Below are 110,830 nucleotides of genomic sequence, written 5' to 3'. Positions count from 1 at the left end.
ACAAGGGCGCGGCGGCGGCCGGCGCGCCCTCCGGCACGTCGCCCAGCATCTTGAAGATGATCGGCATGACGGTGACCGGAATCAGCATGATCACGGTCCCGGCGACGGTCGGCGTGAAAATGCGCCGGAACAGGGACAGGCGCGACGCGAGCGCGAACTGGAACAGGGAAGAGATCACGACCAGGGTCGCAAGCATGGCGGGCCCGCCCTGGGCGATCGCCGTAATGCAGACCGAGATGAAAGCGCCCGAGGTCCCCATCAGCAGGACGTAGCCGGCGCCGATTCGGCCCAGCCGGACGGCCTGCAATACGGTCGTCACGCCACTGACGATGACGGCGGCGAAGACGGCCCACGACAGGAACTCCGCCGCGCCGCCGGCCGCCCGGATCACGATCACCGGCGTCAGCACGACGCCGGCGAGGGTGAGCAGGGCGAGCTGGGCGCCGAGGCCGACGGACAGCGATACCGGCGGTTTTTCGTCCGGCTCGTAGCGAACGCGCGCGTTTATGCCGTTCGTATCGTCGGCCATGTCCCGGTCTCCCGTTCGGCGCAACGCGGCTGTTTGCCGTTGCCGGTCGCGGTCGCGGCGGCGCTCGGCGGCAACGTCAGCCGATCGCCTGGCGCGCCTTCTTCGTAAGTTCTTCTCCCGCGCCGGCGGTGGCGCCCGCGAGCAGGTCGATCCAGTGTTGGCCGTGAGCCGCAAGGCGGTGGGCGAGGCCGATCCGCCGCGACGGTTCCGGCGAAGCGAAACGCAGAAAACTGAGGCCGGGCGTTGCCGCGCCTTCGCATAGCGCGGCAGTTTCGGGCAAAAGCGTGAGTCCGGAACCGGCCGCTACGAGGCGCGAAAGCGTGGCGAGGGATTCGGCGCCGCGGCGAACCTCCTGCTGGCGCCACATGGAACAGGCGCCGAGAACCTGATCGGCCATGCAATGGCCGTCCGCCAGGGTGAGGAGCGGGCCGATGTCCGCGCGCGACATATCCTCCGGATTCGGTACGAATCCCTGTGCGCGCAGGGCGTCGAGCCGTTCGGCCCGGCCCGCGATGATGAAGCGGTCCTCGAACAGGTCCCGTTCGGGAAGTTCCATCATTCCCAGCGGCAGCGAGACGATCGCCGCGTCGAGCCGGCCTGCAAGAAGAGCGGAAACGAGATCCTGTCCCGTCGCCTCCAGCACGTCCGGTTCGACCCTGGGCGACGCTGCATTCAGCCGTTCCATCAAGCCCGGAAGGAGATACGGCGCGAGCGAGGAGACGATCCCGAGCGCGATCCTGAGCGTCCCCTGTTCATACTGTTTCCCCATGGTCTCGAGCAGCAGTGTCTCGTCCAGGACCCTCAGCGTCTGCTCATGGACCTCCTTGCCGAGCCGGGTAAGCAGAACGCCGCGGCTCTCCCGTTCCACCAGCGGGCCGCCGAGCGCGCCTTCCAGTTCGCGGATCTGCAGGGACAACGCGGGCTGCGAAACGAAAACGCTCTCGGCCGCCCGGCTGAACGAACCGTGTTCGACCAGCGCCTGAAAATAGCGGAGCTGACGCAGGGTAACGGGCAAGGGGGCGGTCCTCTTGGTTTTGCAGACTCTGCACGGCGGGGCACGGCGGGCACGGCGGGGTCGTATCGCGCCGGGGAAATTCGGCCGGCCGTGCCGAGCAAAGCCGAAAGCCGGGCGCAGGGCAACGGTCTTTGCGGCCGTTCGGCGCCACAGCGGAGGCGATATAACCGTTTTATCCGGTTTCCGGATAGCACAGCGGCGCCGACGCCGCTAAACGGCATCCCGGAAACGAGGGGCCGACATGACCGATTCCGTCGAAGCGACAAAACAGGACGTCGTACCGCCGCAGGCGGCGCACCGCATGGATGCGGGCGATTGGGGCCTGCTGCTCAGCCTGTCCGGCCTGTGGGGCCTCTCCTATCTGTTCCAGAAAATCGGCCTTTCGGAACTGCCGGTCTTTTCGGTCGTCCTGGCGCGGGTCGGGCTCGCTGCGATTCCACTGGTGGTCCTGCTTTACGCCGTGGGCCAGCGTCTCCCCGTCGCGCCGCGGCTGTGGGCGGGCTTCATGCTGATTGCGCTGCTCAACAATGTGTTGCCCTTCTCCCTGATCGTCGGCGGTCAGCAATGGATTACCACCGGCATGACGGCGCTCCTGATCGGCACCACGCCGATGATGAGCGCGGTGCTCTCGCACCTGCTGGGCGGCGAGCGGCTGACCGTCGGGCGGGTCGCCGGGGTTCTGATCGGGCTGGCGGGCCTGGTCGTCCTGGTCGGGCCGGAAGTGCTCGGCGGCTTCACCCTCGGCCTGACCGGGCAGCTTCTCACGCTGGGCGCCGCCCTGTGCTACACCCTGGCGGCGATCTACGGGCGGCGGTTCCGGCATGTGCCGCCGCTGGTGCTCTCGACCGGGCAGCTCGTCTGCGCTTCGCTGATCATGCTGCCGCTCGCAGCGATCAACGACCGGTTCTGGACCTATCCGGTCAGCGGGGGCGTGTGGGCAGCGCTGCTTGCGCTCGCCGTGTTCGGCACCTCGCTCGGCTATATTCTCTACTTCCGGCTGCTCGCGCGGGCCGGCCCGACCAATCTTCTGCTGGTCACCCTGCTGGTGCCGATCGGCGCCACCGTTACCGGCGCCCTGTTCCTGGACGAGGCGGTAACGGCCACCGCCCTTGTTGGCATGGCGTTGATTTTTCTCGGCCTCGCGGTCATCGACGGCCGCCTGTTCGTGCGGATGCGCCGCGGGTAGCCGGTAGGCCCCACTCGGCAGGCGACCGCGGTCAGTCCATCGCCTCGAAGCGCCAGTAGCGCGCCCAGCGCATCAGCTCCTCGTCCGACATCTGGAACAGCACGGCATCCTCGGCCGCGCCGTGGTCGACCGTCTTCCATGACGGCGAGACGAAGGTGTCGCCGTAGGCCCAGTCGATCGCCGTGCCATCGACGACTGTCCGCCCGCTGCCCTGCATGACCACGAACGCGCTGTTGGCGGTGCAGCGGTAGGGCCGGCCCCGGAAGCCGCTGTCCATGCGGTGCATGGTGATGGCGATGGTCGGCATCTGCGGTGTCTCGTAGCGGATACGCCGGCCGAAATGGCCCTCCGGATCGGGCGACGCCGCGTCCAGCTTGCGCAGCGTGCGCTCCATCGGGAAACGGTAGGGCGACTCGATGACGACCCGTTTCACCGGCTCCATGCCGTCGGGATGGCCTTCGACATACATCGGCTCCAGCAGATGGACGAGCGGCACGTCCAGCCCGTCGAACCAGTAGGCCTGTTCGGTGCCGTCATGGCCGTGGCCGTGCCAGCAGCCGCCCGGCGTCAGCACGATGTCGCCGGTCAGCATCGGGTGCTTCTCGCCGTCGACGATGGACCAGGCGCCGTCGCTGTCCAGAATCACCCTGAGCGCATGCGGCGCGTGGCGGTGGCTGGCCGCCTGCTCGCCCGGCAGGATGGTCTGGTAGGCGCAGATCAGGGTGCGCGCCGTGGCGATGTCGTTACCCGGGATCGGGTTGCGCATGATCAGGTTGCGCCGCTCGGCGAGATCGGTTCCGATCAGCCGGGCCGCACCGTCCATCGCCGCCCGCGCCTCGGCGTATTTCCAGTGCGCCGGCAGGAAATCGGTATGGGGTTCACGATACAGGATCGGCGCTTCGCGGTCGATCCAGCCGGGCGTCAGGCCCCGTTCGGCGGCCCGCGCCGTCAGGCTGTCGAGATCGGGCGCGTTGCGCAGGTCGTCGTAGGAAAGGATCGCGCCGTCCATTGGAATCCTCCCGGTGAGCCGAACGGGTGCCGCAGTCTATCGGAAAGCCGGGCCTCGGAAACCGGTCTTTTCCGTCGGGCAGGCCGGCGCCCGCTTCGCCGGATAGATCCATCGCAGGTTCGCGGCAAGCGAAACCGGGGTGACGCCAAGGCCCGCCGGCGCCGGAATTATCCACAGAAATGGTTGCGCCGGAAATGCCCGGATCGCAACGGTTCGCCCGGCGGTGCCCGGCCCGGAAACCGGCCGGAAATGGCGGCCCCGATTGCACACAATGCACAATAATGGTAGCGTGCAACTGCACTGGTAAATCCTGCACGCTTCGGTGCTGGCACAAAAAGGGGATGGAAAATGGCACAGGATTCCGGCGGTGAGAGTTCGGGTTTCTTCGGCTCGCAAGACGACGTTCACGAGGAATTTCACTCCAAACCGGTCCCCTTGGGCAACAGGCTGGGATTTGCCGAACCCGCCTGGGTCTGGTCCGGTTTCGGCATCGCTTTCATCTGCGCCGTCATCGGCGGCCAGATCCAGCAGGGGATGGGCACAGTCGATGCGATATTCGCCATCCTGCTCGGCAATTTCATCCTCTTCGTCTATTCCGCGCTGATCGGCTACCCGAGCGGCAAATGGGGGATCAATTTCCCGTTGGCCGTCCGCTACGTGTTCGGGCGGGCGGGCGCCGTGGTTCCGGTGATCGTCCTGGCCCTGCTGGTCACGGGCTGGTACGCCTTCCAGGCATGGCTGACCGCCGACATCCTCCGGGTCGCCTTCGGCCTTGAGGGCGCGGTGGTCGTCGGCATCATCGCGCTGATCGCCGGCATCATCTACGCCATCCCGGTGATTTTCGGCATCCGCCAGATGGCGCTGGTCCGCAAGGTCGCGATTCCGGCGATGGTTATTTTCGCGGCCTACTACCTCATCACGCGGGTGATCCCGGCGGGCGGTTCGCTGTTCGAAGGCGAGGGCAACGGCAAGATCGCCTTCTGGACCGGCGTCGGCATGGCCTGGGCGACCTTCGCGGTCTCCGGCACCATGACCGGCGACATCGTGCGCTATTCGCGGACGGGTAACCAGGCCGTCGGCGTCACGGCGGTCGCCTTCATGTTCTCGAACGCCCCGTTCATGGTCATCGGCGCGCTGATCTCGGCGACGATCACGGATCCCGGCACGGTCTACTTCTTCGACCAGAAGTCCCTGGCCGTGCTGATCCCGCTGGTCGTGCTCGCGATTCTGAGCAACTGGTCGACCTGCGATGCCTGCCTCTACAACGCGGCGATGGGCTTCACCAACTCGATCCCGGGCTTCAACTGGCGCAAGGCGGCCATTTTCGGGTCGATCATCGGGCTGATCGCGGCGGCCACGGGCTTCATCAGCGACATCGTGGTCTGGCTGCTCACCATCGGCCTGCTGGTTCCGCCGATCGGCGGCACGATCATCGCCGATTATTTCGTCGTCCGGGGCGACAAGGGCTTCTCGGTCGAACGCAAGGCCTCGGTCAACTGGGCGGCGGTGATCGCCATTATCGTCGGCGTGGTGCTCGGCTACATCGTGAACGAGCGGTATCCGACCTTCCTGTTCGGCATTACCGGCCTCGTTTCGTCCTTCGTCGTCTACGTGATCCTCGCCAAAGCGGCGCCGGCCGCCATGGGTGCGGACCTCGGCGAGGAAAGCACCGGCGCGGAAGCCGAGGCGGGAGCATAATCGCTGCAGCGCGCAACCGCCCCGGAGCCGGCGGCCCCGGGGCGGTGCTTCCGCTTTCGCAATGCCCGAGTTACGGTTGCGTTCCCGATTCGCAATCTCGGGCCCCTTTGAGGAGCCCCTGAAAAGGAGCAAGGCATGACCAGCGGCAACGACATCTGCCGGATGACGGCGCTCGAGATCGCACAGAATGTGCGCGACAAGTCGATTTCCCCGACCGAGATCGCAGAAGCCTCCATCGCGCGGATGGAGGCGCTCGACCCGGTGCTGCACGCCTATTGCACGCCGACACCGGACCTGATGCGCGATCAGGCCAGGGCGGTCGAGGACAGGATCATGCGCGGCGAGGATGCCGGCCCGCTGGCCGGCGTGCCGGTCGGGATCAAGGATCTCGTCGTCATGAAGGACTATCCGACCGTGTCGGGCTCCATGGCCTACAAGGACTATGTGTCGGACGTCGACGATGTCGTCGTCGAGCGGCTGAAAGACGCCGGCTCGCTCATTCTCGGCAAGACCAACGTCCCGGAGTTCGGCTATTCCGGCGTCGGCCACAACCCGGTGTTCGAGACGACGCGCAACCCGTGGAACACGGATCTCACACCGGGCGGTTCCTCGGCCGGCTCGGTCGTCTCGACCATCACGGGCATGACGCCCTACGCCATCGCGTCGGACGGCGGCGGCTCGATCCGCATCCCTTCCTGCCTGACCGGAACCTACGGCCTTAAGGCTTCCATGGGCCGGGTGCCGCTGTGGCCGGGCACCAAAGACGAGCGGTATCCCGGCGTCTCCTCCTGGGAATCCATCGAGCATATCGGCCCGGTGGCGCGCACGGTGCGCGACGCCGCCCTGATGATGACGGTGATCGGCTCCGGTCCGGACGCCCGCGACCGGCATACGCTGCCAGGGCCGGAATTCGACTGGCTGGATGCCTGCGAGGGCGACCTTTCCGGCCTCCGGGTGGCCTACAGCCCGGACTGGGGCTATGCCGCCGTCGATCCGGAAGTGCGCGCGCTCATCGATGCCGCCGCGCAGGCGTTCGAGAGCGACCTCGGCTGCACCGTCGAGGTCGCCCATCCGGGCTTCGAGGATCCCTATCTGGCGTTCTGGGGCCTGGTCGCGCTCGAATCCGACCTGCGCGGCCTGCGCAAGATGGTCGAGGAGCACGGCCACGAGATGACGCCGCATCTGGTGGATTTCATCACCCGGCCGTGGACTGCCGAAGACCTGACGGACGCTGTGATGGGCCGCAAGGCGGTGACCAACAGGATGGCCGCCTTCATGGAGAATTACGACATCCTGCTGACCCCGACCCTCGCCGTGCCGGCCTTCCCGGTGCACATGCAGGGGCCGGAGAAGATCGACAACCGGATCGTCGAGCCGTTCAAGTGGCTGGCCTTTACCTTCCCGATCAACATGACGGGCCAGCCGGCGGCCTCGATCCCGGCGGGCTTCACCGAAGGCGGGCTGCCCGTCGGCCTCCAGATCATCGGCCGGCATCTCGACGATCCCACGGTGCTCCGCACCTCGGCCTGCTTCGAGGCCGCGCGCCCCTGGAGCCACGTCAAGCCGCCGATCCTCGCCGAGATGGGGCTGGCATAGGGCGGATAGTGCGGAAGGAAATGCGCCGCCCTCTCCGTCATTTCGACCGGAGCGCCGAAGGCGCGGAGCGGAGAAATCTTTCGGCACGGTGCCATGAGCCTCGCGCCGTAGAGAAAAGATATCTCCGCTGCGCGGCCCTCCGGGCCGCTTCGGTCGATATGACGGTTGGAGGTGACTCCGGGCGGACCCGAGCGGGCTTCCGTCGCGGATGTTGCCCGACGGCGCAGGAGCGTGTCGCCCCGGAATTGCGAATTACAAACTGAACGCTTCCAGCGTCGCGGGATGGAACAGGTCTCCGACCCCGACCCGGCGCGGCGACAGGCCCTGGGCGTGGTGGTAGCCGAGGAAGGTGTCGAGGGTCTTTTCGTTGCCGGCCACGCCGTAGCTCCAGAAATCCGCGCCCATCAGCGAACGGGTGCGCTCCAGGCTGTCCTCGAGGAAGGGCAGGGTCGCCTTGGCCGCCGACGTGTCGCCGAGCGCATCCTGCGCCATGTTCTTCGCGCGGCTGAACGCCTTGAGCAATGCGCCGGGCAGCCAGGGATGGGCGTCGGCCAGCGACCGCCGCAGCGCCAGCGCATGCATGATCGGGAACACGCCGTGGCGCCGGTAGTATGCCTCGGCGGCGGCGAAGGAATCGCCGAACAGGCGGCCGACCTTCGGGTGGCCCTCGTCGAAGCAGCGGATCGCGCGCGGGCCGATGAAGCCGTCGATGTCGCCGTCCGCCAGCAGGCCGTTCAGGGTTGCGCCCTCCGGCGCCTGCTCCACGGTCACATCGTGGGGAAGGTCGAGCGCAATCTTCTCCGGCCGGCCCGGCGTATCCATGCCGCCGCGCACCCAGACGATGTCCGAGGGCCGGACGCCGTAGTCCTCCTCCAGGATGCCGCGCGCCCAGACGTTGGCGGTGAGCTGGTATTCGGCGATGCCGATGCGCCGGCCGCGCAGGTCCTCCGGTTGCTCGATGCCCTTGTCGGTGCGGATGTAGATCGAGGTATGGCGGAAGGCGCGGGACAGGTAGACCGGTACGGCGACGTAGTGCGGGTCGCCGCGCGCCACGGAGATGACGTAGGAGGACAGCGACAGCTCGCAGATGTCGAAGGCCTGGTGGCGCATGGCGCGGAAGAACATTTCCTCCGGCGTCAGCAGCATGACCGCCGGGTCGACTCCGTCGATCTTCACGCGGCCGTCCGCGATCGGGCGGGTGCGGTCGTAGTCGCCCATGGCGATGGACAGGCGCAGATCGCTCACCTCGGGGTCCCCTCCGGCTGTACGGCTACCTGCCGCGTGAGTTCTACGGGCGCGCCGCTGCGGGCCGATTGCAGGATGGCGTGGCACACCTCCAGGCTGGCCAGGCCCCAGCGGCCGGTCTGGGCCGGTTCAATACCATCCCGGACCGCCCTGACCAATGCATCGAGGACCGGCGTGCGCGGATCGGTGGTTCGGGGGGCCGGCTCGAAACGCCGTTCGTCGGCGTAGATCCAGATGCCGTCCGGTGCCAGGCGGATATCGCCGCGCTCGCAGCAGACGATCACCGGCCCGAAATGCTCGTGATGCGGCGCCGCCGGCCGGATATCCGCCGGCCCGAAGGTGCGGGCGCGCTTCAGGGCCGATTCCGCGTCCGGAGTCGGCGCGTCGGCAAGCGCCCGGCGCGCGCGGCCATAGTCGTCCGGATCCTTCTCGTGGCCCAGCTCGCCGACCCAGCCCATCCATTTGTCGCTGTCGAAGCGACCGTAACCGGAATAGGTCAGGCTGGCGAAGGCCCCGCCCTCGAACGCCAGCAGCGCGCTGTAGGCGCCTTCGGCCGGCCGTGCCGGGTCCCAGGCGCCGGTGAAGGCGCTGACCCGCGTCGCCAGGCCGCCGGCGAGCACGCGCACGACATCGACCTGGTGCACCGCCTGGCTGAACAGCACGCCGCCGCCCGCCTCCGTGCGCAATTCCTCCGGGCGGCGCGGCCGATACAGGAAGTCCGTGAAGTTGAAGGCGTGGATCATGCGCACCCGGCCGAGCGCGCCGCTTTCGATCGACGCCCGCGCCTGCGCGACCGGCGCATCGAAACTGTGGCTCGGTCCGACGATCAGGGCGACGCCGGCGCGGTCGCACGCGTCGACCATCGCCGCGCCGTCGGCCATCGAGACCGCGAGCGGCTTTTCGACCAGCACATGCTTTCCCGCCGCCGCCGCGGCGACCGCCTGTTCGGCGTGCAGTCCGTGCGGCGTGGCGATGTAGACCGCCTCAAGGCCGGGATGGGCCAGCAGCCCGTCAAGATCGACATAGCCCCGGCCGCCGAATTCGGCCTCGAAGGCGGCGCGGGAGTCTGCGCGCGGCGCGCACGCGGCGACAGGAGCAATCCGGCGGTCGGCGCGCAGCGCCGGCGCGGTGAGCACAAAGGCCCGGCCCAGCCCGACGATCCCGAGGCGCACCGGCTCAGAGGTCAAGGGTCAGCGCTCCGCTCCGGGCGCGCGACACGCACAGCATGATGAAATCGGCACGCTCCTCCGGCATCAGCACCTTGTCCCGGTGCTCGGCCTCGCCGGCGAGCAGCCGCGTCTTGCAGGTGCCGCAGACGCCGCTCTCGCAGGAGCTCGGCACCGCGATGCCGGCCCCGCGCAACGCCTCCAGGATCGGCAAATCCGCCGGCACGGCGACGGTCCGGCCCGAGCGGCGGAGTACGACGTCGAACGGGTGGTCGTCGGGCCGCACGGCCTCGACCGGTTTGAAATCCTCGAACTGCACCCGGCCCTCCGGCCAGTGGCCGGAAACTGCCCGGACCTCCTCCATCAGCGGCTTCGGGCCGCAGCAGTAGACCCGGATGTCCGCCGGTTCGGCGAACTTGTCCCAGAAATCGTAGAAGGCGTCGGGATCGCCGCCGTCGTGGTGCACGGTCAGCCGCGCGCCGAAGCGGGCGCGCATCTCGTCCAGATAGGCGCTCTCCGCCGCGCTGCGGGTGCAGTAGATCAGGCGGAAGGGCCGGCCCTCCGCGTCCAGCCGGTCGGCCATGGCGCGGATCGGCGCGATGCCGATGCCGCCGGCGATCAGCAGGTAGCCGGGCGCCTCGGCCAGCGGGAAGCTGTTTGCCGGTGTGTCGGCCCGGAGCGTCCCGCCGACTTCGGTCTCTTCGACCATCGACCGCGAGCCGCCGCGCGAGTCGGGCTCGCGTTTCAGGGCGATGACGTAGCGGTCCGGTGCGCGGCCGTCGTTGACCAGCGAATACTGGCGCATGGCGCCCGAAGGCGTCTCGACCCCGATATGCGCGCCCGGCTCGAAGGGCTGCAGCGCCGTCCCGTCCGCCGGCTCCAGGGTGAATTCCCAGATATCCGGCGTCAGCTTGCGCTTGCCGGCGACGGTCAGGCGGGTCAGGGCGGTCGGTTCGGCCATCTCGGATCGTGCGTGAGCCTCGGCGGCGCCGTCGAACTGGACGGCGACTGCCCTCCGACCTAGCATATCGCTGGATTTTCGATCTACGTGTCCAAACGGAGCCACGTTGACGGCCCCATGCTGACCAAAGAGGAAAACGACCTGCTCACCCGCGTCGAGGGCGACGCCCCGATGGGCCGGCTGATGCGCCAGCACTGGGCGCCGGTCTGCCTGGTCGAGGAGGTCGCGGAGCCGGACGGCGCGCCCGTGCTGGTCGAGGCGCTGGACCGGCGCATGGCCGCGTTCCGCGACAGCGACGGGCGGCTAGGCCTGCTCGACGAGCGATGCCCGCACCGCGGGGCCTCCCTGCTGCTCGGCCGCAACGAGGAGTGCGGCCTGCGCTGCCTGTATCACGGCTGGAAATACGACGTGGACGGCAAGTGCGTTGCCATGGCCTCGGAGCCCGAGAGCGGCGCCCTGCTGGACAAGGTCAGGGCCCGCGCCTGGCCGGTCGTCGAATGGGGCGGTTTCGTCTGGGCCTGGCTTGGCGAACGCGACGACGCCGAACCTTCCGATCCTCCCCCCTTCGATCCGCCGGCCTTCGCGCCGCGGGACGATATCGACATCGCGATCCTCAAGATCCGCGTGCCGTGCAACTGGGCGCAGATCCATGAAGGACAGATCGACAGCGCCCATTCCTCCAGCCTGCATTCGTCCGACATGGTGCCGGCCCGGGTCGCGCGCGCCTCCGCCGACGATAAGTCCTGGTACCGGCCGTCGACCGACAAGTCCCCACGCATGCAGATCGAGCGCACGCGCTACGGCTTCCACTATGTCGCCATCCGCCGGCCGGTGAAAAATGCGGCGACCCACAATTATCTGCGCGTCACCGAGTACGTCGCGCCCTACTACTCGCTGATCCCGCCGAACGACCGGCACCGGGTCGCCAGCGTGATCGTGCCGGTCGACGATACGAACAGCTTTTTCTATTTCATCGCCTGGGACGGGCCGGATGTGCCGACGACGGAGGAATGGCGGGAGTTTCACCGCACCCGGCGCGGCATCGATCTCACCGACGACTGGGCGCCGCGGGGTACGCTGGACAACCGTTTCCTGCAGGACCGGGAAGCGATGAAGGCCGGCAGCTTCACCGGCATCGAGGGCATCCCCAATCAGGATGTCGCCATGTGGGTCTCGCCCGGCCCGATCGTCGACCGGACGAAGGACTTCCTCGGCGCGTCCGACCTCGCCGTGGTCGAGTTCCGCCGGATGATGGTCGAGGCGGCGCGCGCCGTCGCCCGCGGCGAGCCGGCCATCGGGACCGCCGAGCCGCGCGTTCCCCAGGCCGCGATCAGTTCCCTCGAAGGCATCTACCCGAAGGAGGAGGACTGGCGCACCCTCAGCGCCACCGGCTCGCAAACGCGGCAGGCGGCGGAATGACATAACGGGGCGCTACCGGTTGCGTGGCCGCGCAGCTGCTCTTCTTCCTCTCAGCGATTTGCCAGCCGTATCGCGACCTCGGCCAGAACCCTGGCGCCGGCGGCAAGGTCGGCCGCCGATGCGTTCTCGGCTTCGTTGTGGCTGACGCCGGCTTCACAGGGCACGAAAATCATGCCGCTCGGGCAGAGTCCTGCCATGAACTTGGCGTCGTGCGTGGCGCCGGACGTCATGTCCATATGCGGGAGCGCCTGGCGCCGGGCGGCGCTGCGGATAAGATCTCGAATGGCAGGATCGAAATCAGTCGGCGGCGCGTTCATGGTTTCGACAACCTTGACGGTGCAGTCCCGTGCCTCGGCCCGGCATACCGGTTCGACCCGGTCGCCAAGCCGGGTCAGGATATCCTGGTCCGGGTGCCGGAAATCTATCGTGAAGACAACCCGTCCCGGTATCGTGTTCGGCGAATTCGGCGCCACCTCGAAGCGGCCGACGGTAAAGCGCACCGTGTCGGACTCGTCGAACATCAGAGCCTGCAACTTTGTCACCATGGCGACGGCGGCGGCCAGGGCATCCCGGCGATTGCTGCGCGGCGTGGTGCCGGCATGCGCCTCCTCTCCACCGACCTCGACCTGAAACCACCTGAGCCCCTGGATCCCCGTGACCACACCGATGGTGTTTCCGGTCGATTCCAGGACCGGACCCTGTTCGATGTGAGCCTCCACATAGGCGGCCATGGGGGAACGAAAGTCACGTCGCACCGGGACCGGCGCGGCCTCGAGCGTGCCGGCCAACGCCTGTTCCACTGTGACGCCATCGCTGTCCCTTGAGGCCAGGACGGTTTCCAGCTGCAGGGCGCCGGCGTGGACCGCCGAGCCCATGGTGGCGGGCTGGAAGCGCGCGCCTTCCTCGTTGGTCCAGACCACCAGTTCCATGGGACGTCCGGTGACAACGCCGGCGTCATTCGCGGCTTCGAGGACTTCCAGCGCTGCGAGAACGCCGAAGACCCCGTCGAAATTGCCGCCGGTGGGCTGGGAATCGAGGTGCGAACCGGCGACGACCGGATCCGATGTCGGCTGCGCGCCGGCGCGGCGGATGAACAGGTTGCCGATGGCGTCGACGCTGGCGGTGAAGCCGAGTTCCGACGCCCATTCGAGCATCAGGCGCCGGGCCTGACCGTCCTCGGGAGTCAGGGCCTGGCGATTGACGCCGCCGCGTCCCGTCGCGCCGATCGCGGCGACGTCCATGTGACGCTGCCACAGCCGGTCCTCCCGGACTGCCTCGACAACGGCGGCAACGGATACGGCATCATCCGCCATGAAAATTCCTCCGGGTATTCATGCGAAACCCCATCCATACGCTCAGAGAATTCCACATTCGCCGCGGCTGAGAAATTCGCCCGCGCCCTCGCGGCCCAGCCAATCGGCGCCGTCAACGATCAGTTGACCGCGCATCAGGACCTTCTTGACCCGCCCGGTGACCGGGCGGCCCTCGAAGAGCGAGTAGTCGACCCGGCTGTGGTGCTCCGACGCCCGGATCGTCCATTCCTCGTCGGGATCGAACAGGACGATGTCGGCATCCGATCCCACCGCGATCGTTCCCTTGCGCGGGAACAGGCCGAACAGCTTGGCCGGCGTGGTCGCTGTCAGTTCCACGAACCGGTTGATCGACATCCCCTGCTTGCGGACTCCCCCGTCGTACATCAGCGGCAACCGGGTCTCGATGCCCGGCGCCCCGTTGGGAATCCGGCTGAAGTCGTCCACGCCCTGCTGCTTCGAGTACTTCATCCCGAACGGCTGCTCGTTGAAGCAGAACGGGCAATGATCGGTCGAGACGACTTCCAGGTCGTTGGTCTTGAGACCGCGCCACAACGCCGCCTGGTGCTCATGTCCGCGCAGCGGCGGTGTCGCCACATATTTCGCCCCGTCGAAGTCGGGACGATCATACTCTTCGTCGGTGAGAAAGAGGTAATGCGGGCAGGTCTCGGCATGGACCCGGATGTCATGGTCGCGCGCCTCCCGCACCGCGGCGAGCGCCTCGCCGGCCGAAAGATGCACGATATAGAGCGGCGCGTCCGCCAGTTCCGAAATCCGGATCGCCCGGTGGGTCGCCTCCCCCTCCATCAGCGGCGGCCGTGTCAGCATGTGCTGCTTCGGCGACGTGCGGCCCTCCGCCAACGCCTCCTCGATCAACACCTGAATGACCGGGCCGTTTTCCGCGTGCACGCAGGTCATGGCGCCCTGCCCGCCGGCAATGCGCATGGCCTTGAACATCGCCCCGTCCTCGATCATCATGACGCCGGGATAGGCCATGAACAGCTTGAAGCTGGTGACGCCCTCGCCGGCGATCAGCGTCTTCATGTCGATAAGTGTCTGGTCGTTGACCTGGTTCAGAATCACATGCGCGCCGACATCGACGCAGGCACTCTCCCGCCGCCGGTGCCAATCTTCGAGCCCGACGAGCGGGCTTTCTCCGGGGGGCTGATTGCAGAAGTCCACCACTGTGGTCGTACCGCCGAAGGCCGCCGCCTTCGTGCCCGTGCCAAAGGTGTCGACGGTTTTCGCAACGCCGAAATCCCAATCCAGATGTGTATGCACATCGACGCCGCCGGGCAGGGTCAGGAGGCCGCTCGCATCGTGAACCTCGACATCGTCGCCGACGGGGATGTTCATGCCGATGGTGTGCACCCGGCCGTTCTCTATCAGAATGTCGGCCGTGTAGTTGTCGACCGCGGTAACGACGTGTGCATTCTTGACCAATACGGTTGTCATATTTCCCTCCGGTTTCCGCCCCACTTGCAGAATGGATGCCGTCCGTTAAACGGCTACCTATCCCATGTTATCATGCAGGCGGGAAGCTGACCCGTGCCCAAGGTCGCCCTTGTTTGACGCCACCGGGTTCGCCCAGGCCGCCGGCAGGGTTCCGGCTGCATCGATCGCACCCGGCTCGATCGCATGGGCCGCCGACCTCCTTCTCTGAAGAGGAGGCGGTTTGGGGAAACGCGTGGCACCTTCGGCCTGCTCAGGCCGGCATGAAGAACAGGTGGCACGGAAGGGCCGATTCGGATGACCGCTGCCGAACCCTACCGCACCAGCCGGATCCGGATCACGCCCTTGACCGGGGCGTGAGGATCGACCGGTTTGCCCTTGCGCAGAATCTGCACCCTGCCGGCGCGCGCCAGGCCGATCGACTCCTCGCGCACGATGCGCGACCAGCGGTGCGCCGATTGCACGGGCGCGCCGGGCCTGCGCCGCTCCTCGGCAAAGACCTTCGCGACGTCGCCCGGCCCGATCGAGCTCCCGCCGGCCGCTTCGGCGAGTTCCAGGATGATCTCGCGGACGGTCCGTTTCTTCGGCCGGCCGCCGGAAACCGGAGAGCCGTCGGGACGGTCGGTCATGGTGCGTTCCTTCCCGGCGATCCCCCCGGAGATTCCCCCGGAGATTCCCCCGGAGATTCCCGGTGGCGGTCTTGTTGAACCGGGGGCTTTGGGCCTACGGTGGCGCTGCACCGGACCGGCGCCGCGGGATAGCGCAGCCCGGCCGGACACCGCCGGAGCATAGCATGACGGAACCCGCCTCCCTGGGCAGCTTCGATTATGTCGTCGTCGGCGCGGGCTCGGCCGGCTGCGTGCTCGCCAACCGGCTGTCGGAGGACCGGCGCAACCGGGTGCTGCTGCTCGAGGCCGGCGGCAGGGACAGTTATTTCTGGATCAAGGTGCCGGTCGGCTATCTCTACACCCAGGGCAATCCGCGCACCGACTGGTGCCTGAAGACGGAAGCCGAGGCCGGCCTGAACGGCCGGGCGCTCAACTATCCGCGCGGCAAGGTGCTGGGCGGCTGCTCCTCGATCAACGGCATGATCTACATGCGCGGCCAGGCGCGCGACTACGACGGCTGGGCCCAGATGGGCAACCGCGGCTGGGGCTGGGACGACGTGCTGCCCCTGTTCAAAAAGTCCGAGCATCATTTCGGCCCGGCCGACGCGTTCCACGGGGTCGGCGGCGAATGGCGGGTCGAGCCGCCCCGGGTCGGTTGGGAAATCCTCGACGCCTTCGAGCGCGCCTGCAACGAGACCGGCATTGCACGAACGCCGGACTTCAACGACGGCGACAACGAGGGCACCGGCAGGTTCATGGTCAACCAGCGCCGGGGCGCGCGCTGGAATACGGTGCAGGCCTTTCTGAAGCCGGCGCGCAACCGGCCCAACCTGACGATCCTCACCCACGCCCAGGCAAAGCGCATCCGCTTCGACGGCAGGCGCGCGCGCGGTCTCGACTTCTGGCTGAAGGGGGCGGAGACGCGGGCGGAGGTCGCCGGCGAACTGATCCTGGCCGCCGGCTCCATCGGCTCGCCCCACCTGCTCCAGGTCTCCGGCGTCGGGCCGGGGGCGTTGCTGCAGGACAAGGGCGTTGAGGCCCTGCACGACCTGCCTGGCGTCGGCGGCAATCTCCAGGACCATCTGCAGCTACGCCTCGTTTACCGGGTCGCGAACGTCGTGACCCTCAACCAGAAGGCGAACAGCCTGTGGGGCCGGGCGGCGATGGGCCTGGAATACCTGCTGTTCCGGCGCGGGCCGCTCACCATGGCGCCGAGCCAGCTCGGCGTGTTCGCCAGGTCCGACCCGGCGCGCGCGACCGCGAACCTGCAATATCACGTCCAGCCGCTGTCGCTCGACAGGTTCGGCGAGCCGCTGCACCGCTTCCCGGGCCTCACCGCCTCGGTCTGCAACCTGCGGCCGGAGAGCCGGGGCAGCGTGACGCTGAAATCGCCCGACCCGAAAGAGCCGCCGGCGATCGCGCCCGACTATCTCTCGACGCCGGCCGACCGGCAGGTCGCGGCCGATGCGATCCGGCTGACCCGGCGGATCGTCGGGGCGCCGGCGATGCAGCCATATGAACCCGAGGAAGTGCTGCCCGGCGCGGCGCTGCAGAGCGAGGACGAGCTGGTCCGGGGCGCCGGCGACATCGGCACGACGATCTTCCACCCGGTCGGCACCTGCAAGATGGGCAGCGATCCGCAGGCGGTCGTCTCCGACCGGCTCAAGGTTCACGGGCTGGACAATCTGCGCGTGATCGACGCCTCGATCATGCCGGCCATCACCTCCGGCAACACCAACAGCCCGACCATCATGATCGCCGAAAAGGGCGCCGCCATGATGCTGGAGGACGCGAGGGGGTGACGCGGTGGAACGGACCGTGACATTTCCCGACAGTGCGCGGCCCGTTGTCCCGCCGCGCCGCCGCGGCTAGGGTGCCGCGCGACCTGCGGCAGAGCGGACGGCGAGCGATGGCGGACGGCATTCCCTTCGACCGGGACCTGGATTTCGAATACGGCCGGATCGAGGGCGTCTCGCCGCTGATCCGCCGGGTCATTGCGCGCAACGGCGGGCCGTTCACCTTCCACGGCACCGGCACCTATGTCATCGGGCGCGGCAAGGTCGCGGTCGTCGATCCGGGCCCGCTGCTGTCGTCCCATATCGAAGCGCTGAAAAACGTCCTGCGCGGCGAGACGGTCAGCCACATCCTGATCACCCACACCCACCGGGACCATTCGCCGGCCGCCGCGCCGCTGAAAGGCGAATGGGCGGCGCCGACTTACGGCTACGGCCCGCACGGCGGCGGCCGGATCGAGGCCGGCGCGGTGGTCGAGGCCGGCGGCGACGAAAGCTTCGTGCCGGATATCGTGACGCGGGACGGCGACGTCATCGAGGGCGACGGCTGGACGGTCGAGGCCGTCCACACGCCGGGCCACACCTCGAACCATCTGTGCTTCCATCTCAGGGAGGAGAACGCGCTGTTCAGCGGCGACCATGTCATGGGCTGGTCGACCACGATCGTCTCGCCGCCCGACGGCGACATGGCGCAGTATGTGGCCAGCCTGGACCGGCTGATCGGGCGAAACGGGGCGGGGAACGACGCCGTCTACTGGCCGACCCACGGCGCGCCGATCCGCGACCCCGGCGCCTTCGTCCCCGCGCTCCGGACGCACCGCATGGGCCGGGAAGAACAGGTGCTCGCCTGCCTGAAGGACGGCCTGACGTCCATTACGGACATGGTGCCGCGCATGTACGTCGGCGACGTGCCGCCCGCCATGTATCCGGCGGCGGCGCGCTCGGTGCTGTCGCATCTGGTCTGGCTGATCGAGAAGGAAAGGGTGCATGCCGAGGGCGAACTGGGCACAGGCGCGAGCTTCCGGCTGGCGTGAGGGAGCGGCGAACAAATTCGTAATCCGGACGCTCGTTTCGCTATAAAGATCGCTCCAGGCCGCCGGTGCCCGACTGGAGGGACGCGCCGCGAGCGGGTCGTGCGCGTCGGCACGCGGAACATTGAGAGGTTGCTATGCACCCGCTGATCGAATCTCACCGCACCGAGATTCTCGCGCTCGCCGAGCGCCACGGCATCGGCGACGTGCGGGTGTTTGGGTCCATGGCGCGGGGTGACGCCGGCGATGCGAGCGATGTCGACCTGCTGGTTGAGTTGCGCCCGGGAAAAACGGGCCTCGCGCTTGGCGCTCTTCTAACAGATGTGCAGGACCTCCTTGACCGCCGGGTTGAGGTGGTAACCGAAAATAGCCTTCATCCTGCGATACGCGACCGTATTGTTAGGGAGGCGCAACGGCTGTGACATCGGATACAGAGTCCGACATGCTCCTGCTGGATCACATTAGCGAATGTATCCGGCGTATTCGGGAATACACCGGGGGACAGCGGAATATCTTCTACGATTCGCAACTGGTTCAGGATGCGGTCGTGCGCAATCTGCAAACGCTGGCAGAATCGACGCAGCGATTGAGCGCCTCGCTCAAGACGACTGAACCCGGTGTGCCGTGGAGCGCAATCTCCGGTTTCCGTAATGTGTTGGCACACAACTATCTCGGGATCGATCTGGACGCCGTCTGGAGCGTGGTCGAAAGGGACTTGCCTGAGCTGAAGGCGGCGATCGAACGGATGTCCAAGGCGGTTGCCCGTAGCGCAGATCGCCCTTGAATGATCGGGGTGCGCGGCCCGTCAACGGTTCAATCGTAGCGCACGAACGGCTTGTCGAGGCGGTAGGCGAACAGGGGCACCGTATCGGAGTCCGTCTCGGCCAGCCGGCGCTCGATTTCACCCAGCATGAAATGGGTGACGTCGAGCAGGCCGTAGTCGGCGGCCCGGTCGATCGGGATCCATTGCAGGTCCGACAGTTCGCCGGAGCCGCCGATCGCGCCGTCCTCCGGACGCCAGGCCGCCATGAAGAAGCGGGCGTGGAAGCGGATCGGGCTGTAGGGCGAGGTGATCGCCCGGGCGAGATAGGTCAGGCGCGCCAGGTCCGGCGCCTTGCCGCGGGCGCGCATTTCGCGCCAGGTTTCGTCGTCCGCCGCGCCGACGTCGCCGTCCGCCGCCAGCAGCAGGCCGGTTTCCTCGAAGGTCTCGCGGACCGCCGCCATGGCGAGCGCCCGCGCCTTGGCGGCGCTGCCGCGCAGGCCCATCTTGGCGACCGGCGCGGAAAGCGGCGTTGCGGGCACCGCCTCCCAGTCGTGGCTGTCGAGCCGGCCGCCCGGAAAGACGAAGGAGCCGGGGACGAATTTCGCCCGGTTGGAGCGCTGTCCCATCAGGATCTCCGGCCCTCCCGCACCGCGGCGGACCAGGATCAGCGTCGCGGCGTCCCGCGGCGTGACAGGCTTGCTCTCATGGCGTTTGCGCGGATGGCCGAGCCGGTGCGACAGGGTGAAATTCCGGGTTCTGGGTGGCATGGAGTCTCACTCGCGGCCGGCAGCCGCCGCAGCGGAGGCGAACAGGCGATCAGATGTCGTCGAAAGCGCCGCTGCGGCCCTTGCCGCCGGCAAAGCGCGTGGCGCCGCCGACCGCCTCCCGCTTCAGCGGCGCGACGCCTTCCCGGCCTTCATAGCGCAGCGCTTCCTCCAGCAGCATGCCCCATTGCCGAATGGCGCTCATGCGGTCGGTCTGCATGCAGAGCTGCGGGAAACGGGCGAGCTCGTCGGCCAGCGCAACGGCGGCTTCCAGCGCGGCGCCCTTCGGGACCAGCCGGTTGGCCAGGCCGAATTCCAGGGCTTCCGGGCCGCGCACCGGCCGGCCAGTCAGAATCATGTCCATGGCCCGGCTATGGCCGATCAGGCGCGGCAGGCGGACCGTGCCGCCGTCGATCAGCGGCACGCCCCAGCGCCGGCAATAGACGCCGAACACCGCATCTTCCGCCGCGACGCGCAGATCGCACCACAAGGCCAGCTCCAGCCCACCGGCGACCGCCGGCCCCTCGACCGCCGCGATCACCGGCTTGTCGAGCAGCAGCCGCGACGGGCCCATGGGGCCGACGCCTTCGGGTTCATAGGGGATGTCGCCCTGCGAGGCCGACAGGGCCTTGAGGTCGTAGCCGGCGCAGAAGGCGCCGTCCGTTCCGGTGAAGACCGCGACATCCACCGCTTCGTCGTCGGCGAAGGCGAGGAACGCGTCGCGCAGGGCCCCGGCGGTCTGCGGATCGACCGCATTGCGGACCTTCGGCCGGTTGATCGTGACGATGCGGACCCGGTCGCGCGTCTCGACCAGGACATTCCGGGTTTCAGCCATGTGGCGCAAAACTCCTGCTCGGCGGCGGCGTGCCCGCCGCCTCGATACGGGGCTTCATTTTCGGCCCTTGCCCTTTTTCTTTTTCGGCTTCTTGGCAGGTGCTTCGAGCCGCGCGACCCTGGCGCCCATTCTCATCAGCGTCTCGAGCTTGGATTGCGGCAGGTCCCGGACTTGCTCGTACCAGCCGCTCGCCGCTTCGAGAAAGTCGTGCATCGCCTGTATCCGGGCGACGGCGTCCTTGCCGATCGCGTCGTCCGCCCGTGCGTCCGACAGGCATTTCGCGAGCGCTGTCAGCGTCGGGTCGATCTCCCGTTTCTTGCGCGCATCCGCGACGCGCCCGGCGGCGGTCCAAAGATCGGTTTCCGCCATAAAATGGTCGCGCCGGTCGCCGATCGCCTGGGTCCTGCCGATCAGGCCCCAGGATTGCAACTCCCGGATGCTGGTGCTGACGTTCGAGCGGGCGACCTTCAGCGTATCGGCGATTTCGTCGGCCGGAAGCGGCTTTCCGGCGACATAGAGCAGGGCATAGATCTGCGCGACCGTGCGGTTCAGTCCCCAGCGCGAACCCATTTCGCCCCAATGGAGAACGAACGCCTCCATGACCGGAGAAAGCTCCATTGCATCCTCCTTATTTCCGAAAATTCTGAAACAACATATGGGAATGCAAGGCGAAGTCAATAAACGATCGGGCGGCGCCTAGCGTGCGGGCCCGTTCTCGTCGGCAGCGCGTATACGCAGGGTGCCCAAATCCGACCGCCGCCCCGCGGTCACACGGGTGCGCCGCCCGCTGGCGCCGATCAGCCATCGCTCTCCTTCCGGGGGAAGAACCGCCGGAAAATAGTCGGCCGCGGGCAGGCCGTCGAAGGCGACGCGTCCGTTTCCGTCGGTCTTCGAAATCCGGTGCAACGGCCGGCCGCGACAGGGCGAGCGGCCGCCCTGGAGGATTCGGCCCGGCGGCGCCGCGCACAGGTCGACCCGGGCGTTTGCGAGAGCGCCGCCGGAAGCCCGGACCAAGCGGAAAGTGAGGCCGCCCGGCGGCTTGGCGAGCAGCGGCGGCAGCGGGGATCCGCCGCCGAGCACGGCCACGCCGGCCAGATCGTTGGAAGGCAGCGCAGAATCCGCCATGCGCCGCCAGCGCCAATTCCCGCCGTCGTAAACGCCGAGGCCATAGCGGGTCGCGGCCCAGACCCGGCCGCTGCCGTCCGCGGCCAGGCCTTTCACCCGCGCTGCGGGGGTAAACCGTGTCCAGAATTCGTTCCGATACCGGGTAATCCGGCCGTAGTAACCGAGCCACAGGGCGCCGTCCGGCGCTTCGGCGATGACATCGGCGCTGCCGGGGCCGGCGACATTCACCCAGCCGTCGCCTTGCCTCCGGGCGAGGCCCCGATCGTGGGCCAGCCACAGGCTGCCGCCGCTGCCGGCATGGACGCCGGTGAGGCGCCAGCGTGCCGGCAATCCGGCTCCGGCCCTGAAGAGCCGCCAGGTCCTGCCGTCGAACCGTGCCGCTATCCTGTTGCCTGCCACAATCCAAATCCGGCCGTTGCGCTCGACCGTCAGATCGTCGATCCAGCCGGCCCGCGCGGCGACCAGCGCTTTGTCGATGGTATGGCGGAGCCATGTCCGGCCCGTCCATTTCGCCAGGGTGCGGCCGCCTGTAATCCAATAGCCGCCGGTCGGGTCGCAGGCGATCCGCCGGGCCGGGCTGCCCGGAGTCCAGTGCATCAGGCGGCGGTTCTCGCCGTCGAATTCGTGCAGGCGCCTGCCTGTGGAAACGACGATCCTGCCGTGGCAGGCCGCGATGGCATAGACGAAATCTGAATCCAGCGCGCCGCCGCTCCGGGTCCAGCGCACCCAGTCGCCTCCCTTGAGGCAGGCAACGCCGAACCCCCTCGTGCCGACGCAGACCTTGCCCGGAGCGGCAGCGTCCCGATCAGCCCGGGCCGATTCCGCGTTTGCTGTTCCGACCGGTAAGGCCAACGCCAGTGCGACGGCTGCTGCTGCCGACGGACCTGCGGCGGTTCGAAGACGTCCGGAAAGCGGGCAGGAACTCATTCGCCGATTGGCGGATCGGCCAGCCGAGCGGGAATGCCGGCGCTCCGGCGTCAGCCGGCGGCAAGCAGCGCTTCGGCCGCCTGCTTCGCCCGGGCGGCAGTGGAGCGGTCGCCGGTCAGCTGGGCGACGACGGTGGCCCCTTCGACCAGCAGGTAGATTTCTCCGGCAATCCGCGCCGGATCGGGCGCACCGGCGGCTTCGGCCAGTTCCCGGATCAGGGCGAGCAAGTGTCCCTTGTGGGCGAGCGCCGCCCGGTGAACCGGATCGTTGTGATCGTCGAACTCGCCGGACGCCTTCAGGAATGGGCAGCCATGGAAATCCTTGCGGGCGAACCAGGCGTCCAGCGCATCGAACAGGGCAAGCAGACCGTCTTCCGGCGCCGCGGCACGCGCTTCGGTTTCGGCGGTGAGCCAGGCGATATGCTCCTCATCCCGTTTTTCCAGGGCCGCCAGGATCAGCGCCTCCTTGGAGCCGAAATTGTTGTACAACGTCATTTTGGCGACTTCCGCTTCCGCCAGGATCGTATCGATACCCGTCGCGCGAAAGCCGGAACGGCAAAACAGCCGGAGCGCTGTGTCGACCAACTGGTCTTTCTTTTTAGGTCTCATGGTCGGCGTCCCTGTGGTTATGCTGCGGACCGAAACAGGCAGGCGTAACTATACCGTACTGTCCAGTATATTAGTACGGGTTACTTGTCGACCGCCGCGAGCGGCTGAGGAATATACAGATCGGTCAATGCAGACGGCGGGTGGGCTCCGGGATGTCCGGGTCTTCCGGCTCGTCCATAGAAACCGCCATGGGGCTCGCCTGGTGATGGATCATGCGCCATTCGCCTTCTTCGTGCCGGAACATATTGGTCGCCGCCAGCGTATGGCCGCCGAGACGCTCATGGCACAGGACGATGGCGACCTCGTCGAAAACGTAGGGCGTTGCGTTACGGCATTCGATGGCAACATCCTGCTGGTGGGAGAGGATCTGCCGCCAGCTGTTGAGGACTTCTTCACGGTCGGTCAGGATGTCCCAGCCCGGATGGATGCACGCGACCGGCGAGCGAACCGCCAGCAAATCCTCCAGAGCGCCGATATCCCGCTCGCGGAAGGCGCGATAGAACTCGCTGTTTGCAGTCAGCACGGCCCGGATGATGTCCCGCATCGGTCCGCTCCCGGCCTTTCGTCTCCGATGATGCGGCGCCGAACCCGATTCTTCGATGCCCGGTCGCCGTTGGCGCTTACGAGCGATATTGTGGCTTAGGCGGCTGGGTCGTTCAATGCCGAACGGCCATGCCGTTTCACGACCGCCGCCCCGGAATGGACAGGAGGCCGCGGGGCCGCATCGGGATTCAGTCGGGGATCACGGCCGTGGTTTCGATTTCCACCATGGCGCCGGGCTCCATCAGGCCCTTGACCTCGATCACGGCCATCGCGGGATAGTGCCGGCCGATCACGTCGCGCCAGGCCTGGCCGACGGCACGGGCGTCATCCAGATATGCCTTCTTGTCGGTAATGAACCACGTCATCCGGACGATATGGTCGGGTCGGGCGTTCGCTTCTTTCAGGATCGCCACGGTATTTTCCAGCGCCTGCTGGAACTGGGCCGTGAAATCGTCGGAGACGACCCTCTCGGTAACCGGATCCCAGCCGATCTCGCCGGCAACGAAAACCAGGGTTCCTTTTGCGGCGACGCCGTTGGAATAGCCTTTGGCGCGCGGCCAGCCGGGCGGTTGCAAAATCTGCATCTCGGTCGCTCCGGTAAACAAAGGGGGTGGACAGAAATTTTAGGTCTGAATATTTTATATCTAAACTATTTTTCGGCTGTCCAGTCCCGCGTTTGGGCCGCTTTGCCCCGGTTGTCCTTGCCTTCCCCAGGTTTCGCCCCACGCCATGAGCGCCACCGCAAAGACCGCTCTCCAGTCCGACCTGCTCAAGGGACAGCACGCCCTGGTGACCGGTGGCGGGCGCGGCATCGGCGCGGCGATTGCCGGCGCCCTGGCCGCCCAGGGCGCTGCACTCACGCTGCTCGGCCGGACCGCGTCCACGCTGGAGGCCAAACAGGCTGAACTGGCGGAGCGCTTCGGCGCTGCAGCCGGGATCGCCGCTGCCGATGTCACGGACGACGCTGCCGTCGAAGCCGCTTTCGCCCAAGCGGTCGCGGAGCGCGGGCCGGTTTCCGTTCTGGTCAACAATGCCGGGCGCGGCGACAGCGCCCCCTTCAAGCGCACGACGACCGAATTCTTCATGCGCATGGTCGAGATCAACCTGCTGAGCACCTTCCTGTGCATCCGGCAGGCGCTGCCGGCGATGACCGAGGCGGGGTACGGCCGCATTATCAACGTCGCTTCGACGGCAGGTCTGGTCGGCTACCGCTATGTCGCCGCCTATGTCGCCTCGAAGCACGGCGTGGTCGGCCTGACCCGGTCCCTGGCGCTGGAAACCGCCAAAACGGGCGTGACGGTGAACGCAGTCTGCCCCGGCTATGTCGAAACCGACATGACTGCCGATACCATCGCCAACATCGTCGAAAAGACCGGCATGGATGCTGAAGCGGCGCGGGCCCAGCTGGCGCAGGGCAACCCCCAGGGCCGCCTGATCGATCCGGAGGAGGTCGCCAACGTCGTGGTCTGGCTGGCCCGGCCGGACAGCGGCTCGATCACCGGACAGTCGATCCCGGTGGCGGGCGGCGAGGTCATGTGATGGACGGCGACATCAAGCCGGGTGGCGCTGTCGACCGCGAGACTGCAGCGACGGCCGACGACAAGCTGGAATTGCGGGTCTGGCTGCGCCTGCTGTCCTGCGCCAACCGCATCGAGCAGGATGTGCGCCAGGAACTGCGCGCCGCCTTCGGCATGACCCTGCCGCGCTTCGACCTGCTGTCGCAACTCGAGCGCGCACCCCAAGGCCTGACGATGGGCGAACTTTCCCGCCGGCTGATGGTTACCAGGGGCAATGTTACCGGACTGATCGACCGGCTGGTCGAGGAAGGCCTGGTCGAGCGCACGCCGATGCCGAAAGACCGCCGGGCCCATATCGTCAGGCTGACGCAGAAAGGCGCGACGGCATTCCGCGAAATGCTGCCGAACCACGAGGCGGTGATCGCCGCCAAGCTCGGGGCGATGAAGCGGTCGGACCTGCGCCAGTTGCAGACCCTGTTGGGCCGCCTGAAAGATCATTTGCACGACAAGGCGGACGGCGGCTGAGCGCCGTTTCCGTCCGCCGCACCTTCGAGGAAGCCGATGCCCGAAACCGACATGCTCAAGCGTCACGGCCGCACCTTCGGCCAGATGCTGGAAGATACCTCGCCTTCGCTGGCTGCCGACTACCGGCCGAAGCATTTCAAGTGGGAGGTCGATGGCAAGGTCGCCACGATCACGCTGAACCGGCCGGAGAAGAAGAATCCGCTGACCTTCGAAAGCTATGCCGAACTGCGCGATACCTTCCGGGCGCTCAGTTACGCCGAAGATGTCAGGGCGGTTGTGGTGACGGGCGCCGGCGGCAATTTCTGTACCGGCGGCGACGTCCACGAGATCATCGGCCCGCTGCTCGATCTCGACATGCCGGGCCTGCTGAATTTCACCCGCATGACCGGCGACTTGGTGAAAGCGATCCGGACCTGCCCGCAGCCGGTCGTCGCGGCGATCGACGGCATCTGCGCCGGCGCCGGCGGCGCGATCGCCATGGCCTGCGATATCCGCTTCGGGACGCCGGAGGCCAGGGTGCTTTACCTGTTCAACCGGGTGGGGCTGGCCGGCTGCGATATGGGCGCCTGCGCCATCCTCCCGCGCATCATCGGCCAGGGCCGGGCGGCGGAACTGCTGTATACCGGACGCGCCATGACGGGAGACGAGGGCGAGCGCTGGGGCTTCTACAACCGGCTGGTCGACAGCGGCGAACTCCTTGGGACGGCGCAGGCGTTCGCCGCGCGGCTCGCCGACGGACCGACCTTCGGCAATGCCATGACCAAGAAGATGCTGGACATGGAATGGAACATGGGACTGGAGCAGTATATCGAGGCCGAGGCCCAGGCCCAGGCGATCTGCATGCAGACCCAGGATTACCACCGCGCCTACCACGCCTTCGTGGCGAAGGAAAAGCCGGTGTTCGAGGGCAACTGATGCCGGATTCGACCTATCTCGACTGGCCGTTTCTCGAAGACCGGCACCGGGAACTGGCGGTCGAACTGCGCGCCTGGGCGGAGGCCAACCTGCGCCCGATGGAGCACGAGGTTCACGGCAAGACCGATGTCGACGACATTTGCCTGCGCCTGGTTCGCATGCTGGGCGAGGCCGACTGGCTGAAACTGACCGTGCCGGCGGCCTATGGCGGAACGCATGAGACGCTCGACGTTCGCTCCATCGCCCTCGGCCGGGAGATCCTCGGCTACTATCTCGGCCTCGCCGATTTCAGCTTCGTCATGCAGGGCCTGGGCACCGGCGCGATCACGCTCTACGGCTCGGACGAACTGAAGGAGGAATACCTGCCGCGGGTAGCGACGGGCGAGCGGATCGCGGCGCTGGCGATGTCGGAACCCCAGGGCGGGTCGGACGTGGCGGCGCTGGAAACAACGGCCGAGCTCGACGGCAATCATTTCGTCCTCAACGGCACCAAGACCTGGATTTCGAACGGCGGCATCGCCGACCATTACGTCGTGATCGCCCGGACCGGCGAGGCGCCCGGAGCCAGGGGGCTTTCCGCATTCGTTGTCGACGCCGATTTACCGGGTTTCCGGGTCGCCGGCCGGATCGACGTGATGGCGCCCCATCCTCTGGCGACGCTGTCGTTCGAGAATTGCCGCGTTCCGGCCAGCCATCTTCTGGGCAATCCGGGCGAAGGCTTCCGGATCGCGATGGCCAATCTCGATGTCTTCCGGACGACGGTCGGCGCCGCCGCGCTCGGCATGGCGCGCCGGGCGCTCGACGAAGCCGTGGCCTATTCGCAGAGCCGCAGGGCGTTCGGCCAGGCGATCGGCGAGTTCCAGCTTATCCAGGCCAAGATCGCCGAAATGGCCGTCAAGGTGGATGCCATGGCCCTGTTGGTCTATCGCTCCGGCTGGACGAAGGACGTCAAGAATATCCGGGTGACGCGCGAGAGTTCGATGGCCAAACTGTACGCCACCGAAGCGGCGCAGGACGTGGTCGACGAAGCGGTGCAGATTTTCGGCGGTCAGGGCGTGACCGTAGGCCAGAAGGTCGAAGAACTGTATCGTGAGATTCGCGCCCTGCGCATCTATGAGGGAACGAGCGAAGTGCAGAAACTGGTGATCGCCGGCCAGACGGTATCGGCCCTCGGGGCGGCCCATGGCTAGGATTCCCGGCGATGGCGTCACCGCTTTCACGGACACCTTCGCGCGGGACAACCTGCCGCCGAAGGATCTGTGGCCGGAGATCGACTATTCCGGGCTGCCCGAGCTGGCGGCCTATCCGGACCGGATGAACGCGGCCGTCGAACTGCTCGACAAGGCGGCAACGGAGTTGGGCTGGGCCGGGCGGCCCTGCATCCGCTATGCCGGCCATGTCTGGACCTATGCCGACCTGAAAGCCAGGGCCGACGCCGTGGCCCGGGTGCTGGTCGAGGATATGGGTCTGGAGACGGGCAATCGGGTGCTGTTGCGCGGCCCGAACAACCCGATGATGGCGGCTTGCTGGCTGGCGGTGCTGAAGGCCGGCGGGATCGTCGTCGCGACGATGCCGCTGCTGCGCGCCCGAGAACTGGCCTATATGGCGGAAAAGGCGGAAATCCGCCATTTCCTGTGCGATATCGATCTCAGAGCCGAGGGCGACGCTGCGATGGAGCGCGCGCCGCTCCTGCACAAGGTGAAATTCTTTACCGCCCTCGGCGACGGATCGGACCCGGCGGCCGACCTCGATCGGGCCGTGGCCCGCAAGCCGCCCGGTTTCGACAATGCCGATACCGCGGCCGACGATGTCGGGCTGATCGCCTTTACCTCCGGCACGACCGGCCAGCCCAAGGGAACCGTGCATTTCCACCGCGACATCCTCGCGATGTGCGACTGCTTCCCGAAACATGTCTACCGGCCGTCGCCAGACGACATTTACGTCGGCACGCCGCCGCTCGCCTTCACCTTCGGGCTGGGTGCGCAACTGCTGTTTCCCATGCGGACCGGCGCCTCCGTCGTCTTCTATCCCGGCCCGCCGGGGCCGGATCTTCTGCTCGAACTGATCGACGAAAACCGCTGCACGACGCTCTACACGGCGCCGACCATGTATCGCGCGCTCGCCGACAGGATCGCGGAAAGCGGAAACGCGCCCGCATCCCTGAAACAATGCGTTTCTGCCGGTGAGACCCTGCCCCTGCCGACCTTCGAGGCGTTCAGGGCCGCAACCGGGATCCGGATCATCGACGGGCTGGGCTCGACCGAGATGATCCACATTTTCGTTTCGGCCGAGGGCGACGACATCCGGCCCGGCGCGACCGGCACGGCGATCCCCGGCTACGAGGCCTGCATCGTGGACGAAACCGGCAACATCCTGGAGCCGCCCTGCGAAGGCCTGCTGGCGACAAGGGGGCCGACCGGCTGCAAATATCTCGACAACGAGGAGCGGCAGCGCAGCTATGTCGTCAACGGCTGGAACCTGCCGGGCGACCGCTACCGCCAGGATGCCGACGGCTATTTCTGGTATGTCGCGCGGGCCGACGACATGATCGTTTCCGCCGGCTACAACATCGGCGGCCCGGAGGTCGAGGACGCGCTGCTCGACCATCCGAAAGTCAAGGAGTGCGCCGTGGTCGGCGTGCCCGACGAGCAGCGCGGCCGGATCGTCAAGGCCTTCGTCATCCTGCGCGATCCGGCAGAGGCCGGCGAAGCGACCGTCGGAGAACTCCAGGAATTCGTGAAGGCCGAGATCGCGCCCTACAAATATCCGCGCGCCGTCGAGTTCGTGCGCGACCTGCCGCGTACGGAAACCGGCAAGGTCCAGCGCTTCAAGCTGCGCCGGCTGGAAGAGAGAAAGGCCCGCGAACGGGGCATTCGCGTGCAATGACAGAGATAGGGACCGCCAGATAGATGGGAGTAAAGTATTGGGAATGGACCGGAGGCAAACGCGCTGTTCTGCATCATCTGAAGAAAGCAGTTGGTCAGTACGGGCGACGAAATTCGTTCATCTATGTCGGCAAAACGGTAAATCCCGAAAATCGATGGCGACAACATCGGCGAAATGGATGGAACGAGATGGTGGTCATCTACGTTTCGTCCAGTGACGGGAACGTTTCCTTTGTTGAAACAGAACTTATCAATTATCTCCGCAATGATTGCAGGGCGAATGTCTCGGTGGAGAATGAACGAGAAGGCGGTGGCGGTCGGCTGCCAGATCCTTGGTCAAGGCAGCATGTATATGTGTTGCTTGCCTGATCAAAAAATCGAACGGTTGAATTGTAAATGAAGATCAACTGCCTCGGCGGCGGGCCGGGAAGCCTGTATTTCGCGATCCTGATGAAGAAATCCTTTCCGGATGCGCAGATCGCGATCTACGAGCAGAACCGCCACGACGACACTTTCGGCTTCGGCGTCGTCTTCTCCGACCGGACGATGGAAGGGTTCCGCGAGGCCGACGCGCCGACCCACGAGGCGATCACCCGGTCGTTCGAGCACTGGGACGATATCGACATCCACATCAAGGGCCAGGTGCTGAAATCCACCGGCCACGGCTTCGCCGGCATGTCCCGGGTCAAGATGCTGCTGCTGATGCAGGACCGCTGCCGGGAACTCGGCATCGACATGCACTTCGAGGAGCGGATCGACGATCCGGAAGCCCTGCGGGATTGCGACCTGCTCTATGCCGCTGACGGCGTCAACTCGGTCGCCCGCGACCGCTGGGCGGACCGGTTCCGGCCGCAACTCGATTTCCGGCCCAACCGCTTCGTCTGGCTGGGCTCCGATTTCAACTTCCCGGCCTTCACCTTTCATTTCATCGAAAACGGGCACGGCCTCTGGCGGACGCACTGCTATCGCTACGTCCAGGACATGTCGACGCTGATCATCGAGTGCACCGACGAGACCTTCGCCAACACCGGGCTGGAGGTCACCGACGAGGATGCCACGGTCGCCTACGTTGCCGACCTGCTCCGTCCCTATATCGGCAATGCCGGGATCATCAGGAACCGGTCGCACTGGCGGCAGTTTCCCAACATCTCCTGCGAGAACTGGTCGTTCGACAACGTCGTGCTGGCGGGCGATGCGGTGCACACGGCCCACTTTTCCATCGGCTCGGGCACCAAGCTGGCGATGGAAGACTCGATCGCCCTGCACGGCGCGATCCTCGAAACCGGCGGGATTGACAAGGGCCTTATGCAGTATGAGGAAACCTACCGGCCGCAGGTCGAGAGCCTGCAGCGCTCGGCGAAGGTTTCCCAGCGCTGGTTCGAGGAAACCGAGCGCTATTACGACACTCTGGAGCCGATCCAGTTCGGCTTTTCGCTGCTGACCCGGAGCCTGCGCATCAGCCACGGCAACCTGCGCCTGCGCGACGCCGACTATGTCGAGAGCGTCGACAGATGGTTCGCCGCCGGCGCGGCCAACCGGTCGGGTGTCAATCTGCCGGACGGCCCGCCGCCGCCGCCCATGTTCACGCCGTTCCGGTTGCGCGACATGGTGCTGGACAACCGGATCGTCGTTTCGCCCATGTGCCAGTATTCCGCCGAGGACGGCATGCCCGACGACTGGCACCTCGTCCATCTCGGCAGCCGCGCCATGGGCGGAGCGGGTCTGGTCATTGCGGAAATGACCAACGTCAGCCGAGAGGGGCGGATCAGCCCCGGCTGCACGGGCATCTACAGCGACGACCATGTCGCCGGCTGGAAGCGGATCACGGATTACGTCCACCGCTATACGCAGGCGAAGATCGGCCTGCAGCTCGGCCATTCGGGCCGCAAGGGCTCGACGACCCTGCTGTGGGAAGGATTCGACGAGCCGCTGCCGGAAGGCAACTGGCCGATCATGGCGGCCTCGCCGCTGCCCTACAAGCCGCACAGCCAGGTGCCCAGGGAGATGGACCGGGCGGATATGGACCGGGTGGTCGAGGAGTATCGCCAGGCGACCATGCGCGCCGAACGGGCGGGCTTCGACATGCTCGAAGTCCATATGGCGCACGGCTATCTGCTCAACAACTTCGTCTCGCCACTGACCAACATCCGGACCGACGAATACGGCGGCAGCCTGGAAAACCGGATGCGCTTCCCGCTTGAGGTTTTCCGTGCGGTGCGGGGTGCCTGGCCGGAGGAGAAACCGATCTCCGTGCGGATTTCGGCGCACGACTGGAAGGCCGGCGGCACGACGCCCCCGGATGCCGTGGAGGCCGCCGGCCTGCTCTATGCGGCAGGCGCCGACATCATCGACGCCTCCTCGGGGCAGGTGGTGTCCGACGAGGAGCCGGAATACGGCCGGCTGTTCCAGACTCCGTTCGCCGAGCGCATCCGCCTGGAGCTTGACCGGCCCACCATGGCGGTCGGCGCGATCAGCTCCTACGAAGACGCCAATTCCATCCTGGCCGGCGGACGGGCCGACCTCTGCGTGATCGCCCGGGCCCATCTGTACGACCCTTACTGGACGCGCCACGCGGCCTACGAGATGGGCCAGATCGGCTACGGCAAGGTGGAATGGCCGCCGCAATACGACACGCTGAACCGCGGCTATATCTGGCGTTTCGATTCGGCGGAAAAATGATGGACGGTTGAAGAAATTCCGGATTCGACCTACTTTCGTTCCACACTATCGGCGACCGGAAACCGACGATGCCGCTCAATATCGACGACCCGGAAATCGATCGGCTGGCGCGCGAATTGGCCGAGGCGACCGGCGAAAGCATCGACGCTGCCGTGAAGACGGCGATCGAACAGCGGCTGACCCGGGAATGTTCGGCTGAGTATGAAGGCAAGCGCAAGCTGGAGGCGGCCCGGGAGATCGTCGCGCGGACCTCGGCGCTGCGGTGGAAAGATTCCGGAAAGTCGGCCAGAGAGATGGTCGAAGAACTGTACGACGAGAACGGATTACCCAAGTAAGTGGTCGTCGATACTTCTGTTGTCATCTCCATCCTGAAGGGCGAGCCTGATTCGGCAGGTTTCTTTACGGCGATTATAGCGGCGGAAACGGCGCTGATCGGCGCTCCGAACCTTTTGGAAGCATCGATGGTATTCGTCAGCCGGACCGATGGCGATTTGCGCGATATCGAAGCGTTTTGCAGCGGTCTGGGCGTTCGTGTCGTCCCGTTCGGCCCGGAGGAGTACCGACATGCTGCGCGGGCGTTCCGCCTTTACGGCAAGGGGCGGCATCCGGCGCGGCTGAATTTCGGCGATTGCATGGCCTACGCAGTGAGCAAGGCGACCGGGGAGCCTTTGCTGTTCAAGGGCGCCGATTTTGCGAAGACCGATGTGACCCGGCACCCGGCTTCCGCCTTCGAATAGCCGGGTCACGCCCGCCGCTTGCGCCGCCTGTTCTGCCGGCGGGCGACGCCCTTCTGGGCGCGGGCCTTGTCTTCGGCCATCCGCTGGTCGCCTTCGGGCGGCAGGCCCAGGGCGACGAGGCGCTCCGGCAGGGCGGCCATCACGGCGTCGCGCCGCCCGTCCGAATAGGCCAGCCAGTTCTCCACCTCTTCGCCGCTGCGCCCGCAGCCGAAGCACCAGCCGGTCGTCCGGTCGAGTTCGCATACCAGGAGACAGGGCGACTTGACGGTCACCGCGCCGGCCTAAGGATACAGTCCATCGACCTGCGCTCGCATTTTGACCAGCCCGGCCACGGCATCGATCGCCGGCGTCTCGATCCGGACCAGCCGCGCCAGCTCCTGCACCGCGCAGACCAGCGCGTCGATCTCCATTTTCCGGCCGGCGTCGAGATCCTGCAACATGGAGGTGCGATGGGCGCCGACCTTGCCGGCCCCGTCAATCCGCTTGTCGCAAGTGACTCCGAACGACACGCCCAGCGCCTCGCCCACGGTCTGCGCTTCGGTCATCATGGCGGCGATCACCGGGCGGACCAGAGGATCGCCGGCCATTTGCCCCAGGGTGGCGCCGGTAAGCACGCTCACCGGGTTGAAGCTCAGATTGCCCCAGAGCTTCAGCCAGATTTCGTCGCGGATGCGCGGCCGGACCGGCGCAGAAAAGCCGGCGGATTTCAGCGCCCCGGCCAATCGCAGGATCCGGTCGGACTTGCCGCCGCCGGGTTCGCCCAGCGAGAAGCGGTTGAGCGAAATATGGCGGATCACGCCGGGCCCGATCGCTTCCGCCGCCGGATAGACGACGCAGCCGATCGCCCGTTCCGGGCCGATCGATTGCCACTGGACGCCGCCCGGATCGACGGCTTCGAGGCGTGTGCCGGCGAGCGCGCCGCCATGCTCGTGAAAATACCACCAGGGCACGCCGTTGGTCGCGGTGACGACGGCAGTCTCCGGCCCCAGCATCGGGGCTATCTGCGTTGCAATGACCGGCGCTGCGTTGGCCTTGACGGCAACGATCACGGCATCCTGCGGGCCTGCCTTGGCGGTATCTTCGGTCGCCGCCGGCCGGCCGATCCGCGTTTCGCCGTCGATATGCAGCGTAATGCCGTTCTCGCGGATCGCCGCCAGGGTCCGGTTCCGGGCGATCATCGTGACGTCGGTCCCGGCGCGCGCCAGTTCGCATCCCAGATAGCCGCCGATGGCGCCCGCGCCGTAGATCGCGATCTTCATAGAAAGTTTGCCAGTTTCTCGTGCAGGCCGATGCGCTGGACCTTCCCGGTCGCACCCTTGGGAATTTCCTCGAGCACGACGATGCGGCGCGGCACCTTGAAGTCGGCCAGCCTCTGGGCCGCGAAGTCCCGCAGGGTGCGCTCGTCAACGCCGCTGTCGCCGGCCGGCACAACGGCAGCGGCAACTTCCTCGCCCAGCTTGTCGTGGGGCAGGGCGAAGGTGACGGCCTGCGCGACCGTGGGGTGATCGAGCAGCACCTCGTCGACCTCGCGCGGCGAGATCTTCTCGCCACCCCGGTTGATGATTTCCTTGAGGCGCCCGGTGATGGTCAGATAGCCGTCGCCGTCGAGCGTCCCCTGGTCGCCGGTGTGAAACCAGCCGCCGGCAAAGGCTTCCGCATTGGCCTCCGGGTTCGCCTCGTAGCCCGGCGTGACATTGGCGCCGCGGATGCAGACTTCGCCGATGGTTCCGGCATGCACCGGCCGGTTCGCGCCGTCGAGCACCGCGATCTCCGGCCCGGCCGCGACGCCCACGGTGCCCGGCTTGCGCCCGGCGGGCGGCAGGGGGTTCGAGGCCATCTGATGCGCCGCTTCGGTCATGCCGTAGCTTTCGATCACCGGGCAGCCGAACGTTTCCTCCAGCACGGCCATGACCTGCGGCGGCAGGGAGGAGGATGACGAACGGATGAAGCGCAGGGCGGCTTCGGCTATCGCGGCCCTGTTGCGGCCGGCGCGGGACAGGATGGCCTGGTGCATGGTGGGGACGGCACTGTACCAGCTTGGTGCGGCCTCCGTCATCCAGCCGAAGAAACGCAATGCATTGAACCCCGGCGCGCACCAGACCGACGCGCCGGCGGCAAGGCTCGCCAGCACGGCGCCGATCAGGCCGTGGATGTGGAACAGCGGCATGACATTCAGGCATCGATCGGCAGGTTTCAGTGCCAGGGTCTCCGCGATGTTGCGGGCCGAGGTGCAGATATTGCGCTGGGTCAGCGGGACGATCTTCGGCCGCGAGGTGGTGCCGGAGGTATGGAGGATGAGCGCGATATCGTCGGGACCCGGCGCCGAAGTGTCGGCGGCCGATTTGCCCCCGGTCCCGGCAAGGGTAAACGCGCCGGCCGGTCCGGCGGCATCGGGCATCAGCTCGATCACCGGCAGTGACAGTTCGGCCGCAATCCCGCGCGCCGGGCTTTCCATATCCCGTTCGACAATCAGGGCGTCGGCGCGCAGATCGCTCAGATAGAAGCGGAATTCCTCGGACCGGTAGGCCGGGTTGAGCGGCGCGGTGGTGGCGCAACTCGCCAGGGCAACGAAAGCCGCCGCCATCTCCGGGCCGTTGGGCAGCACGATGGCGACCCGGCCGCCGCGACCGATTCCGCAATCGGCGAGGCGTGCTGCGGTCCTGCCGGAGAGCGCGCGCAATCCTTCATAGGTGAAGCTGTCGCCCTGTTCGCCGCCGATCGCGGGCGCCCCGGCGGCGCCGGCTCGCAGCAGGTCCAGAATCGTTTCCGGCTTGTCCATGGGCAGTCGCAACTGGTGGAAACGCCGGCAAGCCGGCCGTTGGGAGGGCGGCGGCTATTTTTTCCGGTTCAGGCCGGCCAGCGCCTGCATCTGTTCCTGCAAGGCATCGATCTGCGCCTGCATCAGGGCAAAGGGGTCGCCTGCTGCGGATGCCGGTTTGCGATCCTCGCGCCCGGCCCCGCCGGTCGCCTGGTACGGATTGAACATCGCCAGCGCCTGCTTCATCATTTCCATGTTCTGCTGGCTCAGGTCTTCCAGCGAGCCGAACGGGAACATGCCGTCGAAGGCCTGGGTCATGTATTCGCGCATCTGCTCCTGGTTGTCGATGAAGCTTTCCATGCTGTGCTCGAGGTACTTGGGCACGAGGTCCTGAAGCGAATCGCCATACATGCCGATCAGCTGCCTGAGGAAACGGATAGGCAGGAGGTTCTGCCCCTTGGCCTCCTCTTCGACGATGATCTGGGTCAGGACCGAGCGCGTGATGTCGTCGCCGGTCTTCGCGTCGTAGACCACGAAATCGATGTCGTTGCGGACCATGCCGCTCAGGTCGTCCAGGGTGACGTAGCTGCTGGTCGCCGTGTTGTAGAGACGGCGGTTGGCGTATTTCTTGATGACGACCTGGCCGTCGTCCCCCGGCTGTTTCCTGCTGGGCATGGCGGTGCAGCCCTCCTGCAAATTCCGGCGCCCGCGCTCAGTCGCGCGATGCCCAAGGGCGGGGGAGCCGGTCCGGTAAGCCGATTTTTCCAACACTGCCAGCAATTTGCCGCAATGCGCAAGATTCATTTCGCAGGCGCGCAATGGCATCGGCGCGAAGGGAATGCGGGCGCAAACAAATTGGCCCGGATATCCGGTCGCGCTATGGTGGACCATGACTGGCGCGGAAGACGATCCCACCCAAAGCGAAACGCCGGATCCTCTGGACGACCTGGCCCGGCAATATCTGAGCCTCTGGCAGGATCAGCTGACCGCGCTTTCGGCGAACCCGGCCGTTTCGGAGGCGATTTCCGGCTTTTTCGCAAAATGGGCCCAGGGTGCCGCGCCTGGTGCACCGGCGGGGCCGGCAAACCCGACGGGGGAGGCGCAAGATGGACTCCGACCGAATCGGCCTCAATCGCCGGATGTCGCCCCGCCCCTTCGGCCTGCATCTCTGGATGGCGACGGTCGCTTCGACGAGCTGCTTGAGCGGCTTGACCGGATTGAGGAACGGCTGGCCCGGCTGGAACGGTCCTGAGGCAGAACGGCTCCGCAGCCGCTTCGCGCACCATGACGACTCCGCCGTTGCAGCCGCAGTTGGCAGGGCATCGGCAGAGGCGTTCAGCGGTTTCCTGGCGGGCATCGCCGCCTATCGCAACCATCCTTACCGCCGCGCCGTGCCGGAGCCGCCCGTTGTCGCAAGCTACGGTACGGCGCGTCTGCTCGACTATTCGGCGCGCGGCAGGACCGCCGGGCCGCCGTTCCTGCTGGTTCCGTCGCTGGTGAACCGCGGCTATGTGCTGGATCTCATGCCTGGCGTGTCGCTTGCCCGGTTCCTTTCGGAGAACGGTGCGCCGGTCTATCTGTTGGAGTGGAACGCGCCCGATGCAGAAGAGAGCGGGTTCGATCTTTCCCGGCTGATCGGCGAACGGCTATTACCGGCGCTTGACGACGTCATCGAGCGGGCAGGCCGGCCGGCTCTGATCGGTTACTGCATGGGCGGACTGCTCGTGCTGGGCGCCGCCCGGCGACGCATGGTGGACCTCGCCGGCCTCGCGGTCTTGGCGACGCCGTGGGATTTTCACGCCGAACGGCCCGAGCAAGCGCGGGCATTGGCGCATTTCGCCGGGAGCTGGCTGCCGGTCCTCGAAGCGCTCGGACAGTTTCCGGTCGACGGATTGCAGGCCCTGTTTGCCGCCAACGACCCGATGGTGGCCTTCCGGAAGTTCCGGGCCTTCGCCCGCATGGATCCGGACTCCGACGCGGCGCGGCGCTTCGTTGCGCTCGAGGACTGGTTGAACGACGGCATACCGCTTCCGTTGCCGATTGCGCGTCAGACTCTGCAGGAGTGGTACGGCGAAAATCTCACGGCCGCCGGCCGATGGACCGTCGACGGCCGGACGATACGGCCCGAGGAGATCGACCTGCCGACTCTCGCCCTCATCCCGGACAAGGACCGGATCGTGCCGCAGGAATCGGCCCTGGCCCTGGCCCGCCTGCTGCCGCAAGCCGAGATCCGCATCGCCCGGGCCGGCCATATCGGCATGATGGCCGGCCGCCGCGCGGAGCGCGAAACCTGGCGGCCGCTGCTGGCATGGCAGCAATCCCTGGCCGCGTAGCCGTATGGCTGCATTCGGAGTCACTGCGACGATAATGCCTTTATTTCGCAAGTGCACTTGAAAATGCTGCAGTGCAACATTATACTTGTAGCCATGCACGAAAATTGCCGTATATCCCTCACGGTTCGATTGTCCCCGGTACTGGTTCGGACCGGCCCGCAAATCCGCTAAGCGCCGGCGAACCGATCCCTAACGGCTCTTCTGGCCGGATCTTCAGGAGGAAACATCCATGACGGACGTCATCATTGCCAGCGCCGCCCGCACCCCGATCGGCGCCTTCAGCGGCGCCTTCGCCACGGTGCCGGCCGCCGATCTCGGCAGGGTCGCCATCGAAGCGGCCATGGAACGGTCGAACGTCGCCGGCGCGGATGTCGACGACGTGATCATGGGGCAGGTTCTGACCGCCGATACCGGCCAGAACCCGGCCCGGCAGGCCGCCATGTCCGCCGGCGTGCCGAAGGAAAAGACCGCGCTGACCATCAACCAGGTGTGCGGCTCGGGCCTGCGCGCGGTCGCGATGGCCGGTCAGGCGATCCAGGCGGGCGACGCGGAGATCGTCGTGGCCGGCGGGCAGGAGAGCATGAGCCAGTCGCCCCACGCCGCCCATATGCGGGCCGGCACCAAGATGGGCGACGTCGCCTTTACCGACACCATGATCAGGGACGGCCTGTGGGACGCCTTCAACGGCTACCACATGGGCACCACGGCGGAAAATGTCGCCGAGCAATGGCAGATCACCCGCGACGACCAGGACGCGTTTGCCGCCGCCAGCCAGGCCAAGGCGGCAGCGGCACAGGTATCCGGCAAGTTCGCCGACGAGATCGCGCCCGTCGTGGTGCCGAACCGCAAGGGCGACGTCACGGTCGATACCGACGAGTATCCCCGCCATGGCACCACCACGGAAACGCTCGCCAAGCTGCGTCCGGCCTTTTCGAAGGACGGCACGGTGACGGCGGGCAATGCCTCGGGCATCAACGACGGCGCGGCAGCGCTCGTCCTGATGTCGCGCGAGCAGGCGGAGAGTCGCCACGTCGAGCCGCTGGGCCGCATTGTGTCCTGGGCGACGACCGGCGTCGATCCGGCGCTGATGGGCTCCGGCCCGATCCCGGCAAGCCGCAAGGCGCTGGAAAAGGCCGGCTGGAGCATCGACGATGTCGACCTGGTCGAATCGAATGAGGCTTTCGCGGCGCAGTCCTGCGCGGTTGCCAAGGATCTCGGTTTCGACATGGACAAGGTGAACGTCAACGGTGGCGCGATCGCGCTCGGCCATCCGATCGGCGCGTCCGGCGCGCGCATCCTGACCACGCTGCTTTACGAAATGAAGCGGCGCGATGCCAAAAAGGGCCTTGCCACACTGTGCATCGGCGGCGGCATGGGCATCGCCATGTGCGTGGCGCGCGACTGATCCGGAGACACGATCCTCCCGCGGGGCGGCCGGGCTGTTCCGGACCGCCCCGACACCCCTAACCGAACCCTAAGGACGCGGCCGCGCCGGCGCACGGAAAATGCGCAGCGGGCTGCACAACAGGAGAACGACATCATGGCGCGCGTAGCACTGGTCACGGGCGGAACCCGTGGCATCGGCGAGGCGATTTCCATCGCGCTGCAGGAAGCCGGCTGCAAGGTGGCCGCGAACTACGGCGGTAACGACGAGCGGGCCCGGGAATTTGCCGACCGCACCGGCATCGGCGTCTACAAGTTCGACGTCGGCGACTTCGACGCCGTCAGGGACGGTGTGGCGCAGGTCGAGGCCGATCTCGGCCCGATCGACATCCTGGTCAACAACGCCGGCATCACCCGCGACGGCACCATGCACCGGATGCCCTACGACAACTGGGACGATGTTATCCGCACCAACCTCTCGTCCTGCTTCAACTGCTCGCGCGCCGTGATCGAAGGCATGCGCGCGCGCAAGTTCGGCCGCATCGTCAACATCGGCTCGATCAACGGCCAGGGCGGGCAGTACGGCCAAGTGAACTACGCCGCCGCCAAGTCCGGCATCCACGGTTTCACCAAGGCGCTGGCCCAGGAGGGCGCGGCCCAGGGCATCACGGTCAACGCCATCGCGCCGGGCTATGTCGATACCGACATGGTGCGCGCCGTGCCGCAGAAGGTGCTGGAGCGGATCATCCAGCGGATTCCGGTCGGCCGCCTCGGCAATGCGAAGGACATCGCCCGCGGCGTGGTCTTCCTGACCGGCGACGACGCCGACTTCATCACCGGCTCGACGCTCAGCATCAACGGCGGCCAGCACATGTACTAGGGGGCTCAGGTCCCTTCGAAAACCGGCGTCCGCTTGGCGGAAAAGGCGGCGAGGCCCTCGTTCATATCCCTTGTGCGGGCGCTGGCGGCCATGGCCAGGGTTTCCAGTTCCATCTGGTGCTCGGCCCCGTTGGCCCAGGTCTCGGCGAACAGTTGCTTGACCCGGCCGTAGGCGAGGGTCGGCCCCTCGGCGAACCGCCGCGCCGTTTCCATCGCGGTCCCGGCCAGTTCATCGTCGGGCACGACCCGGGTGATCAGGTCGATGTCCAGCGCCTCCTGCGCCGTCAGCGTCGGGTTTTCGAGCGCCAGGCGCTGGGCCACCCGCAGGCCGACCAGCCGGGGCAGGAACCAGGTCGATCCGCCGTCCGGACTGATGCCCGAAGCGGTGTAGGCCATCTTGAATTTTGCGCTTTCCCCGGCGATGACGATGTCGCCGGTGATCGCGAAGCTGAAGCCGCCGCCGGCTGCGGCACCCTGGATCGCCATGACGACCGGCGCGTTGCCGCGCATAAGCCGCGACACGGCCGCGTGGAAATAGGTCGTCGTCACCTTCAGCGCTTTGGCGAGCGCTGCCTCGTCTTCCATGGCCAGCATGTACTTCAGGTCGCCGCCGGAACAGAACATCCTGCCGTTGGCCCGGACAAGGATCGCGCGGACGGACGGATCTTCGGTCAGTTCGGTCGTCGCGTCCCACAGTTCCTTCGCGGCGTCGGCGTTGAGCGCATTGTTCGCCTCCGGCCGGTCGAGGGTGATGATGCCGACGCCGTTGTCGGCGGCGCATTGAATGAAGTCAGCCACGCGGTCGCTCCTGTTTCGGGGATGCGAAAGCCGTGCCGTCGGCGGACGGACCCATGGATCCGGGGGGCGGGTTGGTGCGGACGGCAAAGGCGGTCTCGCCGGCGATTTCCCGGTAATGCTGCAGCGCCCAGGGGACCGACGGGAAGGCGAATTCGTCTTCCGGCAGTTCGTCCCAGCCGAACAGGCGGACTTCGGTGCTCTCCGGCCCCGGTTCGATCGCCGGCGATTTGAGCGTGGCGCGATAGAAGAGCTGGACCTGGCTGATGCGCGGGATGTTGTAGAGCGCGAACAGGTCGTGCACCTCGATCTCGGCGCGGGCCTCTTCCCAGGCCTCGCGCGCGGCGGCATCCTCAGAGCGCTCGTGCAGTTCCATGAAGCCGGCCGGCAGCGTCCAGTAGCCGATGCGCGGCGCGATCGCCCGCCGGCACATCAGCACCTTGTCGTCCCATACCGCCACGGACCCGACGACGATCTTCGGGTTGTCGTAGTGGATGAAGCCGCAATCGGAGCAGACCAGCCGCTCGCGCTCGTCGCCCTCCGGAATCTTCCAGACGTCCGGTCCGACACTCTGGCCAGTACCGGGTCGCGGACGAACGGGCCGGTTCCCGGATGTCGCGGAGGCTGGCTGGCTGGCCGGGTTATGCGTCATGAAGGCAATTTGACCGGCTTCGGGCGGGCTGACAAGACACGGGGCCATGGCCGAAGACCCCGTAACGCCGCCGCGCCCCGGATCGAAAGGCAATCCGGACGGCAAGCCGCCGACCACCGAGGAAATGCTCAAGCTGATCAGCGGCTCGACTCCCCACAGCCGGGAACTCGGGCTGGAGGTGGTCCATTCCGCCAGAGGCATGGCGATCATGCGCCTGCCCTGGCACGAGCGGCTGGTCGGCAACCCGGACGAGCTGGTGCTGCACGGCGGCGTCGTGACGACCCTGCTCGACAGCGTGTGCGGCATGGCGACGATGAGCGCGCGCCAGCCGCCGGAGCGCATCGTGACCCTCGACCTGCGAATCGATTACCAGCGCCCGGCGACGCCCCGTCTCGACCTTTTTGCCCGGGCCGAGGTGACCAAGATGACCCGCACCATCGCCTTCCTCAGCGCCATCGCCTATCAGGACGACCCCAAGGACACGGTCGCGCTCGCCACCGGCACCTTCATGTTCGTCGGTAGCCGCAAGAAGAAAGGCGGCCCGGACGTCGATAGGGGCGCCGGCGGGAGGAAGCCGGCATGAGCGCCACGCTGACCGAGCGGCTCGCGGCGGCGCGCGAGTCGGGCGACCCGAACGCCATGGCCGAGGCGATTCCCTACGCCCGCTTCCTGCACATCACCGCGGCGCTCGACGGCGACGACCTTGTCTCGTGCATGAACTACAGCCCGCACATCATCGGCAACCCGATCCTGCCGGCGATCCACGGCGGCACGATCGGCGGCCTGCTCGAGACGGCGGCGATCCTGAAACTGCTGTGGATGCAGGAAACCCTGCGGATTCCCAAGACAATCACGATCACGGTGGATTACCTTCGCTCGGCCGGGCCCAAGGACACCTACGCCCGGGCGAGCGTGACCAAGCTGGGCGCCCGGGTCGCCAATGTCCGTGTCTTCGCCTGGCAGGACGATCCGACCCGGCCGGTCGCCGGCGCCAACGCCAATTTCATGCTGTCGCCCGCCTGAACGGGTTTGCCCTCTCACTTTCCCTGCGGATGGTGCGGCGCGGGCGGGTCGCGTTGATCGGTTCTGGCGGTTGGGATACGGTCGCCCGCCGAAATTCGGGAGAATTTGCTGTTCCGCGGTGCCGCGCCGGTTCACGGCGGTGGCACCGGAGAGGAAAGGGGCCTGGCGATTTTCCTGCGCAACTACTGGTACGTCGCGGCGTGGAGCGAGGAAATCGGCCGCGAGCCGCTGCAGCGCTGGCTGCTCAACGAGCCGGTCGTGATGTGGCGGCGCGGCGACGGAACGCCCTGCGCGCTGGCCGACCGCTGCCCGCATCGCGGCGCGCCCTTGTCGAACGGCCGCGTCGTCGGCGACGACATCGTCTGCGGCTACCACGGGCTGGGCTTTTGCGGCGACGGAAGCTGTACCCAGGTGCCCGGCGTCGAGACGCTGCCCGCCGGCCTGTCGACCCGGTCCTATCCCGTTGCCGAGCGCTGGGGCTGGGTATTTCTCTGGATGGGCGATCCGGCGCTGGCCGACGAAGCGGCGATCCCGGACTATCACTGGAACGACGATCCGGGCTGGGCCGGCCGCGGCGAGACCCTGCCGGTTGCGGTCAACTACACGCTCGTACGCGACAATCTCCTCGACCTGTCCCATGCCCATTTCGTGCATCAGGACACGCTGGCCACGGACGCCGTGGTCGATGCGCCGGTAAAGACCGAATTCGACGGGAAGGCCCTGCGGGTTGTCCGCGACATGCGGGGAATCGAGCCGTCGCCCTTCTTCAAGCGGCTGTGCGGCTTCAACGGCACCGTCAACCATCGACAGGAGGTCGCGTTCACCCCGGCGGCGAATATCGTGATCAGCGTGCGGGTCAGCTCAAACGACAATCCCGACCACGCGGTCGAGAACCGGGTGCTCAATGCCATGACGCCGGAGACCGATCGCTCGACCCACTATTTCTGGTCGCTCCAGCGCGACACCGCGCTTGACGACGAGGCGCTCACAGACGCCATGTTCACTGCCAACCGGGACACATTCTTCGAGGATGTCGCGGTCATCGAGGCCCAGCAGAAGATGCTCGACAGGGCGCCCGAGCCGGCGCGCCCGGTGCGCTGGCATATCGACAAGGGCGTCGACCGGGCGCAGCGCTGGGTGGCGAAGCTGCTGAGCGAAGAAGCGGCGCAGGCCCACCGGGCCGCCGCGGAATGACCGTGCAGCGCTGGGCGGGCAAGCGATGACCGGGCTGACCGATTTTCCGCGTCATTCGCCGGCCCTCGCGCAAGAGTTTCGCGATGCCGGATTCTGGAACGACGACCGGCTGGCCGACTATCTGGAGCGCTGGGCCACGGAAACGCCGGACAAGGTGGCGATAGCCGCACCGGACCGGGACATCACCTACGCCGAATGGCGCGATCGCTCACGCCGCTTCGCCAATGCCCTGCTCGGCCTCGGCCTGAAGCGCGGCGACGTGGTGGCGATCCAGTATCCCAACCATCCCGAATTCCTCATCGCCTTCCTCGGTGTGGCGATGATGGGCGGCGTGCTGTGCACCCTGCACATGCCCTACCGCGCCGGCGAGATGGCGCCGCTGATGAACCACAGCCGGGCGCGCGCCGTGATCTGTACCGCCGGCGACGAAAAATACGACGCGCCTGCGACCATGGCGGGCCTGAAGGCGCAGGTGCCGTCGCTCGAACACATCATCGTCATCGGCGGCCGCGGCGCGGGGCTCGATTTCGATACCCTGATCGACGGCGCTCCCGACGATCCGGTTGCCGATCCGCCCGCTCCCGACGACCCGGTCATCCTGTGTTTCACCTCGGGCACCTCGGCGTCGCCCAAAGGCGTCGTGCGGACGCACGAGACCTTCACCTCGAACCTGCGCATCTATCCGCAGACCATCGGCCTCACCGCCGGAGACCGGGTGCTGGTCGCGCCGCCCTTCACCCACGTCTTCGGCCTGTCCTGCGGGATGCTCGGCCTGTGCCACGGCGCGACCAACGTCCTGATGTCCCTGTTCTCGCCGGAACTTTATGCCGACCGGCTGGTCAACGGCCGGCCGACGGTCGTGTTCTCCGCGCCGGCCCATGTCGCGGCGACAATCAAAGCCGGGCTGCTCGACGGCGTCGACCTCGGTTCGATCCGGGACGTGATCGTCGCCGGTTCGGTCTGCCCGCCGGAGGTCGCCGCAGACCTGGAGCGCCGGATGCCGAACGGCCGGACGGGGCAGTTGTTCGGCATGACCGAGACCATTCTCATCATGCAGACGCCGCTCGACGCGCCGCCGGAGATCCGCCACACCAGCACCGGCCGCAAGACCGGCGGCATCGAGGTGCGGGTCGCCAATCCCGAAGACGATACCGAAGTCCCGAACGGCGGCGAGGGAGAACTGCAACTTGCGGGTTACAGCATCTTCCCGGGATATCTGAACAATCCCGAAGCCAATGCCGGGGCTTTCGCCGCCGATGGCTTTTTCAGGACCGGCGACCTGGCGACCGTCGATGCCGACGGCAACGTCGTCATCATCGGCCGGGTCAAGGACGTGATCAACCGCGGCGGCATCAAGATCAATCCGACCGATGTCGAGAATCTTCTGCAGGCCCATCCGGCGATCGTACTCGCGGCGGTGGTCCCGATGCCGGACGATGTGCTGGGCGAGCGCCTGTGCCTGTTCGTCACCCTCGCACCCGGCGCGGGCCTGACCTTCGAGGAAATGACCGGGTATCTCGAAGCGAACGGCGTCGCGAAGATGCGCTGGCCCGAGCGGCTGGAAATTGTCGACGAGATGCCGATGACGCCGACCCGGAAAATCCAGAAAGGCGAACTGGCAAAACTGGTGGCGTAGTGCGGGCCGGCTGCGCGGCCGATCAGAAATTGGCCGATCAGAAATTGTGGCCGATCAGAAACTGTAGGCCAGTTTCGCCCCCACAAAGCTGTCGTGGCGGGTCGGGTAGACGGTGGCGTCCTTCTTGCCGACGTGAAGCATGAGGATCGCCTCGGCCTTGACCGAGACGGAATCGGTGAGGCGCCGATCGAATTCGAGCGACAGGGTTCGGGTGCCGAAGTCGAGATCGGTCAGCGTGCCGAGGGTGAAGGCCGCGCCCTGGACGTCGTTGAGCGACAGGCGCGCGCCGAGGAAAAGGTCGTTCTGATACTGGTTGGTCGAGCGGCGCCGGCGCCCGTCGATCAGCCATTCGGCGAGCAGGCTCAGATCGGCTTCCGATTCGAAGACGCCGCTGAAGGTGTATTCGCCGCCGACGACGAAGGCGGCGTAGTCTTCCTTCTTGCCGATGTCGGTAAGATCAACCGGATTGCGGACGTTGTTTCGGGCGCCCTGGCGATAGATCGCCTCCAGCTTGAGCAGCCAGGATTCGATGGTGAGTTGGGCGTCGAGTCCGAATTGCCGGATCTGCTCGTAGTGCGGGGCCAGCACGAGATTGGTCGGGCTCAGCGGCACGAACCGCATGACCGGTTCCCGGCTGGTGCCGTCGAAGATGCTGAGGCCGATGTCGAGCGGCCCGAAGGTGTGGCTGTAGCGGGCGGCAAAATCGAGATGCCAATCCCCCGCCGCGCTTTCGTAGGTCGCGAGGTCGTTGTCGATAATCAACTGGGGACGCAGCCTGCCGGCGCGGCCGGGAAAGGTTCGCAAACGATGGAAGGAGATCACGAAGAACTCCGCCACGCCCCAGTCGCCGGAGAGCGTGAGGTGAGCCATCGGCTGGCCCAGCTTTACTTTCTCGTTGGGATTTTCGACGAGGTCGGTCTGATTGACGATATCGACCAGATTGCGCGTTTCCGCGACGCCCCAGAACACCCGGTCGATCCCGAGGCGAGCTTCCCATTCGCTCTCGCCCAGAGGGCCGTTCAACAGCAGGTAGGCTTCGCGCAGGTCGGCGTGGGTCAGGGTCCGGTCCGCGGCGTCGAAACGGAGGAACGGAACGATCGTGACGCTGAATTTCTCCGGATCGTTGAGATAAAGCTGGGGCTCGGCGACGAAGCCGGCGTTATAACTGCGCTGGCCGTCGAACCCGGCGGGCCGCGGAAACCAGCGGGTCTCGAGACTGATCTTGCCGGAGAGTTCGTGCTCGGCGATTGCGGCACCGGACGGCGCCAGCGCCGCGCAGGCGGCCGATACGATCCAGACCGCGCCGCAGGCCGCGCGACCGATGGCAGCGCGAAATCCCATCAGCGAACCCGTTTCAGGCCGGTTCGCGTGAATTCGCTCTCGCTGATCTTGCTTCCGAACTTGTAGCCCGACCACATCATGACCGTGCTCTTGCCGGTCAGGTGGTTCACCATGGCCATCTCGTTGGCGCGCCAGAACCGGTCGAGATAAAGCTTGTATTTGCTCAATGTCAGCGTCTTGAGGTGTGCGTTCTTGCGGTCGTAATAGGCGACCTTCCAGAGGCGGAAATCCTCCTTGTCGCGCCAGACGAGCTGGCGGCGATAGCCGGACCGCTTGGCCGTCGGAACCTGCTCGACCACAGAGCATTTGCGTTTGCCGCACGCCTCGTCGCGCAGGAATTTGTAAGTGTACTTCTCGATTTCCTGGGCGCCCAGATCCTCATAGGAGAACTCGCTGCCCATGAAGGAGCCGGAGCGGTTCGACGAACTGATGCGTTTGACCCGCTTGAGCGCCGGCAGATAGAGCCACTGGTCGTCGGCCTTTGTCCTGTGGGAGTGGATGAGGAACGCCGTGCCCTTGACGTTGCGCGGCCGGTCGAACACGAACAGGCTCTTGTTGCCGGTGCCTTCGACCTCGAGCACCTTGATCCGCAGTTGGCGACGGCTCTCCTGCCCGCGCTTGTTGCGCAGCACCATGGTCTGGTTCGCGGTGAAATTGCCGAACCCCTTGTCGCGGTCATAGGCTTTTTTTGCGATCTTGAGGCCGGCTTCTTCGGGAGAGGCTGCGCTGGCGGGAAGCGACGCGGCCAGCGAACCCGCAATCAGCAGAACGGCGGCACAGGTTGTCGAACCGATGGAATACGCGGGGATCATGTCTTTCTCCGATCGATGGCCATCAACAGCGGCGGGAGAAGCAGGAAATCGGCGAGCAGAGCGAAGCCGATGGTAACGGAAACCAGAATACCGAGCGACCAGCTTATTTCGAAACCCGATGCTGCAAACACCAGGAAGCCGAGGCACAGGACGGCGGTTGTGGTCCATAATGCATGGCCGACGATCCGGAAAGTCGAGCGCACGGCCTCCGGCGCGGATAGGCCCTCGCGACGCGCTTTCAGATACTTGGTCAGGAAGTGGATCGTATCGTCCACGACGATGCCGAAGGCGATCGCCGTCATCACGGATCCGGCAAGTCCTACGCGGCCGACCAGATAGCCCCACACGCCGAAGGCCAGGGCTGCAGGAATGAAATTCGGCAGGAGGCTCACGAGGCCGAGGCGAATGCTGCGGAAGACGAAGATCAGAATCAGCGAAATGAGCGCCATGGCGATAATGGTGCCGGTCAGCATGCTCTGGATGTTCCGCTGGGAAAGATGCGCGAAAACGATGCTGACGCCCGACGCCTCGGAGGCGAGACCCGGTGCGTTGGCCCCGATCCAGGCTTGCGCCCGCTCATCGAGCTCGCGTTGCTTCTGGGATGTCAGGCTGCGCATCACGACCGTCATGCGCGTCGCCGATTTTCCGACGTCGATCCGGTCGTTCAGATCCATGCCGCCCGGCAGCGAAAGTTCGTAAAGCAGCAGGAACTGGGCGGCGAGCTCCGCATCTTCCGGCAGCCTGTAGGAAGCCGGATCGTCGGCGTGCATGTTCTTGTTCAGGCGCTTCATGATGTCGGAAAAGGCCTGAACGTGGAAAACTTCCGGCTGCGCCCGGAACCACTGGGCGAAAGCCTCGACCTTGCGCAGATAGGCGGGTTCGGTGATGCCGCCTTCGCGTCCGGATTTCAGCGAATATTCCAGCGTTTCCATGCCGGTCAGGTTCCGGATGACGAAGTCCGTGTCCTGGCGGAACTGGTAACGCTCGCTGAGATATCGCGTCCAGTTGTCGGTCAGTTCGATCCTGGAGATGCCCGTGATCAGCAACACCGTCACGAGAGCGGAGCAGGCAAGCAGGAGCTTGCGCCGGGCGACGACGAAACCGCCGAAACGATCGAAGAAGGCTGTCTTGCCGCTGCGCGGCGCCCTGGCCCGCAGGGGCAGGACCGACAGGAGCGCCGGCAGGAATGTCAGCGAATAGACGAACGCGCACAGCACACCGAAGGCCACGAGATTGCCGAGAACCCGGAAGGGCGGCGAATCCGAGGCGTTGAGGCTGAGAAAGCCGATTGCGGTGGTCAGCGACGTGAGAAAGACCGGCCAGGCATTGATGCGCAGCGCTTCTGCGATGGCCGCATTCCGGTCCATGCCCTTGCTCATGGCCGCTAGGGTGCTCGAAACGATGTGGACCGAGTGGGCGATGGCGACCGTCATCACGATGATGGGTACGCCGGAATTGGCCGGATTGAACACCGTACCGATCCAGCCCGCAAAACCGACCGTGGTGTTGATGACAAAGCCGAGCACCGCAACGATCGCCACCGTACCCAGCAGGGAACGAAGGAGAAGGGCCGCGGCCAGAACGATGATCAGGAACACGATCGGCGCGAGGGATTCCATATCGTCCCGGGTCGCGTCGGCAAAGGCCCGGTTCAGGGGAACGTCGCCGGTCAGGTAGTAGGCGATATCGGGATTGGCCGCCCGCTGACGATCCAGCTGCGCATTGAGGTAGTCGGTGATCTTGACGACCGCGGCATCCGGATTGTCGGGGAGCGCAAAGCTGATTGCCAACCCTGCCACTTTACCGTCGCGGGAGACCAGACGACCGACGAGCTCCGGCTCGCTTAGCGCGATCTTTTCGATTCGCCGGATATCCTGTTCGCTCAGCGCCGCAGCGTCATCGACCAACGGCTCGACGATGAGATCGTCTTCTTCCGCCCAGGTATGGTTGTAGTTGGCCAGCGAATCGGCCCGGGTCGAAAACGGCGTTTTCCACGCCGCCTCGGTCAGGGCTTCAAGGGCAATCAGGGTCTCGCGGGTAAACACCGTGCCCTTGCCCGGGGCGACGGCTATCAATGCCGTATTGGTTGCGCCATAGACGTTCTCGAAAGCGTTGAACGCCGCCAGTTGCGGATTGTCGGCGTCGAACAGGCTGCGGTAGTCGTTGGTGACGCCGATGAACCTGGCCCCGGCGGTCAGCGCAAGCATGAGCGCCCCTGCGAGCGCAATGACGAGCCATCGGCGGCGCAGTATGCCGGCGGTCCAACGATCCGGCGATACTGAAATCATGGCCTTCGAACGACGTGGCGCAGCATGGCACGGATTTGCCGCGTCCGGTCTCCGGACCCGTCCGGGGTATTCGGCCGCCCGGTGCCGCGCGCCGTACGGAAGGATCGGCGGACTGCCGTCATCGCGCAAGCCCCCTAATCGAGTCCCCTAATACTGGGAAGACTCTTCGGCATAGACATGATCGGGCAGTTTGTAGCTGATTCCCTCCTTGTCAAACATGGAAACGTCGAGAATTGTGGTCAGGTTGATATTCCGCCGGGACCGTTTCGGCCTCAGCCGGTTCATCGTCTCCTCGATCCGGTTCAGCGTGCGGAACCGCCAGAGTATTCCCTTGGTGGTGCTCTCCGGATACCGGAACCGGTCGGCAAGCTCGTCTCCGATCAGCGCCCGGGAAATCTCCGCAATATAGTTGGCCAGTTTTCGCCGCTCGTGAATTTCGGTAATTCCGGCGAACAGGGGCGCCGAATTGATCAGCGACGACGCGAGTACGATCGATTCCAGCGACGTCGGCGGCTCGCAAACGAGGCCTATCCTGTAGATTTCGAGCGCTTCCGCTTCGTCGCGGTAGAGGATCGATTCGGGAACCCCCATCAGATATCCCGAATAGCGCCATACGGCCATGAAGCTTTGCCGTTCCTCCTCTTCGAACTTCGCGCCCAGTCTTTTCAGATGCCGCAGGCACCGGGCCGAAAACGCCGCGATGGCAAAGCCGACATGGGCCGCGCTGATCGGCGTACCCAACTCGCCGACATCCCATTCGTCGGATTTGGCGATCAACTGCCGGATCCTGGCGTGGACCAGCCTGACCCGGACGGAATGGGTCCACCCGTCGTTGTGCTGCTCCATACCGCCGGGCATGAAAATCTCCAGCATGTGGCGGTTGTTCTGCTTGAGCCGGCGCACGCCCTGATCCCGAAGTTTTCCGGTCAGGAAAAACGACTTGGCGATGTTCGTCGAAAAGCCCTCGACCAGAACGCCGCCGACCATCGCGGCAAGCACCAGCCGGGTGTTCCGGTGAAACATGCGGCAACCAGGCAGGAACGAAGGGAAGTCGACCCAGTCAGGCGGTTCTGCGATGGAGTCGAAAAATTCCCTCACCGAGGCCGGCGCGTCGCGCAGGGCGTTTTCGTCGCCCCCTTGCGGGCCATGCATGCCCAGCCGGATCAGCCGGCTCGATTCTTCCGGTTCGAGAGAAGCGAGGTCGGCAACCATGGCATCGGCCAGTGGGTCGCCCACCATGGTGTGGGCGACGTAGTTCTCCGCCCGCCCGGCATCGACCGTCCGGCCATTCGCATAACCATCGATATAGGCAGACGGTATATTTTCCATTCCGATGACCTGAACGGCCGCAAGACTGTCTCGGAGCGCCCGCCCCCGAGCCGGTACCGGTCCCGCAAGAAATTTGCTCGCCTTACGCCCGGCAGCGGCGCCGCGGCAAGGCTGTGCTGGTGGCTCATTATACCAGAAACTGTCTTTTGCACTAATATGCTGGCACAAGGGCTTCTCGTCGGCTTCCATATGTCTCGACGGGCGTTGCCGCGTCGACGATCCGGACGCGCCAGCCAGGCCGGATGCCGGGCGGGCAATCCGAAACGGAAATTGCTGCGCGCGGGCGGAACCTCCGTTTCAAATCGGTGCCGAATGGTGTGCTGGTTGACATGGATGGGTACGCGTAGGAATTTGGTGCAGGGTCAATTTTCGACAGGAAATCCGGGATGTTTCAGCGCGGCCGCTTCGGCCGGAGCGAACTCGCGGCGGTGGGGCGGCGCCTGCGCCTGCACCGGGTCGCCAAGGGTTGGTCGCTCAAGCGGCTGTCCGAGGTTTCGGGTGTCAGTGTCGCGGCGATCCGCAAGATCGAGTTGGGCGAGTCAAACCCCGGCCTGCTCACGGTTCTGGCATTGCTCGAAGCCTTGGACAAACCGGTCGACCGGCTGGTCGGCGAGATCGCGGAGCGCGAACGGAGCATCCATCTGGTGCGCGCCGCGCAGCGCGAGCGGGCCGCGGCGGTCGGAGCGAAGACGATCCCGCTTTCGGCCGGCCTGGGCAAGGCGGCGATGGCCGGGCGCTATGTCCGTCTGGACGCCGGCGAGCCCCTCGCGGCGGCCGAAAACCGCCCGATGTTCGGCTTTGTGCTCGACGGCACGGTCTGCGTCGATCCTGCTGAAGGCGTCGCGGAAACCTGCGGAGAGGGCGACGCATTCCATCTGCTGTCGCAGCCGCATGGCGCGGTCCGCGGCGGATCGGCCGGCGCGCGCCTGGTCCTCGTCGATCAGGCGGATCCGGCGTAACGGCCGTTGCGCCGCAGTCCGCAGTCCACGGAGGAATTCAGCGGTTCGATGACGACAGACGCCCGGCAGAAACGATACATCGTGGCGACCGACGTTGGCGGCACCTGTACCGACACCATCGTGGTTGCGCCGGGTGAGGCGTTTATCATGGGCAAGGCCCTGTCGACGCCGCCGAACTTCGCCGACGGCGTGCTCGATTCGATTGCCCGGGCGGCGGAACAGATGGACCTCGGCGTCGAGGACCTGTTTGCGCAGACCTACCTGTTCATGCACGGCTCGACGGTGGTCGACAACACCCTGCTGACCCGCGGTGGCGCGCCAACCGGACTGATCACGACCGAGGGCTTTGAAGACACGGTCTTCGTCACGCGCGGCGCCTACGGCCGCTGGGCCGGCCAGCCGGAGGACTGGATCAAGCATCCGGTGGCGAGCGACCGGCCGGCGCCGCTGATTTCCGAAGACGCTGTATGCGGCGTGCCCGAGCGCGTCGACTACAAGGGCGCCGTGCTGCTGCCGCTCGACGAGACAGCGACCGAGCGGGCGGTGCGCCACCTCGTCGGCGAAAGAGGGGTCGAGGCGATCGCGATTTCGTTCCTCTGGTCGTTCTACAATGCGGAAAACGAGCGGAAGGCCCGCGATATCGTGCAGCGGGTCGCACCCGGGGCCTATGTCACCCTGTCGAGCGACATCGCGCCGGTGCCGGGCGAATACGAGCGAAGTTCCACGGCCGTCATCAACGCCTACGCCGGCGGCATTACGAGCGAATACCTGACCGACCTGAAGGTGCAGCTCGCCGGTCGCGGTTATGGCGGACCGGTCATGGTCATGCAGGGCTATGGCGGGCTTCTGCCGTCCCAGGAGGCCGCCGACCGCGCCGTCGGCATGATCGAATGCGGCCCGGCCGCCGGCGTGATCGGCGCCAAGGCGCTCGGCGACCTGATGGGCGACGCCGACGTGATTGCCGCCGACATGGGCGGTACGACCTTCAAGGTCGGCGTCATCCAGAACGGCGAGATCGAATATGCCCGCGAACCGCTGGTCGACCGCTATCACTATGTCGCGCCGAAGATCGAGGTGGTGTCGATCGGGGCCGGCGGCGGCAGCATCGTGTCGCTCGATCCGCGCACGAACGTCCCGCGCGTCGGCCCGCGCAGCGCCGGCGCCGATCCGGGTCCGGTCTGCTACGGCCGCGGCGGCGCGGAGGTAACGCTCACCGACGTGTTCACGCTGATCGGCTATATGGACCCGGACATCTTTCTGGGCGGCGCCATGACGCTGGACATCGCGGCGGCGCGCACCGCCTTCGAGGCGCAGGTCGCCGGCCCGCTCGGCCTGCCGGTCGAGGAAGCCGCCTTCGGCATCTTCCGGGTCGCCTCGGCGCAGGTGACCGACCTGATTCACGAGATAACCGTGGAGCGTGGCCTGGACCCCCGCGATTACGTGCTGCACGCCTTCGGCGGCTCCTGCCCGATACTCGCGTCCAGCTTCGCCGCCGAACTCAATGTCAAACGCATCATCGTGCCCTACACGGCGTCTGTGAACTGCGCCCTGGGCCTGGTCTCGGCGGATATCGTGCATGAATATTCGGTCACGACGACCTTGCCGGGGGATACCGAACCGGAACGGATCAACGCGCTGTACGCGCCCATGATCGAAAAGGCGCGAGCGCAGCTCGCCGCCGAAGGGTTCGGCGAGGCCGAGACCGCCATCGATTGGTCCATCGACCTGCGTTATGCTCGCCAGGTGCACGAAGTGACGACGCCGGTGTATGGCCGCAAGCCTATGGATGCAGCGGCGCTCAAGGGGCTGATCGACGATTTCGAGGCGCTGTATGAGCGCAAGTACGGCAAGGGGTCAGCCTATCGCGAGGCCGGGATCGAAATGACCCTGTTCCGGCTCAGCGCCAGCGGCCGGCTGCAACGGCCGGACATCGAATCCCTGCCGCTTGAGGGGCCGGATGCCGGCCACGCCCGGATCGGCCGGCGCGAGATCTTCGTCGACGCGCGCAACGGTATGGCGCCGGCCGACATATACGACTTTACCAGGCTGCGGCCCGGCAACGAGATCGCCGGGCCCGCGGTCATTCACACCCCGATTACGACCATCGTTGTGCAGGATGCCCAGCGCGCCCGCATGGACGAACTGCGCAACATCGTCATCGACTTCCGCTGAGGTGCGGCCATGGACCCGATCACCTTCTCCATCATCCGGCACCGGCTGTTCCGCATCGTCGACGAGGCGGTCATCACGCTGAAGCATGTCTCCGGCAGCGCGATAACCAACGAAGGCCACGACCTGATGGTCTCGCTCTACCGGGCCGACGGTTCGCTGCTCATGGGCGGCGTCGGTTTCCTGCACCATCTGACCAGCGCGGCGGAGGCCTGCAAGGCGATCATCCGGCGCTTCGAGGGCGATATCAACGAAGGCGATATCTTCCTGTTGAACGACCCCTATACCGCCGCCCTGCACACGTCGGACATCTACCTGGTTTCGCCGATCCATCACGACGGGAGACTGGTCGCCTGGAGCGCCTGCTTTGTCCATGTCTACGATATCGGCGCAATGAACCCGGGCGGGTTCGCGCCGGACGCACAAGACATCTACACCGAGGGCTTCAGCTCGCCGGGCATTCGCCTGGTCGAGAAGGGCGCGCTCAAGCAGGATGTCATGGACACGCTGCTCAACATGGTGCGGTCGCCCGAGATGGTATCGCTCGACATGCGTTCCATGATCGCCTGCAACAATGTCGCCCGGGACCGCATGCTCAGCCTGATCGGAAAATACGGCTACGACACCGTGGACGCCGCCTGCCAGCAGCTGATCGACCAGTCGGAAGACCTGCTGCGCCAGCGGCTTGCGGAACTGCCGGACGGGCAGTGGCAGTCGCGCCAGTATCTCGAAGTCCTCGACGAGGTCTACGAGGTCTTCCTCACCATGACCAAGAAGGGCGACGAACTGGTCTTCGACTTCACCGGCTCGTCGCCCCAGGCCGCCTATTCGGTGAATTGCACCAAATGGGCCTCGCTGGGCGGCCTGTTCGCGCCGCTGTTCCCGCTGCTGTGCTACGACATTACCTGGAACGAAGGGGTCATCCGGCCGATTACGATGATCGCCCCCGAAGGCACCGTCGTGAACTGTACCCGGCCGGCGCCGGTTTCGGTCGCAACTGTGGGCGCGATCCAGTCGGTCAACAACGCCGCCTGCTCGACCATCGGCAAGATGCTGGAGAGCAGCGGGAAGTACCGCGGCGAGGCGACGGCGGTTTGGCACGCCAATCATTTCGCCATCTTCAAATTCGGCCGGAACCAGCATGGCGGCGACGCTATCGGCATCTTCACCGAGACTTTCGCCGGTTCGGGCGGTGCGCGCACTTTCGCCGACGGCATCGATGTCGGCGGCGAGATTCCGAACCCGATCTCGCGCATGGCCAATGTCGAAACGGTCGAGGCCGGCTTCCCGATCCGTTACCTGTTCCGGCGGCGCATGACCGATTCGGGCGGCCCCGGCAGGTACCGCGGCGGTGCGGGCATGGAATTCGCCGTCGTACCGCACGATTCGCCGGATGGCGGCATCCACTACGTCATCTCCGGCAAGGGCGCGGATTTCCCGATGAGCGACGGCCTGGCCGGCGGCTATCCGGGCGCGCCCAACCGCTATGTCTGGGTCCGCAACAACGATGCGGAACAGGACAAGAAGAATGTCGATTCCCGCTTCGTCCAGTCGCTCGACGACATGCCGGGTGAGCAGGAAACCGTCACCTGGGGCGTGTTCCCGCTGATGGGCGAGGATGCACTCTACGTCGGCTGGAATGGCGGCGGCGGCTACGGCGATCCGCTGGAGCGCGAACCCGATGCGGTGCTGGAGGACTGCCGGACCGGCGTCGTGAGCGCGCAATCGGCCCGCGACGTCTACGGCGTCGTTCTCGCAGAAGGCAACGGAGCGGTCGATGCGGCGGCGACCGAAACCCTGCGCGCGGCAATGTACAGCGAGCGACTGTATTCGGAGGCGGCCGAATGAGCGATCCGGCTGGCAACGGGACGGATGGCGTTCTGGAACTTCGCGGCGCCAACCTGCATTGCGGCCGGTGCGGCCACGATTTCGGCCCGGCCGCCGCTGGCTGGAAAAAGCGGACACTGGTGCGCGAAAGGCCGATGGCAGGCGCCGGCGGCGCGCCCTACCGGAGTGGGGGGCATGTCCTGCTGCGCACCTTCCTGTGCCCGGGATGCGGACGGCAGCTCGCCGCCGAGACGGCGATGAAGGACGCGCCCATTCTCGACGACCGGCTGCACACGGTCCAGGCAGGATAGGACCCTTGTTTACCGAGCGGCCGACAGCATCGGAGCGCAGCGCCGACGCTTCGCCGCGGCGGCCCGAGCCGAAATACGATGTCCAGCATGTCGGCCCGCGGCTGCGCGCGCTGCGCCTGGAAAAGGGCCTGACCGTCAACGCGCTGGCCGCAATCGCCCAGGTGCCGCCGAGCACGATCAGCAAGATGGAGAACGGCCGGCTGCAGCCCAGCCTGGTCCATGCCATCAATCTGGCGATGGCGCTGGGCGAGAATCTGGGCTTTCTGGTCGACCGCTACCGCGCCGAGCCGGAGGACGTGGTCGTGGCGCGGCGCGGCGACCGGGCGAGGATTCAGTATCCGGAACTCGGCATTGCGCTGGAGGATCTGAACGGCAATTTCCATTCCGGTGTACTGGAGGCGCGCCTGGGTGTGTTGCAGCGCGGCGCAACCTCCGGCGCCGAGACGATGAGCCATGTCGGCGAGGAATTCTGCTATGTCGTCGACGGCACGATTCGCTACACCATCGACGGCGAGACCTTCACCCTGGAGACCGGCGATTCGCTGCACTTCCGCTCGGAACTGGCGCACCGCTGGGAGAACCGCAACGACGGCGTAACCACCGTCGCCTGGGTCTTCTCCGACGGCCTGTCCTTCTGAACCGGTTGCCGGCTTGCGGCGGAGATAATGGAAAACGCTCATGCACAGCATCGAAATCAGGCAGGAAATCGTAAACCGCGTGCTGGCGCGGCGCGGACGCTACCACCTGTTCGACAGCCTCGATCCGGCGGAGACTGCGATGGTCGTGATCGACATGCAGGAAACCTTCGTTGCGCCGGAGTCGCCCGCCGAGGTGCCGGCATCGCGCGGCATCGTCGCGCCGATCAACGCGCTGACCCGGGAGCTGCGTGCGCTGGGGGTCACCATCATCTGGGTCAACCACGCCAATGCTCATAACAGCCGGGCCAGCGACTGGGAGATGTTCTTCGACCATTTCGTCGCCGCCGACGTGCGCCGCCGCACCATCGAGAGCCTTGCTCCGGATGGCAAGGGCCAGCAGGTCTGGCACGAACTGGATGTCGGAAGCGACGACCTGAAGGTCATCAAGAACCGCTACAGCGCGCTGATCCCCGGCTCGTCGCCGCTCGAGCGGGTGTTGCGCAGCCACGGCATCCGCAACCTGCTGATCGCCGGTACCAAGACCAACGTGTGCTGCGAGGCGACCGGACGCGACGCCATGATGATGGATTACCGTACGGTCATGGTGTCGGACTGCCTGGCCGCGCTCTCCGACGACGAACACCGGGCGTCGCTCGAAACCTTCATCCAGCAGTTCGGCGACGTGATGGCTTCCGCCGAGGTGCTAGCTGTGCTGAAGAACAAGGGGAACGCGTAAGGCGGCGCCGTCGGCCGGGGGCACTATCGATCCGAAGCGGGGACGTGTGTTCCCGCAGACGGCGATTGCGGAGACAATGCGGGTCAATCCGGCTTGCGCGCCTTGTGGTAGTACATGGGCGTGAAGATCCCGAGGCGGCCTGCGGCCACGAGGCTGTCGGCCGCCACGTTGAGTACTTCCGAAATCGCCAACGATCCTTTGGGTACGGCGCGCACGCCTTCCAGGACGCGCAGGACCGCCGAAGTGATTTTGCGGCCGAACGGCGTTCTCGGCAGACTTTTCAGCGACCGCGCACTGCCCTCCAGCGGCCGGTACCACGGCGTTCCGGGGTCGGCGTCCCGGGCGCGGTCGCACGTCTCGATCCCTTCGAAACCGGCCGCGCGCAGGCCGTCGGCAATGTCCGTGAACGAAGCGATTTGCGGAAGGGCGTTGCCGTATTCGATACCCTGCCTGATCTCACGGTGCTCCGGATTGCCATCGTCGTACAGGGGGGTCATGCACCAGTCGTAGCCGGCGAAAATCGCCCCCGGCCGCAAGACCCGGAAGACTTCGGCATAGGCGGCCGTCTTGTCCGGCGCATGCGGGAGCGCTTCGATTTGGTACGCCGCGTCGAAACTCTCTTCTTCCGCCGGTATATCCAGAAAGTCCCCGCGTAGAACGCTGCAGCGATCGGCCAGGCCCGCCTTGCGGTTGTATGCGGCGCATTTCCCGACCTGGTATTCGCTGATGTTGAGCCCGACGATCGATGCGCCGAACTCTCGCGCGATGGAGCGTTGGGGGCCGCCCACGCCGCAACCGATATCGAGCACTTTCATGCCCGGCTTCAGGCCGATCGCTTTGCCCAGAAAAAACTGGTGGCCGGCAAGGGCCTCCTCAAATGACGCGCCGTCCTTTCCCGGTGCGAAGTGAAACGACTGTCCCCATCCATATTCGTAAAAGTCGGTAATCAGGTCGTAAAACGCCTGTACCATCAGGGCGTATTCCTCGCGGCCCCGCTGCTGGCTCCTGAGGTATTTCGACAGCGCTTCAGCCGTATCCTCCGGCCGGATTGCCTTGGAAATGGGGTTATGAAATTCAGCCGGCATCGGTGTTTTCTCCAGACAGCTCTTCGGCACGATCGTCAGGGTAGAACTGCCGGTACCACCTGCGCATTTTCCACACCGGGCCGTCGCCCGCAGCCAATATTGGGCGTCGCCGGTATATTTTTCGTTTCCATATCTCTACGTCCTGTCGCCACTGAGAAATCCAGTTCCCGATGACGTAGGAAACGAATATTCGCGGCACGCGGCGGGGGGCGAACCAACGGAAAGTTATCCGTTGCTTCAACGGCTCTACCGGCGTGTGCGTCTGAAACATCGTAACTTCGCCGATCTTCGGCACGTGGAAATCGAACTTCACGATACTGCCCGGTCCGAGAAAGGTTATCAGCGCACGGGATCTCGTTTTTTCGCAAACCCGGCCTCCTATTTCGAGCGTCGCCTCGTCTCCAAAATACGAAACGTGTTCGAGCGTTTCGTCGAGCGACCACGAAGGCTCATGCCGAATTCTGAACCAGGGTAGTTTAATGCTGGTCCACGGGATGTGCATGACGGCGTGAAGTTGCGAAAAATGCCGAAAATCGACGCTGTTCTCGGCAAATTCGATAATGTGCATATCCTGTTCGCCTGCATCGTACTGGCCGCGACAGACAAACTGCCGGCTGTCGATCCTTGGCTGAAGAGGAAGCCGATAAGGCGCTTCACCGTTCCGGCATGCCGAACGGTAGATCATGACCATACCGTAGTAATCGATCGCTTCCCAGTGCCGGTGGGTGGTGGCTCGATCCTCGGCGTCGGATCGGTCGCGAACCCTGCCATCTCCGTCCACCTGCCAGCCGTGAAACGGGCATTGCAACCAATCTCCCTCGACCAGGCCATCGGCAAGGTTCGCGCCCTGGTGCGGGCAGAACGCCTCCACGGCAGCGATCCGGCCTTGTATCCGGCTGCGAAACAGGGCGATCTGCTCGCCCAGGCACCGGACATGCCTGACTTCTCCCGGCCGGATTTCACTGGATGCCGCAACCCTGTACCAGCCGTCCGGATAGGGCGGCGGGTAAGTGCGTTCCCTGTAGCGTGTCAGGTTGTCGGACATCGAGCAGGAGCCCTTTCCGGCTCCGCATGTGGTGCGGCCTGTTCATTGAATTTCACCGGCCGCCGGTCAGCCTCGAAAATTGGCATCGCCGATTTATGTGCAGCATTGTAACCGGATTTTGCAGTCTCCAATTAACCGGCCCGAGCAGCGGCATCAAGAAACGCGTCTTGTGCGCAGCGGTGTCGGCGCGGCGCGGTTGTGCGGGAATCCGCTTTGCCGCCCGCCCGCAATCTATTGTTTCGGCGTCGATCCGCCCAATATCCAGTGAAAGCGAACGGGCGCGGCCGTTAACCGGAACCCGCCCGCATAGGGAGGCATTATGAATATGGTCGATCCATTTTCGATCTTCGTCGTCGTCGTCATCGTGCTGGCGATCGCCCTGGTCTTCATGGGTGTGAAGACGGTGCCGCAGGGCTTCGAATACACCGTCGAACGGTTCGGCCGCTATACCAGGACGCTGACGCCCGGCCTGCATCTGATCGTCCCTCTGGTCGACCGGATCGGACGGCGGCAGAACGTGATGGAACAGGTCACGGACGTTCCATCCCAGGAAATCATCACCCGCGACAACGCCATGGTGACGGTGGACGGCGTGGTGTTCTACCAGGTGCTCGATCCGGTCAAGGCGTCCTACGAAGTGCGGCGCCTCGAAGTGTCCATCCTCAATCTCACGGTGACCAACATCCGGACGGTCATGGGCTCGATGGACCTCGACGAACTGCTGTCCCAGCGCGACAAGATCAACGCCGACCTGCTGCGCGTCGTCGACGAGGCGACCTCGCCCTGGGGAGTCAAGATCACGCGCATCGAGATCAAGGACATCACGCCGCCAGCCCAGCTGGTCGAGGCCATGGCGCGCCAGATGAAGGCCGAACGCGAGAAACGGGCGACCATCCTCGAGGCCGAGGGCGTCCGCCAGTCGGAAATCCTGCGCGCCGAGGGCCAGAAGCAGGCCCAGATCCTCGACGCCGAAGGGCGGCGCGAAGCGGCCTTCCGGGACGCCGAGGCGCGCGAACGCGAGGCGGAAGCCGAAGCCCGGGCAACCGAAATGGTGTCCAAGGCGATCGGCGAAGGCAACATCCAGGCAGTCAACTATTTCGTCGCCCAGAAATATGTCGGCGCGCTCGAAACGATCGGGAGCGCGCGCAACCAGAAAGTGATCCTGATGCCGCTCGAGGCGTCCGGGGTGATCGGCGCGGTCAGCGGTCTTACCGAAATCGCACGCCAGGCGTTCGGCGACGGCGACGGCGGCGGAAAACCGGCGGGCGGCACGGTGCCGAAATCCGGCAAGGATTGAACCGGTAAAGGTCGACGGGCAGGCCGGGGAACGGACCGATGATCGAATGGGCGGATAGCATTTCCTTCTGGCATTGGCTGGCCTTCGGCGTCTTCGTCATGCTGATCGAGGTGCTGGTGCCGGGCGTCATCTTCCTTTGGCTCGGCATCGCCGCGGTGATCACCGGCCTCGCCTATGCGGCGATCCCGTCGATGAGCTGGGAGATTCAGGCGATCCTCTTCGCCGTCCTCTCGGTCATATCCATCTTCATCGGCAGGCGCATCGTCGCTGCGCGCCAGGCGCCGACCGACCACCCGACGCTCAACCGGCGCGGCAGGACGCTCATCGGCACGCATCACACGCTGGATGCGGCGACATCCGGCGGGCGCGGCCGGGTGCAAATCGGCGACAGCGTGTGGCGCTTCACGGTCGCGCCCCAGGGCCGCGAGCTTGCCGCCGGTACGCGCATCGCTGTCGTCGACGTCGACGGCACGACTCTCGTCGTGGAGGCTGCCGCAGAGGCCGCTGCGGAGGGTTAGGCTCCGCATTCCTCACACTTCTACCTGTTGAAAAAGCCGGATGCGCGAACGGATAGAGATTTTCGAAGGCGACATCACGACGTTACGCGTCGACGCCATCGTCAATGCGGCCAACAATGCGCTATTGGGCGGCGGCGGGGTCGACGGCGCCATTCATCGGGCCGCGGGGCCGCGCCTGCTTGAGGAATGCCGCACGCTGGGCGGATGCGATACGGGCGACGCCAAGGCGACGGGCGCCTACGATTTGCCCGCCCGCCATGTGATCCACACGGTCGGCCCGGTCTGGGAGGGCGGCGCGCGCGGCGAACCCGATCTGCTGGCGCGCTGCTATCGCCGCTGTTTCGGGATCGCGGCGGAGAAGGGCGCCGCATCCATCGCCTTTCCGGCGATCGGCACGGGCGTTTACGGCTACCCGCTGGACCGGGCGACCCGGATCGCCCTGACCGAGACCCGGGCCCATCTCGAAAGCGGTAGCGCCCCGGAAAGGGTCGTCTTCGCCTGTTTCGGCGCGGAGGCTCGGGAGATGTACGCGGCTGTGCTCGACGAATTGTTCGGCGGGCAATAATACCCGGGACCGGGCGGCCCGGCAGCGATGCCGTCAGAAGATGCCCGCCTCCAGGCCGGCCGCCATCGCCGCTCCGATCTCCGCAACCTGCTCGACAAACGCCTCGTCCCAGGCGCCCCGGCAGATCAGCGGCTCCTGCACCGCGCGCCAGCGCAGGCCCGTGACGATGGTCTCGACGCCGCGCCGCGTGCCGGTCCCGTCGTGGCCGGCGCGGATATAGAGGCAATAGGGCAGGCCCTGGGTGTGGTCCAGGCAGGGGTAGTAGCAGCGGTCGAAGAAATCCTTCAACGCGCCGCTCATGTAGCCGAGATTTTCCGTTGTCCCCAAGATGACGGCATCGGCGGCGCGGACATGCTCCGGCTGAGTCTCGAACGGGCTTTGCGCGACGACGCGCACGCCGCCGCCGTCCAGGGCGCCGCGCGCCGCGTCGGCTGCGGCATCGCGCAGGCGCCGCGTGTTGTCCGACGGCACATGGCCGACGATCAGCAGCTGTCTTGCACCGTCTTCGTCGGTCACGTCGGAAAGGTCCGTTTCGGAGGCGATTCGGTCATGGTGCATTCGGCTTCGGGATGGGGTATTTTACATCATCCGGCCGACCTGTCCGTGGCAGCGAAGCGAAAGCGGAATGCCGGCCTTTGACGGTACCGTCTCGCCGCTCTTTCCTTTGCCGGGTTCCTTTGCCGGGCGCCGGTCCGGCAATTCTGTCGCGCTACCTGCCGCCCGCACGGAGTTCTGCATGCGAAGCCTGCTGATTGTCGCCATTTTGGTCGCCGGGGCGGTTAGCATGGTCCGGCCCGCCGCCGCCCACCCGCATATTTTCATCGACGCGCGGGTCGTATTCCACATGGAGGGCGGCAAGATCGTGGCGATCACCCAGCACTGGATCTTCGATGCGGTTTTCGGCGGCGTGGTGATCCACGCCTTCGACCGGAACCGCGATGGCAAACTGGACGCCGGCGAAGCGGAGATGGTGCGCCGCGGCGCTTTCGACGCCCTGAAGGATTTCAACTATTTTACCGTCGTGCGGATCGGTCGCGAGGAACTCAAACTCGAAAAGGTCGCCGGCTTCGCCGCTTCTGTTGTAGACGGCCGGCTCACCTATCGCTTCACGCTGCCGCTGCCGCGGCCGGTCGATCCGCGCGCTGACAATCCGGACTTCCTGTTCGTCGACAAGACCTACTATGTCGCCGTCGACCTCGCGAAACAAAATCCGATAACCTTCGCCGGTGCAGCCCCTGCCGGATGCAGGACGGTCATGCGGGACGATTTCGAAAACCCGATCTATTTCGGCCTGGTTGTGCCGCAGATGCTCAATTTCGACTGTCCTACCGGTTGACTTTCGGCGCAATCGGGCGAAAGCCAATGTCGCGCAACGCCATGTCCGCCCCCATCTGAATGCGTATGTATGCGTCGATGATTCCGGATCGCGGGCTTCTGCACCGCCTCGTCCTGTGGGCAATGCTGGTGCCGGTGTTCGCCGTCGGAATTCCGGCAACGGCGGCAGGGCCCGTGGCGGCGCAAAACCCCTTCGGCCTCGACCCGAAGGGGGCGCCGGCCAGACCGGGCGCCGCGCCGGAGGCAAAGGCGCCGCCGCCGCCGCTGATCCGCCCGCCCGCCGCCGTGCAACGCTACATCCTGGCAGTCGCGCGCTGGCAGCGGCGGCTGAACGACAATCTCGCCCGGCAGGTCAATGCCTACAAGAGCGGCGGCGCCATCGCGCCGGTCCTGGCCATCCTGCTGCTCTCCTTCCTCTACGGCCTGTTCCACGCGGCCGGGCCGGGCCACGGGAAGTTCGTCGTTGCCGCCTATTTCCTGGCCAACCGGGCGTCGCCCCGGGACGGCGTGATCATGAGCGGACTGATCGCCCTGACCCAGGCGCTGGTGGCGATCGGACTGGTCAGCGTCTTCGCCCTGGCGCTGGATGCCGGCACGCTGGAACTGATCGGCAACGCGACCTGGGTCGAACTGGCGAGCTACGGGTTGATCGTGCTGCTCGGCCTGTGGATGTTCTGGGGCGGCATCGTCGGCCGAGGCTGTTCTCACGATCACGATAAGGGGCATCGGCCGCGCGGGCATCACGAGCATGAGCATGGCGATTCCGGACCGGCGGAGCCGGGCCTCCGGGCCATGGTTCCCGCGGCTGTCGCTGCCGGGCTGCGACCCTGTACCGGCGCCGTGATCGTGCTGCTGTTCACGCTGGCCAACGGCATATTCGCCATCGGCATCCTGGGCGCGCTGGTCATGGCGCTGGGCGTGGCGATCACCGTATCGGCGATCGGCCTGGCGGCGATTTACGCCCGCCGCGGTGCGGCCCGCGCCGCCGGCGCGAATCCCGCTCTGGCGAAGTACGGCAATCTGGCCCACCGGACGGCAGGCCTCGCGGGCGGCGTGGCGATCGTCCTGGTCGGCGCCGTGCTGGCACTGGCGGCGGCGGAGCGGCTGGGTCTGTTGGTGTAGGCCAAAGCAGCCTCTTGCCCTCCGCGCCGAATGGCGGCACAACCCCGCAGTCTTCAATCTCAAAGAAAGGCGATTGCCGGCATGGGCGAGAAACTCGGTATCGGCGCGACCTTTCCCGAATTGTCGATCGATCTGGTCGACGGCGGAACGATGCGCCTGCCCGACGGCCTGGATACAAAGTATCGGGTCATCCTGTTCTATCGCGGTCACTGGTGACCGTTCTGCCGCCATCAGTTGGATGGCTTCGGCAAACAGCTTGACGGGCTCCGCGAAGCGAATGCATCCGTCGTCGCCGCGAGCGTCGACGACATCGGCAACGCAAAGAAGATTGCCGACGGCAAGGGCTTCCCGTTCGGCTACGGTGTAAAGCGCGACATCGCGGATGCGCTGGGTTCCTGGTGGGAGGACCGGCGCCAGATCATCCAGCCCTCCGAGTTCATCGTGAACGGCGAGACTGGCAAGGTGGTCCTGTCCAGCTACAGCGACGGCCCGCTCGGCCGGCTGGATGCGGGTGATGTCATCAAGATCGTCAACTTCTACGAGTCCCAGGCGAAGAAGTAGAAGCCCGCTGCGTTCGCGCTGGCGGTGGCCCTTCCCCCGGTTCCGCACGGCCGGGGGGACGCCGCGCCACGCAATTTGTGAGGTATTTCATGTCTACCGATCCGGTCCTCTACGAAAAGGCCGGCCGCGTCGTCACGCTCACGCTGAACGATCCCGACCGGCGCAACCCGGTCTCCGGCCCCGAGATGATCGAAGCACTGGTCGGCGCAATCGGCCGGGTGCAGCGCGACGCCGAGATTTCGGTCATGATTCTGACCGGCGCCGGCACGGCCTTCTCGTCCGGCGGCGACGTCAAGGCGATGCGCGACCGCGGGGGCATGTTCGGAGGTCCGGGCCAGCAGCTCGCCGAAGGCTATATGTACGGCATCCAGCAGATTCCGCTGGCGATCTACGGGCTGGACGTGCCGACCATCGCGGCGGTCAACGGGCCGGCGATGGGCGCGGGCTGCGACCTCGCCTTCATGTGCGATTTCCGGATCGCCTCGACCGGGGCCCTGTTCGGCGAAGTCTTCGTCAGCCTCGGCCTGATTGCGGGCGACGCCGGAAGCTGGTTCCTGCCGCGGCGCGTGCCGTGGGAGGTCGCCGCCGAGATGACCTTCACCGGCCGGCCGATCAAGGCCGACGAGGCGCTCCGCCGGGGACTGTGTATGAAGGTGGTCGAACCGGAAGCCCTGATGGACGAGGCCAGGGCCTTCGCCGGCGTGATTGCCTCGAAGCCGCCGAAGACCGTGCGCCAGGCCAAGCGCCTGCTGCGCGCTGCGGTGAAAATGGACCTGCCGAGTTTCCTCGAGGCTGCTGCGGTCAACCAGGCCCTGTGCCACCAGAGCGAGGACCATCTGGAAGCCGTCAACGCCCTGCTGGAGAAGCGCCAGGGCGTGTATTCGGGGCGGTGAGGCGGAGCCCGATCGACCGGGCACGGAACCGCTGAGATTCGAACCGGTTTCAACCGGTCCGCTAGCCGCGTCGTTTCTGCGGTGCCGATCCCGTGAAAGCCCCTTGTATCGGCCGAAAAGTCGTGCTTCACGGCGGGTTTCGGCGGTTGTCTCCGCCGCAACGCGTACCAGATTGGTGCCGGGGCCGCGCCATGAGTGAAGCGACTACATTCACGCTGGACGGTGAGACCGTCACCGCCGCGCCGGGCGAGACGATCTGGCAGGTCGCGGATCGCTTGGGCACGGAAATTCCGCATCTCTGCTACGCCGACGAGCCGGGCTACCGCGCCGACGGCAACTGCCGCGCCTGCATGGTCGAGGTCGAGGGCGAGCGGGTGCTCGCCGCGTCCTGCATCCGTCTGCCGACCGAAGGCATGGCGGTGCGCACCGCTTCCGAACGCGCCAAAGCCTCGCGCCGGATGGTCTTCGAGATGCTGCTCGCGGACCAGCCGGCCAGGGAGGTCGCGCGCGATCCCGACAGCCGCTTCTGGCACTGGACCGACCGGGTCGATCTGGAAGAGAGCCGCCTGCCGCCGCGCGCGACGCCGGCGCCCGATGTCAGCCATCCGGCGATGGCGGTCCATCTGGACGCCTGCATCGACTGCAACCTCTGCGTCCGGGCCTGCCGCGAAGTCCAGGTCAACGACGTGATCGGCATGGCCGCGCGCGGCCATGGTTCGAAGATCGTGTTCGACATGGACGACCCGATGGGCGCCAGCACCTGCGTCGCCTGCGGCGAGTGCGTGCAGGCCTGCCCGACCGGCGCCTTGATGCCGGCGAACCTGCTCGACGCCGCGGGTGTGCGCACCGAATTTCCCGACGAGAAGGTCGAGAGCGTCTGCCCCTATTGCGGCGTCGGCTGCCAGATCACCTACAACCTGAAGGACGGCAAGCTGCTCTATGTCGACGGCCGCGACGGCCCGGCCAACGAGCAGCGGCTGTGCGTCAAGGGCCGCTTCGGCTTCGACTATGCCCACAGCCCGCAGCGCCTGACGAAACCGCTGATCCGGCGCGACGATGCGCCGAAATCCGCCGATATCGTCATGGACCCGTCGAACCCGCTCGAATACTTCCGGGAGGCGAGCTGGGAGGAGGCATTGGAGCGCGCCGCCGGCGGCCTGCGCCGGATTCGCGACGAGAAGGGATCGAACGCGCTCGCCGGCTTCGGCTCGGCCAAGGGCTCCAACGAAGAGGCCTACCTGTTCCAGAAGCTGGTGCGCACCGGCTTCGGGACCAACAATGTCGACCATTGCACCCGGCTGTGCCACGCCTCGTCGGTCGCGGCATTGCTCGAAGGGATCGGCTCCGGCGCCGTCACCGCGCCGTTCACGGCCTGCCGGGACAGCGACGTCGTCTTCGTCATTGGCGCCAACCCGACCGAGAACCACCCGGTCGCGGCGACCTATTTCAAACAGGCGGCGGCGCGCGGCGCGACCCTGATCGTCGCCGACCCGCGCGGCCAGGCGCTGGCGCGCCACGCCGGCCACATGCTGCAGTTCAAGGGTGGCACGGATGTCGCGCTGCTGAACGCACTGCTCAACACGATCGTCGAGGAGAAGCTCTACGACGAGCAGTATGTCCAGGCGACCGTCGAGGGCTTCGCCGCCTTCGCCGAACATATCCGGCCCTTCACGCCCGAGGAGATGGCGCCGGTCTGCGGCATCGACGCCGGGGAATTGCGCACCGTCGCGCGCAAGTTCGCCCGGGCCGAGAAGGCGATCATCTTCTGGGGCATGGGGATATCCCAGCACGTCAACGGCACGGACAACGCCCGCTGCCTGATCGCGCTGTCACTCATCACCGGCCAGGTCGGGCGGCCGGGTACGGGCCTGCATCCGCTGCGCGGCCAGAACAACGTCCAGGGCGCGTCGGACGCCGGACTGATCCCGATGTTCCTGCCGGACTACCAGTCGGTCGAGGATGCCGACCTGCGTGCGCCGATTCAGGACCTGTGGGGCGGCACGCTCGATCCCAAGCGCGGGCTGACGGTGGTCGAGATCGTCAACGCGATCCTCGCCGGCGAAATCGGCGGCATGTACATCATGGGCGAGAACCCGGCGATGTCCGATCCGGACACCGCCCACGCCCGCGCTGCGCTCGCGAAGCTCGACCACCTGGTGGTGCAGGATCTGTTCCTGACCGAGACGGCCTGGCACGCCGATGTCGTGCTGCCGGCCTCGGCCTGGCCGGAAAAGACCGGCACGGTCACCAACACCAACCGGCAGGTCCAGATGGGCCGCCAGGCGCTCGCCCTGCCCGGCGAGGCGCGGCACGATATCCGGATCATTCAGGACATCGCCCGCGGCATGGGCCTCGACTGGAACTATGAAGGCGCGGCCGACGTTTATGCGGAAATGGCGCAGACCATGCCGTCCCTCGACAACATCTCCTGGGAGCGGCTGGAGCGCGAGAGCGCGGTGACCTATCCCAGCGCCGCGCCGGACAGGCCGGGCGAGGAGATCGTGTTCGGCGAGGGCTTCCCGACGACGAACGGCCGCGGCAAGCTGGTGCCGGCGGCGCCGCAACCGCCGGGCGAACAGCCGGACGCCGACTATCCAATGATCCTGACCACCGGCCGCCAGCTCGAACACTGGCACACCGGCGCCATGACCACCCGGGCGACTATTCTGGAAGCGCTGGAGCCGGAGGCGGTCGCCTCGCTCAGCCCGACCGACCTCGATCGCCTCGGCATCGCGCCGGGCGATCCGGTGCGGGTCGAGACGCGGCGCGGCGCCATCGACCTGGCGGCGCGCATGGATACCGCCGTGCCCGCGGGCACCGTGTTCATCCCCTTCTGCTTCACCGACGCGCCGGCCAACCTGCTGACCGATCCGATGCTCGACCCCTGGGGCAAGATCCCGAGCTTCAAATTCTGCGCCGCGCGGGTGACGCGGCCGGAGGCGCCGGCCGCCGCGGCGGAATAGTTCAGCAGCGTCTGCCCGGCCTCACAGCACCCACGCCGTCAGCATGAAGCCGCCGAGCAGCAGCGCAGTGAAGACCGCGAAGGCGAGTTGTGCGTTGCGGTTGATGAAGCGGTGGATCAGCGGGCCGAACAGGAAGACGGCGCCGGCGACGAAGAAATAGCGCACGCCGCGACCGACCAGCGAGACCAGCGCGAAGCTGGCCGGGTCCATCTGGAAGAAGCCGCTGGCGATGGTCACCACCTTGTAGGGCACCGGCGTGACCGCGCCGATGGCGACGAAGAGTTCGCCGTATTTGTGGTACTCCGCCCGGAGGAATGCCATTTTGTCCATCGCGCCGTAGAGTTCGATCAGCGGCCGGCCGAGTTCCTCGAAGGCGAAACTGCCGATCAGCCAGCCGAAACAGCCGCCGGCGACCGAGGCCACAGTGCAGGCCGCCGCCAGCCGCCACGCCCGGGCGCGCACGGCGAGGACCATCGGGATCAGCAGAATATCGGCCGGCAGGGGAAAGAAGGTCGCCTCGGCGAAGGCGAAGGCGACGAGCCACCAGAAGGCGTGCGGATGCGCCGCCTTCGTCATCGCCCAACCGTAAAGCCGCTGGAACACCGCCGCCGTCCTGTATCGTTCCGGATGTACAACCGGCGGTCCGCAACCGCGCCCGCCGTCCGGCGCGGATGGTGCAACCCGGTGCCGTGCTGTCAAGCCACCGGCGGCCGCGCCCGGCAAACGAAAAGGCCGCGGCGCCTGGGGAGGGCTGCGCCGCGGCCTTTCCGGAGGAGAGGCGGGAGTGCGAAGCGGGAATCGTGCCGCTGAATTCCCGTTCCGCCACGTCCCGGCCGGTTCGGGATAACCGCTCCGGTCGGCCGACCGGCGCCGGGGTTCGCGCCGTATCGACCGGAGCGAAAATGCCACCAGCCTGTGGCAGGAATACCGGCGAATCGCGGCAATTCCGCGATCATTTGAGGCAATTTCGTGACCCGGACGGCGAGCGCCGGCCAGCCGGACCCGCCTTACGCCCCCGCGTGGGATTCGGTTCTGCCGGGTTCAGCCTTGCCGGGTTCCGCCTTCCGGAAGACGGCGCAGAAATTGTTGGCCGGCATCGGCACCGCCTCGACGAACGAAAGTCCGTTCTCCGCCGCCAGCACGGCCACCGCTTCCAGATCGCGCACGCCCCAGTCGGGATCCTCGCGGCGCAGGGCGGCATCGAAGGCGGCGTTGCTCGGCGCAGTGTGGGCGCCGCCGCGTTTGAACGGGCCATAGAGCAGCAGCTCGCCGCCGGCGTCGAGCAGCCGGCCGGCGCCCTGGAGCAGGGCAGCGGTACACGGCCACGGCGCGATGTGGATCAGGTTGCAGCACAGGATGAAATCCGCTTCCGCGACCGGCCAGGGCGCGAGGCGGACATCCAGGTCGAGCGGCGGCGCAACATTGGCGAGGCCGGTATGGGCGGTCCAGGCGGCGATGCTCTCGCGGCAGGCCGGATCGGGATCGGACGGCTGCCAGCTTGTATCGGGCCGCAGGGCCGCCATATGGACGACATGCTCGCCGGTGCCGCTGCCGATCTCCAGCGCCCGGGTTCCTTGCAACAGGCGCGGTAGCACGACTGCGGCAATCGGATCGCGGTTGCGCGCAGCGGCCGGGGCGTGGCGGCGCCGGTCGGCGTGCATAGCCGTCATGCGCCGGTTTTCCCGCCGCGCCGCACCGGAAATCGCTTGAAACGGGCGCGGCGCCACGATAAGCCGCTTGGCAACGTCATGTGACAGTTCCGGATGGAAGCCGGGGGAGACATTCCGAATGACCTATGTCGTCATCGAAGCCTGCATCAAATGCAAGTATCAGGACTGCGTGGAAGTCTGTCCGGTGGACTGCTTCTACGAAGGCGAGAACATGCTGGTCATCCATCCGGACGAGTGCATCGACTGCGGTGTATGCGAACCGGAATGCCCCGCGGAGGCCATCCTGCCCGATACCGAACCGGATGTGGAGCGCTGGGTCGAGGTCAACCGCACCTATGCCGAGCAATGGCCGAACATCAACCGCAAGGGCGAAACGCCGGGCGACGCCGACGACTGGAAGGACGTCGCCAACAAGTTCGAGGACCATTTCAGCGACCAGCCGGCGGCGCAGTAGGGACGGCGCGCGGAATATCCGGCGTCCGGGGCCCGGCGGGCCATCCTGCCGCAGTGCTGCGGCTGCATTGCCGCGGCCGTGAAACTGGAAATTTCCGTTTTTTTGTGATAGGTTACACGCATCCGAAAGGGGGATCGGCTGCGGCTTGCGGCCGGCTGCCTGTCGGGGCGTACCGGTCAGCGCCGTCCGCAGGATATTCCGGTGTTCGGCGCTTTTTTGTCGCCGGCCCTTCGGCGGGCTGAAACGGCGCTGCACCGGGGCATGGAGAAACAACGGGGGTGAGGAGCGGCATGGCTGTCAAATCCAAATTCAAGAAAGGCGATTACGTTGTCTATCCGACGCACGGCGTCGGCCGGATCACCGGGAGCGAGAAGCAGGAGATCGCGGGACAGCAGCTGCATTTGTTCGTTATTGAATTTCCCAAGGAGAAGATGACGCTCCGCGTTCCCGTCGCCAAGGCGGACACCTCGGGCCTCCGGCTGCTCGCCGACACGGCGGTGATGAACACGGCCTACAAGACGCTCAAGGGCAAGAGCCGCGTCAAGCGCACCATGTGGAGCCGCCGGGCCCAGGAATACGAGGCCAAGATCAATTCGGGCGACCCGGTCTCGATCGCCGAGGTGATCCGCGACCTGCACCGCAACGCCGGCCAGCCGGACCAGTCCTATTCCGAGCGCCAGATCTACCAGGCCGCCTTCGAGCGCCTGGCCCGCGAAGTCGCCGCCATCGACGGCCTCGACGAGGACGCCGCGGTCGAGAAGCTGGAACGGGTGCTGGAAGCGGCTTGAGTGGGTGGCCGGCGCAAATTGCAGCCGGGCAAGTTTTCGAAAATTACGCGCCAGCCGGATTTCCGGCGAGCCGATTTGGACCTTACCAACGCCGTTGCTGATCTGCGGCGTTGGCCTATTGTGATACCGCATGAAGACGACGCGGTATTTCGAGGAACAGGTCTTACGCAAGCGCCCTTACATCGACCGGGAATGGTGCGCGGCGATCGTCGCTGCACCGCTTCGTCGTGAAGCGCAGGAAGACGGACGGGTTCGCCTTTGGGGTGAGGTTATGCGGCCCGGCGAGGATCGTCCGCGTATGCTCCGCGTGGTTACGCTGGCGGACGGCGAGACGGTCCACAATGCGTTCTTCGACCGGCGTTTCAGGAAGGACGAGTCATGAAGCTGCATTACTACCCCGAGACCGACAGCCTCTATATCGAACTGAAATCCGGCCCCGGTGCGGAGACACGAGAGGTTTCGGACGGGCTGAACGTCGATCTCGATACCGCCGGCGGCGTGGTCGGCTTCGATATCGACCATGCCTCGCAGCGCCTCGATTTGTCGACGCTGGAGACCGAGGCGCTGCCGCTGCGATCGACACGGGCGGGTTGATCGGCAGCCCGGCGCGCCTGTAGCCTGTGCGCCGATGCGGGGAGCAAGCCATGAAACTGAAAGTCGTGGTGCACGAAGCCGAGGAAGGCGGGTATTGGGCCGAAGTGCCGGCAATTCCCGGATGTGCGACCCAGGGAGACAGCTTCGAAGAGTTGCTGGGTAACCTCTACGAGGCCATCGAGAGCTGTCTATCGGTCGATGTCCGGTAGGCCGCGGCAATAAAGGTCTTGGGCGCGTGAACGCTTCCGGAAACCCCGACCCCGACCCCCGCCTGCCCCGCCTGCGCGCGATGATTGCGGAGAAGTCCGTGCTGCGCGGGCAGTTCCGGCTGGCGTCGGGCGGCAAGAGCGGGCTGTTCTTCGACATGAAGCAGACCCTGCTGCTGCCCGAGGGGCGCCGCGGCCCTTCTCGTTGTCGTTCTGTCAGGTGACGTGTATCCCGGCCCGACCGTGACGCATTGCCAAAGACAGGCAACGGTCTGGTATGGTGCCGCGCGAACGCTTTCGACATTTGCAGATCACGGAACCGATGAACCGGGAGACGACCCTGGCCCTGCTGCGGGCGCACCGGACGGAGTTGGAACAGCGCTTCGGCGTTGCCGATCTCGCCCTGTTCGGTTCTTTTGCCCGCGACTGCGCAACGGCGGAGAGCGATGTCGATATTCTGGTCCGCTTTGCCGGGCCGGCGACGTGGCGCCGGTATTTCGGCGCGCAATTCTATATCGAGGACCTGTTGGGGCGGCCCGTCGATCTCGTCACGGACAAGGCGCTGCGACGCGAGCTGCGCCCCTATGTGGAGCGCGAGGCCATTCATGTCTGATCCGGGCGGCGAACCGCGGGAATGGCGTTTCTACGACGAGGACATGATCGGCTTCTGCGAAAAGGTCCGGACCTATACTGCGGGACTGAACCGGGATACGTTCGTTACCGGCGGCATGGCCTACGATGCCACCCTGCGCAATTTGGAGCTCATCGGCGAAGCGGCGACCCATGTCCCCGAATCGGTCCGGAACGCCTACCCGGAGATTCCCTGGCGCGCCATCATCGGCGCGCGGAATCGCTTGGCCCACGGCTATCTGCACATCGAGGACGATACTGTCTGGAACATGATAGAGGACGCCGTTCCGCAACTCGTTTCCGATCTGCGGGAACTATTGAAACGGGCGGGAGAGAACGCCGAATAGATGTCAAGACGCAGGAAAACTCCTTGCATGGCCAAATCTTCCCGGCCAATGCACAACGAACGATGAAGGCGCCCGGGGTATGACCGCCGACGCCCCCGCCTCCGACCCCCGCCTGTCCCGCCTGCGCGCGATGATTGCGGCGAAGTCCGTGCTGCGCGGGCAGTTCCGGCTGGCGTCGGGCGGCGAGAGCGGGCTGTTCTTCGACATGAAGCAGACCCTGCTGCTGCCCGAGGGGCTGAGCCTGGTCGGCAGCCTGATGCTGGAGAAGGTGCTCGAGAGCCGGGCGACGGCGGTCGGCGGCCTGGCGCTCGGCGCCTGCCCGATCGTCGGCGCCATCGCTCAGGCGAGCTACGCGATGAGCGCGAGCGGCGGCGGGCGCGAGATCGCCGCCTTCTACGTCCGCAAGGAGCCCAAGAACACCGGCACCCGCGAACTGATCGAGGGCCATGACATCGCCGGCCACGCGGCCGTCATGATGATCGAGGACGTGACGACGAAGGGCGGCTCGGTCATCAGGGCGATCGAGGCGGTGCAACGCGAGACGCAATGCGAAGTGCTCGGCGTGCTCACGGTGGTCGACCGCGAACAGGGCGCCCGCGCGGCGCTCGCCGAAATCGGCCTGCCGCTCGACGCCCTGTTCACCATGAGCGAGTTCGCATGAGAGAGACGGACAGGCTCCGGCTCAGGTCACCGGCGACCTAAACGGGAACCCGGGCCCGTCCAACTATCCACGGAAGCAGTGCTCGTTGTGCCAACTCAGTACACGCGGGTCGGGCCGCTGTTCCGCGAGCGTCGGAACGGCGATCGGTCGACCGTGTAGCGCATAGTAATCGCGCCCGTTTTCGAACTCTTCCTTGATGCGGCCGCTGACTTCGAAATGGTGGCTCGGCGTAACGGTCACATAACCTGAATCGAACAGGCTGTGGATGTCGCGGCGAAGCAACAGCCCGTTGCGCGCCTCATGATCGCCGCCCTCGCTGTAAGGCTGAATATGGGCGGCTTCGAGCGCCGGCAGCGTCCGTTCGCGCGTGACGGCGCAGCGCCGATCGTAGATGTCGGTCACAAGCACCCGGAAGGCGCCCTGGCCGAGGCGAGGACGGATCAGAGCAGGTTCGCCGTATCGTGCCTGCGCGTCGGCCATACCAGGATTCTCTGGCCGGTGCATCCGCGCGTTGACCGCCTCCCACAACGCAAGTCCTTCCGAATCGACCGTGCTATATTTCTTTAATGTCATAATGCTCGGCGAAAAGCTCGCCGGTGCGGGGATCCAGTCGTGTTTGGCGAAAAAGAAGGGTTGGGTCAGTATCCGGCAACCGATTTCGAAGTCGCTCTTGTCGTTCGGATCGGTCTTGCGAATGCGGGCGATCTGAGTGCGCATTTCCAGCGCTGATAGAGCTCCGTTTGATTCCCGGAACGAATCCCAAGCGAGCGAACACGGCATTTTATTTGCAAATGCAAATATACCGCCACCCACGATATAGTTGCGCGGATAGCGCAGCTTGAAGAGAAATAGTTCTCCTGGTCGCAGCGCGCGGAAATTCTTCGGTGCCGGCGACCAGAAATTGATCTCGTCCAGGTCCGGCCGCTTGCGGAGCGTTTCGAACCAGTCTCCGTCGGTAACGGCTATGACGAAGTTGATGCCGGACATCGCTCGTACAGTTCCGCTTCCAGCCGAGTCGCGGCCCCCGCGCCCCTACAAAATCTGCCCCAGGAACTCCTGCGTGCGCGGGTCCTTGGCCTCGTCGAAGAAGGTCGCGGGCGGGCCGTGCTCGACGATTACGCCCCGGTCGGTGAAATAGATGTGGTCGGCGATCTCGCGCGCGAAGCCCATCTCGTGGGTCACCAGCATGCAGGTCATTCCCTCCTCGACCAGTTCGCGGATCGTGAACAGCACCTCCTTGACCGTCTCCGGGTCGAGCGCCGCGGTCACCTCGTCGAACAGCATGACGTCCGGCTGCATGGCGAGCGAGCGGGCGATGGCGACGCGCTGCTGCTGGCCGCCGGAAAGCTCGCCGGGAAAGCTGTCCTCCTTGCCGTCCAGGCGGACCTTGCGGATCAGCGCCCGGGCCCGCGCCTCGACGCTCGCCTTGTCCTCCCTGAGCACCAGGACGGGCGCCATCATGACGTTTTCCAGCGCCGTCTTGTGCGGGAACAGGTTGTATTGCTGGAACACCATACCGACCTTCTTGCGCAACTCCAGCTTGTTGAGCTTCGGGTCGTTGACCTCCTGCCCCTCGACCGTGATCGAGCCGGAATCGATCGGGTTCAGGGCGTTGACGCAGCGGATGAGCGTCGACTTGCCGGAGCCGGACGGCCCAATGATGCAGATCACCTCGCCCTTCATCACGTCGAAGGAAATGCCCTTCAGCACCTCCAGGTCGCCGAACGACTTGTGCACGTCCCTGAGCGAGACGATCGGCAGATCCGGTGTCCAGTTTCCGTTGGCGGCGTCGGTCATGCCGGGATCCTCCGGTGCAGCCCGATGTGCATTCGTTAGAGCTTGACCGCGTAGCGGCGCTCCAGCCGCAGGGTCAGGCGGGCGATCGGGTAACAATAGGCGAAGAAGATGACGAGGGCGAAGCCGTAGAAGGGGATCAGCAACTCGGGATGGTTGTTCTCCGATTCCATGGCCTGGCGCGACAGGGTGATGAGTTCCTCGACGCCGAGCAGCGAGCACAGCGGCGTCGCCATGGTCAGGATGGCGTACCAGTTCATCCACGGCGGGATCATGCGCTTGAAGCATTGCGGCAGGATGATGCGCCACAGGGTCTGCTGCCGGGAATAGGCCAGGGATTCGGCGGCCTCCCACTGGCCGGTCGGCACCGACTGCACCGCGCCGCGCACGACTTCCGAGATGTTTGCCATGATCGGCAGCGACAGGCCGAACACCGCCTTCATCCAGTCCGGGATCTTGATGATCGTATCGCCGAGCGCGATCTCGAACGGGAAGGTCAGCATCACGATGAACAGCAGGACCAGCCAGGGCGAGTTGCGGAACGCCTGGGTGAGGAACCAGCAGACGCGCCGGACCGCGCCGCTGAGCGAAATCTGGCCGAGGCCGAGCAGGATGCCGAGGACGGTGCCGATCGCCATCGTCGTGATCGAGATGACCACGTTGAGCAGGAAGCCGCTGGAGACCAGGAAGGGCAGCCAGCGCACCAGCGCATCGAACGCGTCGGAGAAAGTGAACTTGCTCTGAGCCGCGGCGGACATCGGCCAGACCATGACGACGGCGGCGAGCAGCGCGATGCCGCCCAGCGGCAGCCACAGCCCGGCGCGCGCCAGCCAGCGGCTGAACAGCAGGTCGTCCGGCTCGCCCGCCGCCCGCGCCCGGACCGGCCGGAGCACCGCGAAGCCGCCGGCCGCCGGCGCATCGACGCCCGGGATCGCCCGCCGCCTGGCCGACAGCTTCATCGCCCGGCTCATCGTCCGCCTCCGCCGCCGTAGCCCGGTATCACCATCCGGCGCTCCCAGCGGTTCATGCCGAGGACGAGGAAACCGACGAGCGTGATGTAGACGATGAACATCAGCACCATGCAGGCGTTCTGCGCGGTGGAATAGTCGTTGTAGATGCTGACGAGCTGGTAGAGCAGCTCGGGCACGGCGATCGCCAGCGCCTGGGTCGTCGTCTTGACCAGATTGACCAGATTGTTGTTGAGCGACGGCAGGCTGACCCGGAAGGCGAGCGGCAGCACGACATAGACATAGGCCTGGAAGCGGCTCATCCCGAGGGACTCTGCGGCCTCCTGGGTCGATTGCGGTACCGCCTCGATGCCGGCGCGGAAAATCTCGACGTTGAAGGCGCCGGCGAAGAAGGACAGCGAGATGATCGCCCAGCCGACATTGGAGATGATCGGCTGCTGGAGATAGCCGTCGGGCGAATAGGTCGGCGTGAACTGGCCCAGCGCGAAATAGAAGAACATGAGCTGGACCAGCGGCGGCGTGTTCCGGAAGAACTGGATGTAGCCCTGGACGACGCTGCGCACGACGCGCGAGCGCGCGCCCTGGAGCCAGGCCCCGACCAGCCCGATCACGACGCTGAAGACGACGCAGACGACGGAAAGCTCCAGCGTCACCCACATGCCTTCGAGGACGCGCTCAAGCTCGTTGTCGTCGTAGATGTAGATGAAATTCCAGGACGCATCCCGCTCCGCGAGATCCCGGAAGAAAGTCTGGATCGAGTCCCACATGAACCGCGTTCCGGGCGCAGCCAACCACGCTCAGTATGGCACGCTCAGCACGGCACGCTCGGGAAGGCGCTCAGACGACGAGGGCGCCCGGACCGGATATCCGGCCGGGCGCCCTCTGCCTTCACCCCCGCTTTCAGGGGCCCGAACGGCCGGCCGGGGCTACTTGCCCGCGAGCCAGTCGGCGAATTTCTTGTTCTTGTCCGCCAGATACTGGGTCGCCTGGATGCCCCATTTCTTTTCCAGTTCGATCAGACGGCCGGACTGGTGCCAGTTGTAGGTCATGCCGGACATGAAGTTGCCGAACACGCAGTTCAGCTCGGCCCTCGGCACGGCGAGGCCCCAGGGGTTGTCGTCCTCGCTGTTCAGCGGCATCTCGAAGTCGTTGTACTGGCCGGACGACAGGTCGGACATGATCGACGAATCGTCATAGACCCAGGCGATGCACTTGCGGTCGCGCAGGGCCTGCTTGGCCTCGGCGTTGCCGGTGAAGGCGATGATCTTGGCGCCGTAACGCTTGGAGACGATCTTGTTGTAGAACGCGCCCTGCTTGCCGCACACCGGCTTGCCCTTGAGTGCGGTCCACTGGCGGATCTTCAGCGCCTTGGGCGACATGACGTTGGTGCCCGAGGTGTAGTAGTTGGGCTGGGTGATGCCGACGATCTTGCGCCGGTCCTTGCGGTCCGACATCGTGGCGATCATCATGTCGATCTTGCCCTGCTGCAGGAACTGCATGCGGTTCGACGACTGCACGGCGACCAGCTCCAGCTTGACGCCCATGGCGTCGGCGACGTCCTTGGCCATGTCGGCTTCCATGCCGACGATCTTGCCGCTGGCGTCGCGGTAGCCCCAGGGCTTGTAGTCGGCCTTGACGCCGACGACGAGCGTGCCGCGGGACATGACCTTTTTCCACACCTCGTTCTTGCACTGCGCGGCGAGCGCAGACGTCGAACCCAGCGCGACGGCGAGGCCGGCGGCGGCGAGAACCAGTTTCCTCATGATTTCCTCCCAGGAAGATGCAGACGTGCAAGGCGGCGGCACACCCTGTCGCGCGCCGCCGGAATGCCGTTCAGCCCTACCATTCCGCCGCCTTCGCGGGCAAGGGGCGTGTGACGGGCGCAGGCCTGGATTTCGGGCCGGTTGGGGGCAGGCCGGCTTACGCTCTGCTCGGAAGCCGGCCCGCTGCGAGGCCAGAGTCGGGTGGGGCGGCCCCGCAAGTGCTGTGCACGTCTCCGGCGGAGGAAGAACCGGACCGTGCAGATAAAAGATATTCAAAGAAAAATATTAAGTAAAATATCGTTTTTCTCTCATGCCCATAATAATTTTTTATAGGCATGAATGCCGCGAGACAATGCGGAAACGCCGCCGGCTAGGCTGATGGGCAGGCCGCCGGCCGGCAGCTATCGGCGCCCAGGTCGACGCCGCTGGATCTCTCCTGGCAGACCGACCCCGGCGCCGATATTCTCGATCGCCATGCCCCGGAGCGCCGGCAGGTCTGCCGCGCCGCCGGCGGCAAAGGCCTGCTGCATCCATTCGACGGTGATCGCTTCAGCGCTGTCGGGAAGCGCGGGCTTTTGCGCCATGCCATCCTGCTGCCGCTGGTTGCCGGCGTCGCAGGCTAGCACGGGCCGCCGCGACGGACCGCGGAAAATCGGACCGCAGAACCGTCGGGCCAACGGCCTGCCCGCGCGCCGGATTTGCCGCCGGCGTCCGGGATTGATATTTCTCCGGAAACATGGCGAAGAGATACCGGCAAGCTGGCACCGGAGCCCGATCATGCAGAACGTCCTGTCTTTCTTCGGCCGGATAGCCGGCCTGGCAGTCCTGCTGGGCTGTGCTGCCCGGACGGTGCTTGGGGCGGAGTTGCCGCCCGTCGAAACGCTGCAAAGGCTGATGGCCGATCCGGCGCAGGCGGTGCGGGTCTATGAGCCGCATCTGAGCGTCGGCGACAGGCATGTCGCGATCCGTTACGTCGGTTACCCGGCCGTCGCGGTTTTCGAACGTATCCTCGGCAAGGATTGGCAGAGCAAGGGGGAAACGGTCGAATTCCGCGCCCTGGACGGCTTTGTCTCCCGGCTTCCCGTCCGCCGCTTTCTCAGAGTACGCGCTTATCTGGTCTTCGCCCGGCAGGACGGCGCCCCCTTTACGGTGAACAATCTCCAGCAGAACGAGAAGGACGTGCCGCTCGCGCCCTGGTACCTGGTCTGGGACAATATCGCGAACCCTGCCCTGATCGCCGAGGGCGCCCGCAACTGGCCCTACCAGGTGAAAGAGATAAGTCTCGTCACCTTGTCCGACGCGGCGCTGCTGCCGAAAGGCCTCGACCCCCGCTTCCGGTCGGGCGCCGCGCTGGTGAAGACCCATTGCCTGCAATGTCACAAGGTCAACGGTTTCGGCGGCGAAAAGTTCGAGGGCAACCTGGCGGAGATTACGAAGAACTCCGACAGGGCGGATTTCCTGCGGCTGCTCCTGGTCCCGGCGTCCGAGCGCGAGGGCGCGACCATGCCGGCGCTGTCCGACCGCCTGCCCGAAGCCGAACGCCGCCGCATCGCCCGGGCGATCTTCGATTATCTCCGGGCGGTGCCGGTCCTGCCTTGACCGATTCGCCTGCGCAACCGGTGTGCCGGAGAGGCGGCGGCGGGAGCGGGCCGGAGCGGAAAACGATTCGGGCGACCGGGTTTCCGGCCTGTCATGTGAAGTGTCATGAAATGTCATGTTCTGTCATGATTCGTCATGCCGGATGCAGAGGCGCCGGCGGTGGCCGGCCCCGGCCGCCGGCGGAGGCCCGACGACCCCGATGCGGAAGTCTCGCCGCCGTCATGGCCGATGCGACAGGCCAAGCCGGCGCTGCCCGCCGGATCCAGATTTTCACGTTTTGTTTTGATCGTTCATATATCCAATTCCGCCTAATCCATTGAAATTTATCCGTTTTTTGTCTGACCGAAAATTAAAACAGACCGGTCCTTCTATCGTGTTTTTTTGCACACGGGCCTCTCCTTTCGAGGCTGCATCGCCGGCCCAAAAAGTAATTTTGTTCATATAATGTTCCAAGAACGGAGCGTCAAGTATTGTTTTGCGGAGTCGCCGGCGGCGTCAATATCGAAACATGAAAGGCCGGATGGGTGGCCCCGGCCGCCCTGTCGCCTGCGCCGGGCTTGCGCTAGAATGGACAGGTTCCCGGCCGGTACGCCGCCGTTCGTTCGATCCCGCGCGCAGCCCATGATCCGCGTCCAAAAGGAAGATTTCGATCCGCAGGCCGAGGCCGCCGCGCTCACAGCGGGGCGGACGGATATCGGCGGCATCGTCACCTTCACCGGCCTTGTCCGCGAGTTGATCGACAACGACGGCCGGCCGGCGGCGATCTCGGCCATGACGCTCGAGCACTATCCCGGCATGACCGAGAAGATGCTGACCGAAATCGAGGCCGAGGCCAACGCGCGCTGGCCGCTCGCCGCCAGCCTGATCGTCCACCGCTACGGCCGGCTGGAGCCGGGCGACCGGATCGTCTTCGTCGCCACCGCCTCGGCGCACCGCCATGCCGCCTTCGAGGCCAACATGTTCCTGATCGACTGGCTGAAGACCAAGGCGCCCTTCTGGAAGCTCGAGGACAGCGAGGCCGGCCCGGCCTGGGTGGCCGCCCGGGGCAGCGACGACGAAGCCGCGGAGCGCTGGCGGTAGGGCGCTGCGCGTCCCTCCTACGGCTCGCCCTCTGCCGTATCCCCGTCGGCCAGATCGGTGCGCACGGCGTCCTCGACCATGCGGGCCGGCGGCGCGGGCAGGCTGCCGTCCTTCCCTTCGCCGAAATAGAGGGTGACGTGGGGGAACGGAATCTCGATGCCGCGTGCGTCGAAGGCCGCCTTGACGCGCCGGTTCATCTCGCGCCGCACGCCCCACTGGAAGCCCGGCCGGCACTTGAAGCGCGAGCGGATGACGACGGCGCTGTCGCCCAGCTCCTGGAGGCCGGCGACTTCCAGTTCCTCGACGATATGGTCCCGCCACTCCGGGTCGGCGCGCAGGGCTTCGCCGGTCTCCCGGATCACGGCAATCACCGCATCGACATTCTCGCTGTAGCCGACGCCGTAATCCAGCACGGCGTAGGAATAGTCCTTGGTCAGATTCTCGACATCGTCGATCGAGCTGAACGGGATGGTGTGCTTGGAGCCCGAATAGCCGCGCAGGGTGACGGAGCGGACGGACAGGTCCTCGACGACGCCGCTGCGTCCCGCCACTGTCACGAAATCGCCGATCGCCATGCTGTCCTCGACGATGATGAAGATGCCGGTGATGACGTCCTTCACCAGAGTCTGCGCGCCGAAACCGACGGCAAGGCCGAGCACGCCGGCGCCGGCCAGCAACGGCCCGATATCGAGGCCGATTTCCGACAGCACGATCATCGCCGCGATCACGACGATGGAGATCAGCAGGGCTTTTTCGACCATCGGCAGCAGGGTGCGCATGCGCTGGGCGCGCGAGTCCTCGCCGGCCTCGTCAAGCCGCAACAGGTAGCGCGCCGCCGCCGTCTCGATCAGTTCCCACAGAATGAAGGCCCCGACCGTCACCAGCAGGACGACCAGCACGGCGCGGACCAGTGCTCGCCCGGCCGGAGTCTGCAGCAATTCGGCGACACCGAAGCCCCAGACATCGAGGATGGCGAGCAGGGCAACGGCCAGGATCGCACCGAACAGGGTGCGGCGCACGGCCGCCAGGTAGCGGTTGGCGCGTTGTTGCAGGCCGGGGTTCTTCTCGAGGAGCGCGGCCTCGATCCGGAACAGGCGGTCGAGCAGCCGGCCGAGCCCGGCGATCAGCGCCGCCGCGGCCAGCAGGATGACGGCGCTCAGCCCCGTAGCCTGCGCCATGAAGCCGATACCCCCTTCGACGTCGAGCAGCCAGACGAACAGGCCGGCCAGCACATAGACGATGGCCACGACATGCCACAGGTCGCCCAACCGGCCGAGAGCCCGGCGCATGCCACGGACCGGATTCGCCGGGTCGCTATCGGCGGCCGGCGCGCCGCGCAGCCGCTCGGAGACCGGCCGGCGGTTCTGCAGAATCAGCACGATCAGCATGGCCGCGACGACGAGGCCGAGCAGATGGAGCAGCGCGGCATGGGCGCTGCCGGGCAGTTCGAACGCTGCGAGCGCTTCCAGCACGACCGCGCCGTAGACGACGGTGTTCGCCAGCCGGCGCAGCCAGACGTAAAGATAGGCGGCTGCCCCGTCGGAAAGCGGCAGCAGGCGCAGGCTGCCAACCCGCGGAGCGAGCACGGCGCGGCCGGCGGCCAGGATGGCCCGGACCAGCACGAAGCCGAAGATAAGGGTGAGCGCAACCCGGGCGGTCGTGGCGCCCGGCGCGAGCTGCGGCAGCACGGCATAGGCCGCGGCGGCCAGGGCGGCGACGGGCAGCAGGTCCAGCATGGTGCGGATCGCAAGGCCGCCGGCGCGGACGGCGAGCGCCTCGCTCTCCCGGTCTTCGACCCGCCGGCGCGGTCCGCGGAGCAGGAGCCGCATCAGCCATTCCGCAAGCAGGCCGAGCAGCAGCGCCAGTCCGGTTTTCCACACGCCGCCGATCAGCGCCGCACGCTCCGCTTCGCCCGCGAGACGGCTGCGCAGCCACTTCCAGGCGCTCGGCAGGTCGGTGGCGATACCGGCGAGATCCTGGAGGCTGCCGGTCAGCGTACGCGCCCGCTCGGCGAGGCGTTCGACCAGCATCGGTTGGGTCCGCGGCGAGGGGCCCTTCGCCGTCTCCGCCGCCTTCTGCGCTGCAATCAGCGCCTTGAGCTGCGTCAGGAGGCGTTTGCGCTCCTGCTCGTCCTCGATCGTGGCGACCAGTTTTTCGAGCGCCGCCCGGTCGATTTTCTGCGCGCCTGCCGCCGGCGTTTCCTGCGCTGTCGCCGGAATCGCCGCCAGCCCCTGCGCCAGCAATATTGCGGCACAGGCAGCGCCCAGAAGGGACAGCAGGCTAAGGCGAAGGCGGTGGAACATGGTCCGGAACAGGCGTATCTTTCCAAAGGTTCCGGCACGATCCGGCGGCGGCAGCATAGCAACCGCAGCGGCGCCGGCAAACCGCCTGCAACGAGGCGGTCCGCCGGCAGGCCGGTCAAACCCGGAGGCGAAGCGATACCCGATGTCGGTGACAATCTGGCATAACCCGCGCTGCAGCAAATCGCGCCAGACCCTCAAGCTGCTGACCGATCGCGGCATGGCGCCCGCTATCATCGAATATCTCAAGACTCCGCCGGATCCGGCCGAATTGCGCAACGCGCTGGCAAAGCTGGGTATGGCGCCGCGCGACCTGATGCGGCGCAGGGAACCGCCCTACAAGTCCGAGGGCCTCGACGACGAGAGCCTCCCGGACGATGCCCTGATCCAGGCGATGCACGATCATCCCGTCCTGATCGAACGGCCTGTCGTCTTCGCCGGCGGCAAGGCCGCACTCGGACGACCGCCGGAACGGGTTCTGGACATCCTGTAGCGCCCGGCCGATATCGTGGCCGTCACATCGGCAACGCAATCCGAACGGCCCGGCCGGCAATCGGCCGCAGTTACGCTGGGCGGCGAACCGGCGCTGCTCGACGGCTCCGGCGCCCTGGTCCTGCCGGAGCGGCGGACCGTCGTCTTTGCCGACCTGCATTTCGAGAAGGGCTCCGCCTATGCCGAACGCGGCGCCCTCCTGCCGCCCTGGGACAGCGCCGCCACGCTCGAGCGGATGGAGGCGGTGCTGGCCTGCCATGCGCCGGACCGGGTCATCTGCCTCGGCGACAGTTTTCACGATACCGGCGGCGGCGGCCGCATGGCCGGGCCGCTTGCCGGCCGGTTGCGCCGCCTGGCCGACCGTTACGACTGGATATGGATCACCGGCAACCACGATCCGGAAATTCCCCAAGGCGCCGGCGGCTGCGCCGTCGATCGGTACAATCTGGATGGTTTGCTGTTTTTGCATGAACCCGAGGAACAGGGACCGGACGAGCGGGCCGGCAGGTTTCACATCTGCGGCCATTTCCATCCCAAGGCGCGTATCAGGGCCGGGCCGCGGCGCGTTACCCGGCCGTGTTTCATCGGCGATGAAAGGCTCCTGATCCTGCCGTCCTTCGGCGCATTTACCGGCGGTCTCGACATCATGAACCCGGCGATCGCCCGGTTGTTTCCCGGCGCATTTACGGCCTGGCTGATCAGCAACGGCGCGGTCTACGCCTTCCCGTCCACCCGGACGCGGTTCCTGCCGTTCGAAACCTGAGGCCGGCTTTCGATCCGCGCATCCGGACGCGCCGTTCCGGAATTCCGGGCCGGGACAGGGAATCCCTGCTATGAACGGCGCAGCCCGACCGACGGCAGCGCAGGTCCACATGGCCCTGCCGCCCGATCCAGGATTTGCCCTGTGGCCGAGAACCCCAACCGGATCAAACCCTCTACCGCCGCTGCCGGGCTCGGCCGCGACAGCGCGGTGATCGGGCTGGTCTGCACGGCCCATTTCTTCAGCCATTTCTACATTTTCGCCATCCCGCCGATGCTGCCGCTGATCAAGGCCGATCTCGGGGTGAGCTATACGGAAATGGGGCTGCTGCTGACGCTGTTCAGCCTGGCGTCCGGCGCGGCGCAGTATTTCATGGGTGTACTGGTCGACCGGATCGGCGCGCGCTGGGTGCTGACCGGCGGCATGACGCTGCTCGCCGGCGCCATCGCCATGATGGGCGTCGTGCCGGTCTACGGCGCGCTGGCGGCGTTTGCGCTGGTTGCCGGGCTGGGCAACAGCGTGTTTCATCCGGCGGACTACACGATCCTCGGCGCCCGGGTGCGGCCGGGCCGGGTCGGCCGCGCATTCAGCTTCCACACGTTCGCCGGCATGGCCGGTTTCGCCGCGGCGCCGGTTGTCATGACCTTTCTGGCAACAGCTTGGGACTGGCGGACGGCCTTCGTCATCGTCGGCATGGCCGGCCTGCTGATCGTCGCGCTGCTTCTGAGCCAGATGCGCCTGCTGGACGAACGCGGGAGCAGCGAGCCTGCCCTGGCCCGGACGCCGTCGGGGCTCGGTCTGCGCGCCGTCGTTTCGCCTCCGGTCATGTACATGTTCCTGTTTTTCTTCGTCGTCGCCCTGGTGTCGCTGGGCATGGCGGGCTTCATGCCCGCGGCGCTCACCACATTGTTCGGCATGGGACTCGTCGAAGCCAACCTGATCCTCACCGGGTTCCTGGCAGCGATGGCGGTGGGCGTGCTGTTCGGCGGCTTCGTGGCGGACCGGATGCAGCGGCTGGATCTGGTCGCCGGTGTCGGCTTTGCCTGCGCGGCGGCGGCGCTGGTGCTGGTTGTGCTGACCCGGCTGCCCTATCCGGCCATCCTCGCCGTCTTTCTCTTCGCCGGCTTCATGATCGGCATGATCTCGCCGTCGCGCGACATGATGGTGCGCAACATCTCCCCGCCGGGCGCCAGCGGCCGGGTCTTCGGTTTCGTCAGCGTCGGCCTCGATCTCGGCGGCGTGGCGGCGCCGGTCTTCTTCGGCTGGCTGATGGACCGCGGCCTTCCCGAAGGCGTGTTTATCGGCGCTGCTGCAGTCCTGATGGTGGCGATCGTCGCCGGGGCCGGCGCCAACCGCACCGTCGCCCGGCCGGCCGCGGCAGCAGAATAGGGCCGCGCGGGCGCGCTCCCCGCCGCCACGGCTGCGCGGGCGGCTATCCGGTTGCCGCCCGTCCTGCCGAAACCGCCGTAAACCGCCGGTTCATGCCCATGTTCCACAGGCCGGCCAGATGGCCGATGGTTTCGTCTTCCGAAGGGAAGCCGGTTTCCTCTGCCAGGGCTTTCGCTTCGACCTGAACCGCCGCGCGCCGGCGGTCGAGGAGTGCTGCGAACCGCCGCCGCGTCCCGATCCGGGCAAAGGCGGGCTCGCTCCCGACCCGGGCGCGGACCAGCGCCGTGTCGTGGTCGAGGCCGAGCAGGTCGCCGAGGCGCCAGAGCGCCAGGATGCGCGCGTCGAGGGTTCCCGGCGCCAGTTTTCTCAGGATGCGCAGATGGTTGCGGTGATACTTGATGCGCTTGCGCCATTCGTGCAGCGCGAGGACGGTGCCGGCGCGTTCGACCTCGGCCGCCGCGGCGAGCACCCGGCCATAGGTATCGCGCAAGCCCGGCTCCAGGGCCTCGAAGCCGTCGGCCCGAAAGCTCCAGTCGGCGATCCCCAGGCGGAATTTCAGCAGCAGCCAGTGCGCGTTGTCGAGCCGGCCGTCCAGGTCTGCGTCGTCCCCGGACAGCAGGGCACGACGGCGGCGGGTCATGCTCGCGCGGATCGGCCCGAAGCGGCGCCCGTCGAATCTCCGCGTCACCGCCCCGGCGAAAGCCGCCATCTCCCGGTCGTAGACCGCCAGGGTGACATCGGCATCGCGCAGGCCGGAAAATGCCGCGGCAATATCCCGGAGCGCGGCGTTGGCCGGCTTGTACAGGCCGGCCTCTTCCAGCGGGCCGCGCGCCAGCCGCAGCACGGCACGCACCTTCTTGCAGCGCTTGCGCATGGCGTAGACCGCGTCGGAACGCGGCGTGGCCGGGTTCTCGATCGTAACCAGGGCGCGGTCGAGCTGCTCCAGCGCAATTCGCTGGACGGCGTCGGACACCGGTTCGGCCGGGAGGATGGCGTAGGGCAAGCTGGCGTCGGGCGTGGTCGAAAGGCGCGCGATTTTACCACAGCGGCCGGAAGCGCGACAGCGGCGCCGGGCACCGGTAGTGAGTCAGTTTGACTTTTCGTGTCGACCGGAGCCGATCCCCTGTCCGTCATTTCGACCGAAGCCCCGGATTCATCCGGGGCGGAGCGGAGAAATCTTTCACCTGCGGAGCAAGGTCCAAAGCATTGTACCGGAAAGATTTCTCCCCTTCGACAGGCTCAGGCCAAGCTACTCCGCGGCTGCGCCGCTCCGGTCGAAATGACGGGGAAGGAACAGGTTTGGTCCGGCGTCGTAAGTCAAACTGACTCACTGCCGAACAAAAAGGCCCGCACCGGAGTGCGGGCCTTTTCTTGTCTGAGCCGTCGAAGGACGGCGCCGGTGGACAGGGACTAGAAGTCCATGCCGCCCATGTCGGGCATGCCGCCGCCCGGCGCGCCGCCGGCGGCCTTCTTCTCCGGCTTCTCGGCGACCATGGCTTCGGTCGTGACCAGCAGGCCGGCGACCGAGGCCGCATCCTGCAGGGCCGCGCGGACGACCTTTGTCGGGTCGATGATGCCGGCCTTGACCAGGTCCTCGTATTTGCCGCTCTGGGCGTTGAAGCCCCAGTTGGCGTCCGCGTGCTCCATGATCTTGCCGGCGACCACCGAGCCGTCCTCGCCCGAATTCTCGGCGATCTGGCGAACCGGCGACTGGATCGCCTTGCGCACGATGTTGACGCCGACGCGCTGGTCGTCGTCTTCCACGTTAAGCGCATCGAGTGCGGACATCGAGTTGATCAGGGCGACGCCGCCGCCGGCGACGATGCCTTCCTCGACCGCGGCCCGGGTCGCGTGCATCGCGTCGTCGACCCGGTCCTTCTTCTCCTTCACCTCGACCTCGGTGGCGCCGCCGACCCGGATCACCGCAACGCCGCCGGCCAGCTTGGCCAGCCGCTCCTGCAGCTTCTCGCGGTCGTAATCAGACGTGGTCTCTTCAGCCTGCTGGCGGATCTGGCCGCAACGGCCCTCGATCTGCTCCTTTTCGCCGGCGCCGTCGACGATCGTGGTCTCTTCCTTGGTGATCTCGACCTTCTTGGCCGTGCCGAGCATGTCGAGGGTCACCGACTCGAGCTTGATGCCGACGTCCTCGCTGATCACCTGGCCATCGGTCAGGATCGCGATGTCCTCGAGCATGGCCTTGCGGCGGTCGCCGAAGCCCGGCGCCTTGACCGCAGCCACCTTGAGGCCGCCGCGCAGCTTGTTGACCACCAGCGTGGCCAGCGCCTCGCCCTCGACATCCTCGGCGATGATGAGCAGCGGCTTGCCCGACTGCACCACGGCTTCCAGGACCGGCAGCATGGACTGCAGGTTGGACAGCTTCTTCTCGTGGATCAGGATGTAGGGGTCGTCCAGCGTCACCTTCATCTTCTCGGCGTCGGTGACGAAGTAGGGCGAGAGGTAGCCGCGATCGAACTGCATGCCTTCGACGACTTCCAGCTCGGTCTCGAGGGACTTGGCCTCCTCGACCGTGATGACGCCCTCGTTGCCCACGGTCTCCATGGCCTTGGCGATCATGTCGCCGACCTCGCGGTCGCCGTTGGCCGAGATGGTGCCGACCTGGGCGATCTCGTCATTCGACTCGATCGTCCGGGAGCGCGTGCGCAGGTCGTCGACGATCGCCGAGACGGCCAGGTCGATGCCCCGTTTCAGGTCCATCGGGTTCATGCCGGCGGCAACGGCCTTGGAGCCCTCGCGCACGATGCCGTGGGCGAGCAGGGTCGCGGTCGTCGTGCCGTCGCCGGCTTCGTCGTTGGTCTTCGACGCGACTTCGCGGACCATCTGGGCGCCCATGTTCTCGAACTTGTCTTCCAGTTCGATTTCCTTGGCGACCGTGACGCCGTCCTTGGTGATGCGCGGCGCGCCGAAGGCCTTGTCGAGCACGACGTTGCGGCCTTTGGGGCCGAGGGTGATGCGCACCGCGTCGGCCAGGATGTCGACGCCGTTCAGCATCCGCGTGCGGGCGTCGGTCGAGAATTTAACGTCTTTCGCAGCCATGGCTGGAGTCTTCCTCCTTGAAAGCTGGTGTTCAGTGGTTCGAACGGCCTACGGCGGTCTGCGCCGCCGGCGGCCGGGGTGTCAGTCTCAGGTTGCCGGTTGTCCGGCCGGAATCAGGCGGCCTTCTTGACCTCCGCGCCGTCCTCGATGATGCCGAGGATGTCGCTCTCCTTCATGATGATCAGCTCTTCGCCGTCGATCTTCACTTCGGTGCCCGACCATTTGCCGAACAGGATGCGGTCGCCGGCCTTGACGTCGAGCGGCGTTACCTCGCCCTTGTCGCTCTTGGCGCCGGAACCGGCGGCGATGATCTCGCCTTCCATCGGCTTTTCCTTGGCCGTGTCGGGAATGATGATGCCGCCGGACGTCATCTCGTCGTCGTCCAGACGGCGCACCAGAACACGGTCGTGCAGGGGACGAAAATTCATCTATTGCCTCCTTTCAGAAACAATGTCGCGTAGCTTGCGATCGGGTGATTGTCGGTTGAACCGGGACGGCGTCTGGCTTGCACTGACGGTAGGCCGGTTGTTGGCACTCCCTCCCGACGAGTGCTAACGCCGTTGCGACGCCCATTTAGGGGAACCCGCGGCCCTGTCAAGGCGGCTGTTTTGAAAAATTCGCCGATTCGGGCAGTCCGCCGCAGCCTTGACGGGCGTGACGGAAGGTCCGCAATTCCCTACACACGCCGCCGGAACCGCGCTATCCGGGACGGGCGGAATTTCCTCGGGAGCCTATCCATGACCATTCGGACGACCACGGACGCCGGCCGCGCCGGATATGCCGAGCAATACTATCCGAACGCCGAGACCCTGGGTCCGGACGAGATGCGGATCACGGCGCTCGGCACCGGCCGGCCGTTCCTGCGCCGCTCCCAGGCCAACGCGTCGTGGCTGGTCGAGCTCGGCAACGGCGACAAGTTCGTGTTCGATTTCGGCTTCGGCAGCCAGATGAACTTCACCGCACTGGAGATCCCCTACAACGACATTACCGCCTGGTTCGCGACCCATCTGCACACCGATCATGTCGGCGATTTCGGCCAGGTCTGGATCGGCAGCTGGGCCGGCGGGCGGCTCAAGCCGCTGGTCGTCTACGGACCGTCGAGCAACCGGCCGGAATACGGCTTCCGCCATTTCGTCGAGAAGCAGATGGAGAGCTACCGCTGGGACACCGACACCCGGGTCGGCTTCCTGCCCGCCGTCGGCGCCGAGGTCGAGATCAACGAGTTCGACTATTCGACGGTCCACCCGGTCTACGAGCAGAACGGCGTGACGATCACCAGCTTTCCGGCCGTACACATCTACGACGGGCCGGTCAGCCTGAAGCTGGAATGGAACGGCCTCAGCTTCGTCTATTCCGGCGATACCACGCCGAGCAGCTTCATGATCGACAACGCCAAAGGCGTCGACGTGCTGGTCCACGAGACCTTCAACACGGTCGGCCAGTTGATGGAGCGCTCCGGCTACGACGAGCGCACCGCCCGCGGCATCGGCACCATCGCCCATTCCGACCCCGGCGAGGCGGCGCATGTCATCGCGCAGTGCGATCCCCGCCTGTTCGTCGCCTTCCACTTCTTCAACGATTTCGACACGGCAGGCGAGATGGAGGCCGAGATCCGCAAGCACTGGCAGGGCAGGCTGGCGCTGGCGACCGATTTCATGGTGATCAACGTGACCGCCGAGCATGTCGTCACCCGGATGGCGCGGGTGTCGGAGCATGTCTGGCCCAACAAGGCGCGCCACGGGGGCTTCGGCAAAGCCGAACGCAAGGAGCGGATGGTCATGTCGGACTGGCTGCGCGAAACCCAGGTGTTCCCGAAGTTCTGAGGCGCCTCACAGCACGGCTTGAAGCGCTTGGCGCACCTCCGGGGTCCAGCCGACGGTGATCGTGCCGCGGGTCGCATCGATGACCGGGCGCTTGATCAGGGCCGGGTGGGCTTTCAGCAGGGCCCGCGCCTTCCCGGCGTCGAGGCCGGCCCGGTCGTCTTCCGGCAAGTCCCGCCAGGTCCGGCTCTTCCGGTTGAGCAGCGCCTCCCAGCCGACGGCGGCGATCCAGGTATCGAGTTCCGTATCCGAGAAGCCGTCGCTGCGGACATCGCGGAACTCGTACCGGAAGGCGCGCTCCCCCAGATAGGCCCGCGCAGCCCGGCAGCTGTCGCAATTCTTCAGGCCGTAGACGATGACGGTCGCCATGAGCTGTCTCCTAACCGGGTTCTGCGCCGGCCGCACCGGCCGCTTCGTGCCCTGTTCCTCCCGCTGTTTCCTGCGCCGGAGGGCGTTTGTCGAGAGGGAGTTGCACCGTTGCCCGCAGGCCGGGCCCGGCGGCGGCGAGGGTGAGGCTGCCGTCGTGCAGCCGGGCGACCGCATCGACCAGGGCCAGTCCGAGCCCGGAACCGCCGGTCGTCCGGCTTGAGTCGGCCCGGTAGAAGCGCTCGCGCGCCCTCTCCAGCGCCTCGCCGTCCATGCCCGGCCCCCGGTCGCGCACGGTAAAGCGCACGAATTCGCCGGCCGTATCGAGATCGAGGTCGATCACCGCCGTCTGTGCCGGATCGCCGGCCCCGGCGCCATATTCGATGGCATTGTCAAGCAGGTTAGCGCAGGCCTGGAACAGCATGTCCCGGTTGCCGTGGAAGGTAACGGGCCGGTCGGGCAGGGCGCGCGCCAGCGTTGCGCCGGCTTCCTCGGCCAGGGGCTCGTAGAGGTCCGCCACATCCTGCAACAGGGTGCGAAGGTCGACCGGCTCGAAACTCCGTTTCGGCGCACCGGAATCCGCCTGGGCGATGCTCAGGATGGCGCTGAAGGTCGAAAGCAGACGGTCGGTCTCCGCCAGCGCTTCCTCTGTCAATGCCTTCCTGCCGCTTTCCGGGAGCGAAGGCGACAGTTGCCGCTCCAGCCGCTGGCGGATCCGGCCGAGCGGGCTACGGAGGTCGTGGGCCAGGTTCTCCGACACTTCGCGCATCCCGAGAAACAGTTTCTCGTTCTGGGCCAGCATGGCGTTCAGGCTTTGCGCCAGCCGGTCGAATTCGTCGCCCCGGCCGGTCTCCGGGACCCGGCGGGCGAGGTCGCCGGCCATGATCTCGCGGCTCGTCCGGTTGATGCTGTCGATCCGGCGCAGGACCAGCCAGCTTAGCAGGCCGCCGGACGCGACGGCGAACAGGATGGCGACGATCCCGGCCAGGATCAGCGTCTCGCGGGTCCGTGCGGTCACCCGCTGCTGCTCGCGAAGGTCGTGGCCGACCAGCAGGTAGAGGCCGCCCTGCAGCCGGAACATGCGCCCGCGGGCTTCGCCCCTGACCCCGGCCGGGCTGTCCGCCGCGCCGCCGCCGCGGAACGCGAAGGTCACCCAGCGGCGGGCGTCGGGCTCCTCCTTCGGCCATGCCGCGACATTGCCGGCCAGCCGCTTGAATTCGCGATCGACGACCAGATAGATGGCGCCCGGCCGGCTGCGCTCGCGGCTCCGGCGCTCGACGGCGCGGATCAGCCCGACCGGGCCGAACTGCCGGTATTGCTCCGACAGGCCCTTGATCTCGGCGTCGATCGTGGCCTCGACCTGCCGGGTGACGGCTTCGACGGAGGAAAAATACAGGGTGGCGACGACGGCGACGGCCGCGATCCCGAAGATGGCGCTGGCCAGCAGCGAAAGCTGGAAGACCCGCGATCTAATCAGCCGGATCGGGAACACGGATGCTGTACCCGGCGCCGCGCACCGTGTGGATGAGCGGCCGCTCGAAATCCCTGTCGATCTTCTGGCGCAGCCGGCTGACATGCACGTCGATCACATTGGTCTGCGGGTCGAAATGATAGTCCCAGACATGCTCGAGCAGCATCGTGCGGGTGACGACCCGGCCGGCATGCTGCATCAGATATTCCAGCAGCCGGTATTCCCGCGGCTGCAACTCAATCCGCCGGCCGTCGCGGGTCACCTCCCGGGTGAGCCGGTTGAGTTCTAGGCCCGCCGCCTGCAGGACGGTTTCTTCCCGGTAGGCGTCCCTGGGCCGCCGGCCCAGCGCCTCGACCCGGGCGAGCAGTTCCGAGAAGGCAAAGGGCTTGGTCAGATAGTCGTCGGCGCCGGAGCGCAGGCCCTCGACCCGGTGGCGGACCTCGCCCATCGCGCTCAGGAACAGGACGGGCGTGGTCCGGCCCGCGCTGCGCATCGTCTCGACGATGGTCTTGCCGTCCACCTCCGGCAGCATCCGGTCGACGACCGCGACGTCGAAAGGTTCGCCGACAGCCCTGACGAGCCCGTCGTGGCCGTCTCGGGCCAGGGTCGCCGTATGGCCGGCCTCCTGCAGACCCTTGGCGACATAGTCCGCGGTTTCGGCGTCGTCTTCGATGACCAGGATTTTCATGGCGCCGGTTATACCCGGCCGGGATGGCCCGATGAACAGGCTTCCCGGCCTCTCTTCATCGAAACGCCCGCATCGGCCCGCATCGGCCCGCATCGAAAAGCCGGAACGAGACGAGCCCCGGACGCCGGCGGCGAGGAGGAGACCGCGGCATCCGGGGCTCCCGAAACGCCCCGGGGAAGTCGCCGGCCGGAACCGGCGGGAGAGGGAGGCGTTGCGAAGCTGTTCCGCCCTCAACCGAAATTGACGGCGACGAAGACCGGATTGCCGCGCCGCAGGATGCGGAGCAACACCGCCTCCCGGCCATCGCGACGCGCCCGGTCTATGCGGCGCTTCATGGCGTCGGGCGTGGCGACCTTGCCGCCGTTGACATGGGTCACCAGGTCGCCGGTGCGCAGGTCCTTGGCAGCGGCCGGCGAGTCCGGCCGGACCGCCAGGACCACGACGCCCTCGGCATCGCGTTCCAGCCCGAAGCGGCGGCGCAGTTCGTCATCGGCCGGCGCGACCGAAAGGCCGAGCTCGGCCGTTTCCTTCGGCGCCGGGTCTACGCTCGCCGAGGCCTGCTGGGTGCCGCTCTCGGCAACGAGCACGGTCAGGGACTTGCGGCTGCCGTCGCGCCAGACGACCGCGTCCACCGACCGGCCGGCTTTCGTGAAGGCAACCTTCCGCACGAGGTCGCGGATATCCTTGACCTTCTTGCCGGCCCAGCCGACGATCACATCGCCGGTTTTCACGCCGGCGCGCGCGGCCGGACTGTCCGGCATCACGATGGCGACCAGCGCGCCGCGCGGCTTGTCGAGGCCGACCGCCTTGGCAATGTCGTCCGAAACATCCTGAATCTGCACGCCCAGCCAGCCGCGGCTGATCTTGCCGCCGCTCTTGAGCTGCTCGATCACCCGCTGCGCCGTATTCGACGGAATGGCGAAGCCGAGGCCGACGCTGCCGCCGGTCGGCGAATAGATCGCCGTGTTCACGCCGACGACCTTGCCGTCCATGTTGAAGGTCGGCCCGCCGGAGTTGCCCTTGTTGATCGGCGCATCGACCTGGAGAAAATCGACCAGCGCCGCGCCGCCCAGGCTGCGGCCGCGGGCCGAGACAATGCCGGCGGTGACCGTGCTGTTGAGGCCGAAGGGGTTGCCGACCGCCATGATCCAGTCGCCGATGCGGGTCTTGTCGGAATCGCCCCACGCGACATGCGGAAGCGGCTTTTCGGCCGTTACCCTGAGCAGCGCCAGGTCGGTCTTGGCGTCGTGGCCGACCACCTTTGCGTCGAGGCGTTTCCCGCCATCGAAGATCACCTCGACTCGGGTTGCGCGGTTGACGACATGGTGGTTGGTGACGATGAAGCCGGACGGATCGACGACGAAACCCGAGCCGACGGCGCGGAAGCGGCGCGGCGGCCGGGCCGGGCCGCCCTCGCCCGGACCGTCGAAGAAACGGCGGAAGAATTCGTGGTAGGGCGAGCCTTCGGGAAACGGGTTGCGGAAATTCGGCGAAAAGCGCCGGTCGTTCGGCCCGCTCTTGCGTTCCACCGCAACGCTGACGACGGCCGGTTTCACCCTGGCGGCAAGATCGGCGAAGCTCTGCGGCACGCCGCGCGCCTGGACGCTGGCCGGCAGCGTCGCGAAGGCGGCGAGCGCCCCGGCGCCCAAAGTGAGAATCAGGCCTCGTGACGGCGTTCGCCGTTGCCTTCCGGCACGGGCGCGATCGGCCAAAGCTGTGGTCATGGGGAGGCCTCCTGTTCGCATGATCGGGCGGTGAAGGCGCAATTCGGGCACCTCTTCCTGACAGGCAATATAGGTCGCCCGGCCTCTCTTTCCGCTGAAAGAAACATTAACGATCGGTAAGGTTGTGCGTCGCCGCTCGCGGCCCTGCCGGTTTCCTCTGCGAACAGGCGCTGTCCGCTCCCCTTACCCAAGGGAATTCCTCTGAGGAAGAGCAAAATCGCCACCGAATTCCCCTTGTGGAGGGGCTTGTTGCGGCCCTTGGCAGTCTTTGGGGATCGGTGCCCGTGGATAAGACAAAAGACATGTTAGATGAATATGAAAGGCTTGACGTCACCCGACAGGGCAACGATATTCAGTACCGGAGGCTTTGGGGCGCTTCGGCGCCTCATTGCCTTTTTTGTGCCATGTCGTCCGTGCGTTCCGATCTTGTCCGCAGATCGGCGATATGCGCGAAGCTCCAGATCTCGAATTTGGGGTTGCCCATTCGGTTGCGGGTCGTCCGGTAGCGCAACCCGGCAACTTGTCGGGCGTAGGCATTCAGTTCCGATCTCGCCGGTTTCGTCATCTGTGCCGTTCGGAATCCCCATGAAACGACATACGCGATGAGGTCGGCGATCTGTACGCCTGTCGTCAGGTCGCTGTGAACGAAGAACGGTTCCGGCACGACCGACCTCGAGCGGTGACGCCCGACTGCCGTTTCCGAAAAATATCGATGGGTTTGGTCGATCAGAAGATGGCTTTTCGACTTTTCCAGTTCATCGAAGACGACGATGCCCTGCTCGGGGACGGACTGGTCTTCAAGAAAGTAGAAGAACCGTTCGAACAGGTAGGCGTAGTCCTTTCTTAGTCCTCCACCGGCTGTCGGCCGGGCATCGGTTTCGATAATGCTGGCGAAAGCATGGCAATCCAGTTCGGCGCAGATATCGAAGACCGACGAGACGTAGCGGAGCTTGGCTAGCGCCAAGGCCTTCAGCATGTGCACGTCGGCGCTGGCGCCATCGTCCAGCGCCGCCCGGGCAAGCCTCGGAATATCGGCCTCTTTCACCTCCGCATTCAAAGCCTCGTGATGAAAGACCTTTCTCTTCAGTGGGAGCGAACCCTTAAGTTCACGATGCCCGTCGCTGTACCGGCGACCGAAGAAGCTAACTTCGGCATCGTGCAGACTGCGAATGACGTCCCAGAGGACGCTGTCCCGAATCGCGATGCCAGCCAGCACTTCGTAAGGGGAGGCGACCCTGTCGTGGCCGCTCTCGTCAATGAACAGGAACCATGCCATTGGGTGATCGTTACTGTGGCCCAGGGCAGCAGGCAAGCAGCGAACCTGACTCGCGCCATTTGTGTCGGTCCGGAAGGAGCTAACCGGCGTTTCTGAGCCGAAGCCGATCGGTTAGGGTGACGCTTTGCTTTTTCTGCCGGATTCGGCCCGCGGCCTTTTGCAGAGGAATCCGCGGCGTGGGGCAGGGTGGCCGTCCTGTCGTTGGGACATTGCAGCCCTTCCGGCGCTTCCCGGCGTTGCTATATTCCGTTCGAAGTTCGGAAAAGTTCAGCCGTTGCCCGAGGTTCCCATGACCGACTACCGCGCGCCCGTGCATGACATGCGCTTCGTGCTCGACCATGTCGCCGGCCTGCCCGGCATCGCCGCGCTGCCCGGCTACGAGGAAGCGACCGGCGACCTTGTCAACGCCGTACTTGAAGAGGCCGGCCGGCTGGCCGCGGAGGTGGTCGGGCCGCTCAACCGGCGCGGCGACGAGGAGGGCGCGGTCCTCGAAAACGGTGTGGTGCGGACCCCGGCGGGCTTCCGCGACGCCTACCTGAAATTCGTCGAGGGCGGATGGAACAGCGTGCCGTTCGATCCAGAGATCGGCGGCCAGGGCCTGCCCTGGGCGCTGAGCACGGCGGTTTCCGAGATGTGGGGCGCGGCGAACACGAGCTGGGCGCTCTGCCCGATGCTGACCGTCGGCGCCATCGAGGCGATCGGCGCCCACGGCACGGACGAGCAGAAGGCGACCTACCTGCCGAAGCTGGTGACCGGCGAATGGACCGGCACCATGAACCTGACCGAACCGCATGCCGGCTCCGATGTCGGCGCCCTGCGGACGAAGGCGGTGCGCGACGGCGGCCGGTTCCGCATTCACGGCCAGAAAATCTTCATCACCTTCGGCGACCAGGACTACACGGAAAATGTCGTCCACCTCGTGCTCGCCCGGATCGAGGGCGGGCCGCCGGGTGTGAAAGGCATATCCCTGTTCCTCGTGCCCAAGGTGCTGGTCAACGACGACGGCTCCCTCGGCCCGCGCAACGATCTGCGGCCGGTCTCGCTCGAGCACAAGCTCGGCATCCACGGCAGCCCGACCTGCGTCATGGCCTATGGCGAGAACGACGGCGCGGTCGGCTATCTGATCGGCGAAGAGAACAACGGCATGGCCTGCATGTTCACCATGATGAACAACGCCAGGCTCAATGTCGGCGTCGCCGGGCTCGCAACGGCCGAGCGGGCGTGGCAGCAGGCAAGGGCCTTCGCCATGGAGCGGACCCAGGGGCGGGACATCGCGACCGGCGAGCAAAACGTGCCGATCGTCCGCCACCCGGACGTGCGCCGGATGCTGATGGACATGAAGGCGAAGACCGAGGCCATGCGCGCCCTGTGCTACTACACGGCCGGCCGGATGGATGTCGCCAGGAGGCACCCGGACGCCGAGGTGCGCGATGAGGCCCAGAGCGAGCTCGACCTGCTGATCCCGGTGGTCAAGGCCTGGTGTACGGACACCGGCTGCGACGTCGCCTTCACCGGCGTGCAGGTGCATGGCGGGATGGGCTTCATCGAGGAGACAGGGGCCGCCCAGCATATGCGCGACGCCCGCATCCACCCGATCTACGAGGGCACCAACGGCATCCAGGCCAACGACCTGATGGGCCGCAAGATCCTGCGCGACGGCGGCGAGGCGGCGCTCGGCTTTATCGCCGGCATGGCCGCGGACGCCGCCGGCATCGCCGCCTCGGGCAACCCGGATGTCGCGGCGACGGGCAGGGCGCTGTCGTCGTCCGCCAAATCCCTGGGACAGGCGACGGACTGGATGCTGGCGACCGGTCCGGCCGATATCTGCAAGGCTTCGGCCCACGCTGTGCCCTATCTCACCCTGTTCGGCAACACGGCCGGCGGCTGGCTGATGGGCAAGGCCGCAGCGGCGGCCGTCGCCGAGGGCGCGAACGGCGCCAACGGGGGCGGAAGCGCCTGGTGCGGGGCCAAGATCAAGACGGCCCGCTTCTATGCCGATCACGTCCTCAGCCGGTCCGGCGGCCTGCTCGCCGGCATCGCCGACAGCGGCGATACGGTGATGGCGCTGGCGGAAGACCAGTTCTGAGCGCGCCGGCCGATCCCCCGCCCGGTCCCGCGGCGGCCGGGCAGACCATGACGGCGGACGCCGCCGCAACGCATCTGCTCGCCGAGTTGTGGGACGCCGGCAATCTTTCGGACGTCCGCGCCGTCGAGGAGGCGCTGGTCCGCGCGGCGCGGGCCAGCGGCGCCACGGTCCTGCACAGCTACATGCACCCGTTCGGCGCGCAGAAGGGCGTTTCGGGCGTCGTCGTGCTGGCCGAATCCCATATCGCGATCCATACCTGGCCCGAACGGGGCTATGCCGCCGCCGACGTGTTCATGTGCGGGGCCTGCGATCCCTACCGGGCGGTCGCCGTGTTGGAGGAGGCCTTCGCACCGGGCCGGATCGAAATATCCGAACACCGCCGCGGCGCCGGCGGCTGAGCGGCCCGACGAACGGGCCAATGACCGGGGCGCCGATGGACTGGTTCGACGAGACGCTGCATGACGGCATCCGGCAGTCGCTTACCGTCGACCGGCTCCTCCACCGCGAACATACCGGACTGCACGACCTGGCGATCTTCGAGAACCGGCTGTTCGGGCGGGTCCTGGCCCTTGACGGCGCCATCCAGACCACCGAGGCCGACGAATATGTCTATCACGAGATGCTGGCCCACCCGGCGATCCTGGCGCGGAAAGCTGCCCTTTTCAGCGATCCCTGGGGCAGCTTCAGCGATCCCGGGGGCAGCGGTCCGGAGGACGGGCTGGACGTCCTGATCGTCGGCGGCGGCGACGGCGGCTGCCTGCGCGAAGCGCTGCGCCATCCCGAAGTCCGGGCGACGCAGGTCGAGATCGATCCGCGCGTGGTGGAACTGGCGAAAGCCTGGCTGCCGGCGCTCTCGGCCGGCGCGTTCGACGATCCGCGCGCCGAACTGGTCATCGCCGACGGCGCCCGCTTCGCCGCAGAGACGGGCCGGCGCTTCGACGTCGCGATTATCGACTCGACCGATCCGGTCGGCCCCGGTGTCGCCCTGTTCACCGAAGACTTCTACCGCAACTGCAAGCGCTGCCTGAAGGAGGGCGGGGTGCTGGTGACGCAGAATGGCGTGCCGTCCCTGCAGGGCGACGAAGTGACGGCGAGCCATACCGCGTTCCGCAGGCTGTTCGCCGACCCGGCCTTCTACCTGGCGCCGGTGCCGACCTACAATGGCGGCTTCATGGCGTTCGGCTGGGCGACCGACAATCCCGGCCTGCGCCGCTGGAGCGGCGCCACGATCCAGGACCGGATCGACGCCATCGGCCTGAAGACGCGCTATTTCAATGCGGACATCTTCGCCGCCGCCTTCGCGCTGCCGAACGACGTGCGCAGCCTGCTGCGCGCGTAAGGCGGCAGGCGCGCCGCGGTTCCGGCCGCCGCCGGATTCCGTAGCCATAAGCAAAACAGACCGGTACGTCTACTGTGTTTTTTTGCACCGCCGGGCGTCCGACAACAATATACTGCGGTCGCTTCTGTCCGAACCGCAATATATCGCGCTCCGGATAGAGGCATACATTCCTTTTGAAAAACTCCTCAAAAATAAATGAAAAATTCCCTAACTGTTCGGAACCGCCACGGCGATCCGGTCCGGGACAGGCCCGGACTGCCGGCTTGGACGGCAGGAAAGGGGAGGGCGCTCAGCCCGGGCGCATGTCTGCACAATGCTGCAAGGAAGATAGGGCTTTGCGCCGGACTGTCAAGAGAAAATTTTATTATTTTCGTAAATTTTTCTTAGTTCGCACGTATCGCAGGTTTAGCCCCTTCTAGGCTATCTGCCGCGCCGCGCCCGGCCGTTCCCGAGGACATCCAGCGCCGCTGCGTGCAGGGTGGGCGAGGACGCGGCGAGCGTGAGCCCGGCGCCGGCCTTGAGGGTTAACCGGCCGCCGTCCCAGTCGGTCATGACGCCGCCGGCATTCTCGATCACCGGCACCAGCGCCATGTAGTCCCACGGTTTCATGTCCCCTTCGACATGCAGGTCGATCAGGCCGCTCGCCAGCAGCCCGGCGGCGTAGCCGTCCAGGCCGAAGCGGGTGAGACGGGTTGCCGCCCGGAGCCGGCCATAGGCCTCCGCCGCCGCTGCGTCCCGGAATACGGTCCCTTCGAACATGTCCGGCGCGGTCGTGAACATCGCCGCTTCGGCGAGCGGCCTCGGCGCGGCCGTCCTGACCGGCGCCCCGTTGAAGGTCGTGCCGCGGCCGCGCGCGCCGACCCAGCGTTCGCCGGAAACCGGCTGGTCGATGACGCCCAGGACCGGTTCGCCGTCGCGCAGCAGGGCGATCAGGGTCGTGAAGAGCGGGACGCCGCAGATGAAGCTGCGCGTGCCGTCGATCGGGTCGATCACCCAGACGTAGTCGCGCCCGGCCCCGTCGGAACCGAACTCCTCGCCCACGATGCCGTGGCCGGGGCAGGCCCGTTCCAAGATACGGCGGATTTCCCGCTCGGCGGCCTCGTCGGCGATCGTGACCGGGCTTTCGTCATGCTTGTCGGCCACGGCGATGCCGCTGCGGAAATGCGGGCGGATAACGGCGCCGCTCGCGTCGGCAAGCCGGTTCGCAATCTCGACGAATTCTTCGGGGCAAACGCCGGTCATGGCGCTGCGCCGCCCATCCTCCGACGGGCGGCTACTCCGCTTTCCCGGCGGCGTCGCCCGCCTCGGGGAGCGGCAGGGGCGTATCGGTCTGGGTGCGCAGGAAGGCGATCACGTCGGCGCGCTGCTTGTACTTGCGCAGGCGGTACGTCATCTTCGTGCCCTTGATCTTCGCGCTCGGCCGCTTGAGGAAGGTGTACATTTCCTCGAAGGACCAGTCTCCGCCCGCAGCCTTCATCGCCGAGGAATAGCTGAAACCGTCGACGGTCGCCTTCTCGCGGCCGACCACGCCCCAGAGATTGGGGCCGACGCTGTTGCGGCCGCCCTTGTTCCAGGTATGGCAGGACTTGCACTTGCTGCGCACCAGCTTCTCGCCCTTCGCCGCGTCGGCGGCGGCCAGGGCGACGGCGACCGCCGGGTCCGGGGCGGCCTTTTTCGCCGGCGTGGCGGTTCCGGGCGTGTGCGCGGCTTCCGCCTTGTGGCTGAAATAGGTCTCCGGAACGAGAATATCGCCCACCTTGCTGATCACCAGGGCGCTGATGCCCACGACCAGGACAGAGGCGGCAAGGGAGTTGATATTCATGGCGGCGACCGGGCTTTTCCTGCAACGCAGGCCCCTCGACCCTGGCCGGAAGACGCTGCATTCTGCAACGTCCCGGCAGGGCCGCTCCCGGATCGCCGCGGCACGAGAACGGGCGCGGCGCCGACGGACCTGAACACTTGCCTCCGGTTATAGTGACGGGCCCGCAGCCTCGACAGGCCGGGACTTGGCGACACGATGTCACATAAATCCTTTGCGAACCGCGGGTTACGCCCAATCCAATACCGGGGCCAATACCGGGGCCAAGACCGGGGCTATGACCGAGGCCATGACCGATAACGGCCGGGAATCGCTGGTAATTATCCCTGCCCGGCTGGCCGCGACGCGGCTGCCGGACAAGCCGCTTGCGACAATTGCGGGTGCGCCGATGATCGTCCATGTCTGGCGGCGCGCCGTCGAAGCCGACGTCGGCCCGGTCATTGTCGCCTGCGCCGACCGGGCGATCGCCGAGGCGGTCGAGGCCGCCGGCGGCGAGGCAGTCATGACCGATCCGGCCCTGCCGTCGGGCTCCGACCGGGTCCATGCTGCCGCCGCGAGCCGCGATCCCGAAGGCCGGTTCGATATCGTGGTCAACCTCCAGGGCGACCTGCCGGCGATCGATCCCGCCCTGATCCGCGCGTCGCTCGTCCCCCTGCGCGACCCGGCGGTCGATATCGCGACCCTCGTCGTGCCGACCGCCGATCCGGCCGAGCGCGACAACCCGAACGTCGTCAAGGCCGTGATGAGCCTGGCGGAGGGCGCCGCCGCGGGCCGGGCGCTCTATTTCACCCGGGCCGCCGCGCCGTCCGGCGCCGGGCCGGTCTGGCACCATATCGGAATCTACGCCTGGCGCCGCCCGGCCCTCGACCGCTTCGTCGGCCTGCCGCCGAGCCCGCTGGAGAAGCGGGAGAAGCTGGAACAGCTGCGCGCGCTGGAGGCCGGCATGCGCATCGACGCGGCAGTCGCCGACGGCGTACCCTTCGGAGTCGATACGCCGGAAGACCTTGCACGGGCGCGGGCAATGCTGGAACAAGACGCATGATCGAGACCGCCGCCAACCGCATCGCCTTCCAGGGCACCCTGGGCGCGAACTCCCACATCGCCTGCCGCCAGGTCTACCCGGACATGCAGCCGCTGCCCTGCGCCACCTTCGAGGACAGCTTCGCCGCGGTGCGCGAGGGCGGGGCGCGGCTCGCCATGATCCCGATCGACAATTCGGTCGCGGGGCGCGTGGCGGACATTCACCACCTGCTGCCCCATTCCGGCCTCTACATCATCGGCGAACATTTCCAGCGGGTCGAGCATTGCCTGCTCGGCACGGCGGACGCCGAAATCGGCGGCCTGAAGGAGATCCACAGCCATATCCATGCGCTGGACCAGTGCCGCAACCTGATCGCCGAGCTGGGCGTCGAGCCGGCGATCCATTTCGACACCGCCGGCGCGGCGCGCGACGTCGCGCAATGGGGCGACAGGGCGAAATGCGCCATCGCGTCGTCCCTGGCGGCCGAAATCTACGGCCTGAAGATCCTGCGCGACCAGATCGAGGATGCCGACCACAACACGACCCGCTTCATCATCATGGGGCCGGAGCATCTGACGCCCGCCGCCGGCAGCCGCAAGACGATCACCAGCTTCGTCTTCCGGGTGCGCAGCGTGCCGGCCGCGCTCTACAAGGCGCTCGGCGGCTTCGCGACCAACAACATCAACATCACCAAGCTGGAAAGCTACATCATCGACGGCGCCTTCACCGTCGCCCAGTTCTACGCCGACGTCGAAGGCCATCCGGACGAGCAGGCCATGAAATGGGCCTTCGAGGAGCTCGATTTCTTCACCACCGAATGGACCCTCCTCGGCACCTACCCGGCCAGCCCGTTCCGGGGCTAGGGCGCGGCGGCGGATCGGGTGACCCGACGGTAAAGGGGTTGCCGCGCTTCATCGTCGGCTGTCCGTCGCTACCGGGTCTTTCCTCACTTCCAAGCGCCGAGGTCTTCGAGCGCGGCGTCGAGGAAACCGCCGAGGTCGGCGTCGGCGCAGTCGGATGCAGCCGCCAGCGCGGTCTGGCGACGGCACTCTTCGGCAAAGCCCGGCGCGCGTGAATCAGGCACCCATAGCTGTACGAGGCGCAATCCGGAGACGCGGCGGGCGTCGGAACGGTCGGTCATGGCTTTGCCTCCGGCAGACTGTATCGTTAAATGTCCCAATTACGGATTTCTCGTTAAAAAGCCACGAACGGGATTCGACAGAGAAAGCAAGGCAGTCCCCCTCCCCTTGGGGATTCCTCTGCGAAGGCCGCAAGTATCCGCCAACGGACGCTTTCCTATTCCTCCCCCTCTTCAGAGGGGGAGGCCAGGTGGGGGTGGAGTGGCGCCGGCACGGCCCTACAGCACGCGGACACCCCCATCGACCTCGCTGCGCTCGGCCACTTCCCCCTCTGAAGAGGGGGAAGGAAAAGTTTGCGGCGGCCTGGCCCTTTTCGCAGAGGACTCCTCCAGGGAAGGGGGCGGTGCGCCGGGCACTGGCCGGCAAGCAATGCATTGCCTATGTCGTATCGAACGTAACCGGCATTGCGAGGCTCCCGCCATGTTCTTCATCCCGCGACGCAAGCTGGAGATGCCCGCGCCGGGCCGGGCGCTGAAGGGGCGGGCGCAGGCGATGCCGGTCGAGAACCGGCACAATGTCAACGGCAACCCGATCAAGCCGCCCTTCCCGGACGGCATGGAAACGCTGATCGTCGGCATGGGCTGCTTCTGGGGCGCCGAACGGGTCTTCTGGCAGGCGCCGGGCGTTTATACGACCGCCGTGGGCTACGCCGCCGGCGAGACGCCGAACCCGACCTACGAGGAAGTGTGCAGCGGCATGACCGGCCATAATGAGGTCGTGCTGGTCGTCTACGATCCGGCGACGCTTCCCGCCGAGGAAGTCCTGAAGCTGTTCTGGGAAAACCACGACCCGACCCAGGGCATGCGCCAGGGCAACGATGCCGGCACCCAGTACCGCTCCGGCATCTACTGCACAACGGCGGAACAGAAATCGCTCGCCGAAGCGACGAAGGCGCTGTTCCAGGACCGGCTCGCCGCCGCCGGCTACGGGCCGATCACGACGGAAATCCTCGACGCGCCGGAGTTCTTTTACGCCGAGGACTACCACCAGCAGTATCTGGCGAAGGTTCCCGGCGGCTATTGCGGCCTCGGCGGCACGGGCATCACCTGCCCGGCCGGCGTCGCCGTCGCGGCGGAGTAGCGGTCAGGCCGCCCACTCGGCGCGGACGTCGGGATCGGTCTCCGCCGGTTCCGCGGCTGCCCTCAGCGCTTCGGCCCGCGCCGGATCGAGCCGCCGCAGCGCCCAGACCGCCGCGCCGCGGACCAGCGCCGATCCGTCCTGCAGCAGGCTTTCGGCAGTCGCGGCCAGGTCGGCGCTCCCACTGTTGCCGATCGCGATCAGCACGTTGCGCACGAAGCGGTCGCGGCCGATCCGCTTGATCGCCGACTTGCGGAACAGGGCCCGGAAACCGGCGTCGTCGAGCGCCGCCAGGTCGGCCAGCCGCGGCGCGGTGAGTCCGGCCCGCGGCAGGAAGGCCGGTTCCTCCGTCTGCCGGGCGAACTTGTTCCACGGGCAGACCGCCAGGCAATCGTCGCAGCCGTAGATCCGGTTGCCCATGAGCGGCCGCAAGTCGCGCGGGATCGGTCCCTTGTGCTCGATGGTGAGGTAGCTGATGCAGCGCCGGGCATCGATTTGGCCGGGCGCCGGGAAGGCATCGGTCGGGCAGATGTCGAGGCAGGCGCGGCAGGAACCGCAATGGTCCGTTTCCGGCGGGTCCGCCGGCAGGTCGAGGGTCGTGAGAATGGTTCCGAGGAACAGCCAGCTGCCGAAGTCGCGCGAGACCAGGTTGGTGTGCTTGCCCTGCCAGCCCAGTCCGGCCCGTTCGGCGAGCGGCTTTTCCATCAGGGGCGCGGTGTCGACGAAGACCTTGACCTCCGTTTCGAACCGCCCGGCGATCCAGCGCGCCAGCGCCTTGAGCCGTTTCTTGACAACGTCGTGATAGTCGTCGTTCTGCGCGTAGACGGAGACCGCGCCCCGGTCGCGCTTTTCGAGAACGGCGAGGGGGTCGCCCGCCGGCCCGTAATTCGCGCCGAGCACGATGGCGGTCCGCGCGTCCGGCCACATCCGCTCGGGCGAGCGGCGGCGGGTCCGGGTCATCGCCAGCCAGCCCATGTCGCCGGCATAGCCCTGCAACAGGAAGCGGTCGAGATCGTCGCCGGCCGAAGCCGGCAGCCGGGCATGGGTAAAGCGGACGGCGTCGAACCCCGCGCGCGCCGCCTCGGCCCGGATATCCCCGGCGGCGCTCATCCCCGGACCTGTCCGCTCCGGGTCAGCCGCGCCCGCGATAGGGCGGGACGCCCTGATCGGGCAGCCACAGGCCCGGCGGCGGTTCGCCGGTCTGCCAGAACACGTCGATCGGCATGCCGCCGCGCGGATACCAGTAGCCGCCGATGCGCAGCCATGCCGGCGCCAGCGCCTCGGCCAGCCGTTCGGCGATGCCGACGGTGCAGGCCTCGTGGAACGCGCCGTGGTTGCGGAAGGAAGTCAGGAACAGCTTGAGGGACTTGCTCTCGACGATCCGTTCGGCCGGCACATAGTCGATCACCAGATGGGCGAAATCCGGCTGGCCGGTAAGCGGGCAGAGCGAGGTGAATTCGGGGCACACAAAGCGCACCAGATAGGTCTTGCCGGGGTGCGGGTTGGGGACGGATTCCAGCACCGCCTCGTCGGGCGAGGCGGGAATCTCCGTCGGCTGGCCCAGTTGGGTGAGGGTATGGGTTTCGATCGGGGTGGACATTGTCTCCCTTTCGGGCGTGCTGCGGCGGGCGCTCAGGCGGCCTGCGGATCGAAGGCCGCCTCGGCCGCGGCATGCTCCCGCCTGTATAGCGCGAAACTGCCGGTCTCGACCGCGGACCGGATGTCCCGCATCAGATCCTGGAAGTGTTGCAGATTGTGCCAGGTGAGCAGGACCGGCCCGAGCATCTCGCCGGCCTTGAACAGGTGGTGCAGATAGGCCCGGCTGAAGCGCCGGCAGGCCGGGCAGGGGCAATCCGGATCGAGCGGCCGGTCCGCCCCGGCATGGCGCGCATTGCGGATATTCAGTTCGCCGCCCGGCACGAAGGCCTTGCCTGTGCGGCCGGACCGGGTCGGCAGGACGCAGTCGAACATGTCGATGCCGCGGGCGACCGCGCCGACAATGTCCGACGGCCGGCCGACGCCCATCAGGTAGCGCGGCCGGTCTCCCGGCAGGGCCGGCACCGTCAGGTCAAGCGTCTCGAACATGGCCTGCTGGCCCTCGCCGACCGCCAGGCCGCCGACGGCGTAGCCCTCGAAGCCGATGTCGGCCAGCGCTGCCGCGGATTCGGCGCGCAAATCGGGGAAAACGCTGCCCTGCACGATGCCGAACTGGCCGTAGCCCGGCCGGGCGCGGAAGGCGGCGCGGCTTCGCTCCGCCCAGCGCATGGACAGGCGCATCGAGTCCGCCGCCGCGGCCTTTTCCACCGGCCAGGGCGTGCACTCGTCCAGGACCATGGAGACCGTCGCGTCCAGATCGTCCTGGATCGCCGTCGAGCGCTCGGGCGTGAGCGCGTGTTCGCTGCCGTCGATATGGGAGCGGAAGATCACGCCCTCCTCCGAAAGGGTGCGCAGGCTGCCGAGCGACATGACCTGGAAGCCGCCGCTGTCGGTCAGGATCGGGCCGGGCCAGTCCATGAAGCGGTGCAGGCCGCCCAGCGCCTTGACCCGCGCCGCGCCCGGCCGGAGCATGAGGTGATAGGTGTTGCCGAGCACGATCTCCGCGCCGGTGCCCGCGACATGCGCCGGCAGCATGGCCTTGACGGTGCCCGCCGTGCCGACCGGCATGAAGGCCGGCGTCTCCGCCGTGCCGTGGGCCGTGTGCAGCCGGCCGCGCCGGGCCGCGCCGTCGGTCTCCCGCAGATCGAAGCGGAATTCGGTCACGCCACCGGTCTCACTGGGCGCGCTCCAGCAGGCAGGCGTCGCCGTAGGAGTAGAAACGGTAGCCGTTCTCGACGGCATGGGCGTAGGCGGCCTTCATCTGCGCCGTGCCGGCAAAGGCGCAGACCAGCATGAACAGGGTCGAGCGGGGCAGATGGAAATTGGTCAGCAGCAAATCGGCGCTGCGGATCGGCGAACCGGGGACGATGAAGATGTCGGTGTCCCCGGCGAACGGGCGAACCCGGCCGTTGTCGTCGGTGCAGCTTTCCAGCAGGCGCAGGCTGGTCGTGCCGACGGCGACGATCCGGCCGCCGGCGGCGCGCGCCCGGTTGATCCGCTGCGCCGTTTCGGCGGAGACCGTGCCGGTCTCGGCGTGCATCCGGTGGTCGGCCACCCGCTCCGCCTTGACCGGCAGGAAAGTGCCGGCGCCGACATGCAGGGTGACGAAAGCGCGGTCGACGCCGCGCCGGTCCAGCGCCCCGAACAGGTCTTCGGTAAAGTGCAGGCCGGCCGTCGGCGCGGCGACAGCGCCGCGCGCGCGCGCATAGATCGTCTGGTAATCCTCCCGGTCGTCCATGCACGCCGCGCTCCGCGCGATATAGGGCGGCAGCGGCATTTCTCCGGCGGCGTCGAGGGTTTCCAGCAGCGCCGCCGCCCCGGCCTCGAAGGCGAGCAGGATTTCCCCGCCCGCCCGCTTTTCCAGAACGGTGGCGTCGGGCAGGCCGGGGCAGCGCACGCTATCGCCGGGCTTGAGCCGCCTGCCCGGCCGGGCGAAGGCCAGCCAGCGCGCCTCCGCCTCGCGTTCGCCCGGCATCTGCCGGTGCAGGGTCAGTTCGATCCGGGCCTCGCCGCGCGCCGCCGACCGGACGCCGCGAATCCGCGCCGGGATCACCTTCGTATCGTTCATCACCAGCAGGTCGTCGGGGCGCAGCAGGGCCGGCAGGTCGCGCACCGCGCGGTCGGCCAGCCCGCCGCCGGCCCCGCCACCCACACAGAGCAGCCGCGCCGAATCCCGCGGCCGCGCCGGCGCCTGGGCGATCCGGTCTTTGGGCAGGGCAAAATCGAAGTCGTAGACGCGCATCGGGCTCCCGTCGGCGGCGGGTTTCGGCCTGGGCCGGGTTCCAGCGGTTTCCCTACAGCAATTGGCTTGCGGCTGCGAACGTGGTAGCGGGCCGTATCGTCGCTTTTTCCGCCCGGCGCGACCGCTCCCCCAAGGGTTCGGCCCGTCGGCAGGGCCATGCCGAGGCACCCTATGACAACGGCGGAGACCCCATCGGGCAAGGGCGCCGGGGACGAGAACTTTCCCGTCGGCTCTTTCCTGCTGCCCCGGCGGCTTCGCCCGAAGGTGGCGGTCTTCTACGCCTATGCCCGGGCGATCGACGACATTGCCGACAATCCCGTGCTCGACCCCGACGACAAGGTCGCCCGCCTGGACGGCTTCGACCGCGCCTTGCTCGGCGAGACCGACGACCCGGCCTACGAAAAGGCGCACCGCGTCCGCGAGACAATGGCGGAGACCGGCCAGGTCATCCGCCATTGCCGGGATCTGATCGTCGCCTTCAAGCAGGACGCGGTGAAGTCCCGCTACGACGATTGGGACGACCTGATGGGCTATTGCCGCCACTCGGCGGCGCCGGTCGGGCGGTTTCTGATCGACCTGCACGGCGGGCCGGACAGCGCCTGGCCGGCCGCCGACGCCCTGTGCAACGCGCTCCAGGTCATCAACCACCTCCAGGACTGCGCCGACGACTACCGCAACCTCGACCGGGTCTACTTGCCCGGCGACTGGATGGCGGCCGAGGGCGCGGCGGTCGAGGAGCTGGCGCTGCCCGCCATGCCGCCCGGCCTGCAACGGGTGAAGGACCGCTGCCTCGACGGCGTCGACGCGCTGCTCCGCGACGCCCGGCCCCTGATGCCGGCGCTGCGCAGCCGCCGCCTGGCCTGGGAGAGCGCCGCCATCCTCGCCCTGGCCCACGCCCTGTCGAAGCGCCTGCGCGCCGGCGATCCGGTGGCGGCGCGCATCGAACTGTCGAAGCCCCGCGCCGCTCTCACCGCCGGCCGCGGCGTGCTCGGCGAACTGGGCCGCGCCTGGATGACGCGCCCGCGCGCGCCGACGCCGGGGACGTGAAGGGGGCGTCGAAAATGCGTGACGCCGTGCGAGTGCCGGCGATAGGCTCGGCCGGGTAATCCGTGAAAGCTTCGCAGCGCCGACAGCCCCGTTCCGTGACCGCAACCGCCGCCCGCCCCGATCGCCCGCCGCCGTCCGGCCCGGATAACGGCGCCGACGGCCTGCCGCCGCCGGATTTCGAGGCGCTGACCCACGCCCAGGAGATCGTCCAGGCGTCGGGCACGTCCTTTCTGGCCGCCATGAAAATCCTGCCGGAGGATCGGCGCAACGCGATGTTTGCGA

Annotated in this window: 115 protein-coding genes (2 of these 115 only partly in view); 62 read left to right on the top strand and 53 right to left on the bottom strand. The window is 66.6% G+C overall.

Going from position 1 to position 110,830, the window contains the following annotated elements:
* Together OXM58_08650 and OXM58_08645 are read right to left on the bottom strand one after the other, a co-directional pair.
* Positions 1–529, bottom strand: the start of a protein-coding gene (locus OXM58_08650) for a hypothetical protein (protein MDE0148429.1). 1,217 nt of this gene lie to the left of the window's left edge; 529 of the gene's 1,746 nt are visible here — the first part of the coding sequence; its start codon is at positions 527–529; its stop codon lies beyond the left edge, outside the window.
* 76 nt (positions 530–605) lie between these two features.
* The gene (locus tag OXM58_08645; GenBank protein ID MDE0148428.1) at positions 606–1,544 is read right to left on the bottom strand and encodes a LysR substrate-binding domain-containing protein; all 939 of its coding nucleotides are present in this window, start codon (positions 1,542–1,544) and stop codon (positions 606–608) included.
* A 241-nt stretch (positions 1,545–1,785) separates the two neighbouring features.
* Between OXM58_08645 and OXM58_08640 the strand changes: the two genes are divergently transcribed.
* The gene (locus OXM58_08640) at positions 1,786–2,730 is read left to right on the top strand and encodes a DMT family transporter (GenBank protein MDE0148427.1); all 945 of its coding nucleotides are present in this window, start codon (positions 1,786–1,788) and stop codon (positions 2,728–2,730) included.
* 31 nt (positions 2,731–2,761) lie between these two features.
* On the opposite strand, the gene OXM58_08635 is transcribed toward OXM58_08640, so the two are convergent.
* Positions 2,762–3,739, bottom strand: a complete 978-nt coding sequence (locus OXM58_08635; GenBank protein MDE0148426.1) for a cupin domain-containing protein — start codon at positions 3,737–3,739, stop codon at positions 2,762–2,764.
* 348 nt (positions 3,740–4,087) lie between these two features.
* On the opposite strand from OXM58_08635, the gene OXM58_08630 reads away from it, so the two are divergent.
* Both OXM58_08630 and OXM58_08625 read left to right on the top strand, forming a co-directional pair.
* Positions 4,088–5,437 (top strand): cytosine permease, encoded by a 1,350-nt coding sequence (locus OXM58_08630; protein ID MDE0148425.1) that lies wholly within the window; start codon positions 4,088–4,090, stop codon positions 5,435–5,437.
* 135 nt (positions 5,438–5,572) lie between these two features.
* On the top strand, positions 5,573–7,033 hold the full coding sequence (locus OXM58_08625) for an amidase family protein (protein MDE0148424.1): 1,461 nt from the start codon (positions 5,573–5,575) through the stop codon (positions 7,031–7,033).
* Between the two features lie 252 nt (positions 7,034–7,285).
* Here the strand turns inward: OXM58_08625 and OXM58_08620 are convergent, their stop codons facing one another.
* The 3 genes from OXM58_08620 to OXM58_08610 are packed head-to-tail and all read right to left on the bottom strand — an operon-like array spanning position 7,286 to position 10,405.
* On the bottom strand, positions 7,286–8,278 hold the full coding sequence (locus tag OXM58_08620; protein ID MDE0148423.1) for an ABC transporter substrate-binding protein: 993 nt from the start codon (positions 8,276–8,278) through the stop codon (positions 7,286–7,288).
* The gene (locus OXM58_08615; GenBank protein ID MDE0148422.1) at positions 8,275–9,465 is read right to left on the bottom strand and encodes a Gfo/Idh/MocA family oxidoreductase; all 1,191 of its coding nucleotides are present in this window, start codon (positions 9,463–9,465) and stop codon (positions 8,275–8,277) included. The genes OXM58_08620 and OXM58_08615 overlap by 4 nt, the downstream gene beginning before the upstream one ends.
* The gene (locus tag OXM58_08610) at positions 9,455–10,405 is read right to left on the bottom strand and encodes a PDR/VanB family oxidoreductase (protein MDE0148421.1); all 951 of its coding nucleotides are present in this window, start codon (positions 10,403–10,405) and stop codon (positions 9,455–9,457) included. Before OXM58_08610 ends, OXM58_08615 begins: the two co-directional genes overlap by 11 nt.
* Before the next feature lie 117 nt (positions 10,406–10,522).
* Between OXM58_08610 and OXM58_08605 the strand changes: the two genes are divergently transcribed.
* Positions 10,523–11,824, top strand: coding sequence for a Rieske 2Fe-2S domain-containing protein (locus OXM58_08605; protein ID MDE0148420.1), 1,302 nt, complete (start codon positions 10,523–10,525; stop codon positions 11,822–11,824).
* Between the two features lie 50 nt (positions 11,825–11,874).
* Here the strand turns inward: OXM58_08605 and OXM58_08600 are convergent, their stop codons facing one another.
* From OXM58_08600 to OXM58_08590, 3 genes are all read right to left on the bottom strand, one after another.
* Positions 11,875–13,137, bottom strand: a complete 1,263-nt coding sequence (locus tag OXM58_08600) for a Zn-dependent hydrolase (GenBank protein ID MDE0148419.1) — start codon at positions 13,135–13,137, stop codon at positions 11,875–11,877.
* Between the two features lie 42 nt (positions 13,138–13,179).
* The gene (hydA, locus tag OXM58_08595; GenBank protein MDE0148418.1) at positions 13,180–14,589 is read right to left on the bottom strand and encodes a dihydropyrimidinase; all 1,410 of its coding nucleotides are present in this window, start codon (positions 14,587–14,589) and stop codon (positions 13,180–13,182) included.
* Positions 14,590–14,900: 311 nt separating this feature from the next.
* Positions 14,901–15,215 carry a DUF3253 domain-containing protein gene (locus tag OXM58_08590; GenBank protein ID MDE0148417.1) on the bottom strand — a complete coding sequence of 105 codons (315 nt, stop codon included), beginning with the start codon at positions 15,213–15,215 and terminating at the stop codon, positions 14,901–14,903.
* Between the two features lie 164 nt (positions 15,216–15,379).
* Between OXM58_08590 and OXM58_08585 the strand changes: the two genes are divergently transcribed.
* From OXM58_08585 to OXM58_08570, 4 genes are all read left to right on the top strand, one after another.
* Entirely contained in the window at positions 15,380–16,996 is a 1,617-nt protein-coding gene (locus OXM58_08585) for a GMC family oxidoreductase N-terminal domain-containing protein (GenBank protein MDE0148416.1), read from the top strand.
* Positions 16,997–17,103: 107 nt separating this feature from the next.
* Entirely contained in the window at positions 17,104–18,021 is a 918-nt protein-coding gene (locus OXM58_08580; protein ID MDE0148415.1) for an MBL fold metallo-hydrolase, read from the top strand.
* A gap of 134 nt (positions 18,022–18,155) precedes the next feature.
* Positions 18,156–18,440 (top strand): nucleotidyltransferase family protein, encoded by a 285-nt coding sequence (locus OXM58_08575; GenBank protein ID MDE0148414.1) that lies wholly within the window; start codon positions 18,156–18,158, stop codon positions 18,438–18,440.
* 20 nt (positions 18,441–18,460) lie between these two features.
* Positions 18,461–18,802: a DUF86 domain-containing protein gene (locus OXM58_08570; protein ID MDE0148413.1), complete on the top strand. Its 342-nt coding sequence runs from the start codon at positions 18,461–18,463 to the stop codon at positions 18,800–18,802.
* A gap of 29 nt (positions 18,803–18,831) precedes the next feature.
* Here the strand turns inward: OXM58_08570 and OXM58_08565 are convergent, their stop codons facing one another.
* The 7 genes from OXM58_08565 to OXM58_08535 form a co-directional block, all read right to left on the bottom strand.
* Positions 18,832–19,548, bottom strand: a complete 717-nt coding sequence (locus OXM58_08565) for an NUDIX domain-containing protein (GenBank protein MDE0148412.1) — start codon at positions 19,546–19,548, stop codon at positions 18,832–18,834.
* A gap of 49 nt (positions 19,549–19,597) precedes the next feature.
* The gene (locus OXM58_08560) at positions 19,598–20,380 is read right to left on the bottom strand and encodes a crotonase/enoyl-CoA hydratase family protein (GenBank protein ID MDE0148411.1); all 783 of its coding nucleotides are present in this window, start codon (positions 20,378–20,380) and stop codon (positions 19,598–19,600) included.
* A gap of 54 nt (positions 20,381–20,434) precedes the next feature.
* Positions 20,435–20,998, bottom strand: coding sequence for a MarR family transcriptional regulator (locus OXM58_08555; GenBank protein ID MDE0148410.1), 564 nt, complete (start codon positions 20,996–20,998; stop codon positions 20,435–20,437).
* Between the two features lie 78 nt (positions 20,999–21,076).
* Complete coding sequence (locus tag OXM58_08550; GenBank protein ID MDE0148409.1) at positions 21,077–22,231, bottom strand: hypothetical protein; 1,155 nt, start codon at positions 22,229–22,231, stop codon at positions 21,077–21,079.
* Between the two features lie 251 nt (positions 22,232–22,482).
* Complete coding sequence (locus OXM58_08545; protein MDE0148408.1) at positions 22,483–23,040, bottom strand: TetR/AcrR family transcriptional regulator; 558 nt, start codon at positions 23,038–23,040, stop codon at positions 22,483–22,485.
* Positions 23,041–23,164: 124 nt separating this feature from the next.
* Complete coding sequence (locus OXM58_08540) at positions 23,165–23,584, bottom strand: nuclear transport factor 2 family protein (protein MDE0148407.1); 420 nt, start codon at positions 23,582–23,584, stop codon at positions 23,165–23,167.
* A gap of 187 nt (positions 23,585–23,771) precedes the next feature.
* On the bottom strand, positions 23,772–24,167 hold the full coding sequence (locus tag OXM58_08535; GenBank protein MDE0148406.1) for a RidA family protein: 396 nt from the start codon (positions 24,165–24,167) through the stop codon (positions 23,772–23,774).
* 145 nt (positions 24,168–24,312) lie between these two features.
* Between OXM58_08535 and OXM58_08530 the strand changes: the two genes are divergently transcribed.
* The 9 genes from OXM58_08530 to OXM58_08490 all read left to right on the top strand — a co-directional run bounded on the left by OXM58_08530 (position 24,313) and on the right by OXM58_08490 (position 32,841).
* Positions 24,313–25,122, top strand: coding sequence for an SDR family NAD(P)-dependent oxidoreductase (locus OXM58_08530; GenBank protein ID MDE0148405.1), 810 nt, complete (start codon positions 24,313–24,315; stop codon positions 25,120–25,122).
* Entirely contained in the window at positions 25,122–25,625 is a 504-nt protein-coding gene (locus OXM58_08525; protein MDE0148404.1) for a MarR family transcriptional regulator, read from the top strand. Before OXM58_08530 ends, OXM58_08525 begins: the two co-directional genes overlap by 1 nt.
* Before the next feature lie 84 nt (positions 25,626–25,709).
* Complete coding sequence (locus OXM58_08520; protein MDE0148403.1) at positions 25,710–26,540, top strand: enoyl-CoA hydratase family protein; 831 nt, start codon at positions 25,710–25,712, stop codon at positions 26,538–26,540.
* Positions 26,540–27,730: an acyl-CoA dehydrogenase family protein gene (locus OXM58_08515; protein MDE0148402.1), complete on the top strand. Its 1,191-nt coding sequence runs from the start codon at positions 26,540–26,542 to the stop codon at positions 27,728–27,730. Before OXM58_08520 ends, OXM58_08515 begins: the two co-directional genes overlap by 1 nt.
* Positions 27,723–29,426: an AMP-binding protein gene (locus OXM58_08510; GenBank protein ID MDE0148401.1), complete on the top strand. Its 1,704-nt coding sequence runs from the start codon at positions 27,723–27,725 to the stop codon at positions 29,424–29,426. The genes OXM58_08515 and OXM58_08510 overlap by 8 nt, the downstream gene beginning before the upstream one ends.
* A 23-nt stretch (positions 29,427–29,449) precedes the next feature.
* Complete coding sequence (locus tag OXM58_08505) at positions 29,450–29,794, top strand: GIY-YIG nuclease family protein (protein ID MDE0148400.1); 345 nt, start codon at positions 29,450–29,452, stop codon at positions 29,792–29,794.
* A gap of 27 nt (positions 29,795–29,821) precedes the next feature.
* Positions 29,822–32,104, top strand: a complete 2,283-nt coding sequence (locus tag OXM58_08500) for a bifunctional salicylyl-CoA 5-hydroxylase/oxidoreductase (GenBank protein MDE0148399.1) — start codon at positions 29,822–29,824, stop codon at positions 32,102–32,104.
* A 68-nt stretch (positions 32,105–32,172) separates the two neighbouring features.
* Positions 32,173–32,439 (top strand): type II toxin-antitoxin system VapB family antitoxin, encoded by a 267-nt coding sequence (locus OXM58_08495; protein ID MDE0148398.1) that lies wholly within the window; start codon positions 32,173–32,175, stop codon positions 32,437–32,439.
* Complete coding sequence (locus tag OXM58_08490; GenBank protein MDE0148397.1) at positions 32,440–32,841, top strand: type II toxin-antitoxin system VapC family toxin; 402 nt, start codon at positions 32,440–32,442, stop codon at positions 32,839–32,841.
* 5 nt (positions 32,842–32,846) lie between these two features.
* On the opposite strand, the gene OXM58_08485 is transcribed toward OXM58_08490, so the two are convergent.
* Genes OXM58_08485 through phaR form a run of 4 tightly spaced genes read right to left on the bottom strand, consistent with a single transcriptional unit; the run spans position 32,847 to position 36,274 of the window.
* Positions 32,847–33,113, bottom strand: a complete 267-nt coding sequence (locus tag OXM58_08485; GenBank protein MDE0148396.1) for a DUF1289 domain-containing protein — start codon at positions 33,111–33,113, stop codon at positions 32,847–32,849.
* A gap of 9 nt (positions 33,114–33,122) precedes the next feature.
* Complete coding sequence (locus tag OXM58_08480; protein MDE0148395.1) at positions 33,123–34,100, bottom strand: 2-dehydropantoate 2-reductase; 978 nt, start codon at positions 34,098–34,100, stop codon at positions 33,123–33,125.
* Positions 34,097–35,620, bottom strand: coding sequence for an acyl--CoA ligase (locus OXM58_08475; protein MDE0148394.1), 1,524 nt, complete (start codon positions 35,618–35,620; stop codon positions 34,097–34,099). The genes OXM58_08480 and OXM58_08475 overlap by 4 nt, the downstream gene beginning before the upstream one ends.
* A gap of 54 nt (positions 35,621–35,674) precedes the next feature.
* A complete protein-coding gene (gene phaR / locus OXM58_08470) occupies positions 35,675–36,274 on the bottom strand; it encodes a polyhydroxyalkanoate synthesis repressor PhaR (protein MDE0148393.1) in 600 nt (199 codons plus the stop codon).
* A 431-nt stretch (positions 36,275–36,705) separates the two neighbouring features.
* Here phaR and OXM58_08465 point away from each other — a divergent pair, with 431 nt between their 5' ends.
* The 3 genes from OXM58_08465 (at position 36,706) to phbB (ending at position 40,195) form a co-directional block, all read left to right on the top strand.
* On the top strand, positions 36,706–37,932 hold the full coding sequence (locus tag OXM58_08465) for an alpha/beta fold hydrolase (protein ID MDE0148392.1): 1,227 nt from the start codon (positions 36,706–36,708) through the stop codon (positions 37,930–37,932).
* Between the two features lie 229 nt (positions 37,933–38,161).
* Positions 38,162–39,337: an acetyl-CoA C-acetyltransferase gene (locus OXM58_08460; protein ID MDE0148391.1), complete on the top strand. Its 1,176-nt coding sequence runs from the start codon at positions 38,162–38,164 to the stop codon at positions 39,335–39,337.
* Between the two features lie 135 nt (positions 39,338–39,472).
* Positions 39,473–40,195: an acetoacetyl-CoA reductase gene (phbB, locus tag OXM58_08455; GenBank protein MDE0148390.1), complete on the top strand. Its 723-nt coding sequence runs from the start codon at positions 39,473–39,475 to the stop codon at positions 40,193–40,195.
* A gap of 5 nt (positions 40,196–40,200) precedes the next feature.
* Here phbB and OXM58_08450 read toward each other — a convergent pair whose 3' ends face one another.
* Together OXM58_08450 and OXM58_08445 are read right to left on the bottom strand one after the other, a co-directional pair.
* A complete protein-coding gene (locus OXM58_08450) occupies positions 40,201–40,992 on the bottom strand; it encodes an enoyl-CoA hydratase-related protein (protein MDE0148389.1) in 792 nt (263 codons plus the stop codon).
* Positions 40,985–41,641: an NUDIX hydrolase gene (locus tag OXM58_08445; protein MDE0148388.1), complete on the bottom strand. Its 657-nt coding sequence runs from the start codon at positions 41,639–41,641 to the stop codon at positions 40,985–40,987. The genes OXM58_08450 and OXM58_08445 overlap by 8 nt, the downstream gene beginning before the upstream one ends.
* Before the next feature lie 46 nt (positions 41,642–41,687).
* On the opposite strand from OXM58_08445, the gene OXM58_08440 reads away from it, so the two are divergent.
* The 4 genes from OXM58_08440 (at position 41,688) to OXM58_08425 (ending at position 45,494) form a co-directional block, all read left to right on the top strand.
* Positions 41,688–42,224, top strand: coding sequence for a PaaI family thioesterase (locus OXM58_08440; protein ID MDE0148387.1), 537 nt, complete (start codon positions 41,688–41,690; stop codon positions 42,222–42,224).
* Positions 42,221–42,664, top strand: coding sequence for a PaaI family thioesterase (locus OXM58_08435; GenBank protein MDE0148386.1), 444 nt, complete (start codon positions 42,221–42,223; stop codon positions 42,662–42,664). Before OXM58_08440 ends, OXM58_08435 begins: the two co-directional genes overlap by 4 nt.
* Positions 42,665–42,769: 105 nt before the next feature.
* Positions 42,770–43,858, top strand: a complete 1,089-nt coding sequence (locus tag OXM58_08430) for an aromatic ring-hydroxylating dioxygenase subunit alpha (GenBank protein MDE0148385.1) — start codon at positions 42,770–42,772, stop codon at positions 43,856–43,858.
* A 25-nt stretch (positions 43,859–43,883) separates the two neighbouring features.
* Positions 43,884–45,494 carry a class I adenylate-forming enzyme family protein gene (locus tag OXM58_08425; protein MDE0148384.1) on the top strand — a complete coding sequence of 537 codons (1,611 nt, stop codon included), beginning with the start codon at positions 43,884–43,886 and terminating at the stop codon, positions 45,492–45,494.
* Between the two features lie 54 nt (positions 45,495–45,548).
* Here the strand turns inward: OXM58_08425 and OXM58_08420 are convergent, their stop codons facing one another.
* The 4 genes from OXM58_08420 to OXM58_08405 form a co-directional block, all read right to left on the bottom strand.
* Positions 45,549–46,835 (bottom strand): hypothetical protein, encoded by a 1,287-nt coding sequence (locus OXM58_08420; GenBank protein ID MDE0148383.1) that lies wholly within the window; start codon positions 46,833–46,835, stop codon positions 45,549–45,551.
* Positions 46,835–47,647, bottom strand: coding sequence for an outer membrane lipoprotein-sorting protein (locus tag OXM58_08415; protein ID MDE0148382.1), 813 nt, complete (start codon positions 47,645–47,647; stop codon positions 46,835–46,837). Before OXM58_08415 ends, OXM58_08420 begins: the two co-directional genes overlap by 1 nt.
* Positions 47,644–49,854 (bottom strand): MMPL family transporter, encoded by a 2,211-nt coding sequence (locus tag OXM58_08410; protein ID MDE0148381.1) that lies wholly within the window; start codon positions 49,852–49,854, stop codon positions 47,644–47,646. The genes OXM58_08415 and OXM58_08410 overlap by 4 nt, the downstream gene beginning before the upstream one ends.
* Before the next feature lie 228 nt (positions 49,855–50,082).
* A complete protein-coding gene (locus OXM58_08405) occupies positions 50,083–51,264 on the bottom strand; it encodes an oxygenase MpaB family protein (GenBank protein ID MDE0148380.1) in 1,182 nt (393 codons plus the stop codon).
* Positions 51,265–51,650: 386 nt separating this feature from the next.
* Between OXM58_08405 and OXM58_08400 the strand changes: the two genes are divergently transcribed.
* From OXM58_08400 to OXM58_08375, 6 genes are read left to right on the top strand one after another with little or no spacing between them, the layout of a single operon-like run.
* Positions 51,651–52,223 carry an XRE family transcriptional regulator gene (locus tag OXM58_08400; protein ID MDE0148379.1) on the top strand — a complete coding sequence of 191 codons (573 nt, stop codon included), beginning with the start codon at positions 51,651–51,653 and terminating at the stop codon, positions 52,221–52,223.
* 48 nt (positions 52,224–52,271) lie between these two features.
* Positions 52,272–54,395, top strand: a complete 2,124-nt coding sequence (locus OXM58_08395; protein MDE0148378.1) for a hydantoinase/oxoprolinase family protein — start codon at positions 52,272–52,274, stop codon at positions 54,393–54,395.
* 9 nt (positions 54,396–54,404) lie between these two features.
* Complete coding sequence (locus OXM58_08390; protein MDE0148377.1) at positions 54,405–56,240, top strand: hydantoinase B/oxoprolinase family protein; 1,836 nt, start codon at positions 54,405–54,407, stop codon at positions 56,238–56,240.
* Positions 56,237–56,530 (top strand): hypothetical protein, encoded by a 294-nt coding sequence (locus tag OXM58_08385; protein MDE0148376.1) that lies wholly within the window; start codon positions 56,237–56,239, stop codon positions 56,528–56,530. The genes OXM58_08390 and OXM58_08385 overlap by 4 nt, the downstream gene beginning before the upstream one ends.
* Positions 56,531–56,535: 5 nt before the next feature.
* Complete coding sequence (locus tag OXM58_08380; GenBank protein ID MDE0148375.1) at positions 56,536–57,168, top strand: XRE family transcriptional regulator; 633 nt, start codon at positions 56,536–56,538, stop codon at positions 57,166–57,168.
* A gap of 40 nt (positions 57,169–57,208) precedes the next feature.
* Entirely contained in the window at positions 57,209–57,904 is a 696-nt protein-coding gene (locus OXM58_08375) for a cysteine hydrolase (GenBank protein ID MDE0148374.1), read from the top strand.
* An 83-nt stretch (positions 57,905–57,987) separates the two neighbouring features.
* Here OXM58_08375 and OXM58_08370 read toward each other — a convergent pair whose 3' ends face one another.
* Both OXM58_08370 and OXM58_08365 read right to left on the bottom strand, forming a co-directional pair.
* Positions 57,988–58,989, bottom strand: a complete 1,002-nt coding sequence (locus OXM58_08370) for a methyltransferase domain-containing protein (protein MDE0148373.1) — start codon at positions 58,987–58,989, stop codon at positions 57,988–57,990.
* On the bottom strand, positions 58,979–60,034 hold the full coding sequence (locus OXM58_08365; protein MDE0148372.1) for a Rieske 2Fe-2S domain-containing protein: 1,056 nt from the start codon (positions 60,032–60,034) through the stop codon (positions 58,979–58,981). The genes OXM58_08370 and OXM58_08365 overlap by 11 nt, the downstream gene beginning before the upstream one ends.
* A 325-nt stretch (positions 60,035–60,359) precedes the next feature.
* Between OXM58_08365 and OXM58_08360 the strand changes: the two genes are divergently transcribed.
* Genes OXM58_08360 through OXM58_08350 form a run of 3 tightly spaced genes read left to right on the top strand, consistent with a single transcriptional unit; the run spans position 60,360 to position 62,414 of the window.
* A complete protein-coding gene (locus tag OXM58_08360) occupies positions 60,360–61,331 on the top strand; it encodes an SPFH/Band 7/PHB domain protein (protein ID MDE0148371.1) in 972 nt (323 codons plus the stop codon).
* Positions 61,332–61,369: 38 nt separating this feature from the next.
* Positions 61,370–61,849, top strand: a complete 480-nt coding sequence (locus OXM58_08355; GenBank protein MDE0148370.1) for an NfeD family protein — start codon at positions 61,370–61,372, stop codon at positions 61,847–61,849.
* A gap of 40 nt (positions 61,850–61,889) precedes the next feature.
* Positions 61,890–62,414: an O-acetyl-ADP-ribose deacetylase gene (locus OXM58_08350; protein ID MDE0148369.1), complete on the top strand. Its 525-nt coding sequence runs from the start codon at positions 61,890–61,892 to the stop codon at positions 62,412–62,414.
* A 33-nt stretch (positions 62,415–62,447) separates the two neighbouring features.
* Here the strand turns inward: OXM58_08350 and OXM58_08345 are convergent, their stop codons facing one another.
* Positions 62,448–62,972 (bottom strand): flavodoxin family protein, encoded by a 525-nt coding sequence (locus tag OXM58_08345; GenBank protein ID MDE0148368.1) that lies wholly within the window; start codon positions 62,970–62,972, stop codon positions 62,448–62,450.
* Positions 62,973–63,150: 178 nt separating this feature from the next.
* Between OXM58_08345 and OXM58_08340 the strand changes: the two genes are divergently transcribed.
* The 6 genes from OXM58_08340 to fdhF all read left to right on the top strand — a co-directional run bounded on the left by OXM58_08340 (position 63,151) and on the right by fdhF (position 69,288).
* On the top strand, positions 63,151–63,750 hold the full coding sequence (locus tag OXM58_08340) for a DUF1007 family protein (GenBank protein ID MDE0148367.1): 600 nt from the start codon (positions 63,151–63,153) through the stop codon (positions 63,748–63,750).
* 77 nt (positions 63,751–63,827) lie between these two features.
* Positions 63,828–64,871, top strand: a complete 1,044-nt coding sequence (locus OXM58_08335; GenBank protein ID MDE0148366.1) for a high frequency lysogenization protein HflD — start codon at positions 63,828–63,830, stop codon at positions 64,869–64,871.
* Positions 64,872–64,952: 81 nt separating this feature from the next.
* Complete coding sequence (locus OXM58_08330; protein ID MDE0148365.1) at positions 64,953–65,087, top strand: hypothetical protein; 135 nt, start codon at positions 64,953–64,955, stop codon at positions 65,085–65,087.
* A gap of 18 nt (positions 65,088–65,105) precedes the next feature.
* Positions 65,106–65,432, top strand: a complete 327-nt coding sequence (locus OXM58_08325; GenBank protein MDE0148364.1) for a redoxin domain-containing protein — start codon at positions 65,106–65,108, stop codon at positions 65,430–65,432.
* 89 nt (positions 65,433–65,521) lie between these two features.
* A complete protein-coding gene (locus OXM58_08320; protein MDE0148363.1) occupies positions 65,522–66,325 on the top strand; it encodes an enoyl-CoA hydratase-related protein in 804 nt (267 codons plus the stop codon).
* Positions 66,326–66,516: 191 nt separating this feature from the next.
* Positions 66,517–69,288, top strand: a complete 2,772-nt coding sequence (fdhF, locus tag OXM58_08315; GenBank protein MDE0148362.1) for a formate dehydrogenase subunit alpha — start codon at positions 66,517–66,519, stop codon at positions 69,286–69,288.
* A 21-nt stretch (positions 69,289–69,309) separates the two neighbouring features.
* Here fdhF and OXM58_08310 read toward each other — a convergent pair whose 3' ends face one another.
* Both OXM58_08310 and OXM58_08305 read right to left on the bottom strand, forming a co-directional pair.
* Complete coding sequence (locus tag OXM58_08310; protein ID MDE0148361.1) at positions 69,310–69,891, bottom strand: VTT domain-containing protein; 582 nt, start codon at positions 69,889–69,891, stop codon at positions 69,310–69,312.
* 404 nt (positions 69,892–70,295) lie between these two features.
* The gene (locus OXM58_08305; GenBank protein ID MDE0148360.1) at positions 70,296–70,958 is read right to left on the bottom strand and encodes a DUF938 domain-containing protein; all 663 of its coding nucleotides are present in this window, start codon (positions 70,956–70,958) and stop codon (positions 70,296–70,298) included.
* Positions 70,959–71,076: 118 nt separating this feature from the next.
* Here OXM58_08305 and OXM58_08300 point away from each other — a divergent pair, with 118 nt between their 5' ends.
* From OXM58_08300 to pyrE, 9 genes are all read left to right on the top strand, one after another.
* Positions 71,077–71,412, top strand: a complete 336-nt coding sequence (locus OXM58_08300) for a ferredoxin family protein (GenBank protein ID MDE0148359.1) — start codon at positions 71,077–71,079, stop codon at positions 71,410–71,412.
* A 290-nt stretch (positions 71,413–71,702) separates the two neighbouring features.
* Positions 71,703–72,200 (top strand): CarD family transcriptional regulator, encoded by a 498-nt coding sequence (locus OXM58_08295; GenBank protein ID MDE0148358.1) that lies wholly within the window; start codon positions 71,703–71,705, stop codon positions 72,198–72,200.
* Between the two features lie 130 nt (positions 72,201–72,330).
* Positions 72,331–72,582 carry a hypothetical protein gene (locus tag OXM58_08290; GenBank protein ID MDE0148357.1) on the top strand — a complete coding sequence of 84 codons (252 nt, stop codon included), beginning with the start codon at positions 72,331–72,333 and terminating at the stop codon, positions 72,580–72,582.
* Complete coding sequence (locus OXM58_08285) at positions 72,579–72,794, top strand: DUF2283 domain-containing protein (protein MDE0148356.1); 216 nt, start codon at positions 72,579–72,581, stop codon at positions 72,792–72,794. Before OXM58_08290 ends, OXM58_08285 begins: the two co-directional genes overlap by 4 nt.
* Before the next feature lie 50 nt (positions 72,795–72,844).
* The gene (locus tag OXM58_08280; protein MDE0148355.1) at positions 72,845–73,003 is read left to right on the top strand and encodes a type II toxin-antitoxin system HicB family antitoxin; all 159 of its coding nucleotides are present in this window, start codon (positions 72,845–72,847) and stop codon (positions 73,001–73,003) included.
* 26 nt (positions 73,004–73,029) lie between these two features.
* Entirely contained in the window at positions 73,030–73,224 is a 195-nt protein-coding gene (locus OXM58_08275; GenBank protein ID MDE0148354.1) for a hypothetical protein, read from the top strand.
* 98 nt (positions 73,225–73,322) lie between these two features.
* The gene (locus tag OXM58_08270) at positions 73,323–73,613 is read left to right on the top strand and encodes a nucleotidyltransferase family protein (protein ID MDE0148353.1); all 291 of its coding nucleotides are present in this window, start codon (positions 73,323–73,325) and stop codon (positions 73,611–73,613) included.
* Positions 73,606–73,977, top strand: coding sequence for a DUF86 domain-containing protein (locus OXM58_08265; GenBank protein ID MDE0148352.1), 372 nt, complete (start codon positions 73,606–73,608; stop codon positions 73,975–73,977). Before OXM58_08270 ends, OXM58_08265 begins: the two co-directional genes overlap by 8 nt.
* Positions 73,978–74,056: 79 nt before the next feature.
* On the top strand, positions 74,057–74,638 hold the full coding sequence (gene pyrE / locus OXM58_08260) for an orotate phosphoribosyltransferase (GenBank protein ID MDE0148351.1): 582 nt from the start codon (positions 74,057–74,059) through the stop codon (positions 74,636–74,638).
* 63 nt (positions 74,639–74,701) lie between these two features.
* Here pyrE and OXM58_08255 read toward each other — a convergent pair whose 3' ends face one another.
* The 6 genes from OXM58_08255 to OXM58_08230 all read right to left on the bottom strand — a co-directional run bounded on the left by OXM58_08255 (position 74,702) and on the right by OXM58_08230 (position 79,747).
* Positions 74,702–75,625 carry an HNH endonuclease gene (locus tag OXM58_08255; protein MDE0148350.1) on the bottom strand — a complete coding sequence of 308 codons (924 nt, stop codon included), beginning with the start codon at positions 75,623–75,625 and terminating at the stop codon, positions 74,702–74,704.
* Positions 75,626–75,670: 45 nt separating this feature from the next.
* Entirely contained in the window at positions 75,671–76,393 is a 723-nt protein-coding gene (locus tag OXM58_08250; protein ID MDE0148349.1) for an amino acid ABC transporter ATP-binding protein, read from the bottom strand.
* A gap of 77 nt (positions 76,394–76,470) precedes the next feature.
* Positions 76,471–77,403 carry an amino acid ABC transporter permease gene (locus tag OXM58_08245; protein ID MDE0148348.1) on the bottom strand — a complete coding sequence of 311 codons (933 nt, stop codon included), beginning with the start codon at positions 77,401–77,403 and terminating at the stop codon, positions 76,471–76,473.
* Positions 77,400–78,167: an amino acid ABC transporter permease gene (locus tag OXM58_08240; protein ID MDE0148347.1), complete on the bottom strand. Its 768-nt coding sequence runs from the start codon at positions 78,165–78,167 to the stop codon at positions 77,400–77,402. Before OXM58_08240 ends, OXM58_08245 begins: the two co-directional genes overlap by 4 nt.
* Positions 78,168–78,326: 159 nt before the next feature.
* Complete coding sequence (locus tag OXM58_08235) at positions 78,327–79,163, bottom strand: transporter substrate-binding domain-containing protein (protein MDE0148346.1); 837 nt, start codon at positions 79,161–79,163, stop codon at positions 78,327–78,329.
* A gap of 401 nt (positions 79,164–79,564) precedes the next feature.
* Complete coding sequence (locus OXM58_08230) at positions 79,565–79,747, bottom strand: hypothetical protein (GenBank protein MDE0148345.1); 183 nt, start codon at positions 79,745–79,747, stop codon at positions 79,565–79,567.
* A gap of 193 nt (positions 79,748–79,940) precedes the next feature.
* Here OXM58_08230 and OXM58_08225 point away from each other — a divergent pair, with 193 nt between their 5' ends.
* On the top strand, positions 79,941–80,762 hold the full coding sequence (locus tag OXM58_08225; protein MDE0148344.1) for a cytochrome c: 822 nt from the start codon (positions 79,941–79,943) through the stop codon (positions 80,760–80,762).
* A gap of 621 nt (positions 80,763–81,383) precedes the next feature.
* On the top strand, positions 81,384–81,842 hold the full coding sequence (locus OXM58_08220) for a molybdenum cofactor biosynthesis protein MoaE (protein ID MDE0148343.1): 459 nt from the start codon (positions 81,384–81,386) through the stop codon (positions 81,840–81,842).
* 17 nt (positions 81,843–81,859) lie between these two features.
* Here the strand turns inward: OXM58_08220 and OXM58_08215 are convergent, their stop codons facing one another.
* The gene (locus OXM58_08215; GenBank protein ID MDE0148342.1) at positions 81,860–84,145 is read right to left on the bottom strand and encodes a mechanosensitive ion channel; all 2,286 of its coding nucleotides are present in this window, start codon (positions 84,143–84,145) and stop codon (positions 81,860–81,862) included.
* 142 nt (positions 84,146–84,287) lie between these two features.
* On the opposite strand from OXM58_08215, the gene arsC reads away from it, so the two are divergent.
* From arsC to OXM58_08200, 3 genes are all read left to right on the top strand, one after another.
* Positions 84,288–84,635 (top strand): arsenate reductase (glutaredoxin), encoded by a 348-nt coding sequence (gene arsC / locus OXM58_08210; protein MDE0148341.1) that lies wholly within the window; start codon positions 84,288–84,290, stop codon positions 84,633–84,635.
* Between the two features lie 15 nt (positions 84,636–84,650).
* Positions 84,651–85,397 (top strand): ligase-associated DNA damage response endonuclease PdeM, encoded by a 747-nt coding sequence (gene pdeM, locus OXM58_08205; GenBank protein MDE0148340.1) that lies wholly within the window; start codon positions 84,651–84,653, stop codon positions 85,395–85,397.
* 141 nt (positions 85,398–85,538) lie between these two features.
* Positions 85,539–86,783 carry an MFS transporter gene (locus OXM58_08200; GenBank protein ID MDE0148339.1) on the top strand — a complete coding sequence of 415 codons (1,245 nt, stop codon included), beginning with the start codon at positions 85,539–85,541 and terminating at the stop codon, positions 86,781–86,783.
* A gap of 43 nt (positions 86,784–86,826) precedes the next feature.
* Here OXM58_08200 and OXM58_08195 read toward each other — a convergent pair whose 3' ends face one another.
* The 3 genes from OXM58_08195 to OXM58_08185 all read right to left on the bottom strand — a co-directional run bounded on the left by OXM58_08195 (position 86,827) and on the right by OXM58_08185 (position 90,265).
* Entirely contained in the window at positions 86,827–87,786 is a 960-nt protein-coding gene (locus OXM58_08195) for a CHAD domain-containing protein (GenBank protein ID MDE0148338.1), read from the bottom strand.
* A 407-nt stretch (positions 87,787–88,193) separates the two neighbouring features.
* Positions 88,194–89,837: a chaperonin GroEL gene (gene groL, locus OXM58_08190; GenBank protein MDE0148337.1), complete on the bottom strand. Its 1,644-nt coding sequence runs from the start codon at positions 89,835–89,837 to the stop codon at positions 88,194–88,196.
* Positions 89,838–89,950: 113 nt separating this feature from the next.
* Positions 89,951–90,265, bottom strand: coding sequence for a co-chaperone GroES (locus OXM58_08185; protein MDE0148336.1), 315 nt, complete (start codon positions 90,263–90,265; stop codon positions 89,951–89,953).
* 309 nt (positions 90,266–90,574) lie between these two features.
* On the opposite strand from OXM58_08185, the gene OXM58_08180 reads away from it, so the two are divergent.
* Positions 90,575–91,660, top strand: coding sequence for an MBL fold metallo-hydrolase (locus OXM58_08180; protein MDE0148335.1), 1,086 nt, complete (start codon positions 90,575–90,577; stop codon positions 91,658–91,660).
* A 6-nt stretch (positions 91,661–91,666) separates the two neighbouring features.
* On the opposite strand, the gene OXM58_08175 is transcribed toward OXM58_08180, so the two are convergent.
* The 5 genes from OXM58_08175 to OXM58_08155 form a co-directional block, all read right to left on the bottom strand.
* The gene (locus OXM58_08175) at positions 91,667–92,026 is read right to left on the bottom strand and encodes a Spx/MgsR family RNA polymerase-binding regulatory protein (protein ID MDE0148334.1); all 360 of its coding nucleotides are present in this window, start codon (positions 92,024–92,026) and stop codon (positions 91,667–91,669) included.
* A 10-nt stretch (positions 92,027–92,036) separates the two neighbouring features.
* Positions 92,037–93,515, bottom strand: a complete 1,479-nt coding sequence (locus OXM58_08170) for a HAMP domain-containing sensor histidine kinase (GenBank protein MDE0148333.1) — start codon at positions 93,513–93,515, stop codon at positions 92,037–92,039.
* Positions 93,493–94,182, bottom strand: coding sequence for a response regulator transcription factor (locus tag OXM58_08165; GenBank protein ID MDE0148332.1), 690 nt, complete (start codon positions 94,180–94,182; stop codon positions 93,493–93,495). The genes OXM58_08170 and OXM58_08165 overlap by 23 nt, the downstream gene beginning before the upstream one ends.
* Before the next feature lie 230 nt (positions 94,183–94,412).
* A complete protein-coding gene (locus OXM58_08160) occupies positions 94,413–95,906 on the bottom strand; it encodes a Do family serine endopeptidase (GenBank protein MDE0148331.1) in 1,494 nt (497 codons plus the stop codon).
* Positions 95,907–96,291: 385 nt separating this feature from the next.
* Entirely contained in the window at positions 96,292–97,182 is an 891-nt protein-coding gene (locus tag OXM58_08155; protein ID MDE0148330.1) for a DUF3800 domain-containing protein, read from the bottom strand.
* A 289-nt stretch (positions 97,183–97,471) separates the two neighbouring features.
* Between OXM58_08155 and OXM58_08150 the strand changes: the two genes are divergently transcribed.
* From OXM58_08150 to OXM58_08140, 3 genes are read left to right on the top strand one after another with little or no spacing between them, the layout of a single operon-like run.
* A complete protein-coding gene (locus tag OXM58_08150) occupies positions 97,472–99,268 on the top strand; it encodes an acyl-CoA dehydrogenase (protein MDE0148329.1) in 1,797 nt (598 codons plus the stop codon).
* 47 nt (positions 99,269–99,315) lie between these two features.
* On the top strand, positions 99,316–99,666 hold the full coding sequence (speD, locus tag OXM58_08145; GenBank protein MDE0148328.1) for an adenosylmethionine decarboxylase: 351 nt from the start codon (positions 99,316–99,318) through the stop codon (positions 99,664–99,666).
* Positions 99,667–99,686: 20 nt separating this feature from the next.
* Positions 99,687–100,607 (top strand): spermidine synthase, encoded by a 921-nt coding sequence (locus tag OXM58_08140; GenBank protein MDE0148327.1) that lies wholly within the window; start codon positions 99,687–99,689, stop codon positions 100,605–100,607.
* 420 nt (positions 100,608–101,027) lie between these two features.
* Here OXM58_08140 and OXM58_08135 read toward each other — a convergent pair whose 3' ends face one another.
* Positions 101,028–101,849 (bottom strand): histidinol phosphate phosphatase, encoded by an 822-nt coding sequence (locus OXM58_08135; protein MDE0148326.1) that lies wholly within the window; start codon positions 101,847–101,849, stop codon positions 101,028–101,030.
* A 31-nt stretch (positions 101,850–101,880) separates the two neighbouring features.
* Entirely contained in the window at positions 101,881–102,429 is a 549-nt protein-coding gene (locus OXM58_08130; GenBank protein MDE0148325.1) for a cytochrome c family protein, read from the bottom strand.
* Positions 102,430–102,703: 274 nt separating this feature from the next.
* Here OXM58_08130 and OXM58_08125 point away from each other — a divergent pair, with 274 nt between their 5' ends.
* Both OXM58_08125 and OXM58_08120 read left to right on the top strand, forming a co-directional pair.
* Entirely contained in the window at positions 102,704–103,468 is a 765-nt protein-coding gene (locus OXM58_08125) for a 3-deoxy-manno-octulosonate cytidylyltransferase (GenBank protein MDE0148324.1), read from the top strand.
* Positions 103,465–104,310, top strand: a complete 846-nt coding sequence (locus tag OXM58_08120) for a prephenate dehydratase (GenBank protein MDE0148323.1) — start codon at positions 103,465–103,467, stop codon at positions 104,308–104,310. The genes OXM58_08125 and OXM58_08120 overlap by 4 nt, the downstream gene beginning before the upstream one ends.
* Before the next feature lie 83 nt (positions 104,311–104,393).
* On the opposite strand, the gene OXM58_08115 is transcribed toward OXM58_08120, so the two are convergent.
* Positions 104,394–104,588 carry a DUF3018 family protein gene (locus OXM58_08115; GenBank protein MDE0148322.1) on the bottom strand — a complete coding sequence of 65 codons (195 nt, stop codon included), beginning with the start codon at positions 104,586–104,588 and terminating at the stop codon, positions 104,394–104,396.
* A gap of 418 nt (positions 104,589–105,006) precedes the next feature.
* Between OXM58_08115 and msrA the strand changes: the two genes are divergently transcribed.
* Positions 105,007–105,666 carry a peptide-methionine (S)-S-oxide reductase MsrA gene (gene msrA / locus OXM58_08110; GenBank protein ID MDE0148321.1) on the top strand — a complete coding sequence of 220 codons (660 nt, stop codon included), beginning with the start codon at positions 105,007–105,009 and terminating at the stop codon, positions 105,664–105,666.
* Between the two features lie 3 nt (positions 105,667–105,669).
* On the opposite strand, the gene queG is transcribed toward msrA, so the two are convergent.
* Genes queG through queA form a run of 4 tightly spaced genes read right to left on the bottom strand, consistent with a single transcriptional unit; the run spans position 105,670 to position 109,501 of the window.
* Entirely contained in the window at positions 105,670–106,773 is a 1,104-nt protein-coding gene (gene queG / locus OXM58_08105; protein ID MDE0148320.1) for a tRNA epoxyqueuosine(34) reductase QueG, read from the bottom strand.
* A 22-nt stretch (positions 106,774–106,795) separates the two neighbouring features.
* A complete protein-coding gene (queF, locus tag OXM58_08100) occupies positions 106,796–107,263 on the bottom strand; it encodes a preQ(1) synthase (GenBank protein MDE0148319.1) in 468 nt (155 codons plus the stop codon).
* Positions 107,264–107,295: 32 nt separating this feature from the next.
* Positions 107,296–108,423 (bottom strand): tRNA guanosine(34) transglycosylase Tgt, encoded by a 1,128-nt coding sequence (gene tgt / locus OXM58_08095; GenBank protein MDE0148318.1) that lies wholly within the window; start codon positions 108,421–108,423, stop codon positions 107,296–107,298.
* Positions 108,424–108,433: 10 nt separating this feature from the next.
* Positions 108,434–109,501 (bottom strand): tRNA preQ1(34) S-adenosylmethionine ribosyltransferase-isomerase QueA, encoded by a 1,068-nt coding sequence (queA, locus tag OXM58_08090; protein ID MDE0148317.1) that lies wholly within the window; start codon positions 109,499–109,501, stop codon positions 108,434–108,436.
* A gap of 171 nt (positions 109,502–109,672) precedes the next feature.
* Here queA and hpnC point away from each other — a divergent pair, with 171 nt between their 5' ends.
* On the top strand, positions 109,673–110,548 hold the full coding sequence (hpnC, locus tag OXM58_08085) for a squalene synthase HpnC (protein ID MDE0148316.1): 876 nt from the start codon (positions 109,673–109,675) through the stop codon (positions 110,546–110,548).
* Between the two features lie 95 nt (positions 110,549–110,643).
* Positions 110,644–110,830, top strand: partial view of a presqualene diphosphate synthase HpnD gene (hpnD, locus tag OXM58_08080; GenBank protein MDE0148315.1) — the beginning only. The gene runs 728 nt beyond the window's last position; the window shows 187 of its 915 coding nt (coding positions 1–187); the start codon lies at positions 110,644–110,646; the stop codon falls past the right edge of the window.

The sequence above is a fragment of the Rhodospirillaceae bacterium genome (genome assembly GCA_028819475.1).
In the GTDB taxonomy this organism is placed as follows: domain Bacteria; phylum Pseudomonadota; class Alphaproteobacteria; order Bin65; family Bin65; genus Bin65.
The sequence above is the reverse complement of the archived record's forward strand: the minus strand, read 5'-3'. Positions and strand labels throughout refer to the sequence as shown.

Excerpts from the sequence above, each read along its gene's own strand:
- OXM58_08635 (MDE0148426.1), bottom strand. The coding sequence starts at position 3,739 with ATGGACGGCGCGATCCTTTCCTACGACGACCTGCGCAACGCGCCCGAT.
- OXM58_08165 (MDE0148332.1), bottom strand. The coding sequence starts at position 94,182 with ATGAAAATCCTGGTCATCGAAGACGACGCCGAAACCGCGGACTATGTC.
- OXM58_08135 (MDE0148326.1), bottom strand. The coding sequence starts at position 101,849 with ATGACCGGCGTTTGCCCCGAAGAATTCGTCGAGATTGCGAACCGGCTT.
- OXM58_08220 (MDE0148343.1), top strand. The coding sequence starts at position 81,384 with ATGATCCGCGTCCAAAAGGAAGATTTCGATCCGCAGGCCGAGGCCGCC.
- OXM58_08300 (MDE0148359.1), top strand. The coding sequence starts at position 71,077 with ATGACCTATGTCGTCATCGAAGCCTGCATCAAATGCAAGTATCAGGAC.
- speD (MDE0148328.1), top strand. The coding sequence starts at position 99,316 with ATGACGGCGGACGCCGCCGCAACGCATCTGCTCGCCGAGTTGTGGGAC.
- OXM58_08410 (MDE0148381.1), bottom strand. The coding sequence starts at position 49,854 with ATGCTTGCGCTGACCGCCGGGGCCAGGTTCATCGGCGTCACCAACGAC.
- OXM58_08610 (MDE0148421.1), bottom strand. The coding sequence starts at position 10,405 with ATGGCCGAACCGACCGCCCTGACCCGCCTGACCGTCGCCGGCAAGCGC.
- OXM58_08305 (MDE0148360.1), bottom strand. The coding sequence starts at position 70,958 with ATGACGGCTATGCACGCCGACCGGCGCCGCCACGCCCCGGCCGCTGCG.
- OXM58_08475 (MDE0148394.1), bottom strand. The coding sequence starts at position 35,620 with ATGGACAAGCCGGAAACGATTCTGGACCTGCTGCGAGCCGGCGCCGCC.
- OXM58_08280 (MDE0148355.1), top strand. The coding sequence starts at position 72,845 with ATGAAACTGAAAGTCGTGGTGCACGAAGCCGAGGAAGGCGGGTATTGG.
- OXM58_08520 (MDE0148403.1), top strand. The coding sequence starts at position 25,710 with ATGCTGGAAGATACCTCGCCTTCGCTGGCTGCCGACTACCGGCCGAAG.
- OXM58_08295 (MDE0148358.1), top strand. The coding sequence starts at position 71,703 with ATGGCTGTCAAATCCAAATTCAAGAAAGGCGATTACGTTGTCTATCCG.
- OXM58_08225 (MDE0148344.1), top strand. The coding sequence starts at position 79,941 with ATGCAGAACGTCCTGTCTTTCTTCGGCCGGATAGCCGGCCTGGCAGTC.
- hydA (MDE0148418.1), bottom strand. The coding sequence starts at position 14,589 with ATGACAACCGTATTGGTCAAGAATGCACACGTCGTTACCGCGGTCGAC.
- OXM58_08555 (MDE0148410.1), bottom strand. The coding sequence starts at position 20,998 with ATGGAGCTTTCTCCGGTCATGGAGGCGTTCGTTCTCCATTGGGGCGAA.
- OXM58_08140 (MDE0148327.1), top strand. The coding sequence starts at position 99,687 with ATGACCGGGGCGCCGATGGACTGGTTCGACGAGACGCTGCATGACGGC.
- OXM58_08125 (MDE0148324.1), top strand. The coding sequence starts at position 102,704 with ATGACCGAGGCCATGACCGATAACGGCCGGGAATCGCTGGTAATTATC.
- OXM58_08420 (MDE0148383.1), bottom strand. The coding sequence starts at position 46,835 with ATGGGATTTCGCGCTGCCATCGGTCGCGCGGCCTGCGGCGCGGTCTGG.
- OXM58_08435 (MDE0148386.1), top strand. The coding sequence starts at position 42,221 with ATGAGCGCCACGCTGACCGAGCGGCTCGCGGCGGCGCGCGAGTCGGGC.
- OXM58_08320 (MDE0148363.1), top strand. The coding sequence starts at position 65,522 with ATGTCTACCGATCCGGTCCTCTACGAAAAGGCCGGCCGCGTCGTCACG.
- OXM58_08530 (MDE0148405.1), top strand. The coding sequence starts at position 24,313 with ATGAGCGCCACCGCAAAGACCGCTCTCCAGTCCGACCTGCTCAAGGGA.
- OXM58_08630 (MDE0148425.1), top strand. The coding sequence starts at position 4,088 with ATGGCACAGGATTCCGGCGGTGAGAGTTCGGGTTTCTTCGGCTCGCAA.
- OXM58_08290 (MDE0148357.1), top strand. The coding sequence starts at position 72,331 with ATGAAGACGACGCGGTATTTCGAGGAACAGGTCTTACGCAAGCGCCCT.
- OXM58_08235 (MDE0148346.1), bottom strand. The coding sequence starts at position 79,163 with ATGAGGAAACTGGTTCTCGCCGCCGCCGGCCTCGCCGTCGCGCTGGGT.
- OXM58_08640 (MDE0148427.1), top strand. The coding sequence starts at position 1,786 with ATGACCGATTCCGTCGAAGCGACAAAACAGGACGTCGTACCGCCGCAG.
- OXM58_08575 (MDE0148414.1), top strand. The coding sequence starts at position 18,156 with ATGCACCCGCTGATCGAATCTCACCGCACCGAGATTCTCGCGCTCGCC.
- OXM58_08350 (MDE0148369.1), top strand. The coding sequence starts at position 61,890 with ATGCGCGAACGGATAGAGATTTTCGAAGGCGACATCACGACGTTACGC.
- OXM58_08245 (MDE0148348.1), bottom strand. The coding sequence starts at position 77,403 with ATGAGCCGGGCGATGAAGCTGTCGGCCAGGCGGCGGGCGATCCCGGGC.
- OXM58_08400 (MDE0148379.1), top strand. The coding sequence starts at position 51,651 with ATGTTTCAGCGCGGCCGCTTCGGCCGGAGCGAACTCGCGGCGGTGGGG.
- pyrE (MDE0148351.1), top strand. The coding sequence starts at position 74,057 with ATGACCGCCGACGCCCCCGCCTCCGACCCCCGCCTGTCCCGCCTGCGC.
- OXM58_08285 (MDE0148356.1), top strand. The coding sequence starts at position 72,579 with ATGAAGCTGCATTACTACCCCGAGACCGACAGCCTCTATATCGAACTG.
- queF (MDE0148319.1), bottom strand. The coding sequence starts at position 107,263 with ATGTCCACCCCGATCGAAACCCATACCCTCACCCAACTGGGCCAGCCG.
- OXM58_08600 (MDE0148419.1), bottom strand. The coding sequence starts at position 13,137 with ATGGCGGATGATGCCGTATCCGTTGCCGCCGTTGTCGAGGCAGTCCGG.
- OXM58_08480 (MDE0148395.1), bottom strand. The coding sequence starts at position 34,100 with ATGAAGATCGCGATCTACGGCGCGGGCGCCATCGGCGGCTATCTGGGA.
- OXM58_08150 (MDE0148329.1), top strand. The coding sequence starts at position 97,472 with ATGACCGACTACCGCGCGCCCGTGCATGACATGCGCTTCGTGCTCGAC.
- OXM58_08415 (MDE0148382.1), bottom strand. The coding sequence starts at position 47,647 with ATGATCCCCGCGTATTCCATCGGTTCGACAACCTGTGCCGCCGTTCTG.
- OXM58_08230 (MDE0148345.1), bottom strand. The coding sequence starts at position 79,747 with ATGGCGCAAAAGCCCGCGCTTCCCGACAGCGCTGAAGCGATCACCGTC.
- OXM58_08355 (MDE0148370.1), top strand. The coding sequence starts at position 61,370 with ATGATCGAATGGGCGGATAGCATTTCCTTCTGGCATTGGCTGGCCTTC.
- queA (MDE0148317.1), bottom strand. The coding sequence starts at position 109,501 with ATGCGCGTCTACGACTTCGATTTTGCCCTGCCCAAAGACCGGATCGCC.
- OXM58_08495 (MDE0148398.1), top strand. The coding sequence starts at position 32,173 with ATGCCGCTCAATATCGACGACCCGGAAATCGATCGGCTGGCGCGCGAA.
- OXM58_08505 (MDE0148400.1), top strand. The coding sequence starts at position 29,450 with ATGGGAGTAAAGTATTGGGAATGGACCGGAGGCAAACGCGCTGTTCTG.
- OXM58_08130 (MDE0148325.1), bottom strand. The coding sequence starts at position 102,429 with ATGAATATCAACTCCCTTGCCGCCTCTGTCCTGGTCGTGGGCATCAGC.
- OXM58_08390 (MDE0148377.1), top strand. The coding sequence starts at position 54,405 with ATGGACCCGATCACCTTCTCCATCATCCGGCACCGGCTGTTCCGCATC.
- OXM58_08115 (MDE0148322.1), bottom strand. The coding sequence starts at position 104,588 with ATGACCGACCGTTCCGACGCCCGCCGCGTCTCCGGATTGCGCCTCGTA.
- OXM58_08270 (MDE0148353.1), top strand. The coding sequence starts at position 73,323 with ATGAACCGGGAGACGACCCTGGCCCTGCTGCGGGCGCACCGGACGGAG.
- hpnC (MDE0148316.1), top strand. The coding sequence starts at position 109,673 with ATGACAACGGCGGAGACCCCATCGGGCAAGGGCGCCGGGGACGAGAAC.
- OXM58_08405 (MDE0148380.1), bottom strand. The coding sequence starts at position 51,264 with ATGGAAAATATACCGTCTGCCTATATCGATGGTTATGCGAATGGCCGG.
- OXM58_08120 (MDE0148323.1), top strand. The coding sequence starts at position 103,465 with ATGATCGAGACCGCCGCCAACCGCATCGCCTTCCAGGGCACCCTGGGC.
- OXM58_08500 (MDE0148399.1), top strand. The coding sequence starts at position 29,822 with ATGAAGATCAACTGCCTCGGCGGCGGGCCGGGAAGCCTGTATTTCGCG.
- OXM58_08265 (MDE0148352.1), top strand. The coding sequence starts at position 73,606 with ATGTCTGATCCGGGCGGCGAACCGCGGGAATGGCGTTTCTACGACGAG.
- OXM58_08340 (MDE0148367.1), top strand. The coding sequence starts at position 63,151 with ATGCGAAGCCTGCTGATTGTCGCCATTTTGGTCGCCGGGGCGGTTAGC.
- arsC (MDE0148341.1), top strand. The coding sequence starts at position 84,288 with ATGTCGGTGACAATCTGGCATAACCCGCGCTGCAGCAAATCGCGCCAG.
- OXM58_08370 (MDE0148373.1), bottom strand. The coding sequence starts at position 58,989 with ATGCCGGCTGAATTTCATAACCCCATTTCCAAGGCAATCCGGCCGGAG.
- queG (MDE0148320.1), bottom strand. The coding sequence starts at position 106,773 with ATGAGCGCCGCCGGGGATATCCGGGCCGAGGCGGCGCGCGCGGGGTTC.
- OXM58_08175 (MDE0148334.1), bottom strand. The coding sequence starts at position 92,026 with ATGGCGACCGTCATCGTCTACGGCCTGAAGAATTGCGACAGCTGCCGG.
- OXM58_08215 (MDE0148342.1), bottom strand. The coding sequence starts at position 84,145 with ATGTTCCACCGCCTTCGCCTTAGCCTGCTGTCCCTTCTGGGCGCTGCC.
- OXM58_08540 (MDE0148407.1), bottom strand. The coding sequence starts at position 23,584 with ATGCGGGACATCATCCGGGCCGTGCTGACTGCAAACAGCGAGTTCTAT.
- OXM58_08510 (MDE0148401.1), top strand. The coding sequence starts at position 27,723 with ATGGCTAGGATTCCCGGCGATGGCGTCACCGCTTTCACGGACACCTTC.
- OXM58_08375 (MDE0148374.1), top strand. The coding sequence starts at position 57,209 with ATGCACAGCATCGAAATCAGGCAGGAAATCGTAAACCGCGTGCTGGCG.
- OXM58_08335 (MDE0148366.1), top strand. The coding sequence starts at position 63,828 with ATGATTCCGGATCGCGGGCTTCTGCACCGCCTCGTCCTGTGGGCAATG.
- OXM58_08330 (MDE0148365.1), top strand. The coding sequence starts at position 64,953 with ATGGGCGAGAAACTCGGTATCGGCGCGACCTTTCCCGAATTGTCGATC.
- OXM58_08605 (MDE0148420.1), top strand. The coding sequence starts at position 10,523 with ATGCTGACCAAAGAGGAAAACGACCTGCTCACCCGCGTCGAGGGCGAC.
- OXM58_08185 (MDE0148336.1), bottom strand. The coding sequence starts at position 90,265 with ATGAATTTTCGTCCCCTGCACGACCGTGTTCTGGTGCGCCGTCTGGAC.
- OXM58_08625 (MDE0148424.1), top strand. The coding sequence starts at position 5,573 with ATGACCAGCGGCAACGACATCTGCCGGATGACGGCGCTCGAGATCGCA.
- OXM58_08255 (MDE0148350.1), bottom strand. The coding sequence starts at position 75,625 with ATGTCCGGCATCAACTTCGTCATAGCCGTTACCGACGGAGACTGGTTC.
- OXM58_08545 (MDE0148408.1), bottom strand. The coding sequence starts at position 23,040 with ATGAGACCTAAAAAGAAAGACCAGTTGGTCGACACAGCGCTCCGGCTG.
- phaR (MDE0148393.1), bottom strand. The coding sequence starts at position 36,274 with ATGCCCAGCAGGAAACAGCCGGGGGACGACGGCCAGGTCGTCATCAAG.
- OXM58_08360 (MDE0148371.1), top strand. The coding sequence starts at position 60,360 with ATGGTCGATCCATTTTCGATCTTCGTCGTCGTCGTCATCGTGCTGGCG.
- OXM58_08445 (MDE0148388.1), bottom strand. The coding sequence starts at position 41,641 with ATGACGCATAACCCGGCCAGCCAGCCAGCCTCCGCGACATCCGGGAAC.
- OXM58_08590 (MDE0148417.1), bottom strand. The coding sequence starts at position 15,215 with ATGACCGACCGTCCCGACGGCTCTCCGGTTTCCGGCGGCCGGCCGAAG.
- OXM58_08535 (MDE0148406.1), bottom strand. The coding sequence starts at position 24,167 with ATGCAGATTTTGCAACCGCCCGGCTGGCCGCGCGCCAAAGGCTATTCC.
- OXM58_08570 (MDE0148413.1), top strand. The coding sequence starts at position 18,461 with ATGCTCCTGCTGGATCACATTAGCGAATGTATCCGGCGTATTCGGGAA.
- OXM58_08365 (MDE0148372.1), bottom strand. The coding sequence starts at position 60,034 with ATGTCCGACAACCTGACACGCTACAGGGAACGCACTTACCCGCCGCCC.
- OXM58_08580 (MDE0148415.1), top strand. The coding sequence starts at position 17,104 with ATGGCGGACGGCATTCCCTTCGACCGGGACCTGGATTTCGAATACGGC.
- OXM58_08525 (MDE0148404.1), top strand. The coding sequence starts at position 25,122 with ATGGACGGCGACATCAAGCCGGGTGGCGCTGTCGACCGCGAGACTGCA.
- OXM58_08155 (MDE0148330.1), bottom strand. The coding sequence starts at position 97,182 with ATGGCATGGTTCCTGTTCATTGACGAGAGCGGCCACGACAGGGTCGCC.
- OXM58_08440 (MDE0148387.1), top strand. The coding sequence starts at position 41,688 with ATGGCCGAAGACCCCGTAACGCCGCCGCGCCCCGGATCGAAAGGCAAT.
- groL (MDE0148337.1), bottom strand. The coding sequence starts at position 89,837 with ATGGCTGCGAAAGACGTTAAATTCTCGACCGACGCCCGCACGCGGATG.
- OXM58_08560 (MDE0148411.1), bottom strand. The coding sequence starts at position 20,380 with ATGGCTGAAACCCGGAATGTCCTGGTCGAGACGCGCGACCGGGTCCGC.
- OXM58_08585 (MDE0148416.1), top strand. The coding sequence starts at position 15,380 with ATGACGGAACCCGCCTCCCTGGGCAGCTTCGATTATGTCGTCGTCGGC.
- OXM58_08465 (MDE0148392.1), top strand. The coding sequence starts at position 36,706 with ATGGACTCCGACCGAATCGGCCTCAATCGCCGGATGTCGCCCCGCCCC.
- OXM58_08180 (MDE0148335.1), top strand. The coding sequence starts at position 90,575 with ATGACCATTCGGACGACCACGGACGCCGGCCGCGCCGGATATGCCGAG.
- fdhF (MDE0148362.1), top strand. The coding sequence starts at position 66,517 with ATGAGTGAAGCGACTACATTCACGCTGGACGGTGAGACCGTCACCGCC.
- OXM58_08515 (MDE0148402.1), top strand. The coding sequence starts at position 26,540 with ATGCCGGATTCGACCTATCTCGACTGGCCGTTTCTCGAAGACCGGCAC.
- OXM58_08240 (MDE0148347.1), bottom strand. The coding sequence starts at position 78,167 with ATGTGGGACTCGATCCAGACTTTCTTCCGGGATCTCGCGGAGCGGGAT.
- OXM58_08385 (MDE0148376.1), top strand. The coding sequence starts at position 56,237 with ATGAGCGATCCGGCTGGCAACGGGACGGATGGCGTTCTGGAACTTCGC.
- OXM58_08395 (MDE0148378.1), top strand. The coding sequence starts at position 52,272 with ATGACGACAGACGCCCGGCAGAAACGATACATCGTGGCGACCGACGTT.
- OXM58_08565 (MDE0148412.1), bottom strand. The coding sequence starts at position 19,548 with ATGCCACCCAGAACCCGGAATTTCACCCTGTCGCACCGGCTCGGCCAT.
- phbB (MDE0148390.1), top strand. The coding sequence starts at position 39,473 with ATGGCGCGCGTAGCACTGGTCACGGGCGGAACCCGTGGCATCGGCGAG.
- OXM58_08345 (MDE0148368.1), bottom strand. The coding sequence starts at position 62,972 with ATGCACCATGACCGAATCGCCTCCGAAACGGACCTTTCCGACGTGACC.
- OXM58_08160 (MDE0148331.1), bottom strand. The coding sequence starts at position 95,906 with ATGACCACAGCTTTGGCCGATCGCGCCCGTGCCGGAAGGCAACGGCGA.
- OXM58_08460 (MDE0148391.1), top strand. The coding sequence starts at position 38,162 with ATGACGGACGTCATCATTGCCAGCGCCGCCCGCACCCCGATCGGCGCC.
- msrA (MDE0148321.1), top strand. The coding sequence starts at position 105,007 with ATGTTCTTCATCCCGCGACGCAAGCTGGAGATGCCCGCGCCGGGCCGG.
- OXM58_08425 (MDE0148384.1), top strand. The coding sequence starts at position 43,884 with ATGACCGGGCTGACCGATTTTCCGCGTCATTCGCCGGCCCTCGCGCAA.